Below are 101,893 nucleotides of genomic sequence, written 5' to 3'. Positions count from 1 at the left end.
GCAACAACGCCCGCACCAACAGTACGGCCGCCTTCACGGATTGCGAAACGCAGACCGTCGTCCATCGCGATTGGGTGGATCAGGGTAACAACCATTTTGATGTTGTCGCCCGGCATTACCATCTCTACGCCTTCCGGCAGTTCGATGGTACCAGTCACGTCAGTAGTACGGAAGTAGAACTGCGGACGGTAGCCTTTGAAGAACGGAGTATGACGGCCGCCTTCGTCTTTGGACAGAATGTACACTTCAGATTCGAACTTGGTGTGCGGCTTGATAGAGCCCGGCTTAGCCAGTACCTGACCACGTTCGATTTCTTCACGTTTGATACCACGCAGCAGAACACCAACGTTCTCACCAGCACGGCCTTCGTCCAGCAGTTTGCGGAACATTTCAACGCCAGTACAGGTAGACTTAGCAGTCTCTTTGATACCAACGATTTCAACTTCTTCACCAACTTTGATGATACCGCGTTCTACACGACCGGTAACAACGGTACCACGACCGGAGATGGAGAATACGTCTTCGATAGGCAGCAGGAACGGCTTGTCAATCGCACGCTCTGGTTCTGGGATGTAAGAATCCAGGAAGCCAGCCAGTTCGATGATTTTCGCTTCCCACTCTGCTTCGCCTTCCAGCGCTTTCAGAGCAGAACCACGAACGATCGGAGTGTCGTCGCCCGGGAAATCGTACTGAGACAGAAGTTCACGAACTTCCATTTCTACCAGTTCCAGCAGCTCTTCGTCATCAACCATGTCGCATTTGTTCAGGAACACGATGATGTACGGAACGCCTACCTGACGACCCAGCAGGATGTGCTCACGAGTCTGCGGCATCGGGCCGTCAGTCGCAGCAACAACCAGGATCGCGCCGTCCATCTGCGCAGCACCGGTGATCATGTTTTTAACATAGTCGGCGTGGCCCGGGCAGTCTACGTGTGCGTAGTGGCGAGTCGGGGTGTCATATTCAACGTGAGAAGTGTTGATGGTGATACCACGAGCTTTTTCTTCCGGCGCGTTATCGATCTGGTCGAATGCACGAGCAGCACCGCCGTAGGTTTTAGCCAGTACGGTAGTGATTGCAGCGGTCAGGGTAGTTTTACCGTGGTCAACGTGGCCGATGGTGCCGACGTTAACGTGCGGTTTTGTACGTTCAAATTTTTCTTTAGACACGGCTATATTCCTTACTATAGTGCTCTCCCCTATGGAGAGAGCACGGGACTTAGGTTTTAATCCTGTGGATTATTTACCACGGGCTTCAATAACGGCCTGAGCAACGTTGTTCGGCGCATCGTCGTACTTCAGGAACTCCATGGAGTAAGAAGCACGGCCTTTGGTCAGAGAACGCAGCTGGGTTGCATATCCGAACATTTCAGACAGCGGAACTTCAGCATGGATAACAACGCCAGTGACGTTGGATTCCTGACCACGAAGCATACCACGACGGCGGCTCAAGTCACCGATTACGTCACCGGTGTTCTCTTCCGGAGTCTCTACTTCAACCTTCATGATAGGCTCAAGCAGAACTGGTTTCGCTTTCTTAAAGCCATCTTTGAAGGCGATAGAAGCGGCCAGTTTAAACGCCAGCTCAGAGGAGTCAACGTCATGGTAAGAACCGAAGTGCAGACGCACGCCCAGATCAACAACCGGGTAACCAGCCAGCGGGCCAGATTTCAGCTGTTCCTGGATGCCTTTATCAACGGCCGGGATGTATTCGCCAGGAATTACACCACCTTTGATGTCGTTGATGAACTCGTAGCCTTTCGGGTTTGAACCCGGCTCCAGCGGGTACATGTCGATAACAACATGACCGTACTGACCGCGACCACCAGACTGCTTAGCGTGTTTACCTTCGATATCGGTAACTTTCGCGCGAATCGCTTCGCGGTAAGCAACCTGAGGTTTACCGACGTTCGCTTCAACGTTGAATTCACGCTTCATACGGTCAACGATGATGTCGAGGTGCAGCTCACCCATACCAGCGATAATGGTCTGGTTAGATTCTTCGTCAGTCCATACGCGGAATGACGGGTCTTCTTTAGCCAGACGGCCCAGAGCCAGACCCATTTTTTCCTGGTCAGCTTTGGTTTTCGGTTCTACCGCGATGGAAATTACCGGCTCAGGGAATTCCATACGTTCCAGAATGATCGGGTGATCCGGGTCACACAGAGTGTCACCAGTGGTCACGTCTTTCAGACCGATTGCAGCAGCGATATCGCCCGCGCGAACTTCTTTGATCTCTTCACGTTTGTTAGCGTGCATCTGTACGATACGGCCGAAACGTTCACGTGCAGTTTTCACGGAGTTCAGGATGGTGTCACCGGAGTTAACCACACCAGAGTACACGCGGAAGAAGGTCAGGTTACCCACGAACGGGTCAGTAGCGATTTTGAATGCCAGAGCAGCAAACGGCTCGTCATCGCTAGCATGACGCTCAGCAGGAGTATCTTTACCGTCGTCCAGAATACCGTTGATCGCAGGTACGTCTACTGGGGATGGCAGGTAATCAATTACCGCATCCAGCATCGCCTGAACACCTTTGTTCTTGAACGCAGAACCACAGGTTACCAGGATGATTTCGTTGTTCAGAACACGCTGACGCAGAGCTTTTTTGATCTCTTCTTCAGTCAGTTCTTCACCACCCAGGTATTTCTCCATCAGCTCTTCTGAAGCTTCTGCAGCGGACTCGATCAGGTTCTGGTGCCATTCTTCAGCCAGTTCCTGCATGTCAGCCGGGATATCTTCATAAGTGAAGGTTACGCCTGCATCTTCTTCGTTCCAGTTGATGGCTTTCATTTTCACCAGGTCAACAACACCGGTGAACGCTTCTTCAGCGCCAATTGCCAGCTGCAGCGGAACAGGGTTCGCGCCCAGACGGGTTTTGATCTGACCAACAACTTTCAGGAAGTTCGCACCCATACGGTCCATTTTGTTAACGAACGCAATGCGCGGAACTTTATATTTGTTTGCCTGACGCCATACGGTTTCAGACTGAGGCTGAACACCACCAACTGCGCAGTAAACCATTACTGCACCATCAAGCACACGCATGGAACGTTCTACTTCGATAGTGAAGTCAACGTGCCCCGGGGTGTCGATGATGTTTACGCGATGCGGTTCATACTGCTTAGCCATACCAGACCAGAATGCAGTAGTCGCTGCGGAGGTGATAGTAATACCACGTTCCTGCTCCTGCTCCATCCAGTCCATGGTGGCTGCGCCGTCATGAACTTCACCGATTTTATGGTTTACACCGGTGTAGAACAGAATACGTTCGGTAGTAGTGGTTTTACCGGCGTCGATGTGCGCACTGATACCGATGTTACGGTAGCGCGCGATGGGTGTTGTACGAGCCATTTGATTCCTCGTTTATCTTTTAGGCGTTCAATTTAAGTAGCCCAAAGCGGGCTGCTTACTAGAAGCGCCCGCCTGGTGACTAAAACTCCGAAGGGATTACCAACGGTAGTGTGCGAACGCCTTGTTGGCTTCTGCCATACGGTGAACGTCTTCACGTTTCTTAACTGCAGTACCTTTGTTTTCTGCAGCATCAGAAAGTTCGTTCGCCAGGCGCAGAGCCATGGATTTATCACCGCGTTTACGAGCAGCTTCAACGATCCAACGCATTGCCAGAGCATTACGACGGACCGGACGGACTTCAACTGGTACCTGATAAGTAGAACCACCAACGCGGCGAGACTTAACTTCGACAGTCGGGCGCACGTTTTCGAGAGCTACTTCGAAAGCTTCCAGTTCGTTTTTACCAGAACGCTGAGCCAGGGTCTCCAGCGCGCTGTATACGATAGTTTCGGCAGTAGATTTTTTACCATCTACCATCAGGATATTTACAAATTTAGCCAGCAGTTCTGATCCGAACTTCGGATCCGGCAGAATTTTACGCTGACCAATGACGCGACGACGTGGCATGGAAATACTCCGTTGTTAATTCAGGATTGTCCAAAACTCTAAGAGTTTAGTTTGACATTAATATAAAACGTTTGGCCTTACTTAACGGAGAACCATTAAGCCTTAGGACGTTTCACGCCATACTTGGAGCGTGATTGCTTACGGTCTTTAACGCCGGAGCAGTCAAGCGCACCACGAACGGTGTGGTAACGAACACCCGGGAGGTCTTTTACACGACCGCCACGGATCAGGATCACGGAGTGCTCCTGCAGGTTGTGACCTTCACCACCGATGTAGGAAGTCACTTCAAAACCGTTAGTCAGACGAACACGGCAAACTTTACGCAGTGCGGAGTTCGGTTTTTTAGGAGTGGTAGTATATACACGAGTACATACGCCACGTTTCTGCGGGCATGCTTCCAGCGCAGGCACGTTGCTTTTTGCAACTTTGCGTGCACGTGGTTTGCGTACCAGCTGGTTAACTGTTGCCATTAAATAGCTCCTGGTTTTAGCTTTTGCTTCGTAAACACGTAATAAAACGACCTCATACAATATGAGGACGCAGAATTTTAGGTCGGTGTCGAAAAGGTGTCAAGAAATATACAACGATCCCACAATTACCAGGACATCTGGCTGGGATGCTTCACCGTAAGTCTGACGAAGTCAGTATAGCTAACCCTGACGACACTGTCTGAAATTTGACCACTCAAACCGCGAGCCTTAATGTCTTCTTCCAGTACATAGACCTTAATGGAGGCATTTTGCAGACTTTCAAGGAAACGGCTGCCTTCGATTGCCGCCGTCACACCATCCTGGAGCAATAAAAGCTCATCGTCTTTATCTACCAGGCGAAGAAGAGAGGAGAAATCGGTAAGCCACGCGGAGCGATGTAGTGTGTGCAGCATGAGAGTCTCAAAACCTTAAAATGACGTCAAAGTTGCCTAACTCACGGCGTAAATCTTCCGGTTCAAGCGCTGTCGCATCGACCACAAAATTAACCCCCTGCTGAAGGCCCCGCTCGCGTAATGAAGCGGCGCACAGCCAACATTGATCGATATCGTACAACCCTAACAGCTTGAAGGTTGCGATATAGTCTCGCGCCAGCACGGCATCCGGTTGTTGTCCCTGGAGGATTTGAAAGACTCCATCGCCGATAAAAAACACGCCGAGGTCTTCCGTTAATGCAGATGTCGCCAGCAATGCATCTAACCCTTCACGGCCAGATGCGCTGCCGTGCGGCACGGTAGAAAAAACAAAAGCAACACGTTTCATCAGAACTGCACCACGCGATCGCAGGTCAGGGATGCCTCAGCCAGCGATCCAAGTCCGCTGAGGTTAAAACCTGATTGTAAATTAGCCCCTGCCAGTCCCAGCCGCTTTGCCTCAGTTTCATCAACAATGCCGCGACGCAACGCCGCCGCCACGCAGATATTCAGCGTTACACCATGCTGTTGGTTCAGCTGTTGCCAGGCCCGCACCAGATCATATTCATCACTGGCGGGTGAAGTCAGTAAGTTGGCGTTATATACACCTTCTCGATAGAAAAAGACGCTGCATAACTCATGCCCTTCTTCGAGAAGCGCATGAGCAAATTGCAACGCGCTGCTCGCCTGCTGCGTGCCATAAGCAGGCCCTGTCACCATGATGGCAAAACGCATTACTTGTCTTGCCCCTGGAAATCGCCGCTTTTGAACTGACGAATATAGAGGTAGACCGTATGTTTGGAGATGTTCAGCCGATCGGCGACCTGATTGATGGCATCTTTAATATCGAAGATGCCTTTCTCATATAAATTCAGGACGATCTGGCGGTTCTTCGCGTTGTTGGAAACATTGCGATCGGCATTCACTTCTTCGATCGTGAATTCCAGCGTCTGGGTAACCAGATCTTCCACCGAAGAAGCGAAGTTGACGGCAGAGCCCACTTCCGGGGTTTCCGGTGGGATAAAGGTATTCATTATCTGCGAGAAAGGAACATCAAGGTTCATGTTGATGCACAGCAGACCAATCACGCGATGCTCACGGTTGCGAATGGCAATCGTCACCGACTTCATCAAGACACCGCTTTTCGCACGTGTGAAGTAACACTTCGACACGCTGCTATCCGCACCCGTCATATCATGCAGCATACGCAACGCAAGGTCAGTAATCGGTGAGCCAATTTTACGGCCCGTGTGTTCACCGTTAGCAATGCGGATGGCCGAGCATTTCAAATCCTGCAAAGAGTGCAATACGATTTCACAATGGGAACCAATGAGCATCGCCAACCCGTCCACTACCGCTTCGTAGGATTTGAGGATATCGAAGTCGGTTTGATCGAAAGGACGTTGATCCAGCAAATCTAGCTCACTGGTTTCGTTGGTTAAAAGCGACCTGGACATGAAAAAAAGCACTCCTTTTCAGGAGCCTGTCGTTATGTTGTCAGGGCAGGCTCATCACTATTATAGGGGCATCTAAAGTAATACAGCGCACAAGGCGCTTTCCAGTATTAATTATATCCTGTCGATAATAAAAAACCGCCGCCCTGTGGGCGGCGGTTTCTGTTAGCTTATTTTTTGCTGCTGTCGGCAGCTTTATCTGCCGGTGCAGCATCTGGCTGCGCGTCAGCTTTCGGTGCCGGTTTGATGTCTAACAGTTCAACATCAAAGACCAGCGTAGAGTTGGCTGGAATACCCGGGACGCCCGTTTTGCCGTAAGCCAGATCCGGTGGGATAACCAGCTGGATTTTGCCGCCTTTCTTGATGTTTTTCAGGCCTTCAGTCCAGCCTGGGATGACACCGTCAAGACGGAAAGACAGCGGCTCACCACGGGTGTAGGAGTTATCAAACTCTTTACCATCGATCAGCGTACCTTTGTAGTTGACTACCACGGTATCGCTGTCTTTCGGTGCAGCGCCAGTACCTTCTTTCTCTACTTTGTAGACCAGGCCAGTAGAAGAGGTTTTAACGCCTTTCTCTTTAGCAAATTTCTCGCGGTAAACTTTACCTTTGGCTTCGTTGTCAGCCGCGTCTTTTTCCATTTTCGCCTGAGCGGAGCTCTTCACGCGCGCTTCAAACGCCTGCAGAGTTTGTTCGATTTCCTGGTCAGACAGTTTGCTCTTGTCTGCAAACGCATCCTGAACACCAGCGATCAGCTGATCTTTATCCAGTTTGATGCCCAGTTTTTCCTGCTCTTTCAGAGAGTTTTCCATATAACGACCCAGGGACGCGCCCAGCGCGTAAGCGGCTTTTTGGTCGTCATTCTTGAATGCTGCTTTGCTGTCAGCAGTAGCGGCTGGTTTCGCAGCATCAGCAGCGAAGGTGATCGGGGCATGCAGAGCAACAGCCATTGTGGTCGCCAGCAGCGTTACTTTAAACAGTGATTTCATCCATATCTCCAGGGCCGGGGCATCTCACCCCAGGGTTAGCTAACATAAAAATGTACTATAAAGCGTTGCAGAACAAATCAACATACAGGCACGCCCTATTATCACCACTTTTCAGACTCTTTTTGTTTAAATTAGTTTCGTTACCGAAGATTGAGTGCTGTGCAAACAGGCAAAGTTAAGTAGAATTCGCCGCAGTCCGCGATCTACCGGAGAAAAAAGAAAGAGGTGAATCATGCAGGATACAACAATGGAAACTCGCCTGGCTGAACTGGAAAGTCGCCTGGCATTTCAGGAGATCACCATTGAAGAGCTCAACGTGACGGTGACCGCGCATGAACTGGAAATGGCCAAACTGCGCGACCATCTGCGTCTGCTGACGGAAAAGCTCAAAGCAACGCAGCCGTCCCACATTGCGTCGCAGTCTGAAGAGACCCCGCCGCCACATTATTGAGACGTAAAAAAAGCGGGGATATCCCCGCTTTTTTGTGCCGGATGACGACGTAAACGTCTTATCCGGCCTACGGTAGGCCTGATAAGCGTAGCGCCATCAGGCAATCATACAGATCAGTGGCAACCGCAGCCGCCGCCGTTACCTTTACCGCCACCGCCGCAGCAGCCTTCGCCGCCGTGCTCGTGACCATGGTCGTGACCGTGGCCGTGACCACCGCAGCAACCGTCATGACCGTGGTCATGATCGTGGTCGTGACCGTGCGCACCGTGAACGTGGCCGTGAGCCAGTTCTTCTTCGGTCGCTTCGCGGATAGCAACAACTTCTACGTTGAATTTCAGATTCTGGCCAGCCAGCATGTGGTTACCGTCAACCACAACGTGGTCGTCTTCCACTTCGGTAATTTCTACCGGTACTGGACCCTGGTCAGTTTCAGCCAGGAAACGCATGCCAACCTGCAGTTCGTCAACGCCCATGAAGACGTCTTTAGGAACGCGCTGCACCAGGTTTTCGTCGTACTGACCGTATGCGTCGTTTGCGCCAACAGCAACATCGAATTTGTCGCCAACTTCATGACCGTCCAGCGCTGTTTCCAGGCCAGAAATCAGGGAACCGTGACCATGCAGGTAGTCAAGCGGTGCACTCACCGGAGACTCATCAACCAACACACCGTCTTCTGTACGTACCTGATAGGCCAGGCTGACCACCAGGTCCTTTGCTACTTTCATGATATCTCCTGAGCATGGAAAGAATAGTGGCGCAGATTGTAGCGGAATTCTGCACCCGTGTACCCTCTAGCTTAAAAAAAGCTGCGCCATATCGCTAGTCCGGATGAAAAATCCCGATCACTTGCTCTTCTTTGCGAACGTGCTCGCGCGCCTCTTTATCGGCTTCCCGCATCTGATGACCGCACTTAACACACTCAACAATATCGATATTATTTTCGCGCCACATCGCCAGCGTATCCTGCGACTGGCAGGACGGACATTTTGCACCTGCGATAAAACGTTTACGAATTGCCATGGTTATCCTCTACTCAAATTCATCCCAGCCATCCAGCTGACGTCGCTCTTGCTGCATCTCTCGTTGGAAAATTTCCTCCAGCTCGCGCCGGGCTTCCCTGGCTCGAGAGATTTGTACCGTATCTGTATGCATGGGGATCAGTTCCCGCAGCATGCGCATATCCAGCCGCCGAAAATGCAGCTGAGCGCGCTGAGCCTGGTGCGGATGCATTCCCAGTGTAACCAGCGTTTTACGCCCCAACTCCAGCGCACTGGAGAACGTTTCGCGGGAAAACTGCGTCACACCAGCCTGTAATAACTCATGCGCCTCTACACGTCCGCGCGCTCGCGCAAGAATATGCAAATGCGGAAAATACTGTTGGCACAGTTCCACCAGTTTCATGGTGTCTTCAGGCTCATTACAGGTAATAACAATAGATTGCGCCGCCTCTGCCCCTGCGGAGCGCAACAGTTCCACCTGCGTGGCATCACCGTAATAAACCTTATAGCCATATTTACGCATCAGATTCACCGCGCTGATATCCCGCTCCAAAACGGTAATGCGCATTTTATTGGCCATCAACAGGCGACCAATAACCTGACCAAAACGCCCAAACCCCACCACAATCACCTGCGGTTTATCATCTTCCACCCAGGGTTTTTCATCTTCCTCATCCGTGCCGTTAAACTGGCGGGAGAGCCATTTATCAATCAGCTTCATCACCAGCGGTGTGGTCATCATCGACAGCGTGACGGTCACCAGCAGCAACGCCATTTGGTCGCCCTGAAACAGCCGTTGCGAGGATGCCGTTGAAAACAGCACGAAAGCGAATTCACCACCCTGACTTAAAACCCCGGCAAATTGCATCCGTTCAGAGCTTCTCATGCCGTTAAGACGCGCCAGCACATATAGCACCAGCATTTTTACGACCACCAGCACGATCACGCTCGCTGCCACCCACAGAATATGGGTGTAGAGCACGCCAAGATTGAGCGACATGCCAACGGAGATAAAAAACAGCCCGAGTAACAGGCCTTTAAACGGATCGATTGCCGTTTCCAACTCATGTCGGTATTCGCTTTCCGCCAGCAGCACGCCCGCGATAAACGTTCCCAGCGCCATTGACAGCCCCAGCGCATCCATAAATAAAGCAGAACCCAGCACCAACAGCAGCGTGGCAGCGGTGAACACTTCCCGCACGCCAGAATCCGCAATAAAGCGGAAAACCGGACGCAGCAAATAGCGACCGCCAATCAGCATGCCGGCAAAGGCCAGCACCTTCATCCCCACTTTGATCCAGTCAAAATGTTCGTCAGCAGAACCCGCCAGTAGCGGAACCAGTGCCAGCGCGGGGATCACCGCCAGATCCTGAAACAGCAGTACCGAAAAACCCAGTTGTCCGGATTCACTGCGGTTCATGCCTTTTTCGCGCATTAACTGTAGCGCCATAGCGGTCGATGACATCGCCAGACCAATGCCGCCAACCACTGCCGCCTGCCAGGAGAACGCAGTGAGCATCAATAATCCGGCCAGCACCACCGCGCTCAGCATCACCTGCGCGGCACCGACGCCAAAAATTGAACGCCGCAGTTGCCACAGTTTGGCGGGATTAAGTTCCAGCCCAATGATGAACATAAGAAAGACTACGCCCAGCTCGGAAAAGTGCAGAATTTCATCCACATCGCTGATGAATCCTAATCCCCACGGGCCGATAGCAATACCCGCCAGCAAGTAACCCAGCACCGGACCGATACCCAGCTTTGAGGCCAGGGGAACTGCAGCCACCGCCGCGAAGAGGAACAACACTCCCGCTGTCAATAAATCAGAACCTTCCATCAGCGGCCTCCCACAGGGATCGGATTCGCCAGCCAGTCACCATACGCTTTCGCATGGCTGTCCAGCTCCTGCTTCGTTTGCCGTCTGGCCCAGTAAACGATAATTGGGCTCATCCAGTGCATACGGCACATACCGGCCGTTAGCTCGAAAGGGCGCAGCACATCGCTCATTGGATAACGGTTTAGCGCGTCATAGCGGTAGGCACTTTCCGGTTCTCCGGTAGTGATAACGCTACGCCAGTACTTTCCCGCCAGTTGATTCCCTCCGGGGCCGCTGGCAAATCCGCGGCTCAGTACGCGGTCAAGCCATTCCTTTAACAGCGCCGGACAGCTATAGGTGTAGAGCGGATGCTGAAAAACAATCACATCATGCTCACGCAGTAGCGCCTGCTCATGCGGAATATCGATAAAAAAATCAGGATAGTGTGCGTAAAGGTCGTGCACGGTAACATTGCTAAGCTGCATGGCCGGTTTAAGCAGGACTCGGTTCGCGACCGAGTCCTGAGATTCCGGATGGGCATACAGCAGCAAGACTTTCGCTGGCTGGAACATCATCCCCCTCCCGGTTTTGTCTTTTGTCTATTTTCGACGTTTTGGGCTACCATTGCGCCTCGGTGCGGCAAATGGCCCACACATTACATTATCATAATGATAAATTAACATAGTCTGAACATACGGCGCCTTATGATTGTTTTCTCATCGTTACAAATTCGTCGCGGCGTGCGCGTCTTGCTGGACAATGCCACGGCCACCATTAATCCTGGGCAGAAGGTTGGCCTGGTGGGTAAAAATGGCTGCGGTAAATCTACCCTGCTGGCATTGCTGAAAAATGAACTCAGCGCCGACGCCGGAGGATTTACCTATCCGGGAAACTGGCAGCTTGCGTGGGTGAATCAGGAAACGCCAGCATTGCCGCAGCCCGCGCTGGAGTACGTCATTGACGGCGACCGCGAGTATCGTCAACTGGAAGCGCAGTTGAACGATGCCAACGAACGTAACGATGGACATGCCATTGCCACTGTCCATGGCAAGCTGGATGCCATCGACGCCTGGACCGTGCGCTCACGCGCCGCCAGCCTGCTGCATGGCCTCGGTTTCTCCAACGAGCAGCTTGAACGTCCGGTCAGCGACTTCTCCGGTGGCTGGCGTATGCGTCTCAACCTGGCCCAGGCGCTGATCTGCCGTTCAGACCTGCTGCTGCTCGATGAACCCACCAACCACCTCGATCTCGACGCGGTAATCTGGCTGGAAAGATGGCTGAAAAGCTATCAGGGCACGCTGATCTTGATCTCCCACGACCGCGACTTCCTCGATCCGGTGGTGGATAAAATTATTCATATCGAACAGCAAACCATGTTCGAGTACACCGGCAACTACAGCGCGTTTGAAATCCAGCGTGCAACCCGCCTCGCACAGCAACAGGCAATGTACGAAAGCCAGCAGGAGCGCGTGGCGCATCTGCAAAGCTATATCGATCGTTTCCGCGCTAAAGCAACGAAAGCAAAACAGGCGCAGAGCCGTATCAAAATGCTGGAACGCATGGAGCTGATTGCCCCTGCGCACGTGGACAACCCGTTCCACTTCAGCTTCCGTGAGCCGGAAAGCCTGCCAAACCCGCTGCTGAAGATGGAAAAGGTTAGCGCTGGCTACGGCGATCGCGTCATTCTCGATTCGATCAAACTGAATCTGGTGCCGGGTTCCCGCATCGGCCTGCTCGGTCGCAACGGCGCGGGTAAATCGACACTGATTAAGCTGCTGGCCGGCGAACTGGCCCCAATCAGCGGTGAGATTGGCCTGGCGAAAGGCATCAAACTGGGCTACTTCGCGCAGCACCAGCTGGAGTTTTTACGCGCCGATGAATCACCCATTCAGCATCTGGCACGCATGGCACCGCAGGAACTGGAGCAGAAACTGCGTGACTACCTGGGTGGATTCGGCTTCCAGGGCGATAAAGTCAGCGAAGAGACACGCCGCTTCTCCGGTGGCGAAAAAGCGCGTCTAGTACTGGCGTTGATCGTCTGGCAGCGCCCTAACCTGCTGCTGCTCGATGAACCAACCAACCACCTGGACTTGGATATGCGTCAGGCGCTGACCGAGGCGCTGATCGATTTTGAAGGCGCGCTGGTTGTCGTCTCGCACGACCGTCACCTGATCCGCTCCACCACCGACGACCTCTATCTGGTACACGACAAGAAAGTCGAGCCGTTTGATGGCGATCTGGAGGATTATCAGCAGTGGCTGAGCGATGTCCAGAAACAGGAAAACCAGGGCGACGAACCGGCGAAAGAGAGCGTTAACAGCGCCCAGGCGCGTAAAGACCAGAAGCGCCGCGAAGCGGAACTGCGCTCCCTGACGCAGCCGCTGCGTAAAGAGATTACCCGTCTGGAAAAAGAGATGGAGAAACTGCACGCACAACTGGCGCAGGCGGAAGAAAAACTCGGCGACAGCGAACTGTACGACCAAAGTCGCAAAGCCGAACTTACCGCCTGTTTGCAGCAGCAGGCCAGTGCGAAATCCGGGCTGGAAGAGTGTGAAATGGCCTGGCTGGATGCGCAGGAACAGCTCGAACAGATGCTGGCCGACTAACTTTGGGAAGACGATGATGAATCAGCTGACGACCAACGATATTACCTTCCGCAAGCTGACCATCTTCATGACCTTTATGGAGAAGGGTAACATCGCCCGCACCGCCGAGGCGCTGAACATCAGCGGCGTTAGCGTTCACCGGGCGTTGCACACGCTGGAAGAGAACGTTCGTTGCCCGCTGTTCGTTCACAAAGGACGTAATCTTATCGCCCAACCCGCAGCGTGGACGCTGCTGGAGTACTGCCAGGAAGTCATCCAACTGATGGAGCGCGGGCTGGAAGAGACGCGCAAAACGGCAGGTGTGGGTCAGGGTCGTTTACGCGTTGGCACGCTCTACTCACTGACGCTGGAGACGGTGCCGCACCTGATTATGGGCATGAAGCTGCGCCGCCCGGATCTGGAGCTGGATCTCACCATGGGCTCCAACGAAGCGCTGCTGAAGATGCTGGAAAACGGTACGCTGGACGCGATCCTGATTTCCATTTCAGAAAGCGAAATCGACCGCAACAGCCTCGAAGTGCTGCCCCTGTTCCACGACGATATCTACCTCGCCGCGCCGATGTCCGCTACGCTGGACGCCACCATGAAGGCGGACCTGCGTCACTATCGCAATGAGAAGTTTGTCTCACTGGCGGAAGGCTTCGCCACCTATGCCGGTTTTCAGGAAGCGTTTCATATCGCCGGGTTTGAGCCGGAAATCGTTACCCGCGTAAACGACATCTTCTCGATGCTCAGTCTGGTACAGGCAGGGGTTGGTTTCTGTTTGATGCCGGGGCGAATGAAGAAAATGTATGAGAATACCGTGAAGCTGCAAAAATTGGCTGAGCCCTATCAGATGCAGCAGCTTATCGCGATTGTCTTTGCCCGCAACCGCGAGCGTGACCCAAGCCTGTTGGCGCTGGCCGCCGAAGGGCGGATGTATGCGCGCAGCCTTAAGCCAAACGACTGATTGCCGGATGGCGACGCTTTGCGTCTTATCCGGCCTACGCGTTTCGAGCCGGTTTTGTAGGCCCGATAAGCGCAACGTCATCGGGCAATCACATCACGCACGAAGGTGTTTCGCCAGATGCACAGCAACATCCACGCCGCTGCGCTCCAGAGAAACAGACTCCCCTTCCCACGCCGCCTGACGCGTTAAGCAGGTCAGCACGCCACCGGGCGGCATTTCAATCGCAAGCCGCGCTTCACGTTCGTTAGCGGAGATAACCGCCTCCTGCCAGCGCACGGTACGCGCCATATTCATCGCCAGGTCGTCAGCAATCCGCTCCGGCTGCCACAGTACGCGCCCGGTGCTGCCGCTGAGGTAGGCGTAGCGTGGGCGAGAAAGCGTCACCTTACTGAAAGCCTCAACCAGCTTTTGTGCCGGTTCCGCCAGTAGTTCACAGTGAGAAGGCACGCTCACCGCCAGCCGGTGCGCCTTGCTGGCGCCTTTCTCCAGCGCGCGTTTTGCCACATCGGCCATCGCTTCATCGCTACCCGCAATCACAATCTGCGTTTCGGCATTCAGGTTGGCGATATAGGTTCCGCTGCCTGCCACCAGACTTTCCACCTGACTTAACGTTAGCCCCATAATCGCCGTCAGGCCGTAGCCATGCGGATACGCCTGCTCCATTAAGTCACCGCGCAGCGCCACGAGCCGCAGCGCGTCGGCAAAATCCAGCGCCCCGGCGAGCACCGCTGCCGGGTAAGCGCCGATAGACAAACCGCTGACGATATCCGGCGACACGCCGCGACGCTCCAGCTCATGCGACCACGCAACGCCCGCAATCAACAGTGACAGCTGCACCGCGCGGGTATGCTGTAGCGCCATCGGCGTGTCGAGTGTATCGGCCTCTGCGCCCAGCACCTCCCGTGCCTGCGCCAGCTCTGTTCCCGGCAGGTTTTGCAGCATCCCCGGATGCTGAGTTCCTTGCCCCGGAAAGGTAAACAGAATTTTCATTACTCCTCCCTGCTCCACGGGTCGCTCACCAGACGCGGCCCCTGCGCGGTTTTTAACAGTGCTTTACCGTCGCGCAGCCATTCGTTAAGGGCAAATGCGCCACAGGGCGTCTCAACCTGGGTATCGGCACGGCAAAGCCCTCCCGCCACCTGCTGTTGCCATTTGACCAACAGCTCGCGTGATAACGGCTGAGGCGCGCGGATCAGCAGATCCAGATCGCTTGCCGCGTGGATCACCGGGATCCCGGTAGCCAGCGCATAGCCGGTACTGCCGGTGATGCCCCACGTCCACGGCCACGCCTGCTGCGTCAATAACAACGCCACCTGAAGCGGTGGCTGAGAGATAAAAGGCGAACGCAGCAGCGACAGCGGATCCACCAGCAATTCCGGCGAGCAGACGCGAACGACCGCCTCCGCTTTCACCCAACCGGCGGCGCGCTGGTCGCGCTTCATCCCGCGGACGCCCACGGGAATACGCCCCTGCGCATCAACATCACGCCGTACGACCACCGGCAGGCCGCTATGCCAGACGGTATCCACCCAGGATTCCGTGACATCTTCGAGCGCGTCGCGCGCGTTCAGCCAGATAAGGTCGTGTGGGCGTAATGTTGTGCTCATGATTTAGATTCCTGAAGTCAGCGAGATAAACAGCGGCAGCGACAGGATACACAGTACGGAGCTCAACAGCAGCACGGCTTCTGCATCAGGCGACTGCACGCCAAAGCGGTTACCGAACACCACGCCGAAGAAACCCGCGGACAGCGCAATCATCAGGATAGCGGTAATCGCCACGGAACCATGCAGGCCGAAAATCAGCACGATACCCCAGGCAATAGCCGGTTGAATCAGCAGCTTAGTGATGGTGGAGGTAATCACCACGGTGTTGATCTGCAGTTTACGCGCAGAAAGAATGACGCCGGTCAGGAATAGCGCCGCCGCAGTAGCAGACAGACCCAACGGTTTGATCGCCGCCAGCACCAGCTCCGGCATTTTAATACCAATCGCGGAGAGGATGACCCCCAGCAGCGGGCCCATGACGATCGGTTTTTTGATCGAGCGCCACATCAGCACCGGCAGCATGGAGAGTGTAGAACCGGAGTTTCCACCTTCCGCGCGCGCTTTCTCACGTTCGAGGATCAGCAGGCAGAACGGCGTCATCAATACGGAACCGCAGGCAATGGAAACGGCAACGGACAGCGAGGTGGAAGAGGTTTCACCCAGCACGCTACCCAAAATCGGCAAGCCCAGCGCGGCGTAGTTTGGCAGCGCAACGGTCAGGGTCAGCACGGCGGCGTCCTGTGGAGATTTCTTGAAAACTTTGGTCGCCATAAAGTAGATGGCGGCATAGGTAATCCACATCGCCAGCGTCAGTACCACAATCAGCGGTGACTGCGCGACGATACCCGCCCACGGCGTTTGTACCGTGGCGCTAAACAGCGCTGCGGGTAACGCAAAGTCCATCACGAAGATATTGAGCAGGGAGACATTTTTGTTGTCCACCATTTTGGCCTTCCCGGCCCAGAATCCCAGCAGCATGATGACGAAAATCGGAGCAAGAGCATGAACAATTACGTAAGTCATATTTCACCTGTAATGAAAAAAGTTAGCACTGGCGCGATGATTATTATTTTTTCAGATGCAGTGACCCACGCGGGCGCAGCGTATGCGCCCACGGAGCCGTACATCCGGCAGGTCTCTTTTTTACTTACCAGCTAGCCCGCATACGTTCGCGTACGAGGGCAGAGCTGCGGCGGTTGTCAGCGCCCAGACGGCTTTTCAGCGTCGGGTCCTGACGAGCGTCATTGATGGCCTGTTGCAGCGTGGTTTTCACCAGCGCCAGATCTTGTGCAGATGGGGCATCCGGATTGCTGATATCCAGCAGATTCTCCAGCAGCCCCAGGGTGGCGTAGTTGCTGATGTCATACGCCATTGGCGGAATAGTCGCCGCCAGTTTTTCCAGCGCCTCAACGGTACGCAGGGTGATGCGCGCCGCCGACTCTTTACCCATCGCATGGATCAATACGCCTTTATCGTTGAAGGCTATCAGACGGTTTGCCTGGTAGCCGTGCGCCAGAAACGCGCCGGACATTGCTTTACCAACGATAAGACCAATCACCGGGTGACCCGCCAGACGCGCATTGGCATATGCCGCCGCCGCGCCGGCCAGCGCCTGGTGAATGCCGAAACCTTCTTCACGGCGACCGTAGGCCTGGCTCGGCACGTCAATCACCGCCACAATCGGGCGCTTGACGGCTTTATCGGCATCGGCGGCGATGGTTTCGCTCACCACTTTCGCCAGCGTCCAGCCTTCCAGCAGACCGACTTCGCCTTTGGCTGCGCGTGGATAATGGTTATTGGCATCGGGAACGACCGCGATAAAACGCGCGGTTTCACCGTTCAATTCACCGTCTGCCGCCTGTACGGACGGGCACAGCCCCTCGATACGTTTAGCGTTTGGCACCAGCGTTTCCAGCCATAATTCGCCACGGCTAATTACGTTACTCATCATTTCACCTCCCGGGCGAAGAGCGCTCTAATCTGTTCTGAATCGGCCTGTTTGCGGGTGTCGAAGTTGCTCAGGCGATCGAGATACCAGTCGTAGTTATCGGTGCGATGTTTTGCCGGAACGCCTTTGGCCAGCGCCTCGTTCATGGCGGCTTTCACCGCTTTCACACCGTCGTTGACCAGTGCTTCTACCAGCCCGCTTTGGTAGCGAACTTCCCCCCCTGTCATGCTCCAGATGAACGGACGGTCGCGGGAGTCATACTCTTCAATCCCGGCTTCCTGCTCGATAACCTGCGGGCCGTTGAGGCCGAGGCGCGCTTCACGGGTGACAATCAGATAGCTACACAGCGCCGCCGCAATAGACATCCCACCGAAGCAGCCGACTGTACCGGCCACAATGCCCACCACCGGGGTATAACGACGCAGGTCAACAATCGCCGCATGGATATCGGCAATCGCCGCCAGACCGAGGTTCGCTTCTTGTAAACGCACGCCGCCGGTTTCCAGGCTCAGGACCGCCTGAGTCGGGATGCCGTTGCGGTTATCTTCCGCCGCCAGCTCCAGCGCCGCCGCCATTTTGGCGCCGGACACTTCGCCCATGCTGCCGCCCTGGAACGCGCCTTCAATCGCCACCACCACTGCCGGTTTGCCGTTAATGGTGCCTTTCGCCACCACCATGCCGTCATCAGACTGCGGGACAATGCCCTGTGCGCCGAGCCACGGCGACATCACGCCTTCAAACGGGTCAAGCAGTTCACGGTAGCTGCCTTCGTCCAGCAGCGCATGCGCACGCTGGCGCGCTTTTAATTCGATAAAACTGCGATCATCACGCATAGCTCACCTCTTCAAAAACCTGTTCGATACGGATGCGCGCCACGCCCGGCGTCGCGCCGAAGTCATGGATCGTCAGTTTGCCCGCAGGCAGGCTGCTGACCGTTTGCAGACGGTTGAACAGCGCTTCCCAGCGGCGGGTGCTGTTATCGACAGAAGTGGTGATATCAATGGTTAACGTCTGGCCCTGGTCGGCGGTGAATAACACCTCCATATCCCCAGAGCCCACAACGCCTGCCAGCGCTTTGCCGCTTAAGGTGCGGCTGGCCGGTACGGTTAACGTAATGTGTTCCATAACATCCTCTTAATGCTTTAAATACGGCGATTCGACGTAATTTCGACGCGATCGAGAAACAGCGTGGCGGCGAGCAGGTCAGCGGCACCGCCCGGCGAAGCGTTCAGCGCCAGCATCTGACTATCCAGTTCCGCTAATGCCGCCTGACCTGCTAGATGAGCGCTGCCGCCAGCATTCAGCACGGCTCGCGCGCCGTTCTGCATGGCATCAAGCCCTTCCAGCCCTGCGCGAGACAGCACACAGGTATCGGTCAGTGAGGTCATGATCGCCATCAGCGCATCCAGCCTCGCGTGCGTTTCGCTGCTGCCGCTCAGGCGGCTTAAACGCAGCTGCGGCAGCGCACGTTGCATCACATGCGGAAACGCCTGCTGCGCTTCTTCACGTGCGCCGGGTACGCGGTAACGGTGCGTCGCACGAAGCCCCTTACTGAAGACTTTTGGCGCCGCATCGTCCGGCAGCTTCGCCAGCTCTGCGGCGGTAGCCGCAACCTGTTGGGCGCTACCTCCGCCACCGAGCATCGCCACGGCGCTCACCAGCAGCCCCAGCGCCCAAATCGCGCCGCGGTGGGTATTCACGCCGTGGGTCGCGGCCATCATCTGCTGCTCGCCTTCACGGCCGAGTCGCCCTATGGTTTGTCTGAGCGCAATATCCGCTGGACGCTGCCAGCTTTGCTGCGCCAGCGCCTGAAACGTGGGGGTCAGGCTGTACGCGGAGCGCTCCATTAGCGAAAGCGTAAGATCGTGGTGCGCGCCGTTCCCCCGACTGTCCACCAGACCGGGTTTCGGGCTTAATCGTGCTTCGTCAATCAGACACTGCGTGGCGGTTCGCGCCAGCCATTCGGCACCGCCTTCAACCTGAATCTGGGGCAGAAGTTTCATTACCAGCTCCGGAATTTCGCAGGTGGGTTGTAAAGACCGCCGGACCATTCCACCAGGTCAGCGACACTACCGGCTGCCAGCAGCGAACGGGTGGCATCGGTACGACGAATGCCCATATCTTCCGGATAGACCACCTTGCCGCTCTGACGCAGTTCGGCAACGCGTTTAGCGTCAACGCCCAGACCGATATCGGTGATCCCGGCGACCGCAGCCACCATCGCGCGGCGCTCTTCGAGATCTTTGGCGCGGTAGAGGTAGGCAATACCTTCTTCAGTCAGCACATGAGTCACGTCATCGCCGTAAATCATTACCGGCGCCAGCGGCATGCCGGAGGCTTTCGCCACCTCTACCGCGTCCAGTTTTTCGACGAAGGTTGGCTTCACGCCCGCCTGGAAGGTTTCCACCATCTGCACGACCAGTTTTTTACCGCGCTGCATCGGATCCGGTTCGGTGATCATATTCAGCCAGGCTGGCGTTGCATGACGACGACCGTGCGGGTCATGGCCCATGTTCGGCGCGCCGCCGAAGCCGGAAAGACGGCCGCGGGTTACGGTGGATGAGTTGGCGTAGCCATCAACCTGCAAGGTGGAACCGATAAACATATCCACCGCGTACTGCCCTGCCAACTGGCAGAAGGCGCGGTTAGAACGCATAGAGCCGTCAGAGCCAGTGAAGAAGATGTCCGGACGGGCGCGGATGTACTCTTCCATCCCCAGCTCGCCGCCGAAGCAGTGCACGCTTTCTACCCAGCCGCTTTCAATCGCCGGGATCAGCGTCGGATGCGGGTTCAAAGTCCAGTGTTTACAGATTTTGCCGCGCAGCCCCAGCTGTTCGCCGTAGGTTGGCAGCAGCAGTTCGATAGCGGCAGTGTTGAAGCCGATACCGTGGTTCAGCGACTGCACCTGGTGTTCCGCGTAGATGCCTTTAATCGCCATCATCGCCATCAGGATGTGTTCCTGTTTAATCAGGCGCGGGTCGCGGGTAAACAGCGGTTCAATAAAGAATGGTTTGTCGGCGACAACTACGTAGTCAATCCAGGATCCCGGAATATCCACGCGCGGCAGGTCGCATTCATCATCTACCAGCTCGTTCACCTGCGCGATAACGATACCGTCATGGAAGGCGGCGGCTTCCACCAACGCCGGAGTATCTTCGGTGCTCGGCCCGGTGTAGAGGTTACCTTTACGGTCAGCTTTATAACCGGCAATCAGCGCCACGTTCGGGGCCAGGTCAACATAAAGACGGGAATAGAGTTCGATGTAGGTGTGGATGGCGCCGATTTCCAGTTGGCCATCTTCCAGTAGCTGCGAAATACGCAGGCTCTGGGTACCAGAGAAGGAGAAGTCCAGCTTGCGGGCGATGCCTTTTTCAAAGATATCCAGGTGCTCGCTGCGCCCGACGCTTGGCATAATCATATGCAGGTCGTGGACAATCTGCGGATTGACTTCAGCCAGCATGCGGGACAGGAAATCTGCCTGCTTCTGGTTATTACCTTCTAATACCACGCGGTCACCCGGCGCGATCAGTTTTTCCAGCATCGCGGTCAGGTCTGCGGTCGGCAGCACCTTGCCCTGCACCGGAACGGAAGCCAGGCGGCGCTGTTTTTCCGTACGACGGGTGTTCCAGACTCGTGCTGGCGTTTGCCCAGATAACATTATTAACCTCCTGATTCAGCTAATCATTTTGATTGCTTAACACTGGAAAGAGTGTGCACCCTGGTGAGAAAGTCATCAATTAAGCGTAGGAAAGAATCATTAGCTTGAGAGTAATAATTGAAGTAACCATTTGTGACGATGATCAATTCACGCCGGGAGGGAGGAGGAAGCGGGTAAAGCTACCCGCTTGCGGAAAACTAGCTTTGTGCCGCCAGACGCTGGCGGATATCTTCAAAATGTTCACGGTTAAACAGCTTGCCGTTGAGAAAACGAGTTTTCAGCTCCCCTTCCTGCTCTTGCTCCCAGGTCTGTTCGTCATGCAGACGCAGTTCCCCTTGCTCATCACGTGTGACGCGAAGCAGACCACGGGCTGAACGTTTCAGACCATTATCAGTTTTCGGTTCTTTAAAAATCGTCCGGCCTTTACCGTCGACTTCTCCCCACGTCGCTTTCATCGCAAAACCAAAGGTGTCACGTGTGTTGTATTGATAAGTAAAAGAACCAACGCCAAACACGACGTTTGAACTGGCAAATCCTTTCGCTTCCAGACGACGCAGGATCTCATTCGCTCGCTCAAGGGTGATGGAGTCGCCATAAATCAGTCCGACATGCGGGTCGAGCACCTTGTAACCTTTGGCGTTAATCGTGCCGCCAAAAATCTCCCACAGCACTTCCACGGACCCTTTCTCCTGAGCGGTACGATCGCTGCGGGTATCCTCATCTGCGCCAGTACCACACAGGATCTCCACCGGGTTGCCGCTATCCGGACGGAATACCACCCGACCTTCACGCGCCAGAATGATGCTTTTCAGTTCGCGGGTATATTCCGTCAGCACCTGCCAGTAGTCCCAGGTATCAGAGACTATCGATACAAATCCTTGCGGGTAGAGATCGGCAATCAGGCGGCGGAAGGTTTCAATCTCATGTTCGCGCTCACCCATACACATCACGCTGTGTTCGGTAGCCGGAATGCTGGCGCCGATAAAATAGGGCTCGCCGTCGGTGTAGTAATCGCGGGCGTACAGCAGAGATGGAATACTGTCGGTCCCTTTAAAGCTCAACAAATGCCCACTGCCCGCCTGCATGGTGTCCTGTAATCCGGACATACCGCGAAATGAAAAGTCATGGCACTGGAAGTCAAGGTGCGTCAGGTCGCTACAGGTTTGCTCTGCCCAGCGAGCGCAGATTTTGCGGTAGTGGTGAGCTATCGTGGCATTTGTTGACGCCTTCCACAGCTCCGCCGACAGCACGGTCTCCAGGTAATTCACCAGCCAGAAAAACTCGGGTTGGGTGTTGATGATAGTTAAAACCGGTACCGCCATCGGGACTTTGCTGCCTTCATCCAGCGCCTTGATGTGCAGCGGCAGATAGCCCAACTGATGCAGTGCACGAATATGGTCCACCGCCACCGCATCTTTGCCCAGATAGCTGTCCATGACCTGTTTGTATTCGCTGACCACCTCGTCTTCCGGGCGGGCAAAGAACGCCTCATTAAACAGGTCGACTAAAAACCACTGCATAAAACCCTGCAGGCCGAAGAATACCAGTTTGCCATCCGCCAACGGCGAGGAGAAAAAGCGATCGCTGCGCGGGGTAAAGTTGGAATACACGCGATGGGTACCCTGCGGATACTGTACGCGATGAGAAACTTTGTAGCCGTCGATAGCCAGAATCGGATTCATTTTCATAATCAGTCTCTCCCTCAGGCGCGGTAAATCGCGTCAATATCGATAAGCTCAAGCTGCGGATGTACCAACGCTGGGGCAGCTAAAGAGGTGGTGGTGTAGATAGCGTCAATACCGTTTGCAAACAGGTGATCAACGCCCTTAGAAAAGATACCGTGGGTGACATACAGGCTGACACTGCAGGCGCCAGCATCACGTAACACCTGTGCAGAGCCTATAAACGTACCGCCTGCGTCACACAGATCGTCAACAATCAGCAGATCCCTACCCCTGACGTCTCCGGCCAATAACGCAAATCCCGTCAGGCTGCCGCTTGCCACATCACGTTTTTTACTCAGGATGGCATACTGCTCCACACCGGCTACTCTGGCTACAGCATCAATCTTCTTCAGCGATCCCGCATCGGGAGCAACCAGCATCAGCGCGTTTTGCTGAAACAGCCGCGATAATGACGCGCTTTGCATCAGGCAGACCTCCTGGGGGATCGCCACAAAGTTGTCGATTGCAGCCGCCGCCGCATCGCTGTGCGGGTCGAGCACGTTGACCTTGTCAAATTTCAACGTATTGAGCTGACTGGCGAAGACTTTCAACGCAAAGCTGTCACCCGATACCATATGTCTGTCCTGACGCGCCCACGGCAGCCAGGGGAGGTCGAGATGGCTGACCAGTACATCGGTCTGATGACGTACCGCCTCAACCAGTTGCGCCAGCAGCATAAAATCGTTCATATCACGCATAGCCGTGGCACGGATGCGCATCAGGCGAGCAAAGGTTGGCAACGCATCGGTGACTTTTAACCAGACAGCACCATCAGGAAAAACACCGCTGGCAACGGCATAGGTCTGGTCGTCCAAAGTTAGTGTCAATTTTATGTTCATCGCGCTCACCCCTTAATTGTGTCCCTTCGACACAATTAATAATGTCCCTGTGACACATATTAAGCAAGCATAAAATGAATTATTTTTAAGCCGTGAGCTAATCCACTGATAAGCAATGAGAAAAAACGAACCTTGCCCCCCGGTGTCGGGCTGGTACACTTGTCAGCGTTACAAATCATCGTGAGTACCTTATGACCACCGAAGCCGACTACCTGAATCAGTACGACGCCAGCCGCTTCCCTTCACCTCTGGTGACGGTAGATAGCGTGTTATTTACCCTGCATCAGCAGGCGCTGTGCGTATTACTGGTCGAGCGGGCAAACCAGCCGCAAAAAGGGCGTTGGGGATTACCCGGCGGCTTTATTGATATCGAAAACGATGATTCAACCCGCGCCACCGCGCTGCGCAAACTCACCGAAAAAACAGGCGTTTCGCCTTCGTGGCTGGAACAACTGGATACCTTTTCCGGCCCTGATCGTGACCCGCGCGGCTGGAGCCTGACGGTCACCTGGTTTGCACTAATCGCCTGGGTAGACTGCGCGCCCCATATCGCCAGCGTCAGCAATGCCCGTTGGGTGCCGGTTGATGAACTGAAAAACTATTCACTCGCGTTTGATCACGAGAAAATTATTACCGCGGCGCTACACCGCTTACGGCAAAAAACGATGTACTCGCTCCTGCCCGTATACTGCTTGCCGGAAACATTTACCCATGGGCAACTGCTCGAAGCCACTGAGGTGATCCTCGGCCAGTCGATCCAGCGTAAAAGTCTGATTCGTCGCTTTGAAGCGTCAGGAATGTTTGAAGATACCGGAGAAAGCGTGGCGACAGGGACGCGTAAAGCCCGCCTGTGGCGACGTAAACCCAACGTCGATTTTCATCTTTTCTCGCGTAACCTGCTGACTGACTAGCGACAAAATCACATATTGGCTAACCCGCACGCGCTGTGCGCGGTATAGTTATTCTTTCCGATTATTAATTGCTCCGGTGTTATGGTTGAAATCACGTCCACAGAAATGACCCCACCTACCGACGATTCGCGAGAATTCCGCCCGATGCGCGGTATCAGTAACCGCCATCTGCAGACGATGCTGCCGCGTTTAATTCGCCGCAAGGTGAAGTTCGACGCCCACTGGCAGCGTCTGGAATTGCCTGACGGTGATTTCGTCGATCTGGCGTGGAGCGAAGATCCGCAACAGGCGAAACACAAACCGCGCCTGGTGGTTTTTCACGGTCTGGAAGGCAGTCTGAACAGCCCCTACGCACATGGCCTGATTGAAGCAGCACAAAAGCGCGGCTGGCTGGGTGTGGTAATGCATTTTCGCGGTTGCAGCGGCGAACCCAATCGTCTGAACCGTATTTATCACTCCGGTGAAACAGAAGATGGCACCTGGTTTTTACACTGGCTGGAGCGTGAGTTCGGTCGCGTACCGACCGCGGCGGTAGGTTATTCACTCGGTGGAAACATGCTGGCTTGCCTGCTGGCAAAAGAAGGCAACGATATTCCGATAGATGCGGCGGTTATCGTTTCTGCGCCTTTCGTGCTGGAAGCCTGTAGTTACCATATGGACAAGGGCTTCTCCCGGGTCTACCAGCGCTACCTGCTCAATCTGTTGAAAGCCAATGCCTCACGTAAGCTTGAAGCTTATCCAGGTTCGCTGCCGGTGAGTCTGGCCCAGTTGAAATCTTTGCGCCGCATTCGCGATTTTGACGATCTAATCACCGCCAAAATTCACGGTTTCGCCGATGCTATAGACTATTACCGCCAGTGCAGCGCCATGCCGTTGCTCAATCGGATCGCCAAACCAACGCTGATTATCCATGCGAAAGACGATCCGTTTATGGATCATCATGTGATCCCGAAACCGGAAAATCTGCCCTCACAGGTGGAGTACCAGCTTACTGAACACGGCGGCCACGTCGGATTTATAGGTGGCACGGTGCGCCGTCCTGAGATGTGGCTGGAATCCAGAATCCCGGACTGGCTGACAACGTATCTGGAGACGTCATCATGATTATCCCATGGCAAGATATCTCCCCGGACGCGCTGGAAAATTTGATTGAAAGCTTTGTCTTGCGCGAAGGCACCGATTATGGTGAACATGAACGCTCGCTCGAACAAAAAGTCGCCGACGTCAAACGCCAACTACAATCAGGTGAAGCCGTGCTGGTGTGGTCTGAACTGCATGAAACGGTCAACATTATGCCGAGGAAGCAGATTCACGAGTAATCCGTAGCCGCCGGCCGACTTTACTATAATTACAACCATTTCATGGAGTTGTTATGTCTGCCAAACATCCGGTGATTGCGGTAACAGGATCCAGCGGCGCGGGGACCACCACCACCAGCCTCGCGTTTCGTAAAATTTTCGCGCAGTTAAATCTGCGCGCCGCCGAGGTGGAAGGTGACAGTTTTCATCGCTATACCCGTCCGGAAATGGACATGGCGATTCGCAAAGCGCGCGATGCCGGGCGGCATATCAGCTATTTTGGCCCCGAAGCTAATGACTTCGGCTTGCTGGAACAAACCTTCATCGAATACGGTCAGACGGGCAAAGGCCAGTCGCGAAAATATCTGCACACTTACGATGAGGCCGTACCGTGGAACCAGGTTCCGGGGACATTCACGCCCTGGCAGCCGCTGCCTGAACCGACGGATGTACTGTTCTACGAAGGGCTGCACGGCGGTGTCGTCACCCCACAGCAAAACGTGGCCCGGCATGTCGATCTGCTGGTTGGCGTGGTGCCGATCGTAAACCTGGAATGGATCCAGAAGCTGACCCGCGATACCAGCGAGCGTGGACATTCGCGTGAAGCGGTGATGGACTCGGTGGTACGTTCAATGGACGATTACATCAATTACATCACACCGCAGTTTTCCCGGACGCATATTAACTTCCAGCGCGTACCGACCGTCGATACCTCCAACCCCTTTGCCGCTAAGAGCATTCCATCACTGGATGAAAGCTTTGTCGTGATTCATTTTCGTAACCTGGAAGGGATCGATTATCCCTGGTTACTGGCCATGCTGCAGGGCTCATTCATTTCCCATATCAATACGTTAGTCGTACCTGGCGGCAAGATGGGTCTGGCGATGGAATTGATTATGCTGCCGCTGGTACAGCGACTGATGGAAGGTAAGAAGATCGAGTGATGTAGTCTTTTGCCGGATGGTGGTTGATGCCTTATCCGGCCTACGCGTTTATATCCTGTAGGCCTGATAAGTGTAACGCCATCAGGCATGGCATCACGCAGCAGCAACCACTTCATAGGAATGGGTAATATTCACTGCCTTTTCCAGCATCAACGCCACGGAGCAGTATTTTTCCGCGGAAAGATCGACGGCGCGGGAGACAGACGCATCTTTGAGATCGTTACCCGTTACGATGAAATGCAGGTTGATGTGGGTAAACAGGCGCGGCGCTTCATCACGACGCTCTGAAGTCAGCTTCACTTCGCAGTTGGTCACATCCTGACGCCCCTTTTGCAGGATCGATACCACATCAATTGCGCTACAACCGCCAGCAGCCATTAATACCATTTCCATCGGGCTCGGCGCTTTATCACCGGAGTTACCGTCCATCAAAATTTGGTGGCCAGAGGCGGACTCACCGAGGAAGGTTAACCCCTCAACCCACTTTACACGCGCTTGCATATTTCGTAACTCCAATGTTTCAATTTTCCTGACAGATTACGCGCACATAACAATTCTCGCAACGGAAGGCGACCTGCGTCATGCTGAAGCGAGACACCAGGAGACACACGGCGAAAGCTATGCTAAAACAGACGGGATGCTACAGTAATACATTGACGTACTGCATGTATGCAGAGGACATCACATTACAGGCTGCAGTATATTTTTGACAGCCCCTTTCCCAGGTAGCGGGAAGCATATTTTTGCAAACCCAGAGGCAGCGTCGTTTTCTGGCTCTGGAGACAGCTTATAACAGAGGATAACCGCGCATGGTGCTTGGCAAACCGCAAACAGACCCGACTCTCGAATGGTTCTTGTCTCATTGCCATATTCATAAGTACCCATCGAAGAGCACGCTGATTCACCAGGGTGAAAAAGCGGAAACGTTGTATTACATCGTTAAAGGCTCCGTGGCAGTGCTGATCAAAGATGAAGAAGGGAAAGAAATGATCCTTTCTTATCTGAATCAGGGCGATTTTATTGGTGAATTAGGCCTCTTCGAAGAAGGTCAGGAACGTAGCGCCTGGGTACGTGCCAAAACCGCATGTGAAGTCGCTGAAATTTCCTACAAAAAATTTCGCCAATTAATCCAGGTCAACCCGGATATTCTGATGCGCCTGTCTTCTCAGATGGCTCGTCGTCTGCAGGTCACGTCTGAAAAAGTGGGCAACCTTGCCTTCCTCGACGTAACCGGTCGTATCGCGCAGACTCTGCTGAATCTGGCGAAACAGCCTGATGCGATGACCCACCCGGACGGCATGCAGATTAAAATCACCCGTCAGGAAATCGGCCAGATCGTTGGCTGCTCCCGTGAGACCGTCGGTCGTATTCTGAAGATGCTGGAAGATCAGAACCTGATCTCCGCACACGGTAAGACCATCGTCGTCTACGGCACGCGTTAACCCCATCGAAGTGGCGCGTTACCCAGTAATGCGCCACTTTTGTTTACTCCGATGTGGCGAAGACTGATATACCACCCAGAGATCAACTACGCACTACGACAAACGCTGGTGCTATGTTTACCTGTGGCTGTTGGTCTGATCATCGGTCAGCTTCATTTGGGGCTTCTCTTTTCCCTCGTCCCTGCCTGCTGCAACATTGCCGGTCTTGATACCCCGCACAAGCGCTTTTTCAAACGCTTAGTCATTGGTGCATCGCTGTTTGCCGGGTGCAGCTTGATCATGCAGCTACTGCTTGCGCAAACTATACCGCTACCATTGATCCTCACCGGCCTGACGCTGATTCTTGGCGTAACCGCCGAGCTAAGCCCCTTGCATGCGCGATTACTGCCAGCCTCGCTAATCGCGGCGATTTTCACGCTCAGCCTGGCCGGGAATATGCCCGTCTGGGAGCCGCTGCTGATTTACGCGCTGGGCACGTTATGGTACGGCCTGTTCAACTGGTTCTGGTTCTGGATGTGGCGCGAGCAACCGCTCCGTGAATCGCTCAGCTTGCTGTACCGTGAATTAGCCGATTACTGTGAAGCCAAGTACAGCATGCTGACCCAGCATGCCGACCCAGAAAAAGCGCTGCCTCCCCTGCTGGTTCGCCAACAAAAGGCGGTGGATCTGATTACCCAGTGCTATCAGCAAATGCATATGCTGTCAGCACATCACAACAACGAATACAAACGCCTGCTGCGTGCTTTCCAGGAGGCGCTGGATTTACAGGAGCATATTTCCGTTAGCCTCCACCAGCCAGAAGAAGTGCAAAAACTGGTTGAGCGTAGCCACGCGGAGCAGGTAATTCGCTGGAACGCGCGAACCGTCGCCGAACGCCTTCGGGTACTGGCCGATGATATTTTGTATCACCGCTTGCCGACCCGTTTCTCGATGGAAAAGCAGATTGGCACGCTGGAGAAAATAGCCAGGCAGCATCCGGACAATCCGGTGGGGCAATTTTGCTACTGGCACTTCAGCCGTATTGCCCGCGTGCTACGGACCCAGCGCCCGCTATATGCCCGTGACTTAATGGCTGACAAGCAGCGTCGGTTGCCGCTGATCCCTGCCCTGAAAAACTACCTGTCGTTGAAATCCCCAGCGCTGCGCAATGCCGGACGCATCAGCGTTATGTTGAGTATCGCCAGCCTGATGGGCAGCGCCTTACACCTGCCAAAGCCTTACTGGATTTTGATGACAGTCCTGTTTGTTACGCAAAATGGCTACGGGGCGACCCGGGTGCGCATCTTACACCGTTCCGTAGGTACGCTCGTTGGACTGGTTATTGCCGGCGTCACGTTGCACTTTCATATTCCCGAAGGTTTCACGCTGGCGGCCATGCTGCTGATCACCCTGGTGAGCTATCTGATCATCCGTAAAAACTACGGCTGGGCTACCGTCGGTTTTACGGTAACGGCGGTATACACCCTGCAACTGCTGACGCTGAACGGGGAAGAGTTTATCGTGCCGCGGTTTGTCGATACGGTCATTGGCTGCTTAATCGCCTTTGGCGGCACGCTCTGGCTGTGGCCACAGTGGCAGAGCGGTCTGCTGCGTAAGAACGCCCACGATGCGTTAGAAGCCGACCAGGAGGCAATTCGTCTGATCCTCAGCAACGATCCACAGGCCACGCCGCTGGCGTATCAACGCATGCGCGTCAACCAGACACAAAACACGCTGTTCAACTCGCTGAACCAGGCAATGCAGGAGCCGGGATTTAACTCGCACTACCTTGCAGACATGAAACTGTGGGTCACGCACAGCCAGTTCATCGTTGAACACATCAACGCGATGACCACGCTGGCAAGGGAACATACGATGCTGACGCCGGATTTGGCGCAGCGGTATCTGGAGTCCTGTGAAATTGCACTCCAGCGCTGTCAGCAGCGGCTGGAATATGATGGGCCGGGAAGCTCGGGAGATGTGAATATTCTCGAAGCGCCAGAGATGCTGTCCCATGGTCCGTTAAGCACCCTTGAGCAGCATCTGCAGCGGGTTCTTGGGCATCTGAACACCATGCATACCATTTCGTCGGTAGCATGGCGTCAGCGACCGCACCACGGGATCTGGCTGAGCCGCCGACTACGGGACATGAAGGGTTAAGAGATTTGCCGGATGCGCTACGCTTATCCGGCCAACGAATCACACCTTACCCTGTAAGCCGGATAAGGCGCTCGCGCCGCTATCCGGCAATCAGCCCACCACCTTCGCTACCGCCTGCGCGAAGCGCTGCATCCCTTCATCGATATCCGCCTGCTCTACTACCAGCGACGGCGCGAAACGCATTACGTCCGGCCCGGCGTTCAGCACCATCACCCCTTCGTGCGCGGCGGCATAAAGGAAATCGCGTGCCCGGCCTTTAAACTGCGGCTTCAGCTCGGCGCCAATCAGCAGCCCCATCCCGCGAATATCGCTGAAAATGTCGAACTGTTGATCAATCTTGTGCAAATGCTGGACAAACGCCTGACGCCGGGCCTGAATGCCTCCCAGCACGTCCGGCGTGTTGATGATATCAAACGCTGCCCCCGCTACCGCGCAGGCCAGCGGGTTACCGCCGTAGGTGGAGCCGTGCGAACCCACGTGGAACGCGGAGGCAATCTCCTGAGTGGTCAACACCGCACTTACCGGGAAGCCGCCACCGAGCGCCTTCGCGCTGGTGAGGATATCCGGCGTCACGCCGTAGTGCATATAGGCAAACAAATCGCCGGTACGCCCCATCCCGCTCTGCACTTCATCAAATACCAACAGCGCCTGGTGCTGGTCACAAAGTTCACGCAAACCTTGCAGGAATTCCGGCGTTGCCGCAGTGACGCCGCCCTCTCCCTGAATAGGCTCAACCACCACCGCGCAGGTGTGATCGTCCATCACCGCTTTGACCGCATGCAGATCGTTAAACGGGACATGGATGATATCCGCCGGTTTTGGCCCAAAGCCGTCGGAGTATTTCGGCTGCCCACCAACGGACACGGTAAACAGCGAACGGCCGTGAAACGCATTATGGAAGGCAATGATTTTGGTTTTGAACGGGCTATGACGCACGCAGGCATAGTGGCGCGCCAGCTTAAAGGCGGTTTCGTTGGCTTCAGTACCGGAGTTCATGAACAGCACGCGCTCGGCAAAGGTCGCATCAATGATTTTACGGCCTAAGCGCAACGCCGGTTCGTTGGTAAATACGTTGCTGGTATGCCACAGGGTTTCACCCTGGGTTTTTAACGCCTCAACCAATGCCGGATGGCAATGCCCTAACGCGGTCACTGCAATGCCGCCCGCGAAATCAACATACTCTTTGCCCTGTTGATCCCACACTCGACTCCCTTTTCCTTTTACCGGGATAAACTCAGCCGGTGCATAAATCGGCAAAATCACTTCATCGAATGTCGCGCGCGTAATTGCAGTTTGTTCAGTTGCCATGTCATTACCACCCTGTTAAGCAGAAACGCCAGTGAAATTATAATCACAAAATATGAATAAAAAATCACTGAATAGCAACTACAAATCAGCGATTGAGAAAATTAGCCAGCAGCTGATGCCCCTGTTCGCTGAGAATACTCTCCGGGTGAAACTGTACCCCTTCCATATCCCACTCGCGGTGACGAATGCCCATAATCTCCTGCGTTTCACTCCAGGCCGTCACCTCAAAGCACTCGGGAAGCGTCTCAGGGGCAACCACCAGAGAGTGGTAGCGCGTCACCGTTAATGGGTTAGCGAGTCCCTGAAAAACACCCTGCCCGGTATGGGTAATCGGCGAGGTTTTACCGTGCATCACTTTAGCCGCCCGAACCACGCTCGCGCCAAAGGCCTGCGCCATCGCCTGGTGGCCAAGACAAACACCCAACAAGGGAAGCTTACCGGCGAAATGACGAATAACGTCCAGTGAGATACCGGCGTCATCCGGCGTGCATGGTCCAGGGGAAATCACGATTTTTTGCGGGTTCAGCGCGTCGATTTGCGCCAGCGTCAGCTCGTCGTTGCGCCGGACAAGGACATCAGCGCCCAGTTCGCAGAAGTATTGGTACAGGTTCCAGGTAAAAGAATCATAGTTATCAATAAGCAGGATCATGGCGGCTCCGGTACATAAGAACCGCGCTATTCTACTCAGTTTCCGGGGCTTCGCTTACCACTTTACGAAATATCGCCCGCAGTGCAGACAGGTCACCCATCGCCCCGCTCTGATTAGCCTGATTCCACTCCTCAACCGGAATGCCATCCCAGCTCAGCATATACCCGGCATGAATCGCTAACTGTTCGAAGAAAATACGCTGCGCCAGGCCACTGCCAATGCGAAACGGATGCAGCACATTGATTTCGCAATAATAGTGCGCAAGACGATCGACAAACTTGTCTTCCGGTAATCCCACCAGCCAGGACTCATCTTCCAGGTCCTGCATCAGCGCATTGCCCTCTTTCTCGATATAGGCGAAGTGGCAAAAGCGAGTATCGCCCTGGTAAATATCGACTTCACGCAGGTGTCCCGCCCAGTCAAAAATATCCCGATACAGCTGGCGATGAATGGCGCACAGGTGCGGTAAGCCCCGTTTAAGCGGCCCCAATTCGATAGTCGCCGCACGCAGCGCTGTCAGTTCATAAGCCGCCTGCGCTAAACGCTGCGCCTGATGAATCCCCAGACGGTTACGCATGACATTCAGGCCCGGATATAAATACGGGTCGCGACCATCACCGAATTTATCGCTCATAGTGCCTCCTCAGCTCTTCAAGACGCGCCTGGGCGTCTTCAGCACTCAGAGTAACCCGTGGAATATCTACGCCTTCCAGCCGTCGGCTGGCCTGGAAATTGGCGTTTCGCCGTTGTTCCCACAGCCTGGACTTTTGTTTATCGGTGAGTTTTTTCACGTGACCTCCCTGAATGAGCCGACACTTGCCACAAGTATAAGCAGCAATTTCGGGTTACGCAGAGAGAGGGGTGAACGCGGGCAAGAACTACCCGCGCAAGATACGATTACGGCAGGACTTTAGCAGAAAGGATAACAATCGGTTTTGACGGGACATTCTGGTATGGACCGACATCATGGGTCTGTACCTGAGAGATCTTATCCGCGACATCCATACCTTTCACAACTTTACCGAAAACAGCGTAGCCAAAGTCGCGCTGGCCGTGATCGAGGAAAGCGTTATCTGCAATGTTGATAAAGAACTGGCTGGTCGCGCTGTCTTTATCCGCTGTACGCGCCATAGCAATCGTGCCGCGAGTGTTACGCAGTCCGTTATCGGCTTCATTCTTGATTGGCGGGTTAGGTTTCTTCTGCTGCATCTGCTCGGTAAAACCGCCGCCCTGCACCATGAAGCCTGGGATCACACGGTGGAACGTGGTGTTGTTATAGAAACCACTGTTGACATAATCGACAAAGTTTTGCACTGAAACCGGGGCTTTCTGACTGTTCAGCTCCAGCTCAATGTTACCAGCAGAGGTTGTCAGCAGAACATGTGGATCACCTTTTGCTGCCAGTGCTGCGGGAGAGAGAGCAGAAAGAGCGAGAACAGCTGCAACAGCCGCCAGAGTCGATTTGAGCATGAGAATTCCTTAACAAGAGCAGAAATGAAGCAAGTGAATTGATTCTAAAGAGCCTTCAAGGACAAGGCCATCCCTTTACTTAATTTTACGTACCTGAAACAAATGTAACCTCATGGCTGCAAGTATCAATGTGATCAAGATCACATAGAAAAATGTAACGCACCAAGTTATTACCGATAAATATTTAAATGCGTCACTAAAGCGCCTAAAATCTGCCCGCTCATGGCGCAGTCAATGCGCCTTACACTTCTATACAGGCCAGTCATGACTAACAGCAATCGCATCAAGCTCACATGGATTAGCTTTCTCTCCTACGCCCTGACAGGTGCGTTGGTAATTGTCACCGGGATGGTGATGGGAAACATCGCAGATTACTTCCATTTGCCCGTTTCCAGCATGAGTAACACCTTCACCTTCCTGAATGCCGGCATTCTGATCTCTATCTTTCTGAATGCATGGTTAATGGAAATCGTGCCACTGAAAACCCAGTTGCGCTTCGGCTTTATCCTGATGGTACTGGCCGTTGCCGGACTGATGTTCAGCCATAGCCTGGCCTTGTTCTCCGCCGCCATGTTTGTATTGGGCCTGGTGAGCGGTATTACCATGTCGATCGGTACGTTCCTGGTAACTCAAATGTACGAAGGTCGCCAGCGCGGTTCCCGCCTGCTGTTTACTGACTCCTTCTTCAGCATGGCCGGCATGATTTTCCCGATGGTTGCCGCGTTCCTGTTAGCGCGCAGCATCGAATGGTATTGGGTCTATGCCTGCATCGGCCTCGTATACGTCGCCATTTTCCTGCTGACCTTCGGTTGTGAATTCCCGGCACTGGGTAAACACGCTCAGCAGTCAGACGCGCCGGTAGTAAAAGAAAAATGGGGGATTGGCGTGCTGTTTCTGGCGATCGCTGCACTGTGCTACATCCTCGGTCAGTTGGGTTTTATCTCCTGGGTCCCGGAGTACGCCAAAAGTCTGGGCATGAGCCTGAACGATGCGGGTAAACTGGTCAGCGACTTCTGGATGTCTTACATGGTTGGCATGTGGGCATTTAGCTTTATTCTGCGTTTCTTCGATTTGCAGCGTATCCTGACCGTACTGGCGGGTCTGGCTACCGTCCTGATGTATCTGTTTATCACCGGTACGCCAGAGCATATGCCGTGGTTTATTATGACGCTGGGCTTCTTCTCCAGTGCGATTTATACCACCATCATTACCCTTGGCTCCCAGCAGACGAAGGTCGCCTCACCCAAACTGGTTAACTTCGTTCTGACCTGCGGCACCATCGGCACTATGCTCACTTTCGTCGTCACCGGCCCTATCGTGGCACACAGCGGCCCGCAGGCGGCATTGCAAACAGCTAACGGCTTGTATGCGGTTGTATTCGTGATGTGCTTTATTCTTGGGTTTGTCACGCGCCATCGCCAGCATAACGCCCCAGCAACGCATTAATCTCACTGCCGGATGGTATCCACATCATCCGGCACATTCTCACCCTCCTCTTCTTTCACTGGTCATGTAGGCCAATTCTTACAAAAACCCCTTAATTTGTACGCTATTTATACAAACACGAAAACCCAAATAATTCCGTCACTTATAAAAATGCTGACAAATCAGTTATATACCTCTTAAGGAGTATATAAGGGCGAATTTGATTTGTATCAATAAGCGCGGTTGCTGAATCGTTAAGGTAGGCAGTAATAGAAAAGAAATCGAGGCAAAAATGAGCAAAGTCAGACTCGCTATTATCGGTAATGGTATGGTCGGCCATCGCTTTATTGAGGATCTTCTTGATAAATCCGACGCTGCCAATTTTGATATTACCGTCTTCTGTGAAGAACCCCGCAAAGCGTACGACCGCGTACACCTGTCTTCCTACTTCTCACACCACACCGCCGAAGAGCTTTCTCTGGTGCGTGAAGGATTCTACGAGAAGCACGGTGTTAAGGTGTTAGTGGGCGAGCGCGCAATTACCATTAACCGCCAGGAGAAGGTGATCCACTCCAGCGCAGGTCGTACGGTTTACTACGATAAGCTGATCATGGCGACGGGCTCTTACCCGTGGATCCCACCGATTAAAGGTTCGGAAACCCAGGACTGCTTCGTTTACCGCACCATCGAAGACCTCAACGCGATTGAGTCTTGCGCGCGCCGCAGCAAACGCGGTGCTGTTGTCGGCGGTGGTCTACTGGGCCTGGAAGCCGCCGGTGCGCTGAAAAGCCTCGGCGTTGAAACCCACGTGATTGAATTCGCCCCAATGCTGATGGCTGAACAGCTGGATCATATGGGTGGCGAGCAGTTACGTCGCAAAATTGAAAGCATGGGCGTGCGTGTGCACACCAGCAAAAACACCAAAGAGATCGTTCAGGAAGGCACCGAAGCGCGCAAAACCATGCGTTTTGCCGACGGTAGCGAACTGGAAGTCGATTTCATCGTCTTCTCTACCGGTATTCGTCCACGCGACAAACTGGCCACCCAGTGCGGTCTGGACGTCGCGCCACGCGGCGGGATCGTCATTAACGACACTTGCCAGACATCTGACCCGGACATCTATGCCATCGGCGAATGCGCCAGCTGGAACAACCGCGTGTATGGTCTGGTCGCTCCAGGCTATAAAATGGCGCAGGTTGCCGTTGACCATATTCTCGAAACTGAAAATGCCTTTGAAGGCGCGGACCTGAGCGCCAAGCTGAAGCTGCTCGGCGTTGACGTCGGTGGTATTGGTGATGCGCATGCGCGCACGCCGGGCGCACGTAGCTACGTCTATCTCGACGAAAGCAAAGAAGTCTACAAACGCCTGATCGTTAGCGAAGATAACAAAACCCTGCTCGGCGCGGTTCTGGTGGGCGACACCAGCGATTACGGCAATCTGCTGCAACTGGTGCTGAACGCCATCGAACTGCCGGAAAACCCGGATTCACTGATTCTGCCAGCACACGCAGGCAGCGGTAAGCCGTCTATCGGTGTCGATAAACTGCCGGACAGCGCGCAGATTTGCTCCTGTTTTGACGTCACCAAAGGCATGCTGGTTGCCGCTATCAACAAGGGCTGCCATACCGTTGCGGCGCTGAAAGCGGAAACCAAAGCCGGTACCGGCTGCGGCGGGTGTATCCCGCTGGTAACGCAGGTCCTGAACGCCGAACTGGCGAAACAGGGTATCGAAGTTAACAACAACCTGTGTGAACACTTCCCGTACTCACGTCAGGAACTGTTCCATCTCATCCGCGTAGAAGGCATCAAAACCTTCGAAGAGCTGCTGGCAAAACACGGGAAAGGTTACGGCTGCGAAGTGTGTAAACCTACCGTAGGTTCCCTGCTGGCTTCCTGCTGGAATGAGTACATCCTCAAACCGCAGCACACGCCGTTGCAGGACACCAACGACAACTTCCTGGCGAACATCCAGAAAGACGGTACTTATTCCGTGATCCCGCGCTCTGCGGGTGGCGAAATTACCCCTGAAGGCCTGGTAGCTGTGGGCCGTATCGCGCGTGAATTTAACCTGTACACCAAAATTACCGGTTCTCAGCGTATCGGCCTGTTCGGCGCGCAGAAAGATGACCTGCCGGAAATCTGGCGTCAGCTGATTGAAGCCGGTTTTGAAACCGGTCACGCGTATGCCAAAGCGCTGCGTATGGCAAAAACCTGCGTAGGCAGCACCTGGTGCCGTTACGGCGTCGGCGATAGCGTGGGCTTCGGCGTGGAGTTGGAAAATCGCTACAAAGGCATTCGTACCCCGCACAAAATGAAATTCGGCGTCTCCGGCTGTACCCGTGAATGTGCGGAAGCTCAGGGTAAAGACGTGGGTATCATCGCCACTGAGAAAGGCTGGAACCTGTACGTTTGCGGTAACGGCGGGATGAAACCTCGTCATGCAGACCTGCTGGCAGCGGATATCGATCGCGAAACGCTGCTCAAGTACCTTGACCGTTTCATGATGTTCTACATCCGTACTGCCGACAAACTGACCCGTACCGCACCGTGGTTAGACAATCTGGAAGGCGGTATCGAGTATCTGAAGTCCGTCATCATCGACGACAAGTTGGGCCTGAACCAGCATCTTGAAGAAGAGATGGCCCGTCTGCGTGAAGCTGTGGTGTGTGAGTGGACAGAAACCGTTAACACCCCATCCGCGCAGGTTCGCTTCAAACACTTTATCAACAGCGAAAAACGCGATCCGAATGTCCAGGTTGTGCCTGAACGTGAACAACATCGTCCGGCCACGCCTTATGAGCGTATCCCGGTGACTCTGGTGGAGGAAAACGCATGAGCCAGTGGAAAAACATCTGCAAAATCGATGACATTCTGCCTGCAACAGGCGTCTGCGCCCTGTTAGGTAACGAGCAGGTTGCGATTTTCCGCCCGTATCACAGCGACCAGGTGTTTGCGATCAGCAACATCGACCCGTTCTTTGAGTCCAGCGTGCTTTCTCGTGGGCTGATTGCTGAACATCAGGGCGAATTGTGGGTTGCCAGCCCGCTGAAAAAACAGCGTTTTCGCTTAAGCGACGGTCTGTGCATGGAAGACGAACAGTTCTCCGTGAAACATTACGAAGCGCGAGTGAAAGACGGCACGGTGCAACTGCGCGGTTAATTAATTTTGGGAGGCGCAACGCCTCCCCTTTTTTGACGTATTTGTAGGTCTTTTAATGGTAGGCCTGATAAGCGTAGCGCCATCAGGCAATTGCACAGGCACATTGCCGGATGGCGGCATAAATGCCTTGTCCGGCCTACGGTTACGATTTCTTTTTATTGTTTGTACTTCAAGGATAATCAACACATGTTCACAGACACTATTAATAAGTGTGCGGCTAACGCTGCGCGCATCGCACGCCTGTCGGCTAATAACCCGCTTGGATTCTGGATCAGTTCGGCAATGGCGGGAGCCTATGTGGGTCTCGGCATCATTCTTATTTTCACCCTCGGTAATCTGCTCGACCCGTCCGTTCGTCCGCTGGTGATGGGTGCAACCTTTGGTATCGCCTTAACGCTGGTCATTATTGCCGGTTCGGAACTGTTTACCGGTCACACCATGTTTCTGACGCTCGGCGTCAAAGCGGGCACCATCAGCCACGGTCAGATGTGGGCAATCCTGCCAAAAACATGGCTGGGTAACCTGGTCGGTTCCGTGTTTGTCGCCCTGCTTTACAGCTGGGGTGGCGGTAGCCTGCTGCCGGTCGATACCAGCATCGTCCATTCGGTTGCTCTGGCGAAAACGACCGCGCCTGCAATGGTTTTGTTCTTTAAAGGCGCACTGTGTAACTGGTTGGTTTGTCTGGCAATCTGGATGGCAATCCGTACCGAAGGCGCGGCAAAATTCCTCGCTATCTGGTGGTGTCTGCTGGCGTTTATCGCTTCCGGCTACGAGCACTCCGTTGCCAACATGACGCTGTTTGCCCTCTCCTGGTTCGGCCACCACAGCGAAGCCTATACCCTGTCAGGAATTGGTCATAACCTGCTGTGGGTGACACTCGGTAATACTTTGTCCGGTGTCGTATTCATGGGATTGGGTTATTGGTATGCTACGCCAAAATCGGAGCGTCCGGCTCCGGCAAAAATCAATCAGCCAGAGGCTGCTGCCAATAATTAAGGGGTAATGTCGTGGATCATTTGCCTATATTTTGTCAACTACGTGACCGCGACTGCTTGATCGTCGGCGGTGGTGATGTCGCAGAACGCAAAGCGCGGTTACTGCTGGAAGCGGGCGCCCGTTTAACGGTTAATGCGCTGGCGTTTATTCCGCAGTTCAAAGTATGGGCAGATGAAAACATGCTGACGCTGGTTGAGGGGCCGTTCGATGAGTCCCTGCTCGACACCTGCTGGTTGGCTATTGCCGCCACCGATGACGATGCCGTCAACCAAAGCGTCAGCACCGCCGCAGAATCACGTCGTATCTTCTGCAACGTGGTCGATGCGCCAAAAGCAGCCAGTTTTATCATGCCCTCCATTATCGACCGCTCACCGCTGATGGTGGCGGTCTCCTCCGGCGGGACATCGCCAGTGCTGGCCCGTCTGCTGCGTGAAAGGCTTGAATCCGTACTGCCTCAGCATCTGGGCCAGGTCGCGCAGTATGCCGGCAAGTTGCGTTCCCGAGTGAAGCAACAGTTTGCCAGCATGGGTGAACGTCGCCGCTTCTGGGAAAAATTGTTCGTGAATGACCGCCTGGCGCAGTCGTTGGCGAACAATGACCTGAAAGCCGTCGAGGAAACCACTGAGCAAATGCTCAGCGAACCGCTGGATCACCGTGGTGAAGTGGTGCTGGTTGGCGCCGGTCCTGGCGATGCCGGCCTGCTGACGCTGAAAGGGCTACAGCAGATCCAGCAAGCGGATGTCGTGGTCTATGACCGTCTGGTTTCCGACGATATCATGAACCTTGTACGCCGCGATGCAGACCGAGTGTTCGTCGGTAAACGTGCGGGCTATCACTGCGTACCGCAGGAAGAGATCAACCAGATCCTGCTGCGTGAAGCACAACAGGGCAAGCGCGTGGTACGACTGAAAGGTGGCGACCCGTTCATCTTTGGCCGCGGTGGCGAAGAGCTGGAAACGCTGTGCCATGCCGGTATCCCATTCTCTGTAGTGCCGGGTATTACCGCAGCCTCCGGTTGTTCTGCCTATTCCGGCATTCCACTGACCCATCGTGATTACGCTCAGAGCGTGCGTCTGGTTACCGGACACCTGAAAACCGGCGGTGAGCTGGACTGGGAAAACCTGGCAGCAGAGAAACAAACGCTGGTGTTCTACATGGGGCTGAACCAGGCGGCCACGATTCAGGAAAAATTGATCGAATTTGGCATGCAGCCCGATATGCCCGTCGCCCTGGTAGAAAACGGTACCTCCGTGAAACAGCGTGTCGTCAATGGCGAGCTGACTCAGCTAAGAGAGTTGGCGCAACAGGTTGAAAGCCCAGCGTTAATTATTGTTGGTCGTGTGGTAGGCCTTCGCGATAAGCTGAACTGGTTCTCAAACCATTAATTGAATGCAAATAAATGCCCTGACTCTCAGGGCATTTATTTTCTCGTTTATTATTCATGATTTATTCTCAAACCTGAATTAAGAAAGACTAAACTCATTCACCAACAAAATGAATCTGCGCTCTAATTTATAAAAAACACGTAAAATACCCTATTTATATCCGTACAACCCATAAATCTAATTCACATCCTAAATAATACATGACCATTGAGTAATTTGACGAAGCACGGTCATTCAGTGGCAAAATAATAAATTACCTCGAAATAAATTTATGCCTTCAATGGCATATTTTGTGCGTATTTATTTAAGGATGTCGATTATGCAAAGGAAAAAACTCATTGCTGTGGGTATTGCTCTTGCGTTGCAAACTTACTATCTCCCGGCGATAGCCGCAGATAGTAGCGACGATGACAATGATTGCCCTACTGATATATCCGTATTATCAAAAGCCGAACGTAACAAACTCTCCGCACGCTGCCTGGCAGATTATACAGAACAAAACAATCACTGGGGATGGGTCGCAGGTGGTGTCGCTGCGCTAACAGCTGGTGTAGCGATAGGTATCGATAACAATGGCGGCGGCCATTCCCACCATAATGATACTCCGGCAACCCCATCAGATAATGGCGATGTAACGCCCACACCTCCTGACGACGATAGCGGCGATGTAACACCCACGCCTCCCGATGACGATGGCGGTGATGTAACACCCACGCCGCCCGATGACGATGGCGGCGATGTAACACCCACGCCTCCCGATGACGATGGCGGCGATGTAACGCCCACGCCTCCCGATGACGATGGCGGCGATGTAACACCTACACCACCTGATGATACCTCTGTTATTACCTTCAGTAACGGCGTCACCATCGATAAAGGCCTGAACACACTGACATTTGACGGCATCAAGCTGGATAGCGGCACGGACCTCGGCGGCGCCGTATGGAATTACGTCGAACAGGACGATCGGTGGCAGATCGCGTTACAAGACGGTAAAACGCTGCTGGTTTCCGACTGGAAAGTGACCGACGAGAATGCCGCCGTCATTGAAGGTACGGTGCAAGGAAGTGACCTGTACTGGAAATATGACAGCCAGGGATACCTGATCGTTGCCGATGATCAAACCACCGTTGCAACGGGCGACGACGAGTCACACGTTGCCGATCGCGGGGTTGATACCCGTGGTGAAGGTAAAACCGGCGTCATCATCTCCGGCGATCGGACAAACAACGCGTTAAGCGGTGATTCCTCCGTCAGCGATGGTGCGGTCGGCATCGTCATTACCGGTGACAACACCACCAATACAATTTCAGGACAAAGCACCGTCGACGGCGCAACCGGCGCACTGATTTCAGGTAACGGCACCACCACCCGCATTTCCGGTGGCATTGACGTCACAGGTGGCGGCACCGGCATGGTGATCGATGGCAACGAAACCACAGTGGCGAATACCGGCACCTCTAACATCAGCGGTCAAGGTTCAACCGGCTCCATCGTCAATGGCGACAACTCGCACGTTATCAACGATGGTGAACTCTATGTGGCCGACGGCGCTACCGGGGCAAAGATTACCGGTGATGATGTCCTCATCGACAACAAAGGCGATACCACCGCCAGCGGCGCAGGTTCTACCGGGCTATATATTGACGGCGACAACGCAACCATTAACAGCGAAGGGAAGCAGGATATTTCCGACGGCGCAACGGGCATCCTGATTAACGGCAACAGCGCCACCTTCGATAATATCGGCACCACCGATGTCAGCGGCGCAGACTCTATCGGTATCAGCATCGCCGGCGACAAAACCCGCATTACTAACGATGGTGAGCTAAACGTTACCGACGGCGCGAGCGGAGCCAAAATAACCGGTGACGGTGCGGTGATTGATAACACCGGCGACTCAACGGTCTCCGGCGCGGGGTCAACCGGGCTGTACATCGCGGGAAATAAGGCGCTGGTTATTGGCGAAGGAGATCAAACCATTGCGCAGGGCGCAACGGGTACCGTCATTGCGGGCGATAATTCCCGAATCGCGAATACGGGTGATATCACCGTGGATGGCGCGGGCTCTATCGCTGCAGTCATTGATGGAAATGATAATAGCCTGACTCAGGCAGGTGACATGCTGGTCACCAACGGCGCGACGGGTATCGTCACTGACGGGGCGGGTAACGAAATCAAAAACACCGGCAACGCGACCGTGCGCGATGCAAACTCCGTGGGTTTTGTGATCGATGGTGAAAGAAATGTCTTTCATAATAAAGGGAATATCGACATCAGCCTGAATGGTACTGGCGCAAAAATGAGTGGCGACTCGTCACAGGCAACGCTGGATGGTGATATCAATGTGACCGCTGTCGAGGACAGCAACGGCCTATACCGTGGTGCACAGGGCCTCGATATGGCGGGTGATAACAATACGCTGAATATTACCGGCAACGTCACAATCAGCGGTGACTATGACGCAGATAGCCAGATGGCCAGCAACAGCGATACCCTCCAGGGAATCACCGTCAGCGGCACGAACAATCAGGTGGATCTAACCGGCTCGCTTAACATCAATGTTAGCGATGTGAGCACGGTAAGTGGACAGTGGCTGGATACATACGGCCTCACGGTCAAAGGTGATGGCAATACCGTCAATCTGATGGGCGGTATTGATATCAACTACGCCGAAAATGGCGATGGCGAAGTATCGTCTGTTACAGGCATAAATATAGACGGAGCTAGCAGTGTCACATTAAGCGGTGAGTCCACATTGAATATCACCACCCTCCCCGGCGGGTCAGTGACACTGGCAAATGTACAAAACGGCGGCAGCTTAACGTTAGACCAAAACTCTGTAATTAAAATCACAGAAACAGTTTTGCCCAGTGAGCATTACACCTACAACGCAATACTAACCGCAAAAGGCCAGGGTTCATCGATCGATAATCAGGGAGCCATCGTTGATGACGGCGCTGTCGCCCTATTATTCGCCCGCAGCGGCGCACAGGCAAAAAACAGTGGCGATATTAGCGCCTATGCCACAAGCGGTCATGACAACCGTAATGCAATCACTGCGGCTACCGATCAAGGATCGATAGTTAGCAACGCAGCGGGAGGATCAATCACGCTGGTATCGTCACTAACCCCAGGCAGCGATGGAGGAATAGGAACCTTCCCGCTGATTTGGTACAGCAATACGCTGTACGCCATGCTGGCGGAAAACTACGGCGAAGTGAGCAACGAGGCAGGCGCCACAATAAATCTCCAGAGGGCGGGGGTCTATGGCGTATCCGCCAGTAAAGGGACGGCCCTCAATGCCGGAGATATTTACCTGGACGGCTTCGTCCCGACGCTGAACGACGATAATACCGTCGCCAGCAAAAGCTACTGGTCACCATCACAACTCTATCTGACCAGCTCGGCAATGGTGGCAGGCACCACCGACGGTGGTTATGGCGATGCAACCGCCACCAATACAGGCACCATTACCGTCAATAATGCGGGCTTCGGTATGATGGCACTTAACGGCGGCACAGCCATTAACCAGGGCACTATTAACCTGACCGCCGATGCAGGCGTCACCAAAACCGATGATAACCAACTGGTGGGCATGGCGGCGCTGAATGGTGGCATCGTGATTAACGACACCACAGGGACCATCAATATTGATGCCAATTACGGCAAGCCTTTCCTGACTGACAGCAAAAGTACCGTGGTTAACTACGGTACGGTCTGTTATGACAGCAACTGCCAGGGCAGCGACGACTACAACCCAACCGACAGCAACGTTTCCCTTACTTTTGCTGATGGCGATGTCATTACCGCCGCAGGCGAAACGCTTACCGGCGAAACCATCATTACCAATCCGGTCGCAACGGAAACCGTACACATTAGCAACGCGGGCACCGTCAGCGGCGGCAAGGTCATCGTTAAAAATTACGGCGATTTAACCAATGCCGACACCGGCAGCATCAGCAGCGTCAGTATTGCAACAGGCGGCACCTATACCAACGAAGGTACAACAGCGGCAGTCTCCGTTGACGGCGGTGTCTTCAACAATACAGGCACCGTGACCGGGAAAACCGGCACCACCGTCGCAGGTTCCATTATCAACAACAGCGGGTCCATGAACACGGTTGAGCAATGGTCCAGCACCATGAACAATACCGGCATCGTGACGGACTGGACCGGCGCATCGGGTGGTGCGGTACTGAACAACAACGCTGGCGGCGAAGTCGATAAACTCAAATTTACCGCTGCCGCAACCGTCAATAACGCGGGTGTCATTAATAACGGCACCGTCGATAAAAACGGTACGCTCAATAATCTTGAAGGCGGCGTGATGACGCTGGCAGATAACGCCCTGTGGTCCGGTGCCTTCAATAACTGGGGGACAGTGAACAGCGATGCCGATATCGCCACTGGCGGGAGCGGGCACACGCTGTACAACGGCAGCACTGGCGTCATTAACGGACAGGTCACTACCTCGAAAAATAATGGCGGCAGTAAAGCCATTAACGACGGCACCATCAACATTGATAAAACTAACAATGTGGCGATGTCCGCGCACAGCAGCGCGAAGATGGTCAATAATGGCACTATCAATGTAGGTACAGTAGGCACCACGCAAACCGGCATGGTCGGGATGCAGCTGGAATCAGATGCCAAATCCGATGCGGTGATCGAAAATAACGGCACCATCAATATTTACGCCAGCAACTCCTACGCCTTCAGCCAGTTGGGCAGTAACGGTCATATCGTCAATAACGGCACAGTCTACATTGATGACAACGTGACTGGCTCCGGCTTTATCAAGCAGGATGGTAAAACCATTGAAGGCAGCGGCGAAAACGGTGACGGTACGGAAGTGCATTATGTTGACTTCACGGCCCCCACGGAACCTGCTATTACCGATGGCACGACAACCGTTACCACCAGCGACAGTGCAGATTCAACGGCCACCAACAACCTGTCGGGCTATGTGGTCGGCACCAGCGCTGATGGCAGCGCCGGTAAGTTGATGGTCAGCAATGCCAGCATGAACGGCGTGGAGATTAACACCGGTTTTACCGCAGGTACTGCCGACACCACCGTCAGCTTTGACAACGTGGTCGAGGGCAGCAACCTGTCCGACGCAGGTGCCATTCAGTCCACCTCCGTGGTGTGGAATGCACAGGGCAGCACCGATGCCAGCGGCAACGTTGACGTCACCATGACCAAAAACGCCTATGCCGATGTGGCGACCGATGGTTCCGTCAGTGACGTGGCGCAGGCGCTCGACGCCGGTTACACCAACAACGAGCTGTACACCAGCCTCAACGTTGGCTCCACCGCTGAACTGAACAACGCGCTTAAGCAGGTGAGCGGCAGTCAGGCTATCACCGCGTTCCGTGAAGCCCGCGTGCTAAGCAACCGCTTTACCATGCTGGCCGATGCCGCGCCGCAAATTAAAGATGGCCTGGCGTTCAACGTCGTAGCGAAAGGCGACCCGCGCGCTGAGTTGGGCAACGATACCCAGTACGACATGCTGGCATTACGTCAGTCGTTGGATCTCACCGCCAGCCAGAATCTGACGCTGGAGTACGGTATCGCGCGCCTGGACGGTGACGGTTCGAAGACCGCGGGCGACAACGGCCTGACCGGCGGCTACAGCCAGTTCTTTGGTCTGAAGCACAGCATGGCGTTTAATGAAGGTCTGGCGTGGAAGAACAGCCTGCGTTATGACGTACACAACCTCGACAGCAGCCGTTCTGTCTCTTATGGCGACACCAACAAGGTGGCGGATTCCAACGCACGTCAGCAGTATCTTGAGTTCCGCAGCGAAGGGGCGAAAACCTTCACCATGCTCAACGATACATTGAAAGTCACGCCGTACGCCGGGGTGAAATTCCGTCATACGCTGGAAGGCAGCTATAAAGAGCGTAGTGCGGGTGATTTCAATCTGTCGATGAACGCTGGCAGCGAAACCGCTGTGGATTCCATTGTCGGAATGAAGTTCGACTATACCGGTGAAAATGGCTGGAGCGCCAGCGCCACGCTGGAAGGCGGTCCGAACCTGAGCTACAGCAAAAGCCAGCGTACTGCGTCACTGCAAGGTGCCGCAGGCCAGTCCTTTAGCGTAGACGACGATCAAAAAGGCGGAGGCATCAACGGCCTGGCGACGGTCGGTGTCAAATACAGCGCCAAAGACGCCAGCCTGAATCTGGACGCTTACCAGTGGAAAGAGGACAACATCAACGATAAAGGCTTTATGTTGAATTTCAGAAAAACATTTCGCTAATTAATTAAACCCGCAGCCTGGTGTTATTTATTAATACCAGGCTTTTTTATTTAAATTCAATTCACTAATCGTATGTTTTATATATAAAGCGACATGTCCTTTTCTGGACTACTTAAAGTTTATGTTAGTTGATATCTTATCCGGCGAAAAATGGACTTCATCCATTTATAAATAGATATCTAACAAGGATTTTGACATGTTTAAATTTGCAAAAATCACCTTAGTTGCTGGTGTTCTGGCTACGCTGACCGCGTGCACTGGTCATATCGAAAACACAAAAAATAACTGCAGCTACGATTATTTCCTGCATCCAGCAATTTCGATTTCAAAAATTATTGGTGGCTGTGGCCCGGCTGCGAATCAGTAATAGAAGCGATTGCGCAGATACAAAAAAACCGGGAACTTCCCGGTTTTTTTAACAACACAGAGCGCATTACGGCTTGGCGACAAAACCAATCGCTTCGTAAACGGCTTTCAGCGTAACAGATGCGCGGGCGCTGGCTTTTTCCGCACCTTCTTTCATCACTTTCTGCAGGAAAGCTTCATCGTTACGGAAACGGTGATAACGTTCCTGAAGCTCGGTCAGCATACCGGAAACGGCCTCTGCGACTTCACCTTTCAGATGACCATACATTTTGCCTTCGAAGTGCTGTTCCAGCTCCGGAATGCTCTTACCGGTGACAGCGGAGAGAATATCCAGCAGGTTGGAAACACCCGCTTTGTTCTGCACGTCGTAGCGTACAAGCGGCGGCTCTTCGGAGTCGGTCATCGCTCGTTTGATTTTCTTAACCACAGATTTCGGATCTTCCAGCAGGCCGATCACGTTGTTGCGGTTGTCATCCGACTTGGACATTTTCTTCGTCGGCTCCAGCAGCGACATCACGCGCGCGCCGGATTTAGGAATGAACGGCTCAGGCACTTTGAAGATGTCGCCATACAGAGCGTTAAAGCGTTGGGCGATATCGCGGCTCAGTTCCAGATGCTGTTTCTGATCTTCGCCAACCGGTACCTGGTTGGTCTGATACAGCAGGATGTCTGCCGCCATCAGTACCGGATAATCAAACAGACCGGCGTTGATGTTCTCCGCATAGCGCGCGGATTTATCTTTGAACTGGGTCATACGGCTCAGCTCGCCGAAGTAGGTGTAGCAGTTCAGCGCCCAACCTAACTGTGCATGCTCCGGTACGTGAGACTGCACGAAAATGGTGCTTTTTTCAGGATCGATACCGCATGCCAGATACAGCGCCAGCGTATCGAGCGTTGCTTTACGCAGCTGCTGAGCATCCTGACGAACGGTGATGGCATGTTGGTCAACGATGCAGTAGATGCAATGGTAGTCATCCTGCATGCTCACCCACTGACGCAGCGCACCCATATAGTTGCCAATGGTCAATTCACCTGAGGGCTGTGCGCCACTAAAAACGATGGGCTTAGTCATTTTTTGATTCCTGATTTTCGCTATGCGGAAGCCCGAGAGCGGGCAGTAGTTCATTAATACGGTCGTAAATAACGTCGGGCTGACTCAGCGCGATCGACTCGCCGTAGTTGTAGCCATAGGTCAGGCCAACGGACGGACAGCCAGCAGCTTTTGCCGCCTGAATATCATTGCGTGAATCCCCTACGAAGAGCATTTGCTCAGGCTTGATGCCAAGCTTACTTGCCACCAGCAGCAGCGGATCCGGATGCGGTTTTTTATTCTGCACGTCGTCACCACCGATGACCACGCTAAAGTACTTGGCGATATCTAATGCTTCGAGCAATGGCGCGACAAACGGGGTCGGTTTGTTGGTCACCAGACCCAGCGGCAATCCTTTCGCATGCAGCGCGCCCAGCGTGTCGGCAACATCAGGGAACAGGAATGTCCCCTCTTCTGCGACATCGCCGTAGTATCTGTCGAACAGCTTACGCAAAATACGTACCTGCTCCTCGGCGGGAATATCATCATCAACGGGCGGTTTACCCATCGTTTTACGTAATGTTGCGCGCTCCTGACGGGACCACGCCAGCGCGCGCTCCATCAGCACATCTGCACCGTTACCAATCCAGGTGATAACGCGTTCTTCTCCGGCAACCGGCAGTTCCAGCGCATACAGCGCCATGTCCACCGCTGCGGCTAATCCCGGCGCGCTGTCGACCAGCGTGCCGTCGAGGTCAAATGCAGCGCCCCGAATATCCTGAAACTTATCCATGACTTACCTTCGCCAGTTCATTGCGCATTTCATCAATGACTTTTTTGTAGTCTGGTTGGTCGAAAATGGCGGAGCCTGCGACAAACATATCTGCGCCTGCCGCGGCAATTTCACCAATGTTATTCACTTTGACGCCACCGTCCACTTCGAGGCGGATATCGTAGCCAGATTCATCAATACGACGACGCACTTCGCGCAGCTTATCCAGCGTTTGTGGGATGAAGGACTGTCCGCCAAAGCCTGGGTTAACGGACATCAGCAGGATCACATCGAGCTTATCCATGACGTAGTCCAGATAGCTCAGCGGTGTTGCCGGGTTGAACACCAGGCCCGCTTTACAGCCATGCTCTTTGATCAGCTGTAAAGTGCGATCGACATGTTCGGAGGCTTCCGGATGAAAAGTAATGATGCTGGCGCCAGCGGCGGCGAAGTCCGGGACAATACGATCGACCGGTTTCACCATCAGGTGAACATCAATCGGGGCGGTGATGCCATATTTACGCAGCGATTTCAGTACCATCGGGCCGATGGTCAGGTTCGGTACGTAGTGATTGTCCATGACGTCGAAGTGCACGACATCGGCACCGGCAGTCAGCGCTCTCGCGGTGTCCTCACCCAGGCGGGCAAAATCAGCCGACAGAATTGAGGGGGCGATCAAATACTGTTTCATCCGCTTCTCCTTGAGATTTATTTCTTCGCAGGCGTTACGACTCCTGGTTTATACAGTGCCAGCAGTTCGTTCACCTTTTTACGCGTGCCGCCATTGCTGCTTATGCTGCGCCGCACTTTGACCTGAAAATGTTTCGCCGCTCGGTACCATTCACGGGTATCGGGCGTATCGTGGTTCGAAATTAACACCGGGATCTGCTTACTGACCAGCTTTTCTGCCATCTCGGCCAAATGCGCCTGCTCTTTCGGGCTAAAGCTGTTGGTGTGATACGCAGTGAAATTTGCCGTCGCCGAAAGTGGTGCATAAGGCGGGTCACAATAGACCACAGAGTTGCTATCCGCACGGTTCATGCACTCTTCATAGGAGAGGCAATGGAACTCCGCATTCTGCGCTTTCTCAGCAAAATGGTACAACTCGGCTTCCGGGAAGTAAGGTTTTTTATAACGCCCAAACGGGACGTTAAACTCGCCGCGCAGGTTATAGCGGCACAATCCGTTGTAACCAAAGCGGTTCAGATACAAGAACAGCACTGCTCTGCGGAACGGATCCTCGCTGGCATTAAATTCTTCTCTGAACCGATAGTACACCTCAGCCTGATTGGTTTCAGGCATAAACAGCTCACGCGAAGCCTGCACATACTCATCGGTACGCGTCTTCACGATGTTATAGAGACTGATAAGGTCGCTGTTGATATCGGCAAGAATATAACGAGAAAAGTCGGTGTTGAGAAACACCGACCCGGCACCCACGAAAGGTTCAATCAGGCACTCACCCTGAGGTAAATGCCGTTTGATATCATCAAGCAGGGGGTATTTCCCCCCTGCCCATTTCAAAAAAGCGCGATTTTTTTTCATGCTGACTAACTAATTACACCTTCTCCGGCTGTGGAGAAAGCTCCGACAGCATCCTGCGCTTTAGTCTTTGTCCCGCAATTGGGCGAAACATCAAACCATTGCAGAACATATCCTATCTTACTTCAAATCGGCCTGAACCTGATGCAGCGGTTTTGCCCACGGGTTTTTCGCCTGAATATCAGCGGGTAACGTAGACACTGCACGTTTCGCGTCTTCTTTAGACGCATACACGCCTGTCACCAGAACATACCACGGTTGACCGTTACGCGTCGTCTGGTACACCACGTAGTTCTTCAGGTTTTCTTTCTTCGCCCAACCGTTCAGGTTGTCGTAGTTAGAAGAACTGCTGAGCTGCAGCGTGTAATGGCTGGACGGCGCAGATTTTAACGCTCCAACATTACCTGCACTTTTCGCTCCGCCAGCAACAGGCGTTGTCGTTGTTGCTGTCGCCGTTGGCGCAGGCGTTGCGGTCTGCGTTGGCGTCGCAGTTGCTTTCGGCTCAGCGGTCGCTTTCGGCGTAGCGGTTACCACAGGTGCTTTAGTTGTGGTGGTCGGCGCGGTAGCAGTTACGGTTGGTTTTGCCTGAGCAACAGGTTTCGGCTCTGTCGGCGTCGCTTTCACCGTAGTTTGCGGTTTGCTCTTCGGCTCAATAACGGCCTGTTTACGTTCCTGGCGCGTAGCAGCAGGACGCTCAGTCGTTTCCGTTTTCGCCGTCTGGCGCGCAGCATTACCATTACGCATCGGCGCAACGGTCGCAGGTTCGGTCGGCAACGTAGAGTTAACCGCGGCGTTGTTAACCTGCTCCTGACCCTGCGGTTGTGTCAGAGCATTGTTCAAATCGCCCTGCACTTCAACACGCTGCTGGCCTTCGGTTGCCGCAGGTGCCTGACCTTGAGTCGGGGTAGAGGAAATCGGTGGCAGGGAAACATCTTGCTGGGTATTGCCAGCGGTCTGCTCAGTGCCCGTTGCAGGAGCCGTTGCGCTCGCCTGATCCGTTGCATTGCTGCCAGAAAGATCGATGCTCTTCTCACCAGATGCTGCCTGCTCATTGGAAGAAGATGAGGGGGCTTTCAGCGCAGAACCAATGCCGATAATCAGCAGCAGCAGTACCAGAACACCCACACCCATCATCATATATTGGCGGGAGGCAGGCTTGCTGGCGGCTTTCTTACGCTTGCGCGGACGACGTTCTACACGCTCTTCATCCACGGCATCGTCATCAGATTCATACTCTTCTTCAATGTCCTGCTCTTCTTCACGCTCTTTGCGTGCACGTGCAGGACGGCGATCGTCAGCATCCAGATCAACATCATCAAAATTGATTTGCGGCTCATTATCGCGTTCAGACGATTGACGAGAACGACCAGTACGACGATCGCTGGGATCGGGTTTCAGCTCGTCTTCTGGTTTGAATTCATCCATTTAACACCCCACTCAAAGGTTAATGCTTACGACTTTGCACATAACCTGAAGCTAAAAGACCTACGTTTCGCAACGTAAGCCTGACCTTTCTTGTTGTTACGCCTGCTGGCAATCAGCAATAGCGTTAAGAACCACCTCGTGCGACACTCCGCCGCGCACTTCACTCTTCCCTATCGCTCGCGGAAGCACCAAACGAATCTCTCCCGCTAACACTTTTTTATCTCGCAGCATGTGCGGCAGATAAGCCTCGGTGGACATTTCACGCGGCCCATTCACCGGTAAGCCAGCTCGCTGTAACAGCGTAATGATGCGCTGCGTATCAGCGGAGGTGAACTGACCCAAACGTTCTGACGTACGGGCAGCCATTACCATACCTGCTGCGACTGCTTCACCATGTAACCAATTGCCATAACCCATTTCAGCTTCGATCGCATGGCCAAACGTGTGTCCCAGATTCAGTAAAGCACGTAAGCCCATTTCACGCTCGTCTGCTGCGACAACTTCTGCTTTCAGCTCACAACAACGACGGATACAGTACGCCATTGCCGGACCATCCAGACGCAGTAACGCATCCAGATTGTCTTCCAGCCAGCTGAAAAATTCGCCGTCAAGAATGATGCCGTATTTGATCACTTCCGCCAGCCCCGATGCCAGCTCACGCGCAGGAAGCGTTTTCAGACAATCGAGATCCACCACCACGGAGGCCGGTTGGTAAAACGCGCCAATCATGTTTTTACCGAGGGGATGGTTTACGGCGGTTTTGCCGCCAACGGAGGAGTCGACCTGCGACAACAGAGTTGTCGGGACTTGAATAAAACGAACACCACGTTGATAGCTGGCTGCCGCAAAACCGGTCAGATCGCCAATCACGCCGCCGCCAAGGGCAACTAACGTGGTATCACGACCGTGCGGTTTTTGCAGTAACGCGGTGAAAACCGTATCCAGAACCGTCAGGCTTTTATACTGCTCGCCATCGGGAAGGATAACGCTATCAACGTTAACACCCGCCTGTTCAAGTACGCCGCGAACCTTATCGAGATAAAGGGGAGCCAGGGTTTCGTTGGTCACCAACATAACCTGATCGCCCGATTTCAGCGGTAAGAATGAAGCTGGCTCATTGAACAAACCAGCCGCGATGGTGATAGGGTAACTACGTTCCCCGAGAGTGACTGTGATCCTCTCCATTACGCGACATCCACCTTAGTTACTTGTACCCGCAGACGAGTGTGTATTCAGCCAGAATTAGTTGCTTTCCAACATATGAATAATCTGGTTTGCTACGACTTTTGCGCTCTGATCGTCGGTGCGAATGGTCACGTCAGCAATCTCTTCGTACAGAGGATTGCGTTCGTCAGCCAACGCTTCCAGAACTTCACGAGGCGGTGATTCTACCTGCAGCAGCGGGCGTTTCTTGTCACGTTGAGTACGTGCAAGTTGTTTTTCAATTGTCGTTTCAAGATAGACCACGACGCCACGCGCGGAAAGACGGTTACGTGTTTCACGTGATTTTACAGAGCCACCGCCAGTTGCCAGCACAATACCCTGTTTTTCCGTCAACTCGTTGATGACTTTTTCTTCGCGATCACGGAAGCCGTCTTCACCTTCTACATCGAAGACCCAGCCCACATCAGCTCCGGTTCGTTTCTCAATCTCTTGATCAGAATCGTAAAATTCCATATTGAGTTGTTGAGCTAACTGGCGCCCAATAGTGCTTTTTCCGGCACCCATAGGCCCAACCAGAAAGATATTGCGTTTCTCTGCCATTTTTTCGGTACTACTAAGACTATTCGTTAATGGTAAACCCGCTTCGCAGACACCCAGCGCAGCAGGACATGAACTGAAACCTCATAAGATATTGCGAGAGTCAGACTGAAAATTATCTCAATACTCAAGCGGGTTTGGCAACTGAATAAATCACCAAACCTAACGCATTTCTGGTCGTGGCAGGCATGCTACCCTGCAAACATCAGACCTGGCGACGTATCGCGCAGTCAAATGACACCCAATAAGCCTATGGCACACCACCGGAAAGGCAAAGCGTATTCACTGCCGCATAAGTAAAGAAAAGTACCGACGCTCAAATCGGTACTCCTTGTATGCTAAATACACCCTCACGTCAAATCCCTGAAACGTGTTCAGTGCAAAAACAACGGCTTTTCATGCATAAGTTATTCCGTTGAAACCAGTCTGGGCGTAATAAAGACCACTAATTCGCGCCGTTCGTCTTCTTTACCATCATGGCGAAAAAGAGAGCCAAGCCAGGGAATGTCGCCTAATAGCGGCACGCTGTCGGCTGCGGATTTATTCTTATGTGAAAAAATCCCGCCAAGCGCAATCGTCTCGCCGCTTTTTACCTCGACCTGCGTTTCAATCTCCTGCTTGTCGATAGCCAGCACTTCGCCATCTGCCTGCTGTAGAACCTGTCCGGGAACATTCTGGCTGATATGCAGTTTCAGCCTGATTCTCCCTTTCTGCAACACCGTTGGTGTTACCTCCATCCCCAGTACCGCTTCCTTGAACTCGACGGATGTCGCACCGCTTTCACCGCTGGAGACCTGATAAGGGATCTCACTGCCCTGCTTAATACTGGCAGGTTGCAGGTGAGATGCCAGTAATCGTGGACTGGCGATGATATCCAACTGCTGTTTTTGCTCCAGCGCAGACAACTCCAGTTCCAGTAAACGACCGTTAATACGGCCAATGTTAAATCCCACACGGGATGTGGCGGTGGCTACAGAAAGGTCGCTGGCGAGCGTCGTGACATTCCCAACCGCCCCCGAGTGTTGTGCGTCAGCCAGCGACCACTTCACTCCCAGCTCGCGCAAACTTTTTTCATTAATAGTCACGATATGCGCCGCCAGTTCGACCTGGGCAACCGGCAAATCCATTTCCGATACCCACTTTTCCAGGGTGTTAAGCGCAACGCTATTATCACGCAGCAGTAAGCGGTTGGTCCGTTTATCCACCGTCATGCTTCCCTTGGCACTGAGCAGCTTTTCTCCTGCTTTTGCCAGCTCGGCAGCATCGGCATAGTGCAAAATAATGCTGCGCTGCTCCAGCGGCATACTGGCCTGAATCCGCGCCTGTTCATTGTCCTGGCGGGCCGCATTTTCACTCTGCCATTGAACAGAATGTACATGCAGGATGTTTCCCTCCTGGCGTAATACCAGTCCGGCACTTTTTACCACCGTCTGCAATGCCTGCTTCCAGGGGACATCCGTCAAATGCAGCGACAGCACACCGCTGACATCTGGCGAAACCACCAGGTTTTTCTGTTCCTGTTCAGCCAGCGCCTGCAATACTTGCGTAACCGGCACATCATCGACCACCAGCGTCACGTTTTGCGGTTTCGTCGCCAGTGCGCTCGTTATCCCGACCGCCAGCGCTATTACTATCCACGCTATCCATCGCTTCATTTACCGCTCCTTGTCGTTGCCACTGCCACCGCGGCGGTTCGCAGTTTTTTTCTGTGCCGAGGGTTATGTTCTGGGCCGTTATCTGCGTAATCGTCCAACCGTTTTTCAGGACGTCATTTGGCTTAACCCGCCGCCATTTTTTCTGGCTATCCTGAACGATGCCAATGGGTCGCGTGCCCTGGCTCACCATGCCCTGAAAACGCCATGTCGACAGCTCAGCAATTTGGCAACGGTCCTCCGGCGGCAGGAAGGGATTACGCATACCGGTGAGCATCAGTACGCTTACGCATATCAACAGCCAGCGTTCAACCGTCATTCAGACGCTCCAGCTGTAGCGTTAGCAGCAGCTCCGTGTCTTCTGCGCTAAGCGAAAATCGGCTGACGTTCATCCCCTGATCCGCCAACTGGACAAACGTCTGCGGGATAGCATCCCAGGCCGATATCAGCGCCATCTCTCCGCCTTGCGCAGAGGGTTGCCAGTGGATAAGACGAGTAAGTGAAGTCTGAAACAGTAGTGGAGAGAACAGGGTCAGTTTCTCTTCCGGCTCTGCTGGTGATGCCGCCAGCAGATAGACATCTCGCCATTGCATCTGAATAGCTGCCCGTTGCTGGACCAGCGTCTCGCGTTGCATCGTCCGCTCCCGCGCTACGGGATAAAGACATAACGTCACCAGTATGAGTAGCCCCAACATCCAGCCGCACCAGCAGATGAGTCGAAAGCGCGGCGACTGCGCTAACCAGACATCACAGAGCGTTATCATGCGCACCGCTCCGTGTCAGTCGATAGTGGAATTGCCAGCGTCCCTGCGCATCCTGCTGCGTTTCACCGGAGCTGCTCAACTGAAATAATGGCCGCTGGCGTAATTGCGTTTCCAGAGTCTTCAGCGCGGCAAAGTTCAGCGTGTTTCCCGTCAGTTCCAGCGTGTCCTGTTGCCAGGTCATTTTTGTTAACCACGCCTGCTCAGGCAGTAATTCCGCCAGCTCTTGCAATACCGACTGCCAGCTTCGGGTCTGCTCACGCTGTTTGTTCCGTGCCTGCACCTGTTGCCATCGTTGCTGGCGCTGCTGCATACGCGGCTTTAGCGCCATTAAGGCCTCGACACGCGTCTTTTCGGCATCTGCCAGCAACAATTCAGCCCGATTTTCTACACTCAACACGCTGTAATTGCGCAACAACACGCCAATACTAAGCAGTAGCGAAGCGCTAAATAAGATGCCCCAGAAGCGCAGGCAAGCGTAACGCCGAGTCTGACGCCAGGGCAGAAGATTAATGGTCGCTATCATCGGTACGCGCCTCCCATAGCGAGTCCCAGCGCAATGGCGAAGTGATGACTTTGCGTTGGAATGGGCGGCTGGCGTACAGACACGGCGCTCAAAGGATCGAAGCCGCCAGGGAAGCATTGCGCAATGGCTGTCGTGGGCAGAGATAATGTCGTGGCAAGCTCATCGATACTGCCAATATCGCCCGTTGATTTACGTCCCCATACCGAACGGGTCGCCCATAACCACTGGGCGTCATCACGCCATACCAGACACTGCTGATGTTCTGGCAAGAAGGGAATAAATCGCTGTAACGCGCTGGCATCCGGCGTAATCGCCGTAACCTGCACCTTCAGGGTTTGGATAAGCGTCAGAAGCGCTGAAATCTCTTTGCTTTGCGCAGCAGTGACGTTAAATGCCGGGCTCAACGTGTCTTCGCTATAATCAAAATGCAGCGCATCCGGCGCCATATCGAGTTCACGCGCCATCGAACCGGACAACCATGCGGTTTGCTCTGGCTCGCGTAACGTCATTGTCGGACGAGGAAACTTTTTTTGTAACGTCCTGTTGGCGGGAAAAGAGAGATGAATATGGTGTCGGCGAGGAAGCTCCCGGCTCCACGGCAGCAGCGCGGCGACCAGCTGTTCAGGCTCGCGAATGTGGCCATCGACGATAACCTGAGGCGCCAGCGGTATACGCCACCAGCGTTGCAGATACCAACCTGATGCTTCACGAACGATAGCGACAGCCAGCGCTTCATGTTGCTGAATATGCAGACCAATTTTCCAGATATTGAAAGCCATTGCTGATGATCTCCTTATCACCCGTCGCTTTAACGGGTATATCAATGCGTCTGGCTTGCCTTTATACTACCGCGCGTTTGTTTATAAACTGCCCAAATGCCACTAAATGGGAAATCTCCAGTGAAGTTCGTAAAGTATTTATTAATCCTTGCAGTATGTTGCATCCTGCTGGGAGCAGGCTCGATTTATGGCCTTTATCGCTATATCGAGCCGCAATTACCTGACGTCGCGACGCTCAAAGATGTGCGTTTACAGATCCCGATGCAGGTTTACAGCGCTGACGGCGAGCTAATCGCGCAATATGGCGAGAAACGTCGAATCCCGGTCACGCTGGATCAGATGCCGCCGGTAATGGTTAAAGCCTTTATCGCCACAGAAGACAGCCGCTTTTATGAGCACCATGGGGTAGACCCGGTGGGGATCTTCCGTGCGGCCAGCGTCGCATTGTTCTCTGGTCACGCGTCGCAAGGGGCGAGTACCATTACCCAACAGTTGGCGAGAAACTTCTTCCTGAGCCCGGAACGTACGCTGATGCGTAAGATCAAAGAAGTGTTCTTGGCGATCCGCATTGAACAACTGCTGAGTAAAGATGAGATCCTCGAACTGTATCTGAACAAGATCTATCTGGGGTATCGCGCCTATGGCGTGGGTGCTGCCGCGCAGGTCTATTTCGGTAAGACGGTGGATCAACTCAGCTTAAGTGAAATTGCGGTGATTGCCGGTCTGCCAAAAGCGCCGTCAACCTTCAACCCGCTCTATTCGATGGACCGTGCAACCGCGCGACGTAACGTTGTACTGTCGCGTATGTTGAGCGAAAACTACATCACGCAGGCCCAGTACGATCAGGCGCGCGGCGAGGCCATTGACGCTAACTACCACGCGCCGGAAATCGCTTTCTCTGCACCGTATCTGTCTGAAATGGTGCGCCAGGAGATGTATAACCGTTATGGCGAGAAAGCCTATGAAGACGGGTATCGCATCACCACCACCATTACGCGCAAAGTACAGCAGGCAGCTCAGCAGGCAGTACGTAACAACGTGATGGATTACGACATGCGCCACGGCTACCGCGGCCCGTCGAACGTGCTGTGGAAAGTGGGCGAAAGCAGTTGGGACAGCAAGAAAATTACCGATACGCTGAAAGCGCTGCCGACTTATGGCCCCCTGCTGCCGGCGGTTGTTACCAGCGCCAATCCACAGGAAGCCATTGCCGCGCTGGCGGATGGTACATCAGTGTCATTACGGATGGATGGTATGCGCTGGGCGCGTCCTTACCGTTCGGATACTCAACAAGGCCCAACGCCGCGTAAAGTGACTGACGTAGTACAGACTGGCCAGCAAATCTGGGTACGCCAGGTGGGAGATGCCTGGTGGCTGGCGCAAGTGCCGGACGTCAACTCCGCCCTGGTCTCCATCAATCCGCAAAACGGCGCGGTGCTGGCGCTGGTTGGTGGTTTTGACTTCAACCAGAGCAAGTTTAACCGTGCAACCCAGGCGTTACGCCAGGTGGGCTCCAACATCAAGCCATTCCTGTATACCGCCGCAATGGATAAAGGTCTGACGCTGGCGAGCATGCTCAACGACGTGCCAATCTCCCGCTGGGATGCCGGTGCTGGTTCCGACTGGCAGCCGAAGAACTCCCCGCCGCAGTACGCCGGTCCTATCCGCTTACGTCAGGGGCTGGGTCAGTCGAAAAACGTGGTGATGGTACGCGCCATGCGCGCTATGGGCGTGGATTACGCGGCAGAGTATCTGCAACGTTTCGGTTTCCCGGCACAGAACATTGTGCATACCGAGTCACTGGCGCTGGGTTCGGCTTCGTTCACGCCGTTGCAGGTGGCGCGCGGTTACGCGGTGATGTCTAACGGAGGCTTCCTGGTCGATCCGTATTTCATCAGTAAGATCGAAAGCGATATGGGCGGCGTTATCTTCGAAGCGAAGCCAAAAATTGCCTGCCCGGAATGCGATATTCCGGTGATTTACGGCGATACCCAGAAATCTAACGTGCTGGAAAACAGTAACGTAGAAGATGTCGCCGTCTCGCAGGAACAGCAGAATGCCGCCGTGCCTATGCCGCAGCTTGAGCAGGCGAACCAGGCACTGGTCGCGCAAAGCGGAACACAAGAGTACGCTCCGCACGTGATCAACACGCCGCTGGCCTTCCTGATAAAAAGCGCGCTGAACACCAATATCTTTGGTGAACCAGGCTGGATGGGAACCGGTTGGCGCGCAGGTCGCGATTTACAGCGTCATGATATCGGCGGGAAAACCGGGACTACCAACAGCTCTAAAGATGCGTGGTTCTCCGGTTACGGACCAGGGGTAGTAACGTCGGTATGGATCGGCTTTGATGACCATCGCCGCAACCTTGGTCATACAACGGCTTCCGGCGCGATCAAAGACCAAATCTCCGGCTACGAAGGCGGTGCGAAGAGTGCGCAGCCTGCATGGGATGCTTACATGAAATCCGTGCTGGAAGGTGTGCCTGAACAGCCGCTGACGCCACCGCCGGGTATCGTGACGGTCAATATCGATCGCAGCACAGGACAACTGGCGAGCGGTGGCAATAGCCGCGCAGAGTACTTCATTGAAGGCACTCAGCCGACGCAACAGGCGGTGCATGAGGTGGGGACAACCATTATCGATAATGGTGAGACACACGAACTGTTCTGATCGATTGCCGGATGGCGCTTCGCTTATCCGGCCTACAATTTCGGTACAATTATTTGATCTTCCGGAATTTTGTAGGCTGGATAAGGTATCAGTTGGCAATCGTAATTAAAGCCGTCCCTGCCCTTTCAGCCATTCGCGTACGAGGAACAGCGCACTGACATTACGCGCTTCGTGAAAATCAGGGTCTTCCAGCAGGTCCATCAAATGCGCCAGCGGCCAGCGCACCTGCGGTAATGGCTCAGGTTCATCACCCTCCAGCGATTCAGGATATAAGTCCTCTGCCACCACGATGTTCATCTTGCTGGAGAAATAAGATGGCGCCATGCTGAGTTTCTTTAAAAACGTCAGATCTTTTGCGCCAAACCCCACCTCTTCTTTCAGCTCCCGATTCGCCGCCTCAAACACGCTTTCGCCAGGATCGATTAATCCCTTGGAAAAACCCAGTTCGTAGGACTCGGTCCCGACCGCGTATTCGCGAATAAGGATCAGATGGTCGTCAACAATCGGCACAATCATTACCGCTTCACGCGTGGATGGACGCATACGTTCATAAACGCGGCGTACGCCATTGCTGAACTCAAGGTCCACGCTTTCGACCTTAAACAGCCGGGATTGGGCGATGGTTTCCACTTTCAAAATCGTGGGTTTCTGTAATGATTTGCTCATTGTGAGGATCTTTGCTGTGAAATCTGGGGTTATTGTGCGATATACCGCACGGTTTCGGCAATGTGAATTGCCGTTTATTTACATTTATGTAACGTACTAAAAGTTAATCCCTATTTCAAATTAAAAGTCAATAGGTTGAAATAACTCCAGGAATTTGCTGATATTCCATTTTTGGTGATTTTGCTATGATTCGCATTTACTGGGCTGTACTTAAAGATGCTCAAGTTCGACTCCACACTTGCCGATAGCCAACCACAGAATCACGAATATTGAACAGGGTGCGACTGACCACGCCTGACAGACTAAGTAAGATGGGGAAAGCATGAGCACCATTCTGATTTTTTTAGCTGCTTTGCTGGCCTGCTCATTGCTTGCAGGATGGCTACTCAAATCAAAATCCAGGCAGAAAAATTTACCCTTGAGCAGCGTCTTCTCAGACGCCTCGAAACGTAAACTCACACCTGAAGAACGCAGCGCAGTCGAAAACTATCTCGAAAGCCTTAGTCAAATTCAGCAAGTACCCGGTCCCACAGGAGCCAGTGCTGCACCGGTCTCATTAACGTTGAATGCCCAAAGTAATAGCGTCATCGTGCTTACTCGTTCGATTACACGTTACGGCATTACCACCGACGATCCTAACAAATGGCGCTACTATCTTGATTCCGTTGAGGTACATCTTCCCCCTTTCTGGGAACAATACATCAACGACGAAAACAGCGTTGAGATAATCCACACCAATACGATACCGCTGGTTATCTCGTTGAACGGCCATACGCTGCAGGAATATATGCAGGAAGCGCGAGGTTATGCGTTACAGCACACCGCTTCTACCCAGGCGTCCATTCGTGGTGAAGAAAGTGAGCAGATTGAACTGCTGAATATTCGCCAGGAAACCCATGAAGAATATGCGCTCAGCCGCCCTTCGGGATTGCGCGAGGCGTTACTGATAACCGCCTCATTCCTGCTGTTCTTTTTCTGTTTGGTTATCCCGAATACGTTTGTTCCGTGGGCAGTTGGTGGCGCGGTGTTGCTGTTAGCTGCGGGTCTGTGGGGATTGTTCGCCCCGCCGTCCAAAAGCGCCCTGCGGGAAATTCATTGTCTGCGCGGTACGCCACGTCGCTGGGGGTTATTTGGCGAAAACGACCAGGAACAAATTAATAATATCTCGCTGGGTATTATTGATCTGATCTACCCACCTCACTGGCAACCTTACATCGCCCAAGACCTTGGCCAGCAAACGGATATCGATATTTATCTCGATCGCCACGTTGCCCGCCAGGGGCGTTTTTTATCTCTGCACGATGAAGTGAAAAACTTCCCGTTACAGCACTGGCTGCGCAACGCCGTCATCGCAGGCGGCTCGTTACTGGTACTGCTGATGCTGCTGTTTTGGATCCCGCTGGATATGCCAATAAAGGTCACGCTCTCCTGGATGAAGGGCGCGCAAACTATCGAAGCCACCAGCGTTAAACAGCTCGAAAACGCGGGCGTTCGCGTGGGTGACACGCTGCACCTGAGTGGTACGGGTATGTGTAACATTCATACCCAAGGAAGCTGGAATGCGCAGCCTGCCACGCCGTTTATGCCTTTCGATTGCTCGCAAATTATCTGGAATGACGCGCGCGCATTGCCGCTGCCTGAGTCTGACCTGGTGAATAAGGCTACCGCCCTCACGCAGGCAGTGAGCCGTCAGCTGCATCCCAAACCTGACGATGACTCTCGCGTCAGCGCATCGCTACGCTCAGCAATCCAAAAGTCCGGCATGGTATTACTGGACGATTTTGGTGAGATTGTCCTGAAAACGGCCGATCTGTGTGCAGCCAAAGATGAATGTGTGCGCTTAAAAAATGCACTGGTTAACCTCGGTAACAGTAAAGACTGGGCCGCGCTGGTGAAGCGAGCAAACGCAGGCAAACTGGATGGCGTGAACGTGCTGCTGCGTCCGGTAAGCGCAGAGTCACTGGATAATCTGGTAAATACCTCTACGGCACCGTTTATTTCACGCGAGACTGCGCGAGCAGCCCAGGCGCTGAATAGCCCTGCCCCTGGCGGTTTCCTGATTATCAGTGATGAAGGCAGCGATCTGGTCGATCAGCCGTGGCCGACGACCTCGCTATATGACTATCCTCCCCAGGAACAGTGGAACGCCTTCCAGCGCCTGGCACAGATGCTAATGCAGACGCCGTTTCGCGCGGAGGGGATCGTCACCAATATTTCGACTGACGCCAATGGCACCCAGCACATTGGACTGCACCGTATCCCGGATCGTTCAGGATTATGGCGCTACCTTGGCACGACGCTGCTGATGTTCTCCATGCTCGGATGCGCTATCTACAACAGCATACAGGCATTCAGACGCTACCAGCGTCACCGCACCCGCATCGCGGAAATTCAGAGCTACTACGAAAGTTGTCTGAATCCAACACTGATTGACAACCCGGAAAGCCTGATTCGATAACACGCTCGCGCGACAGGATATGCTACCCTGTCGCGCATCATGTTTTCTTCTGGGGAGTTTCCATGCATATCAATATTGCCTGGCAGGATGTCGACACCGTGTTGTTAGATATGGACGGCACGCTGCTCGACCTGGCATTCGATAACTATTTCTGGCAAAAACTGGTGCCGGAAACCTATGGCGCGAAGCAGGGTATCTCTCCTCAGGAAGCTCAGGACTATATTCGTCAGCAGTATCATGCCGTGCAGCATACGCTAAACTGGTACTGCCTGGACTACTGGAGCGAGTGCCTGGATCTGGATATTTGCGCCATGACCACGGAACAGGGACCGCGCGCCGTTTTGCGCGAAGATACCATACCGTTTCTTGATGCCTTAAAAGCCAGCGGCAAGCGCCGTATTTTGCTCACCAACGCGCATCCGCATAATCTGGCGGTGAAGCTTGAGCATACCGGTCTGGCCTCACACCTTGATTTATTACTTTCCACCCACACATTTGGTTATCCCAAAGAGGATCAGCGGTTATGGCACGCTGTGGCTGAAGAAACGGGAATGAGTGCAGAGAAGACGCTGTTTATTGACGACAGCGAACCCATTCTCGACGCCGCTGCTCTGTACGGTATTCGTTACTGCCTCGGCGTGACCAATCCCGACTCCGGCATCGCCGAAAAACAGTACGCACGCCATCCGTCACTGAATGACTACCGCCGACTGATCCCCTCACTGATGTGAAGGAGACGCCATGAAAGAAAAGCCCTCTGCTGAAGTCAGGCTGGATAAATGGCTGTGGGCTGCACGCTTTTACAAAACGCGTGCGCTAGCCCGCGAAATGGTTGAAGGCGGTAAGGTGCACTACAACGGCCAGCGCAGTAAGCCAAGCAAGATTGTCGAGCTGAACGCCACCCTCACCCTTCGCCAGGGAAATGACGAACGAACAGTCATTATCAAGGCCATTACCGAGCAGCGTCGCCCGGCAACGGAAGCCGTTACGCTGTATGAAGAAACCGCGGAAAGCGTGGAAAAACGCGAAAAAATGGCGCTGGCGCGTAAACTTAACGCGTTAACCATGCCGCACCCGGACAGACGACCGGACAAGAAAGAGCGCCGCGACCTGTTACGATTTAAACACGGCGACAGCGAGTGACTGTCACCTGCAAGAGAGATGATTATGCCGCAACATGACCAATTACATCGTTATCTGTTTGAAAACTTTGCCGTGCGCGGCGAGCTGGTGACCGTATCGGAAACCCTGCAACAGATCCTCGAAAATCATACTTACCCGCAACCGGTCAAAAACGTACTGGCTGAGCTGCTGGTTGCCACCAGCCTGCTCACCGCCACGCTGAAATTTGCCGGTGATATCACTGTGCAGTTGCAGGGTGATGGTCCGCTGAGCCTGGCCGTCATCAACGGCAACAACAATCAGCAGATGCGCGGTGTGGCCCGCATGCAGGGTGATATTCCTGAAGATGCCGATCTGAAAACGCTGGTGGGCAACGGTTACCTGGTGATCACCATTACCCCGGAAGAAGGCGAGCGTTATCAAGGCGTGGTCGGTCTGGAAGGTGACACGCTGGCAGCGTGTCTGGAAGATTACTTCATGCGTTCTGAACAGCTGCCGACACGCCTGTTCATCCGCACTGGCGACGTTGATGGCAAACCCGCTGCTGGCGGAATGCTGCTGCAGGTAATGCCGGCGCAAAACGCGCAGGCAGATGATTTCGATCACCTGACAGCCCTGACCGAAACCATCAAAGCCGAAGAGCTGCTGACGCTGCCGGCCAACGAAGTGCTGTGGCGCCTGTACCACGAAGAAGAGGTTACTCTCTACGATCCGCAGGACGTTGAGTTCAAATGCACCTGTTCACGCGAACGCTGCGCGGGCGCACTGAAAACGTTGCCGGACGAAGAAGTGGATAGCATTCTGGCGGAAGAAGGCGAGATCGATATGCACTGCGATTACTGCGGTAGCCACTATCTGTTTAACGCCATGGATATTGCTGAGATCCGCAGCAATGCCTCCCCTGCCGATCCCCAGGTGCATTAATCACTGTCTTGCCTGATGGCACGGCGCTTATCAGGCCTACGGAAAATCTGTCGTAGGCCTGATAAGACGTTCGCGCTGCCATCCGGCAAAAACGATGTCGGCAACACACTCACTCGGTGTAATAAGTCATCGGCAGTCTTTTGCCATCAATAGTGATATCCCGCCAGATTCTGGGGGCTGAGTCCAGTTGCTGATTCGCCACCGCCTGCAGCAATTTATCCTTATTGAATCCTTCAGGTAGCCTGGCAACAGCTAACAAATCCCATTTGTTTTTTTGCACGCCGAAGACCAGACTCTCCCCATCGCCAAAGGCATATAACACCTGCTCAGGATGACCATCCGCATTGAGGTCCTGACTCACCAGTACGCACGCATTCTGCTCAGCACAAGAGGTGATGCGATACCCCTGTGTTTTGACAAACGCCCAGAACGCATCGTCTGGCTTCTGGCTCCCCGGAGCCATCACAACCTTCGATACTAACTGTGTTGCGGTTAGCTCTTTAACCGGATCCCGGCGCCCTTGCAGCAGAGAAATCAAGTCGCGTCTGCGTTTACTGTCTTGATTAAACGCCACATCTTTTTGTAATGCTTCCAACGCTGCGCGCCCCGGTTTTCCACTGTGATCCAACATATACAGGCTGACTTGATCCGGTTTAATTTTCCCGCTGTGATACAGCCTCATATGGCTGTTAACGCTGATGCGCCAGGCATCAATAACCGGCGATGACAGCAGAACCAACAGCCCCAACGCCAGCAACGAAACGCCAAGAATGACCGGCCCCTGAAGCTCAAGTGGATTGCGCCCGCGGCGCAAAATGCTGGCCAGATAGCCAAACGACCATACCAGCAGTACCACGACCACCAGCACGCCATACAAACGCTCAGGCGTCCAACCGTACTGTTGTATTCGCACCCACAGTGACCAACCGGCAATCAGCATATAGATGGGCGCGACAATCAGAGAGCATTTGATCAGGTAGCGTAACGCGCCAGGATAGGGTAACGCCTCTTTTTGCGGTTCGCGCACAATAGCCATCAACAGCAACAGGAGCAGCGTCAGCGTTGACATCAACCCGGCCGCAGACACGCGTTGCGAAATAGCCTCCAGCCCGGTGAAGGGTAAGGTCAGTATGAACATCAGCGCCAACAGCGCGACCAGAGGTAACAGACCGGTGGCGATAAACGTCAGTAATTTTTGTACCGCCGTGACCAGACGCGACTGTGTTCGGGCCAGTACCACTGCCAGTGCGGTAATCAGACCAAAGGCCACATAGCCAAACCAGTCAGTATCAAAGAAGAGCGTGCTGAAGAAGGGAATACCGACCAGCTTAAACATCTCGCTCCATAGAAGGAGCACCAGCCAGAACAAACCGTTGGCGACAAAGACAATCAGCAACGTCAACGCATTAAGCCACAATTGCCGATAAAAATGCGGGTAACGCGCCTGCTCACGAGAGACATGAAGCGAGTACTGAATCCAGGGCAAAGCAAGCATCGCCATCAGCAGTAATCGCCAACCATAGAACATAAAAACTTCATGTTGCCGCCACTTATCACTGTCCTCGACTTGCCACTTTAGCCAGACACTCATCGCCAGCACGACAACAAAGATCAGCGCCATCCAGTACCACAGCGCGCGTTGTTTGAAAGAAACAACAGTAAGTAAAAGAGCCGAGGTGATCGCAATCGTCGCAGGCATGCCATAAAACAGCCAGCCGTCATTATGGGGCACCAGATATGTCATCAGCAGATAGCATAATGTCCCCTGCAACAGGCCGATGAATATCATGCCCCAACGCGTCGTACGTGAAATTTCAGCACTATCCATGTCAGTATCCAGAATGAAGGGAAAAGCTAATTATCGCATCAACTTCACAATTTTGAGCATTGATAGAGCGATTTCAGACCACGACGACGGGAAGTGAATCGATATTGTTTATGTATAGCCCGCATTCATTTCTTACGTGAATGCGATTACACTCACAAGATTCCCGCCAAAAACACTCTCCATTAACGTTTTAAGAACATTTTCCACAACAAAAAAGGGTTTCCTGCCATAATATCTGCCTCTTTGTGACAGGAGTCGCAGCGCATTCGGTCGCCCGTGATTTTCCCGGATGCGTAAATCTATGAGCCTTGTCGCGGTTAACAATCCCTAAAAAACCTTACTATTCCAGGTAATACATATTGGCTAAGGAGCAGTGAAATGCGTGTGAACAACAGTTTAACCCCGCAAGATCTCAAGGCTTATGGTATCAATGACGTTCAGGATATCGTTTACAATCCAGACTACGACACGCTTTTCCAGGAAGAACTTGATCCAAACCTGGAAGGTTATGAACGTGGCGTGTTAACGAATCTGGGCGCCGTTGCCGTTGATACCGGTATCTTTACCGGACGTTCGCCAAAGGATAAGTACATTGTCCGTGACGACACCACGCGCGACACGCTGTGGTGGTCCGACAAAGGTAAAGGTAAGAACGACAACAAACCGCTCTCCCCGGAAACCTGGCAGCATCTGAAAGGATTAGTCACCCAGCAACTTTCCGGCAAGCGCCTGTTTATCATTGATGCTTTCTGCGGCGCTAACGCCGATACCCGTCTTTCCGTGCGCTTCATTACCGAAGTTGCCTGGCAGGCGCATTTTGTCAAAAACATGTTCATCCGCCCAAGCGACGAAGAGCTGGTTGATTTCAAACCTGATTTCATCGTGATGAACGGCGCTAAATGCACCAACCCGCAGTGGAAAGAGCAGGGTCTGAACTCCGAAAACTTCGTGGCTTTCAACCTGACTGAGCGTATCCAGTTGATTGGTGGTACCTGGTACGGCGGCGAAATGAAGAAAGGTATGTTCTCCGTAATGAACTACCTGCTGCCGCTGAAAGGCATTGCCTCCATGCACTGCTCAGCAAACGTTGGGGAAAAAGGCGATGTGGCAGTCTTCTTTGGCCTGTCCGGCACCGGTAAAACCACGCTGTCCACCGACCCGAAACGTCGCCTGATTGGCGATGACGAACACGGCTGGGATGACGACGGTGTGTTTAACTTCGAAGGCGGTTGCTACGCGAAGACCATCAAACTGTCTAAAGATGCCGAGCCGGAAATCTACAACGCGATCCGTCGTGACGCGCTGCTGGAAAACGTCACCGTGCGCGAAGATGGTTCCATCGATTTCGATGATGGTTCAAAAACTGAGAACACACGCGTTTCCTACCCGATTTATCACATCGATAATATCGTTAAGCCGGTGTCAAAAGCGGGCCATGCTACCAAAGTGATCTTCCTGACCGCCGACGCATTTGGCGTGCTGCCGCCGGTTTCTCGCCTGACCGCAGACCAAACACAGTACCACTTCCTGTCTGGCTTCACCGCCAAACTGGCCGGTACCGAACGCGGCGTCACCGAACCGACCCCAACCTTCTCAGCCTGCTTCGGCGCAGCATTCCTGTCTCTGCACCCAACGCAGTACGCAGAAGTGCTGGTGAAACGTATGCAGGCGGCAGGTGCGCAGGCGTATCTGGTTAACACCGGCTGGAACGGTACCGGCAAGCGTATCTCTATCAAAGATACCCGTGCGATTATCGACGCCATCCTGAACGGTTCGCTGGATGACGCGGAAACGTTCCGTCTGCCAATGTTTGACCTGGCTATCCCGACCGAGCTGCCGGGTGTGGACACTCGCATTCTCGATCCGCGTAATACCTACGCATCTCCGGAGCAGTGGCAGGAAAAAGCCAATGCACTGGCGAAACTGTTTATCGAGAACTTCGAGAAATATACCGACACCCCTGCAGGTGAAGCGCTGGTTAGCGCCGGACCGAAGCTGTAATATTTGATTCGTTATATAGCCCCTTATCCAAGAGGATAAGGGGTTTTTTATTGTGTCTATCTTTTAAAATGTACTCCGTACACCTATAATCTGTACTATCAACCCCATGCGCAGGACGCGCTATGTTCACATTTATTGAGCTACAAGGATTTAGTAAACGCCGTCCGTTACTTTTGCCTGACGATGAGTTTCGCGCCTTTCAAGAGACGCTTATAGAGAACCCTGAGGCTGGAGATACTATCGCTGGTACAGGTGGATTCAGAAAAATTCGCTGGAGCCGCTCTGGTATGGGCAAACGCAGCGGTATTAGGGTTATTTATTACAACGTGACGCGCAAAGGTCGAATCTATCTCGCTTTGCTCTATCCTAAAAATGAACAGGATGATTTAACCGAAGAGCAAAAAAGAGTTTTAATGCACTTATCCAATATGCTGATTTAATCATGGGAATTTTAATCATCAGGACACCGCTATCCGGTGTGGTGAGGCCAAAATGAAAGACGAATTATTTGCCGATTTGCTGGCCAGTGCAGAAGAAATGGTGCGTATAGAGAAAGGTGAAGAAACACCTAAGCCTGAACATGTACATACCTTTAGCGAAATTGATGTTAAAGCCATCCGCGAAGCAACAGGGTTACGCCAACAGGATTTTGCCATCGCCGTTGGCGTGAGTTATGACCTGGTTAAAAGCTGGGAAACGAAACGACGCCAGCCCACAGGAGCACCCAGAAAACTGCTTTTATTAATTCAAAGAAATCCTTTTATAATTAATCAATTAAAAGCAATTTAAGTCCGTTATTTTACGGCCTATCCCGCAAACAAAAAGGGAGGCATTTCGCCTCTCTTTGTTATGCGTCTTTCGTGTTGCCCGGCGCGCGAGTGAAGGGAACCGGAAGCCATGCACGAATCGACAACCCACCGCGTTCACTGGTACCAATCTCCAGCATACCGTTATGGTTATCAATAATACGCTGCACAATCGCCAGACCCAGGCCCGTGCCGCTGGTACTGCGCGCGCTGTCGCCGCGGACAAACGGCTGGAACAGGTGCTTACGCTGCTCCGGCTTGATGCCCGGACCATCATCTTCTACCTGGAACCAGGCGCGATGCTGCTCCATTCCGCTACTGACCTTAATCCAGCCGTTGCCGTAGCGGGCGGCGTTAACCACCATATTGGCAACCGCACGCTTGATCGACAGCGGGTGCATCTTCACCTGAATGCTGCCCGGCAGCAGCGCAGTTTCGATTTCACGTTCGTAGCCGCTTTCTGCCGCCACCACTTCACCCAGCACCGAGTTCAGATCTGCCATCTCCATTGGCATCTCCTGACCGGTACGCAGGTAATCGATGAACTGCTCGATGATGGCGTTACACTCTTCGATGTCCTTATTGATGGACTCCGCAAGATAACCGTCCTCTTCGCCCATCATTTCCGTCGCCAGACGAATACGCGTCAGCGGGGTACGTAAATCGTGGCTCACGCCCGCCATTAACAGCGTACGGTCATCGGCCAGCTGCTTCACGCCCGCGGCCATATGGTTAAAGGCTCGGGTTACGGAGCGCACCTCTGAAGCGCCATACTCACGCAACGGCGGCGGAATGATACCTTTCCCCACCTGCAGCGCCGCATGTTCAAGATCCACCAATGGCCGGTTCTGGATACGGATAAACAGCCACGCCCCACCGATAGCCAGCAGCATAATCGCCAGCGTATAACGGAACAGCGGCGAGAAGTCACCCTGATGAATTTCTGTAAGCGGCACGCGTACCCAGATATTGGGCGACAGCCAGGTTTTCAGCCACACGACCGGCGAGCTTTTGTTTACCTCAACGCGGACTTCCGTTGGGCCACCCAGCTGCTGCGCCATCTGATGGCTTAAGAATTCATAGTGTTGCGCCCAACGCAGTCCGGCCTCTTCAGCAGCCTCGTTGGAATAGAGAGAAATACCCAGCTCACGATAAATTTCCCGGCGGAATGCGGGCGGCACCACCAGTTGCGTACCGTCCTCCAGCTGCAGTTTATCGGTCATCAGCATACGAACTTCGTACGCCAGGACCTTATTAAACTGCTGGAGGCTCGGCAGAATCGCGAAGTTCAGCACTACCAGGTATGTCGTCACCAGGCTGGCAAACAGCAAGGTGACGATGAGCAATAACGTGCGGGCAAACGAACTTCGTGGTGAGAAGCGCATTCGCCTCATGCTTTAGAACCGTCCGGAACAAAGACATAGCCCAGACCCCATACGGTCTGAATGTAGCGTGGATGAGCCGGATCTTCTTCCACCATGCGGCGCAGACGGGAGATCTGGACGTCGATAGAACGTTCCATCGCAGAATATTCACGACCACGGGCGAGGTTCATCAGCTTGTCGCGGGACAGCGGCTCGCGCGGGTGGCTTACCAGCGCTTTCAGAACCGCAAACTCCCCACTGGTGAGCGGCATCGGCTCATCTTCGCGGAACATTTCACGCGTACCAAGGTTCAGCTTGAACTTACCAAAAGCGATAACCGCTTCTTCCTGAGAAGGTGCGCCCGGCAGTTCATTCGCCTGACGACGCAGAACTGCACGAATACGTGCCAGCAGCTCACGCGGGTTAAACGGTTTCGGGATGTAATCGTCGGCGCCGATTTCCAGCCCTACGATACGGTCAACTTCTTCACCCTTCGCTGTGACCATAATGATCGGCATCGGGTTGCTCTGGCTGCGCAGGCGACGGCAAATAGACAGGCCGTCTTCTCCCGGCAGCATTAAATCCAGCACCATCAGGTGAAAGGACTCACGGGTCAGCAGACGATCCATCTGCTCAGCGTTTGCGACGCTTCGAACCTGGAAGCCCTGCTCGGTCAGATAACGCTCCAGAAGCGCACGCAAGCGCATGTCGTCATCGACCACCAGAATCTTATAGTTCTCTTGCATTGTTATTACTCCCAAAGGTTCGCAACAATTAAGTGTATATTCTTAAGAAAGCTAACGTGAGTCACCAGCGAATTCTGGTATGAATTCCAGGCTAAATTGTTACAAAGCATATTAAACAGCAGCTTAAGTATACAATGTTTCTCGCAATACATTATTTATTCTGTTGATATGCTCACGTAATACTAATTGTGCGCATCATCACAGAGTCGAAGGTAAAACAATAAGATGAAAACGCCCCTGATAACCCGTGAAGGGTATGAAAAACTTAAACAAGAGCTGAATTATCTCTGGCGTGAAGAGCGCCCGGAAGTCACCAAAAAAGTTACCTGGGCCGCAAGTCTGGGTGACCGCAGCGAAAATGCCGACTACCAGTATAATAAAAAGCGCCTGCGTGAGATCGACCGCCGCGTCCGTTATTTGACCAAGTGCATGGAGAATCTAAAAATCGTCGATTACTCCCCACAGCAGGAAGGCAAAGTCTTCTTTGGCGCATGGGTTGAGATTGAAAATGACGATGGCGACATCCGCAAATTCCGTATTGTTGGCTACGATGAGATCTTCGGTCGTAAAGATTACATCTCAATCGACTCACCAATGGCGCGGGCGCTATTGAAAAAAGAGGTCGGCGATCTCGCAGTAGTAAACACCCCAGGTGGCGAAGCCAGCTGGTACGTGAATGAGATTGAATACGTGAAGTGAGACCGGAACAATCCGAAGCCCCGGCAGATGGCTGGCATTTTTGCCAGTCAATCCGTATAACTATCCCCTGATTTTTTATCCTATAGACGAAGCTATCCATGATGAATGATTCTTTCTGCCGCATTATCGCAGGTGAAATTCAGGCTCGTGCTGAACAGGTAGAAGCTGCCGTTCGCCTGCTTGACGAAGGGAACACCGTGCCGTTTATCGCACGATATCGTAAGGAAATCACCGGCGGTCTGGACGATACGCAACTGCGTAATCTGGAAACCCGTCTGGGATATCTGCGTGAACTGGAAGACCGCCGTCAGGCAATCCTGAAATCTATCGGCGAGCAAGGCAAACTGACCGACGATCTGGCGAAAGCGATCAACGGCACGTTAAGTAAGACCGAACTCGAAGACCTCTATCTGCCGTACAAACCTAAGCGCCGCACCCGTGGGCAGATCGCCATTGAGGCCGGACTGGAGCCGCTGGCAGACCTGCTGTGGAACGAACCGTCTCACGACCCGGAAACGGAAGCCGCAAAATATCTCAACGCCGAAAACGGCGTGGCGGATACCAAAGCCGCCCTCGACGGCGCGCGCTACATTCTAATGGAGCGCTTCGCTGAAGACGCTGCTCTGCTGGCGAAAGTACGTGATTATTTGTGGAAAAACGCCCACCTGGTCGCCACCGTGGTAAGCGGTAAAGAAGAGGAAGGCGCTAAGTTCCGCGACTACTTTGATCACCACGAACCGATTTCTACCGTGCCATCCCACCGTGCGCTGGCCATGTTCCGTGGCCGTAACGAAGGCGTGTTGCAACTTTCACTGAATGCCGATCCGCAATTCGATGAGCCACCAAAAGAGAGCCATGGCGAGCAGATTATCCGGGATCACCTGGGACTACGCCTGAACAATGCCCCAGCAGACAGCTGGCGTAAAGGCGTGGTTAGCTGGACCTGGCGCATCAAGGTGCTGATGCACCTCGAAACGGAGCTGATGGGTACCGTGCGCGAACGTGCGGAAGATGAAGCTATCAACGTCTTTGCCCGTAACCTGCATGACCTGCTGATGGCCGCTCCGGCCGGGCTGCGCGCCACCATGGGCCTCGATCCAGGTCTGCGTACCGGTGTAAAAGTGGCAGTGGTTGACGGTACCGGCAAGCTGGTCGCGACCGACACCATTTATCCGCATACCGGTCAGGCCGCCAAAGCCGCCGTTGCCGTTGCGGCGCTGTGTGAAAAACACAACGTTGAACTGGTGGCGATTGGTAACGGTACGGCGTCGCGCGAAACCGAGCGTTTCTTCCTCGACGTGCAAAAGCAGTTCCCGCAAGTGACCGCGCAGAAAGTGATCGTCAGTGAAGCCGGCGCGTCGGTTTACTCCGCATCCGAACTGGCGGCGCTGGAGTTCCCGGACCTCGACGTATCTCTGCGTGGCGCGGTGTCTATCGCCCGTCGTCTGCAGGATCCACTGGCTGAGCTGGTGAAAATCGATCCGAAATCTATCGGCGTGGGCCAGTATCAGCACGACGTAAGCCAGACTCAGTTGGCGCGTAAGCTGGATGCGGTGGTGGAAGACTGCGTGAACGCCGTCGGCGTCGATCTGAATACCGCCTCCGTACCGCTGCTGACCCGTGTTGCTGGTCTGACGCGCATGATGGCGCAGAATATCGTTGCCTGGCGCGATGAGAACGGTCAATTCCAGAACCGTCAGCAACTGTTAAAAGTCAGCCGTCTTGGGCCTAAAGCCTTTGAACAGTGCGCGGGCTTCCTGCGTATCAACCACGGCGATAACCCGCTGGATGCCTCAACCGTTCACCCGGAAGCTTATCCGGTTGTGGAACGCATTCTGGCCGCCACCGAGCAATCGTTGCGTGACCTGATGGGTAACAGCAGCGAACTGCGTAATCTGAAAGCCGCTGATTTTACCGACGAACGCTTCGGGGTGCCGACCGTCACCGACATCATCAAAGAGCTGGAAAAGCCGGGCCGCGATCCGCGTCCTGAATTTAAAACCGCGCAGTTTGCCGATGGTGTAGAAACCATGAACGATCTGCTGCCGGGAATGATTCTGGAAGGGGCAGTCACCAACGTCACCAACTTCGGCGCGTTTGTTGATATCGGCGTTCATCAGGATGGTCTGGTGCATATCTCTTCGCTGTCGAATAAGTTCGTCGAAGATCCGCACACCGTGGTGAAAGCAGGCGACATTGTGAAGGTGAAAGTGCTGGAAGTGGACCTGCAACGTAAGCGTATCGCGCTGACCATGCGTCTGGACGAGCAGCCGGGTGAAACTAATGCGCGTCGCGGCGGCGGGAATAACGATCGCGCTCAGGGTAATCGCCCGACGCCAAAAGCCGCGAAACCGCGTGGCCGTGACGCACAGCCTGCGGGCAACAGCGCGATGATGGATGCGCTGGCTGCGGCAATGGGTAAAAAACGCTAAGTTTAAACCCTGTGCCGGATGGTGGTGTAAACGCCCTGTCCGGCCAGGTTATCGCAATTAATTTGCAGGCCGGATAAGACGCATGAGCGTCGTCATCCGGCATATTTAATCTATGCCCCGCGTTGCACCACAATATATTTATCACTTCATTAACAGATGAAACCTTAATTAAACATTAAGATCCCCAATAATTACTTCCGCGAATCACTCGTTTCCAACCAGAATAAATATTGAGGAATATCAAAATTGGCTCAAATTATTATCCAATTGTACATTCCGTCACATTTATTCTATTGATGATAGAAACCATTCTCATTATCATTGATTTGTTGATTATTTACTCTTTCCTTACGTTGGCTAATCATCTGGTCTCATGCCGCCCTGTCGCCCCATGAGGTAATCATCCAGTTAGCGAGATATAAGTAGGTCCCTATGCAATTCACTCCTGACAGTGCGTGGAAAATTACCGGTTTTGCCCGTGAAATCAGCCCGGCTTATCGTCAGAAACTGTTGTCACTTGGCATGCTACCCGGCTCATCCTTCAACGTGGTACGCGTCGCCCCGCTCGGCGATCCTATCCATATCGAAACGCGTCGCGTAAGTCTGGTATTGCGTAAGAAGGATCTGGCGTTATTAGAAGTGGAAGCGGTTTCCTGTTAATACAGTGAGTCTATAAAAATGAAAAAACTAACCATTGGTTTAATTGGTAATCCTAATTCCGGCAAGACAACCTTATTCAACTAGCTCACCGGCGCGCGCCAGCGTGTAGGCAACTGGGCTGGCGTTACCGTTGAACGTAAAGAAGGCCATTTCGCCACGACGGACCACCAGGTCACGCTGGTCGATTTACCCGGCACCTATTCTCTGACGACAATCTCATCCCAAACCTCTCTCGATGAGCAGATTGCCTGCCACTATATTTTAAGCGGCGACGCGGATCTCTTGATCAACGTGGTTGATGCTTCAAACCTTGAGCGCAACCTCTACCTGACGTTGCAACTGCTTGAGCTGGGCATCCCCTGCATCGTCGCGCTGAACATGCTGGATATTGCTGAAAAGCAGCAAATCCGTATCGATATCGACGCCCTCTCCGCTCGTCTTGGCTGCCCGGTGGTTCCGCTGGTTTCCACCCGCGCTCGCGGCATTGAAGCGCTGAAGCTGGCGATCGATCGCTACAAAGAGAACGACACCGTCGAGCTGGTCCATTATGCCCAGCCGCTGCTGCAAGAAGCTGATTCCCTCGCCGACGCAATGGCCAAAGATATGCCGCTTAAACAGCGCCGCTGGCTAGGCCTGCAGATGCTCGAAGGCGATATCTACAGCCGTGCTTACGCCGGTGATGCTGCACAAAACCTTGATGCCGCTGTTGCTCGCCTGAGTGAGACAATGGACGACCCGGCGCTACATATTGCCGATGCACGTTACCAGTGCATTGCCGCTATCTGCGATACCGTCAGTAATACCCTGACGGCAGAGCCGAGCCGTTTCACCACCGCGGTAGATAAAATTATCCTCAACCGCTTCCTCGGTCTGCCGATTTTCCTGTTCGTGATGTACCTGATGTTCCTGCTTGCCATCAACATTGGCGGCGCGCTGCAGCCGTTGTTTGATGTTGGCTCCGTGGCACTCTTTATCCATGGTATTCAGTGGATTGGCTATACGCTGCATTTCCCGGACTGGCTGACCATCTTCCTGGCCCAGGGCCTTGGCGGCGGGATTAACACCGTGCTGCCGCTGGTACCGCAAATCGGCATGATGTACCTGTTCCTCTCCTTCCTTGAAGACTCCGGCTACATGGCGCGCGCCGCGTTTGTGATGGACCGTTTGATGCAGGCGCTGGGACTGCCGGGCAAATCGTTTGTCCCGCTGATCGTCGGCTTTGGCTGTAACGTACCGTCTGTAATGGGCGCACGTACGCTGGATGCCCCGCGTGAGCGTTTGATGACCATCATGATGGCGCCGTTTATGTCCTGTGGCGCACGTCTGGCGATTTTCGCCGTCTTTGCCGCCGCGTTCTTTGGTCAGAACGGCGCGCTGGCGGTCTTCTCGCTGTACGTACTGGGTATCGTCATGGCGGTGTTGACCGGCCTGATGCTCAAACACACCATCATGCGTGGCGAAGCAACGCCGTTCGTGATGGAGCTGCCGGTATATCACGTGCCGCACATTAAGAGTCTGATCATTCAAACCTGGCAACGTCTGAAAGGCTTCGTTCTGCGTGCAGGTAAAGTCATCATCATCGTCAGCATTTTCCTCAGTGCGTTTAACAGCTTCTCACTGAGCGGGAAAATCGTCGACAACATCAACGACTCTGCTCTGGCCTCCGTGAGCCGCGTCATTACCCCAGTCTTCAAACCGATTGGTGTTCACGAAGATAATTGGCAGGCAACCGTAGGTCTGTTCACCGGCGCGATGGCGAAAGAAGTGGTTGTCGGTACGCTGAACACGCTCTATACCGCAGAAAACATTCAGGAAGAAGAGTTCAACCCGGCAGATTTCCACCTCGGTGATGAGCTGCTCAGCGCGGTAGATGAAACCTGGCAAAGCCTGAAAGACACTTTCAGCCTGAGCGTGCTGGCTAACCCTATCGAAGCCAGCAAGGGCGACGGTGAAATGGCTACCGGTGCAATGGGCGTGATGGGCGAGAAATTTGGCAGCGCCGCCGCCGCGTACAGCTACCTGATCTTTGTTCTGCTGTATGTACCGTGCATTTCAGTGATGGGCGCTATCGCACGTGAATCCAGCCGTGGCTGGATGAGCTTCTCGATTCTGTGGGGCCTGAATATCGCCTACTCTCTGTCGACGCTGTTTTATCAGACGGTCAGCTACAAAGAGCACCCGACCTACAGCCTGGTGTGCATTTTAGCGGTCATCCTGTTTAACATCGTGCTGCTGGGCCTGCTGCGTCGAGCTCGCAGCCGCGTGGACCTCGCACTGCTGGCAACCAACAGGACGGCGAGTTCCTGCTGTTCCAGCACGACTGGCGATTGCCACTAAGGTTATCGACAATGGCATCGCTTATTCAGGTTCGTGATTTACTGGCTTTGCGGGGGCGCATGGAGGCGACACAAATTAGCCACACGCTGCATACCCCGCAGCCCATGATTGACGCCATGCTGAATCAGTTAGAAAAGATGGGCAAAGCGGTGCGGATTCAGGAAGATGCCGACGGGTGTCTTTCCGGAAGCTGCAAAAGTTGCCCGGAAGGTAAAGCCTGCCTGCGCGAGTGGTGGGCTTTACGCTAATCAGATGCTCTTTGCCGGATGGCGCTACGCTTATCCGGCTTTTTTGCGTAATGGATTCCACACAGATTTCATTATTTCAGCAAAAAAGATCTATCCTCCAGCCAGCCACGCATCGTTATTAATTCGTGGATGATTACTGGTAACCTGGGAAGTAGAGTCTCGTCATCTTTTTTCTCAGGTATAGCACCGCGTTTCCACTGATCGATATCACCGTTGTGCCCGATGACGAGATTATGCAGCATCGCCGGATGGCGCTGTTGGAGCTCATCCAAAAGCATATTCGTAAACGCGATTTGATGGGGCTGGTAGAAAAACTGGCCATCCTGCTTGTTAAAGGACACGCTAATGACAACCAGTTGAAAGCCTTGTTTAATTATTTAATGCAGGCCGGTAACACCACACATTTTGGCGAGTTTCTTCATGAAGTCGCCGAACGTTTACCCCAACATAAGGACAAGTTGATGACTATCGCCGAAAGATTACGACAGGAAGGGCACCTAAATGGTCTTCAGGAAGGCCATAGGAAAGGGTTGCAAGAAGGGTTACAAACGGGTCTGCAACAAGGCAAACGAGAGGAAGCATTACGTATTGCATCAACTATGCAGGCTGATGGTATAGACCCACTAACCATCTTCAGAATTACTGGCCTGACCGCTGAGGATCTGGCTACGCGCAGCCATTAATCTCAGGCCCGGCGAGCATGGCACCACCGGGCAACACATCAAATTTATAGTTTCTGTTTTAACGCCACAAGCGCTGCACAGAATTCAGCGGGATGCGAGATAAACGGCGCATGCGCCGCTTTGGCAAACACCAAAGACTCGCTCTGCGGCCACAGGGCATCCAGCATCGGGACGACTTTGCGCGGCACCAGCCCGTCAAGATAGCCGTACAACCGCAGGAAAGGCATTTCCACCGCGCACAGCGGTTCTCGCAGATCGACCGTTTTCAGGATCTCCAGCCCACCATTGAGCACCTCGACGTCCGGCATGGGTAAAGCCAGTACCGTTTTCTTCAGCGCTCGCGCATCCTGACGCGCAGTTTCTGTGCCCATCGTTTGCAATGCCAGAAAACGCTCCACCGTACGCTGGAAATCTTCGCTCAGCTGCTGCTGGAAGCCTGCCAGCACCTCTGGCTTGATTCCCGGCCACTCATCCCGCGCGCTAAAGCAAGGAGAAGACGCGACGGTCACCAGCGCCTGAACACGCTCAGGATGCGTTAACGCCACCTGACTCGCGACCAGCCCGCCCAGACTCCAGCCGAGCCAGATAGCTTTCTCCGGTGCCTGTTTCAATACCCGCTCAGCCATCTCTTCCAGTGACATTGCACCGAAACCCTGGCTACGACCAAATCCCGGTAAGTCGACAAGATGCAGCGTAAAATGCGAACTCAGTTCCTCGCTTATGCAATGCCACACTTGCGCATTCAGTCCCCATCCGTGCAGCAGCACAAGATGGTAATTTCCCGAACCCTGGGTCTGCCACCAGATGTCATTCATCAGTTATTGTTCTCTTTTAGCCTGAAAGGATGCATCTATGCTAACAGTACCGGGATTGTGCTGGCTATGCCGAATGCCCCTGACGTTAGGGCATTGGGGGATCTGCTCAGTCTGTACGCGGGCAACGCGTCAACACGCCAGCCTGTGCCCTCAATGTGGACTCCCTGCCGCTCATACCGTCATTCCCTGTGGGCGCTGCCTGCAAAAACCGCCGCCGTGGCAGAGACTGGTTACCGTCAGCGACTATGTTCCGCCGTTGAGCGGGCTTATCCACCAGCTCAAGTTTTCACGACGCAGCGAAACAGCCTCCGCTCTTTCACGTTTGTTGTTGCTGGAGGTACTACAGGCCCGGCGCACCAGCGGCCTTCCTCTACCGGACAGGCTGGTCAGCGTCCCGCTCTGGCAACGTCGACACTGGCGCAGAGGGTTTAATCAGAGCGATTTACTGTGCCGTCCGCTGGCACGCTGGCTGGGTTGCGACTGGGACAGCCGGACCATCTCGCGGGTTCGGGCAACCGCCACACAGCACCATCTCAGCGCCCGATTACGTAAACGTAATCTGAAAAATGCCTTTCGCCTTGAATTGCCGGTGCAGGGACTCCATATGGTTATTGTGGATGATGTCGTCACTACCGGAAGTACCGTCGCGGAAATCGCGCAGCTGCTTTTACGCAACGGCGCGGCGACTGTCCAGGTATGGTGCCTGTGTCGAACCTTGTAGAGCCTCGATGATGGGCGTATTATAACCAAGTAAAATAGTCAACTATTAGGCCATTACTATGATCCATATTTCCGATGCTGCACAAGCGCACTTTGCCAAACTGCTGGCAAATCAGGAAGAAGGGACACAAATCCGCGTATTTGTGATTAATCCCGGCACGCCTAACGCTGAATGCGGCGTTTCTTATTGTCCGCCGGACGCCGTGGAAGCAACCGACACCGCCATTAAATTTGACCTGCTGACCGCATATGTTGATGAACTGAGCGCACCGTATCTGGAAGATGCAGAAATCGATTTCGTTACCGACCAGTTAGGCTCCCAGCTGACCCTGAAAGCACCAAACGCCAAAATGCGTAAAGTTGCCGATGATGCGCCGCTGATGGAACGCGTGGAGTACATGCTGCAATCGCAGATCAACCCACAGCTGGCTGGCCACGGTGGTCGTGTCTCTCTGATGGAAATCACCGATGAAGGCTACGCCATTCTGCAGTTTGGCGGCGGCTGTAACGGCTGTTCAATGGTAGATGTAACGCTGAAAGAAGGTATCGAGAAGCAGCTGCTGGCTGAATTCCCTGAACTGAAAGGCGTTCGCGATTTAACCGAACACCAGCGCGGCGAGCACTCTTACTACTAACGCCCGAACCTGTAGAGTATCCGTAGGCCCGATAAGACGCACCCGCGTCGCTATCGGGCATTGCTGCCGAATGGCAGCGTAACGGCCTACAACACTGCATTTCTCTGCCTGTGCCCTGCAACAATCCCCCGCATAATTTGACCAGCCTCTCATATTTTAAATTTTGCCTGTCCAGGTGATTTTCAAGCGTAGCATGTTACCCGTATCATTCGTATCAGCACCTAATACACACATAATAGCCAGTTAAACTGATTAGTTTTGAAGGCAACCAGCATTGGTGCTGAGAATACTCTGTTCCCGGTCGGGACAATCGGAATTTGTCATCTAAACACTGACGTTACCCATAACAAAGTAAAGGCCAGGTAAATCATGCCATTAGTCATCGTTGCTATCGGTGTAATCTTGTTACTCCTCCTGATGATCCGTTTCAAAATGAACGGCTTCATCGCTCTCGTCCTGGTGGCGCTTGCTGTCGGATTGATGCAAGGGATGCCACTGGATAAAGTCATCGGTTCGATTAAAGCCGGCGTCGGCGGAACCCTTGGCAGCCTCGCCCTGATTATGGGTTTTGGCGCCATGCTGGGCAAAATGCTGGCGGACTGCGGCGGCGCACAGCGCATCGCAACCACGCTGATTGCTAAATTCGGCAAAAAACACATTCAGTGGGCAGTGGTATTAACCGGATTCACCGTCGGTTTTGCTCTGTTCTACGAAGTCGGCTTCGTGCTGATGCTGCCGCTGGTATTCACCATTGCTGCCGCTGCTAACATCCCGCTGCTGTACGTTGGTGTGCCGATGGCGGCTGCGCTGTCCGTTACTCACGGCTTCCTGCCGCCGCACCCGGGTCCAACCGCTATTGCCACCATTTTCCACGCAGACATGGGTAAAACTCTGCTGTTTGGTACGATTCTGGCAATCCCGACCGTTATTCTCGCCGGTCCGGTATACGCGCGTTTCCTGAAAGGCATCGATAAGCCAATCCCGGAAGGTCTGTACAGCGCAAAAACCTTCACTGAAGAAGAGATGCCAGGCTTTGGCGTCAGCGTCTGGACCTCTCTGGTCCCGGTTATCCTGATGGCAATGCGCGCCGTGGCGGAGATGATTCTGCCGAAAGGTCATGCTTTCCTGACGGTTGCAGAATTCCTCGGTGACCCGGTCATGGCAACGCTGATTGCAGTGCTGATTGCGATGTTCACTTTTGGTCTGAACCGCGGACGTTCGATGGATCAGATTAACGACACGCTGGTGTCCTCAATCAAAATCATCGCGATGATGCTGTTGATCATCGGTGGTGGCGGTGCCTTCAAACAGGTTCTGGTTGATAGCGGGGTGGACAAATACATCGCTTCAATGATGCACGGCTCTAACGTTTCTCCGCTGCTGATGGCATGGTCTATCGCTGCAGTACTGCGTATCGCACTGGGTTCCGCAACCGTTGCAGCGATTACTGCAGGTGGGATTGTGGCACCGCTGATTGCAACGACCGGCGTAAGCCCTGAGCTGATGGTTATTGCGGTTGGTTCCGGTTCCGTCATCTTCTCCCACGTGAACGATCCTGGGTTCTGGCTGTTCAAGGAGTACTTCAACCTGACCATCGGTGAAACCATCAAGTCATGGTCAATGTTGGAAACCATTATCTCCGTCTGCGGTCTGGTAGGGTGTCTGCTGCTGGGTATGGTGGTCTGATAAAACTGAGCCTGATGGCGCTACGCTTTTCAGGCCTACGTGCTACGAGCCATCACCATAAAAAAGCCGGGGAAATCCCCGGCTTTTTTACTTCTTCTTCGCGGCCGCTTTTCGCCGCTTATCCAAATCCTTAATCAGCTTATTCACGCCTTCATCGGCGAACATCTGTTCCAGCGTGGCGGTGAGCTTACGCCGCCAGTTTTTGTACTGGTCGCTGGTCCCCGGAATGTTGACCGGCTCAGCCATATCCAGCCAGTCTTCCGGTTGCAGGCCCAGCAGCGCACTGTTGCTGTCAGCGATGTAGCGTTGCATGCCGCGATTCAGAATCGGCGTCATCGACATCAGGGACGCCTTGTGACCGGCACGTTTTGGCAGGCAGCCGTATTTGTGCAGCGCGTCCAGCAGCCCTTGTTTCGCCAGTTCCCGGTCCTGATACAACCCGCGCAGCACGACTTCATCCGGATACAGGCCCAGTGCTTTACCTAGCGTCAGATCGCCGCTATCCCAATAACCTTTAAGCGTAGGAAGGTCATGCGTCGCCGCGACTGCCATTGATTGTTCCGGGTACGCTTTCGGCGCACGGAAGTTTTTCTCATGGTCATTCTCAAAATAAAGCACTTTGTAGGAGTAGACGCCGCTGTCACGCAGCTTGCTGACGATCTCCACCGGCACGGTACCCAGATCTTCACCAATCACCATGCAGTGGTGACGTTTACTCTCCAGCGCCAGAATTGACAGCAGATCATCGACCGGATAATGCACGTAGGCACCGTGATCGGCTGTTTCACCGTAAGGGATCCACCACAGACGCAGCATCGACATAACATGGTCGATACGCAACGCGCCGCAGTTCTGCATATTGGCGCGCAGCAGTTCGATAAACGGCTCGTAAGCGCGTGCCGTGATGATGTGCGGATCCATCGGCGGCAGTCCCCAGTTTTGCCCAAGCGGACCGAGAATATCCGGCGGTGCGCCAACTGAAGCTTTCAGGCAATACAACTCGCGGTCGCACCAGGTTTCCGCCCCGCCTTCGGCCACGCCAACGGCCAGGTCGCGATACAGCCCTATTGGCATTGCAAAGCCCTGGCTGATTTTCCAGCAGTCAGCAAACTGGGTATACGCCAGCCACTGCAACCACAGGTAGAAATCTACGTCATCACGATGTTCTTCGCAGAAGCGTTTTACCTCTGGCGAGTCCACTGACTGGAAAACTTCTGGCCACACCGGCCAGCCCCAGCGCAATGCGTCCTCTTTCACCTGATGCGCATGCAGCGCATCAAAGGCCGCCTGCCAGTAGAGGCTATCCCCTTCCTGAGCCACAAACTGGCGAAATACCGCCATCTGCTCATCATCACGCGCAGAGAAGCTTTTCCACGCCATACGTAGTGCCGTCATCTTCAGTGCGGTAACAGCAGAATAATCAACCCACTCGGCATCGCGGGCGCGTTGCAGAGCTTGCTGAGTCGCGGGTTTCTTCCACCACGCCTGCGCCTCTTTACTCAGACGGAAATCATCTACGGCGTTTACATCAATATAAATAACGTTCAACCAGCGACGTGACGACGGGCTGTACGGGCTGGCACTCTCCGGATTCGCCGGATACAGCGCGTGAATCGGGTTAAGCCCGATAAACGCGCCGCCGCGTTGCGCCACATCCACCAGCATGGTGCGGAGATCGCCGAAATCGCCAACCCCCCAGTTCTTTTCCGATCGCAGGGTGTAGAGCTGAACACATGCGCCCCACAGCTTCTGCCCGGCTAACAACGCCTGCGGTTCATAGCAGCGCTTTGGTGCCACGATGATACGACAATGGGAACGCAGCTCGCCCTGGGTCAGGGTCAACGTGTGATACCCCTCCGGCAGCTTCGCCGGAAGGTTAAAAGATTTACCACCGACGGCATGCCCTTTGTGCTGCACGCCCTCTTCGGTGGTCAGCAGCCAGTTAAACTCTCCATTTCCCTCAACCGCCAGCGGCATTTTCTTGCCAGCGGTATAGACCATGACATTCGGCACCGGGGTTACCGCCACCTGAGTGGCAGCGGTGGTGCGATGCATGGCGTCAAGCAAACGCCGTTTGGTTTCGGCGCCAATAGACTGCGGTTTACCGTGGGCATTAATGTAATTGGGGCTGATCCCCGCCGCCAGCGCGGCATTATCCAGACGTTTGCTTTCCATCGCGATTCCTTAACGTTTCGCCTGCCAGATACGAGCCTGATAATCGCGGATGGAGCGATCCGAGCTGAACATGCCGCAACGCGCGGTATTCAGAATCGCCGCCCGGGTCCAGGCGTCCTGGTCACGATACAACACGTCAACCTGCTTCTGAGCTTCAACGTAGGCCGCGAAGTCCGCCATCACCAGATACGGATCGCCGCCCTGCTTGCCGATACTGTGCAGCATCTGGTCAAAGGCATGCTTGTCGCCATCGCTGTATTTCCCGCTTTCCAGCTCTTTCAGGACAGCATCCAGCACTTTGTCTTTTTTACGCCATTTCACCGGGTCGTAGCCTTTGGCTTTGAGCGCCTTCACCTCTTCCACGGTATGACCAAAGATAAAGATATTCTCGTCACCCACCTTCTCGGCGATTTCGACGTTTGCGCCATCCAGCGTACCTACGGTTAACGCACCGTTCAGCGCCAGCTTCATGTTACCGGTGCCGGAAGCCTCTTTCCCTGCGGTTGAAATCTGCTCAGAGATATCCGCCGCCGGGATCAGCATTTCCGCCGCCGAGACACAATAATCCGGCAGGAATACGACCTTCAGCTTGTCGCCGACTGTCGGGTCGTTATTGATGGTTTGTGCAACCTGGTTGATGGCGAAGATGATATTTTTCGCCAGGTAGTAACCCGGAGCAGCTTTTGCGCCAAACAGGAATACGCGCGGCACGCGATCTGCCTGCGGGTTCTCACGGATTTCTTTGTACAACGCCAGAATATGCAGCAGATTCAGGTGCTGGCGTTTGTACTCATGAAGACGTTTAATCTGAATATCAAAGATAGCGTTAGTCGTTATTTCAATACCGGTACGCGCTTTAATAAACTTCACCAGACGCTCTTTGTTCGCCAGCTTGATGTCACGATACTGCTGACGGAACTTCGCATCGTCCGCGTATTTTTCCAGGTTAATCAGCTGGTCGAGGTCGTTAGTCCACTCTTTTTTCAGCGATTTATCCAGCAGTGCGGCAAGCGCCGGGTTGCATTGCTTAATCCAGCGACGCGGAGTAATCCCGTTAGTGACGTTATGGAATTTGTTCGGCCAGAGCTGGTGATATTCCGGGAACAGATCTTTCACCACCAGATCGGAGTGCAGTGCCGCCACACCGTTGACCGCAAAACCGCTGACCACGCACATGTTGGCCATACGCACCTGTTTATTGTGCACCACTGCCAGCTTCGCCCAGACTTCAGCATCACCCGGCCAGGTTTTATCAACCAACGTCTTAAAGCGGTCGTTAATCTCTTTGATGATTTGCATGTGGCGCGGCAGGAGTGCTTTCACCAGTTTCTCATCCCAGCACTCTAACGCTTCCGGCATCAGGGTGTGGTTGGTGTAAGCGAAGGTCTTGCTGGTAATCGCCCACGCATCGTCCCAGCTCATCTGGTGCTCATCAATCAGCACGCGTAGCAGTTCAGGGATCGCGATAGTCGGGTGAGTATCGTTAAGTTGAATGACTTCGTAATCAGCCAGTTCGTGCAGCTTACGCCCTGCCAGATGATGGCGGCGCAGAATGTCGGCTACGGAGCAGGCGCACTGGAAGTACTGCTGCATCAGGCGCAGCTTTTTACCCGCGGTGTGGTTATCGTTCGGGTACAGCACTTTCGTCAGTTTTTCAGCGTCGATGCCCTGCTGCTCTGCGCGCAGGAAATCGCCGTCATTAAATTTGGTCAGGTTAAACGGGTGCGCATGGCTGGCCTGCCACAGACGCAGCGGTTGCGCTACGCCGTTACGGTAACCGAGAACCGGCAGATCCCAGGCCTGGCCGGTGATAGTAAACCCTGGCTCCCAGTGCCCTTCTTTGGTGACCTTGCCGCCAATCCCAACCTGCACATCCAGCGCCTCGTTGTGACGGAACCACGGGTAGCTGCCACGATGCCAGTCATCCGGGGCTTCCATCTGTTGGCCATCGGCAAACGACTGACGGAACAGGCCGTACTGGTAGTTGAGGCCATAGCCCGTCGCCGACTGGCCGACTGTCGCCATCGAATCAAGGAAGCAGGCCGCCAGGCGTCCCAATCCACCGTTACCCAACGCCGGATCGATCTCTTCTTCCAGCAGATCAGTCAGGTTGACGTCATGCGCTTTCAGCTCATCGCTCACCGCCTGATACCAGCCGAGGTTGAGTAAATTGTTGCCGGTCAGGCGACCAATCAAAAACTCCATTGAGATGTAGTTAACGTGACGCTGATTTTTTGCCGGTTTTGCCGCAGGCTGGGCGCTGAGTAACTCAGCCAACGCCCCACTCACTGCCTGCCACCACTGGCGCGACGTCATTTCTTGAGCCGACAGTAAACCGAAGCGCTGCCACTGACGCGTCAGGGCAGCCTGAAATTGATCTTTGTTGAAAGTAGGCTGTGACATAGGGGTTCCAGATCCTTAGGTAATAAAACAACGTTATCGCTAGTTTGCCTGGCTCGTTGTTGACATTCCTCATCCTGGCACGGATTAGGGAGGGAGGAGGAGCGGGGATGAGCATAAAAGTGTGATCGCTGCCACTTAAAGGTAGCGTAATCGCCCGTAAATTCGCGTAATCCCGCATAACGCCCAACGGACGACGCATTAATAGCAAGGGATAAATCGACAATATCAAATAGTGGGGTGACGGTGGGGAAACAATGTGTAAACAGAGAAATAGTTTCTAACCTGAAATACCTGGGCCAGATAAGATAATTCACATGAAACTTTTAAGTCGGCCACAAAATTCGGTGATATTCATTAGCTATTTGAGTAACCATATAAAAAGAGAGGGATTTTTCGACACAGTCAAAATTACAACGGATCCAGTCGCCACGCCTGTTGCGACTCTTTAAAGCATTTATTGCAATAGATGTATAGATTTGTGACATAGTGCAAAATCAGACACACAAAAAGTCCGCTTAGCTTGCATAAAACACCAATCTGGCCGACCTTATATCTATTAATTACGAAGCGCAAAAAAAATCATTCTTCCCTATTTTCACACAGTGAAGTGGCTAACTTATGTTGATTCCGTCTAAATTAAGTCGTCCGGTTCGACTCGACCATACGGTGGTTCGTGAGCGCCTGTTGGCTAAACTTTCCGGCGCGAACAATTTCAGGCTTGCCCTGATAACAAGTCCTGCTGGCTATGGAAAAACGACGCTGGTTTCACAATGGGCGGCAGGGAAAAATGATTTAGGCTGGTATTCTCTGGATGAGGGCGATAATCAGCAAGAGCGCTTTGCCAGTTATCTGATCGCCGCTATCCAACAGGCAACCGGTGGACACTGCACCACCAGCGAAGCGATGGTGCAAAAACGTCAGTACGCCAGCCTGACGTCACTGTTTGCCCAGCTATTTATCGAACTGGCCGAGTGGCACCGCCCGCTCTACCTGGTAGTAGATGATTATCATCTGATCTCTAATCCGGCCATTCACGAAGCGATGCGTTTCTTCCTGCGTCATCAGCCTGAGAACCTCACGCTGGTCGTGCTGTCACGTAACCTGCCGCAATTGGGCATTGCTAACCTGCGGGTACGCGACCAGCTGCTGGAGATAGGCAGCCAACAGTTAGCCTTTAACCATCAGGAAGCCAAACAATTTTTCGACCGACGTTTGTCCTCCCCCATCGAAGCAGCTGAAAGCAGCCGGATGTGCGATGACGTTGCTGGCTGGGCCACGGCATTACAACTGATCGCCCTTTCCGCCCGCCAGAACAATAACTCCGCTCACCAGTCGGCACGTCGCCTCGCCGGGATCAACGCCAGCCATCTGTCCGATTATCTGGTTGATGAAGTGCTGGACAGCGTTGACCTCGGCACCCGTCACTTCCTGCTAAAAAGCGCCATTCTGCGTTCCATGAACGATGCGCTAATCGTCCGCGTTACCGGGGAAGAAAACGGCCAGATGCGGCTGGAAGAAATTGAGCGCCAGGGGTTATTCCTACAGCGAATGGATGACGTTGGCGAGTGGTTCAGCTATCACCCGCTGTTTGGCAGCTTTTTACGCCAGCGCTGCCAATGGGAGCTGGCGAACGAACTGCCCGAAATACACCGCGCCGCAGCTGAAAGCTGGATGGCGCAAGGCTTCCCCAGCGAAGCTATCCACCACGCGCTGGCGGCCGGCGACGCCCATATGCTGCGCGATATCCTGCTTAATCATGCGTGGGGACTGTTTAACCATAGCGAGCTGACGTTACTGGAAGAGTCGCTGAAAGCCCTGCCGTGGGAAAGCCTGCTGGAAAATCCGCGTCTGGTTCTGCTCCAGGCCTGGCTGATGCAAAGCCAGCACCGCTACGGAGAGGTTAACACTCTGCTGGCGCGTGCTGAGCAGGAAATAAAAGGCGACATGGAGCCGACACTGCACGCCGAATTCAACGCCCTGCGGGCGCAGGTAGCGATTAACGACGGAAACCCTGACGAAGCCGAGCGTCTGGCGAAACTGGCGCTGGATGAGTTACCCATCGCCTGGTTCTATAGCCGTATCGTCGCCACCTCGGTGCACGGCGAAGTCCTGCACTGTAAGGGCGATCTCACGCGCTCTCTGGCGTTGATGCAGCAAACCGAGCAAATGGCCCGCCATCATGACGTCTGGCATTACGCACTGTGGAGTCTTATCCAGCAAAGCGAAATTTTGTTTGCCCAGGGCTTTTTACAGGCCGCCTGGGAAACTCAGGAAAAAGCGTTCCAGCTGATCAAAGAACAGCACCTGGAACAGCTGCCGATGCACGAATTCCTGGTACGTATTCGCGCGCAGCTACTGTGGGCATGGGCGCGTCTGGACGAATCAGAAGCCTCTGCCCGTAGCGGTATTGAACTGCTTTCCACCTTCCAGCCGCAGCAACAGCTACAGTGTCTGGCGCTGCTGGTTCAGTGTTCACTGGCACGGGGCGATCTCGATAACGCTCGCAGCCTGCTCAACCGTCTGGAAAACCTGTTGGGCAACGGTCACTATCACAGCGACTGGATCTCCAACGCCGATAAGGTGCGGGTGATTTACTGGCAAATGGTGGGCGACAAAAACTCGGCCGCCAACTGGCTGCGCCACACGCCGAAACCAGAATTCGCCAATAACCACTTCCTGCAAAGCCAGTGGCGCAACATCGCTCGTGCACAAATCCTGCTCGGAGAGTTTGAACCGGCTGAGATTGTGCTGGAAGAGTTGAATGAAAATGCGCGCAACCTGCGCCTGATGAGCGATCTGAACCGCAACCTGTTGCTGCTTAATCAGCTCTACTGGCAGGCAGGGCGCAAAAATGACGCCCAGCGTGTGTTACTCGACGCCCTACAGCTGGCGAACCGTACCGGGTTTATCAGCCACTTTGTTATCGAAGGCGAGGCCATGGCGCAACAACTGCGTCAGCTGATTCAGCTCAATACCTTACCGGAACTCGATCAGCACCGCGCCCAGCGCATTTTGCGTGAGATTAACCAGCATCACCGCCATAAATTTGCCCACTTCGATGAAGGGTTCGTTGAGCGTCTGCTTACTCACCCGGAAGTGCCGGAACTTATCCGCACCAGCCCGCTGACCCAGCGCGAATGGCAGGTTCTGGGACTGATTTATTCAGGCTACAGCAACGAGCAGATCGCCGGTGAGCTGGCCGTCGCGGCAACGACCATCAAGACGCACATCCGCAATTTGTACCAAAAGCTCGGCGTCGCACATCGCCAGGATGCGGTGCAACATGCGCAGAAGCTGCTGAAGATGATGGGGTACGGCGTTTAGTTAATGCCTGATACGCAACGCTTATCAGGCCTGGAATTACCTTAGCACAGCTCTAACTGGATATGATGGTCAGCAATCACCTGCATCACACCAGCAGGCGGCAGCGTATCGGTATACACCGCATCCACCATGCTGATACTGCCCATATTCACCATCGCGTTACGCCCAAACTTCGAGTGGTCCACCACCAGCATCACATGCCGTGAATTCTCAATGATCGCGCGTTTGGTACGAACTTCGTGATAATCAAACTCCAGCAGAGAACCATCGCTGTCGATGCCGCTGATCCCTAAGATGCCGAAGTCCAGACGGAACTGGGAAATAAAGTCGAGGGTCGCTTCGCCCATAATACCGCCATCGCGGCTACGCAGTTCACCACCGGCGAGGATTATGCGGAAATCCTCTTTCGCCATCAGCGTGTTCGCCACATTGAGGTTGTTGGTCACAATGCGTAAATTGCTGTGATTAAGCAGCGCGTGAGCCACCGCTTCCGGCGTGGTTCCGATATCAATAAACAGCGTAGAGCCGTTCGGGATCTGCGTGGCAACTTTGCGGGCAATGCGCTCTTTTTCCGCCGTCTGCGTCGCTTTACGGTCATGCCACGGGGTGTTGACCGAGCTGGATGGCAGCGCCGCGCCGCCGTGATGGCGCAAAATCATGTTCTGATCGGCCAGATCGTTAAGATCGCGGCGAATCGTCTGCGGGCTGACGGAGAAATGCTCCACCAGCTCTTCAGTACTGACGTATCCCTGTTTTTTTACCAGCTCGATGATCGCGTCATGTCGTTGTGTTTGCTTCATTAGTGTTCCCTGAAATTTTGCCGGATGCGCTAACGCTTATCCGGCCTACAAAGTTCGTTTCCGCACATTCATCGTATCGGCAAACGCCATTGCCAGACCCACGGCCAACCCGGCGATATGAGCGCCATTCGCCATCGACATGCCGAATAGATCAAACCAGCCGGCAACAATCCAGATCAAAGCAAAGATAATCAAACCACGCTGCAGGAAAATACCGCTTTGCGGATCGCGCTCGCCGCGCAACCACACGTAGCCCATCAGCGCATATACCACGCCAGACAGTCCACCAAACCACGGGCCGCTAAATTTCTGCTGAACATAGCCGCTCAACAGGGCGCTGATCACGGTAATTACAATCAGTTTTCCACTGCCCAGACGCTTTTCAACCGCACCGCCGAGATACCACCACCACAACAGGTTGAACAGAATATGCATCAGCGAGAAGTGCATAAAAGCGTGGGTGAAATAACGCCAGAATTCAAATTTCAGCGAAGGGTCAAACGGCCATGCCAGCCAGAGCATCACCGCCTGGTCGCCCAGCACGTTCATCGCGATAAACACCAGCACACACGCGGCCATCACCAACCAGGTTACCGGGCCTGCGCGTTCGCGCAATGTGGCCAGGAACGGATAACGCTGGTAGTGCAGACCGCTGTCGGTCTGACCCGACTGCCAGCTTGCCGCGAGGTAGCGCGGATCGCCCGGATTCTCCAGAAATCGCGCCAGTTCAGCATGCACGCGCTCGGCTTGGGACTCATCCGCCAGCCAGACATCCGTTTGCTGATGTTGTTGAATCGTCAGGATAACGCCCTGTGTCGCCATATAATCAACAAATGCCTGCGCCACGCGGGGGTTAGCAAAAGAGGTAATCATCAACATGGTTGCTGTCGCTTATTCCACACAAAAGAGGACAGTATATATATCCTGCCCGTTTCAGGCTGCATCTTTGTTAGCTTACGAACCGTATGCCACTTCTGCCGGAAAATGTCGATGCCAGGCGTCGAAGCCGCCATCAACGCTGTAAACCGCGTCATAGCCCTGCTGAAGAAGATATTGCGCCGCGCCTTTACTGCTGTTGCCGTGATAACACATCACCAACACAGCGGTGTCGAAATCATGCTCGCGCATAAATGACCCCAGCGTGTCGTTCGTCAGATGAAACGCCTGCGGGGCATGACCCATGGCATAGCTTTGCGGATCACGGATATCCACCAACACCGCGCTCCCCTGATGCAGCTTCTGATGCGCTTCTTCGACATTAATACATTCAAACTGATCCATTGCTCTCTCTTCTTTATATGGCAGGTGATGCTTTTCGGACATGTTACTGCTTAGTGTACGTCCCGACGGCAGTTAAACGCCATAATGTTATATGTATCACTGTAAATTGTTTATCCGATGTTACCAATGGCGCGATTCTTTGCTATTATGCTCGATAACGAACATTAATGAGCTATAACGAAAGTGCGAGAGGCCAGCATGGAAACCAAAGATCTGATTGTGATAGGTGGAGGCATCAACGGTGCCGGTATCGCGGCAGATGCCGCTGGACGCGGTTTATCCGTGCTGATGCTGGAAGCGCAGGATTTAGCCTGCGCCACCTCTTCCGCTAGCTCCAAACTCATCCACGGTGGCCTGCGCTACCTGGAACACTACGAATTTCGTCTGGTAAGCGAAGCGCTGGCCGAACGTGAAGTGCTGTTGAAAATGGCACCGCATATCGCCTTCCCGATGCGTTTTCGTCTGCCCCACCGCCCGCATCTGCGTCCGGCGTGGATGATCCGCATTGGTTTGTTTATGTACGATCATCTGGGCAAACGCACCAGTTTGCCAAGTTCTACCGGTTTGCGTTTTGGCGCAGATTCCGTAATGAAACCTGAGATTGTGCGCGGTTTCGAATATTCCGACTGCTGGGTAGACGATGCGCGACTGGTTTTGGCAAACGCCCAAATGGTCGTACGCAAAGGCGGAGAAGTATTAACCCGCACTCGCGCCACTTCTGCTCGCCGTGAAAACGGTTTGTGGATTGTTGAAGCTGAAGATATCGATACCGGCAAAAAATACACCTGGCAGGCGCGTGGCCTGGTCAACGCCACCGGTCCGTGGGTGAAAGAGTTCTTCGACGACGGTATGCACCTGCCATCACCGTACGGCATTCGCCTGATTAAAGGCAGCCACATCGTAGTGCCGCGCGTACATACCCAGAAGCAAGCTTATATTCTGCAAAACGAAGATAAGCGTATTGTGTTTGTTATCCCATGGATGGACGAATTCTCGATCATCGGTACGACAGACGTTGAATACAAAGGCGATCCGAAAGCAGTGAAAATTGATGAAAGCGAAATCAATTACCTGCTGAAGGTCTACAACGCGCACTTTAAGAAGCAACTGGGCCGTGATGATATCGTCTGGACTTACTCAGGCGTGCGTCCGCTGTGCGATGACGAGTCTGACTCACCGCAGGCGATCACCCGTGATTACACGCTGGATATCCACGACGAAAACGGCAAAGCGCCGTTGCTGTCGGTCTTTGGCGGTAAGCTGACCACCTATCGTAAGCTTGCTGAGCACGCGATGGAAAAACTGGCATCGTACTATCAGGGAATTGGTCCGGCATGGACGAAAGAGTGCATTCTGCCTGGCGGTGACATTGGCGGCGATCGCGAAGATTACGCGGCCAAACTGCGCCGCCGCTACCCGTTCCTGACCGAGTCGCTGGCACGCCATTATTCTCGCACCTACGGCAGCAACACCGAATGGGTTATCGGCGAAGCCACCTCGCTTGCCGAGTTAGGTGAAGACTTTGGCCATGAGTTTTATGAGGCCGAACTGAAATATCTGGTCGATCATGAATGGGTTCGTCGTGCGGAAGATGCGTTGTGGCGTCGCACGAAAGAAGGTATGTGGCTGAACGCTGAGCAGCAGTCGCGTATGACCCAGTGGCTGGCGGAGTACATTGAAAAACACCAGCTGTCGCTGGCGTCCTGATAAAAATGCCGGATGCGGCTAGCGCCTTATCCGGCCTACAAGAGTGCATAAACGTAGGCCGGGCAAGCGAAGCGCCCCCGGCATCGTGTGTTACAACCGCACCGAATCAATATGCCAGATGTTTTCGGCGTACTCTTTGATCGTCCTGTCCGACGAGAAGTACCCCATGTTGGCAATATTAATCATCGACTTGGTGGTCCACTCTTCCGGGTGACGATACAGTTCATCAACCTTATCCTGGCAATCCACGTAGCTGCGATAATCCGCCAGAACCTGATAGTGGTCGCCAAAGTTAATCAGCGAATCCACCAGGTCGCGATAGCGTCCCGGCTCCTCAGGGCTGAATACGCCGCTGCCGATCTGCGTCAGCACCTGGTGCAGCTCTTCGTCTTTCTCGTAATACTCACGCGGCTTGTAGCCCTGGCTGCGTAAAGCCTCGACTTCTTCCGCCGTATTACCAAAGATAAAGATATTTTCTGCGCCCACATGCTCCAGCATCTCAACGTTGGCACCGTCCAGCGTCCCGATGGTCAGCGCACCGTTAAGAGCAAATTTCATATTACTGGTACCGGAGGCTTCGGTCCCGGCCAGAGAAATCTGCTCAGAAAGGTCGGCGGCAGGAATAATCACCTGCGCCAGGCTGACGCTGTAGTTGGGGATAAACACCACTTTCAGCTTGTCGCCAATTTGCGGATCGTTGTTGATCACTTTGGCGACGTCGTTGATCAGGTGAATGATGTGTTTCGCCATGTAATAAGCCGAAGCCGCTTTACCGGCGAAGATATTCACACGTGGTACCCACTCAGCATCAGGATCGGCCTTAATGCGATTGTAGCGGGTGATCACATGCAGCACGTTCATCAACTGGCGTTTGTATTCGTGAATACGCTTGATCTGCACATCAAACAGCGATTTCGGGTTCACCACCACGTTAAGCTGCTGGGCAATGAGCGTGGCCAGTCGCTTTTTGTTCTCGAGCTTCGCACGACGCACCGCCTGATTTACCAGCGGGTAATCGCAATGCTGCTCAAGCTCGCTGAGCTGGCTGAGATCGGTTCGCCAGGTGCGGCCAATGTTCTCATCCAGCACTTCAGAGAGCGACGGGTTAGCCAGCGCCAGCCAGCGGCGCGGCGTCACGCCGTTGGTAACGTTGCAAAAGCGAGTCGGGAAAATCTTCGCAAAATCAGCAAACAGCGACTGCACCATCAGGTTGGAGTGCAGCTCGGAAACGCCGTTAACCTTGTGGCTCACCACCACCGCCAGCCATGCCATACGTACGCGGCGGCCATTAGATTCATCGATAATCGACGTCCTACCCAGCAGGCTGGTATCGTTCGGGTACTGTTCCTGCAACGTCTTCAGGAAGTAGTCATTGATTTCGAAGATGATTTGCAGATGACGCGGCAGAATTTTGCCCAGCATATCGACGGGCCATGTCTCCAGCGCTTCGCTCATCAGGGTGTGGTTGGTATACGAGAAGACCTGGCAGCAGACCTCAAACGCATCGTCCCAACTGAACTTGTGTTCATCGATCAGCAGGCGCATCAGCTCAGGAATCGACAGCACCGGATGGGTGTCGTTGAGGTGAATGGCGATTTTATCCGCCAGATTGTCGTAGGTTTTGTGCAGTTGGTAATGACGGCTCAGGATGTCCTGCACCGTGGAAGAGACGAGGAAATACTCCTGGCGCAAACGTAGTTCGCGTCCCGAATAGGTGGAGTCATCTGGGTAAAGTACGCGGGAAACGTTCTCGGAGTGGTTTTTATCTTCCACCGCCGCAAAGTAGTCGCCCTGGTTAAATTTACCGAGATTAATCTCGCTACTGGCCTGGGCATTCCACAGGCGCAGCGTGTTGGTGGCGTCGGTGTCGTAGCCGGGGATAATCTGGTCGTAGGCGACCGCGAGGATCTCTTCGGTTTCTATCCAGCGCGTTTTCTTGCCTTCCTGCTGAATGCGACCGCCAAAACGCACTTTGTAGCGCGTGTTGTGGCGTTTGAATTCCCACGGGTTACCGTATTCCAGCCAGTAGTCAGGCGACTCTTTCTGGCGGCCATCAACAATGTTCTGCTTGAACATGCCGTAGTCATAACGAATACCGTAACCGCGTCCCGGCAATCCCAGCGTTGCCAGAGAGTCCAGGAAGCAGGCCGCCAGGCGCCCGAGACCGCCATTGCCAAGACCTGGGTCGTTTTCTTCGTCGATCAGATCTTCAAGATCCAACCCCATACCTTCCAGCGCATTTTTGACATCGTCATAAATGCCCAGCGATAACAGTGCATTGGAAAGCGTGCGGCCAATCAGAAACTCCATAGACAAGTAATAGACCTGACGAGTTTCCTGAGATAATTGCGCACGGTTAGAACGCAGCCAGCGCTCCACGAGACGGTCGCGCACCGCGAACAACGTGGCGTTCAGCCACTCATGTTTATTGGCAATGACCGGGTCCTTACCAATCGTGAACATCAGCTTATAGGCAATAGAATGCTTAAGTGCCTCTACGCTGAGTGTGGGCGATGCATAAGTAAATGGAGCATTCATATAGGTGATTCCTGGATATCTATTTCAAGCGATAGTAAAGCTCACGGTATGACTTCGCCGCGACTTGCCAGCTAAAATCCATGGTCATGGCCTGACGTTGTACAAACCGCCAAAGCGAAGGCCGGGACCACAATACGAAAGCACGCCGGATCGCGCGTAACAGCGACCAGGCATTACTATCTTCAAATACAAACCCACTGGCGATACCGTCCGCCAGGTTTTCCAGCGAACTGTCAGAGACTGTATCAGCCAGCCCACCGGTGCGCCGCACCAGCGGCAGCGTGCCGTACTTCAGTCCATACAACTGCGTTAAGCCACACGGCTCAAAACGGCTGGGAACCAATATCACATCGGCCCCACCCATGATGCGGTGCGAGAAGGCTTCGTGATAGCCGATCTGCACACCCACCTGTCCTGGATGTTCCGCCGCTGCGGCGAGGAATCCTTCCTGTAATACCGGATCACCCGCGCCTAACAATGCCAGCTGTCCACCCTGCTCTAACAACCCCGGCAGCGCTTCCAGCACCAGATCCAGCCCTTTTTGACTGGTCAGACGGCTCACCACGGCAAACAGCGGTACTTTATCGTTGACCTTAAGTCCCATCGCTATCTGAAGCTGACGTTTGTTTTCTGCCTTCTCCTCCAGCGTGTCGCGCGTATATCGCGATGCCAGCAGGAGATCGGTTTCCGGGCTCCAGATTTTTTCATCAACGCCGTTCAGCACGCCGGAAAGACGGCCTTCACGATGACGCTGCTGCAACAGACCTTCCATCCCGTAGGCAAACTGCGGCTCGGTAATTTCCCGCGCGTAGGTCGGACTGACCGCCGTAATGTGGTCGGCGTAGTACAACCCTGCCTTCAGAAACGAAATCTGCCCGTTAAACTCCAGTCCGTGCACATTAAAGAACGACCATGGCAATTGGATGTCATCCATATGCTTTGCATAAAACATGCCTTGATACGCCAGGTTGTGGACGGTGAATACCGATTTCGCCGGATGGCCGCGCGCCGCCAGATACGCCGGAGCCAGACCCGCATGCCAGTCGTGCGCATGCACCACATCCGGGCGCCAGAATGGGTCAAGGCCACAGGCCATTTCACAGCCAACCCAGCCCAGCAATGCAAAACGCTGCACGTTATCGGTATACGCAAACAGGTTAGTGTCGTGATACGGGCTACCGGGGCGGTCATAGAGATGCGGCGCGTCAATCAGGTAAATACCCACGCCGTTGAAATGCCCGAACAGCAGCGTGATACGTCCGGCGAAGGTATCCCGACGCGTTACAACCTGCGCATCGGGAATGCCGCGACGAATATCAGGAAACGCCGGGAGCAGCACGCGGGCATCCACGCCGTCCGCTATTTGCGCTGCGGGTAACGCCCCAATAACATCCGCCAGTCCCCCGGTTTTTAATAGGGGGAACATCTCTGAACAAACGTGTAAAACCTGCATTATCGCTCCTGTTTGATCTGCAGTTTGCGTAGCATTTCACGCGTGACCAGCACAATACCTTCCTCTGAACGGTAGAAACGACGCGCATCTTCTTCCGCGTTTTCACCAATCACCATGCCTTCGGGAATAATGCAGGCGCGGTCGATAATGCAACGACGTAAGCGGCACGAACGTCCCACCCACACTTCAGGTAACAACACTGCCGAATCAATGTTACAGAATGAATTCACCCGCACTCGCGGGAACAGAACGGACTGCACCACCACCGAACCTGAAATTATGCATCCGCCAGAAACCAGCGAGTTCAGCGTCATTCCGTGGCTGCCGGAACGGTCCTGAACAAATTTCGCCGGTGGCAGCGATTCCATGTGCGTACGGATTGGCCAATCCTGGTCGTACATGTCCAGTTCAGGCGTCACCGAAGCCAGATCGAGGTTCGCCTTCCAGTAGGCTTCCAGCGTACCCACGTCACGCCAGTACGGCTCGGATTCCGGGTCAGACTGCACGCAGGACAACGGGAATGGGTGTGCATACGCCATGCCAGCTTCGGTGATTTTCGGGATAATGTCTTTACCGAAATCGTGACTGGAGTTTTCATCGAGGTCATCTTCCGCCAGCAATTCATACAGGTAATCGGCGTTGAAAACGTAGATCCCCATACTGGCAAGAGATTTGGTCGGGTCACCTGGCATGGCTGGCGGGTTGGCGGGTTTTTCAACGAACTCGATAATTTTATCGGTGTCGTCCACGTCCATTACGCCAAACGCGCTGGCCTCTTCAATAGGCACTGGCATACAGGCCACGGTGCAACGCGCGCCTTTCTCGACGTGGTCGATCAGCATGCGTGAGTAGTCCTGCTTGTAGATATGATCGCCCGCGAGGATCACCACATATTCCGCTTTATAGCGTCGAATGATGTCCAGGTTTTGGGTCACCGCATCCGCCGTACCGCGATACCAGTTTTCACCCTGCATTCTCTGCTGGGCAGGCAGCAGATCGACAAACTCGTTCATCTCTTCGCTAAAGAACGACCAGCCGCGCTGAATATGCTGCACCAGCGTGTGGGACTGGTACTGGGTGATCACGCCAATACGGCGGATCCCGGAGTTAATACAGTTGGATAAGGCAAAATCGATAATGCGGAACTTACCGCCAAAGTGCACAGCAGGTTTGGCACGTTTGTTGGTTAAATCTTTTAAGCGGGTACCGCGGCCACCGGCCAGGATCAGGGCAACAGATTTTAATGGCAGCTGGCGCGCCAACATTACACGATCGTTCTTCTCTAAACTCACCATGACTAACTCCTTTTTTATCTTCTCTGGAACACACACAGTCCGTGCGCAGGTCCCTGCCAGACAGCCGTAAGCACCGGATTATCCTCTCCGGCAAATGGGGGAACGGCGCACCATTCCCCTTCAGGTAAAACGATATCTGTCACCTCAAGCGTGGCATTTATTGCAATCAGAAAACGGTCTGAAAGCAGGATTTGCATCTGCCTCGGGCCGTTTTGCCACTCATCCGCACTTAAGGGTTGTGCGTACTTATTCAGCCAACGAACATTGCCATCGCCCTCTTCCCACCAGCGATCACCCGTTAGTGCAGGAATTTGCTGGCGAAGATGGATCAGGGCAGCGGTAAATGTGGTTAGTCCGCTGTTTGCCTGCTGCCAGTCCAGCCAGGTCAGGGCGTTATCCTGGCAGTAAGCGTTATTGTTGCCGTGCTGGCTATGACCATGCTCATCGCCCGCCAGCAACATCGGCGTCCCCTGGGAGAGCAACAGCGTGGATAACAGCGCATGAATGCTGTCGCGCCGCCGCTCAATCAGGTCCAGCGTGCCGCCTAATCCTTCTTTACCATGATTGTCGCTGTAGTTATTGCTAGTGCCGTCGCGATTTTCCTCACCATTCGCTTCATTGTGCTTATTTGTGAAGCACACACAGTCGCGTAGCGTAAAACCGTCGTGCGCAGTCACCAGATTGACCGTCGCGCTGGGCTTGCGACCATCGCGTTTAAACACGTCGCTTGATGCGGCAAAACGCCCGGCAAACTCACCCAACGAGAGATTACACTGGAGCCAGAAGCGTCGGGTCGCATCGCGGAAATGGTCATTCCACTCGGCAAACGGCGGGGGGAAATTCCCCACCTGATACCCGCCTTCACCAATATCCCACGGTTCCGCAATCAGCTTAACGCGTGAGAGCAGCGGACAGTTTTGGATCGCGGTAAACAGTGGCGCATCCTGACGAAACGCAGGTGTACGCCCCATGACGGAAGCCAAATCAAAACGAAAACCATCCACATGGCAGGTTTCAACCCAGTAGCGCAGGCATTCACATGCGTATTCCACAACACCCGGATGGCTCAGATTGAGGGTGTTCCCACAACCGGTCCAGTTGTAGTAATCACCATCGTCCCTGATCCAATAATAGCTACGGTTATCAATTCCGCGCAGCGAGAAGACGGGGCCTTCGAGATCCAGCTCGGCGCTGTGGTTCAAAACGATATCGAGAATGACCTCAATCCCCGCTTTGTGCAGCGCTTTTACCGCGTCGCGAAACTCATCAAGCGCACTCTCCGGCGAACAGGCATAGGCCGGATGCAGCGCGAACATCGCTACCGGGTTGTAGCCCCAATAGTTCGACAGCCCCAGCCGCTGAAGCCGTGGTTCGCTGGCAAAATGCGCCACCGGCAGCAGCTCCAGCGCGGTAATGCCGAGGCGCTTGAAGTAATCGATCATCACTGGATGGCCCAGCGCTTTGTAGGTTCCGCGAATCTCTTCCGGCAGCTCAGGATGCAAATACGTCAACCCTTTGACATGCGCTTCGTAAATCACGGTATTGCCCCACGGCGTGCGCGGCGGGGTATCATCCTCCCAGTCATAATGATCGGACACCACCACGC

General features: G+C 53.8%; 87 protein-coding genes and 3 pseudogenes (1 of these 90 only partly in view). 35 read left to right on the top strand and 55 right to left on the bottom strand.

What is annotated here, in order from left to right; all coding sequences use genetic code 11:
• From tuf to fkpA, 9 genes are all read right to left on the bottom strand, one after another.
• The coding region (gene tuf, locus OGY68_RS04965; protein ID WP_049014834.1) for an elongation factor Tu at positions 1-1,169 on the bottom strand (1,169 nt) is incomplete at its 3' end.
• A gap of 69 nt (positions 1,170-1,238) precedes the next feature.
• Complete coding sequence (fusA, locus tag OGY68_RS04960; protein ID WP_003023659.1) at positions 1,239-3,353, bottom strand: elongation factor G; 2,115 nt, start codon at positions 3,351-3,353, stop codon at positions 1,239-1,241.
• Positions 3,354-3,449: 96 nt separating this feature from the next.
• Positions 3,450-3,920 carry a 30S ribosomal protein S7 gene (gene rpsG, locus OGY68_RS04955; protein ID WP_003023657.1) on the bottom strand — a complete coding sequence of 157 codons (471 nt, stop codon included), beginning with the start codon at positions 3,918-3,920 and terminating at the stop codon, positions 3,450-3,452.
• A gap of 95 nt (positions 3,921-4,015) precedes the next feature.
• Complete coding sequence (gene rpsL, locus OGY68_RS04950; protein WP_003023654.1) at positions 4,016-4,390, bottom strand: 30S ribosomal protein S12; 375 nt, start codon at positions 4,388-4,390, stop codon at positions 4,016-4,018.
• A gap of 125 nt (positions 4,391-4,515) precedes the next feature.
• On the bottom strand, positions 4,516-4,803 hold the full coding sequence (gene tusB / locus OGY68_RS04945) for a sulfurtransferase complex subunit TusB (protein ID WP_008786292.1): 288 nt from the start codon (positions 4,801-4,803) through the stop codon (positions 4,516-4,518).
• 7 nt (positions 4,804-4,810) lie between these two features.
• The gene (gene tusC, locus OGY68_RS04940) at positions 4,811-5,170 is read right to left on the bottom strand and encodes a sulfurtransferase complex subunit TusC (protein ID WP_003827771.1); all 360 of its coding nucleotides are present in this window, start codon (positions 5,168-5,170) and stop codon (positions 4,811-4,813) included.
• Entirely contained in the window at positions 5,170-5,556 is a 387-nt protein-coding gene (gene tusD, locus OGY68_RS04935) for a sulfurtransferase complex subunit TusD (RefSeq protein WP_057067137.1), read from the bottom strand. The genes tusC and tusD overlap by 1 nt, the downstream gene beginning before the upstream one ends.
• Positions 5,556-6,278, bottom strand: coding sequence for a helix-turn-helix transcriptional regulator (locus OGY68_RS04930; protein WP_003023643.1), 723 nt, complete (start codon positions 6,276-6,278; stop codon positions 5,556-5,558). The genes tusD and OGY68_RS04930 overlap by 1 nt, the downstream gene beginning before the upstream one ends.
• Before the next feature lie 167 nt (positions 6,279-6,445).
• On the bottom strand, positions 6,446-7,264 hold the full coding sequence (gene fkpA / locus OGY68_RS04925; RefSeq protein WP_003827768.1) for an FKBP-type peptidyl-prolyl cis-trans isomerase: 819 nt from the start codon (positions 7,262-7,264) through the stop codon (positions 6,446-6,448).
• A 232-nt stretch (positions 7,265-7,496) separates the two neighbouring features.
• Between fkpA and OGY68_RS04920 the strand changes: the two genes are divergently transcribed.
• Complete coding sequence (locus tag OGY68_RS04920) at positions 7,497-7,715, top strand: protein SlyX (protein ID WP_003023639.1); 219 nt, start codon at positions 7,497-7,499, stop codon at positions 7,713-7,715.
• Positions 7,716-7,828: 113 nt separating this feature from the next.
• Here OGY68_RS04920 and slyD read toward each other — a convergent pair whose 3' ends face one another.
• From slyD to kefG, 4 genes are all read right to left on the bottom strand, one after another.
• Entirely contained in the window at positions 7,829-8,440 is a 612-nt protein-coding gene (slyD, locus tag OGY68_RS04915; RefSeq protein WP_008786294.1) for a peptidylprolyl isomerase, read from the bottom strand.
• Between the two features lie 94 nt (positions 8,441-8,534).
• Complete coding sequence (locus OGY68_RS04910; RefSeq protein ID WP_003023632.1) at positions 8,535-8,735, bottom strand: YheV family putative zinc ribbon protein; 201 nt, start codon at positions 8,733-8,735, stop codon at positions 8,535-8,537.
• Between the two features lie 9 nt (positions 8,736-8,744).
• Positions 8,745-10,550: a glutathione-regulated potassium-efflux system protein KefB gene (gene kefB, locus OGY68_RS04905; protein ID WP_003827759.1), complete on the bottom strand. Its 1,806-nt coding sequence runs from the start codon at positions 10,548-10,550 to the stop codon at positions 8,745-8,747.
• A complete protein-coding gene (gene kefG, locus OGY68_RS04900) occupies positions 10,550-11,101 on the bottom strand; it encodes a glutathione-regulated potassium-efflux system ancillary protein KefG (protein WP_003023629.1) in 552 nt (183 codons plus the stop codon). The genes kefB and kefG overlap by 1 nt, the downstream gene beginning before the upstream one ends.
• A gap of 132 nt (positions 11,102-11,233) precedes the next feature.
• On the opposite strand from kefG, the gene OGY68_RS04895 reads away from it, so the two are divergent.
• Positions 11,234-13,135, top strand: coding sequence for an ABC transporter ATP-binding protein (locus tag OGY68_RS04895; protein ID WP_057067138.1), 1,902 nt, complete (start codon positions 11,234-11,236; stop codon positions 13,133-13,135).
• A gap of 16 nt (positions 13,136-13,151) precedes the next feature.
• A complete protein-coding gene (locus OGY68_RS04890; RefSeq protein WP_057067186.1) occupies positions 13,152-14,084 on the top strand; it encodes a LysR family transcriptional regulator in 933 nt (310 codons plus the stop codon).
• A gap of 93 nt (positions 14,085-14,177) precedes the next feature.
• On the opposite strand, the gene mdcH is transcribed toward OGY68_RS04890, so the two are convergent.
• The 10 genes from mdcH to prs form a co-directional block, all read right to left on the bottom strand.
• Complete coding sequence (gene mdcH / locus OGY68_RS04885) at positions 14,178-15,074, bottom strand: malonate decarboxylase subunit epsilon (protein ID WP_057067139.1); 897 nt, start codon at positions 15,072-15,074, stop codon at positions 14,178-14,180.
• Positions 15,074-15,691, bottom strand: a complete 618-nt coding sequence (locus OGY68_RS04880; RefSeq protein ID WP_032945182.1) for a malonate decarboxylase holo-ACP synthase — start codon at positions 15,689-15,691, stop codon at positions 15,074-15,076. The genes mdcH and OGY68_RS04880 overlap by 1 nt, the downstream gene beginning before the upstream one ends.
• Positions 15,692-15,694: 3 nt before the next feature.
• Entirely contained in the window at positions 15,695-16,654 is a 960-nt protein-coding gene (locus OGY68_RS04875; RefSeq protein ID WP_032945183.1) for an AEC family transporter, read from the bottom strand.
• 124 nt (positions 16,655-16,778) lie between these two features.
• A complete protein-coding gene (gene mdcE / locus OGY68_RS04870; RefSeq protein ID WP_032945185.1) occupies positions 16,779-17,579 on the bottom strand; it encodes a biotin-independent malonate decarboxylase subunit gamma in 801 nt (266 codons plus the stop codon).
• Positions 17,579-18,412 (bottom strand): biotin-independent malonate decarboxylase subunit beta, encoded by an 834-nt coding sequence (locus OGY68_RS04865; protein ID WP_032945186.1) that lies wholly within the window; start codon positions 18,410-18,412, stop codon positions 17,579-17,581. Before OGY68_RS04865 ends, mdcE begins: the two co-directional genes overlap by 1 nt.
• On the bottom strand, positions 18,405-18,704 hold the full coding sequence (gene mdcC / locus OGY68_RS04860; RefSeq protein WP_032945188.1) for a malonate decarboxylase acyl carrier protein: 300 nt from the start codon (positions 18,702-18,704) through the stop codon (positions 18,405-18,407). Before mdcC ends, OGY68_RS04865 begins: the two co-directional genes overlap by 8 nt.
• Positions 18,705-18,721: 17 nt before the next feature.
• A complete protein-coding gene (locus OGY68_RS04855; protein WP_057067140.1) occupies positions 18,722-19,582 on the bottom strand; it encodes a triphosphoribosyl-dephospho-CoA synthase in 861 nt (286 codons plus the stop codon).
• Positions 19,582-21,237 (bottom strand): malonate decarboxylase subunit alpha, encoded by a 1,656-nt coding sequence (mdcA, locus tag OGY68_RS04850; protein ID WP_057067141.1) that lies wholly within the window; start codon positions 21,235-21,237, stop codon positions 19,582-19,584. Before mdcA ends, OGY68_RS04855 begins: the two co-directional genes overlap by 1 nt.
• Positions 21,238-21,434: 197 nt before the next feature.
• Positions 21,435-22,925, bottom strand: coding sequence for a nicotinate phosphoribosyltransferase (locus tag OGY68_RS04845; protein ID WP_057067142.1), 1,491 nt, complete (start codon positions 22,923-22,925; stop codon positions 21,435-21,437).
• A 14-nt stretch (positions 22,926-22,939) separates the two neighbouring features.
• Positions 22,940-23,800, bottom strand: coding sequence for a ribose-phosphate diphosphokinase (gene prs, locus OGY68_RS04840; RefSeq protein ID WP_057067143.1), 861 nt, complete (start codon positions 23,798-23,800; stop codon positions 22,940-22,942).
• A gap of 191 nt (positions 23,801-23,991) precedes the next feature.
• Here prs and OGY68_RS04835 point away from each other — a divergent pair, with 191 nt between their 5' ends.
• The 4 genes and pseudogenes from OGY68_RS04835 (at position 23,992) to OGY68_RS04820 (ending at position 26,953) form a co-directional block, all read left to right on the top strand.
• Complete coding sequence (locus tag OGY68_RS04835) at positions 23,992-24,711, top strand: NUDIX domain-containing protein (RefSeq protein WP_008786298.1); 720 nt, start codon at positions 23,992-23,994, stop codon at positions 24,709-24,711.
• Between the two features lie 35 nt (positions 24,712-24,746).
• Positions 24,747-25,815, top strand: a pseudogene (locus tag OGY68_RS04830) (hydrolase).
• The gene (locus OGY68_RS04825) at positions 25,812-26,030 is read left to right on the top strand and encodes a YheU family protein (RefSeq protein ID WP_057067145.1); all 219 of its coding nucleotides are present in this window, start codon (positions 25,812-25,814) and stop codon (positions 26,028-26,030) included. Before OGY68_RS04830 ends, OGY68_RS04825 begins: the two are co-directional and overlap by 4 nt.
• A 53-nt stretch (positions 26,031-26,083) precedes the next feature.
• Positions 26,084-26,953 carry a phosphoribulokinase gene (locus OGY68_RS04820; protein WP_008786301.1) on the top strand — a complete coding sequence of 290 codons (870 nt, stop codon included), beginning with the start codon at positions 26,084-26,086 and terminating at the stop codon, positions 26,951-26,953.
• Positions 26,954-27,046: 93 nt separating this feature from the next.
• Here the strand turns inward: OGY68_RS04820 and OGY68_RS04815 are convergent, their stop codons facing one another.
• On the bottom strand, positions 27,047-27,454 hold the full coding sequence (locus OGY68_RS04815; protein ID WP_003827750.1) for an OsmC family protein: 408 nt from the start codon (positions 27,452-27,454) through the stop codon (positions 27,047-27,049).
• A 308-nt stretch (positions 27,455-27,762) separates the two neighbouring features.
• On the opposite strand from OGY68_RS04815, the gene crp reads away from it, so the two are divergent.
• Both crp and OGY68_RS04805 read left to right on the top strand, forming a co-directional pair.
• A complete protein-coding gene (gene crp, locus OGY68_RS04810) occupies positions 27,763-28,395 on the top strand; it encodes a cAMP-activated global transcriptional regulator CRP (RefSeq protein ID WP_000242758.1) in 633 nt (210 codons plus the stop codon).
• Between the two features lie 51 nt (positions 28,396-28,446).
• On the top strand, positions 28,447-30,534 hold the full coding sequence (locus tag OGY68_RS04805) for a YccS/YhfK family putative transporter (RefSeq protein WP_008786302.1): 2,088 nt from the start codon (positions 28,447-28,449) through the stop codon (positions 30,532-30,534).
• A 90-nt stretch (positions 30,535-30,624) separates the two neighbouring features.
• Here the strand turns inward: OGY68_RS04805 and argD are convergent, their stop codons facing one another.
• From argD to ppiA, 5 genes are all read right to left on the bottom strand, one after another.
• Positions 30,625-31,842, bottom strand: a complete 1,218-nt coding sequence (gene argD, locus OGY68_RS04800; protein WP_008786303.1) for a bifunctional acetylornithine/succinyldiaminopimelate transaminase — start codon at positions 31,840-31,842, stop codon at positions 30,625-30,627.
• A gap of 85 nt (positions 31,843-31,927) precedes the next feature.
• The gene (pabA, locus tag OGY68_RS04795; RefSeq protein WP_048236932.1) at positions 31,928-32,491 is read right to left on the bottom strand and encodes an aminodeoxychorismate synthase component 2; all 564 of its coding nucleotides are present in this window, start codon (positions 32,489-32,491) and stop codon (positions 31,928-31,930) included.
• Between the two features lie 31 nt (positions 32,492-32,522).
• A complete protein-coding gene (locus OGY68_RS04790) occupies positions 32,523-33,125 on the bottom strand; it encodes a putative adenosine monophosphate-protein transferase Fic (RefSeq protein ID WP_005121664.1) in 603 nt (200 codons plus the stop codon).
• Complete coding sequence (ficA, locus tag OGY68_RS04785; protein ID WP_065772013.1) at positions 33,115-33,282, bottom strand: FicA/YhfG family antitoxin; 168 nt, start codon at positions 33,280-33,282, stop codon at positions 33,115-33,117. Before ficA ends, OGY68_RS04790 begins: the two co-directional genes overlap by 11 nt.
• Before the next feature lie 106 nt (positions 33,283-33,388).
• Positions 33,389-33,961 (bottom strand): peptidylprolyl isomerase A, encoded by a 573-nt coding sequence (ppiA, locus tag OGY68_RS04780; protein WP_003023595.1) that lies wholly within the window; start codon positions 33,959-33,961, stop codon positions 33,389-33,391.
• Positions 33,962-34,225: 264 nt separating this feature from the next.
• Between ppiA and tsgA the strand changes: the two genes are divergently transcribed.
• The 7 genes from tsgA to OGY68_RS04745 all read left to right on the top strand — a co-directional run bounded on the left by tsgA (position 34,226) and on the right by OGY68_RS04745 (position 47,561).
• On the top strand, positions 34,226-35,407 hold the full coding sequence (tsgA, locus tag OGY68_RS04775) for an MFS transporter TsgA (protein WP_032945197.1): 1,182 nt from the start codon (positions 34,226-34,228) through the stop codon (positions 35,405-35,407).
• 271 nt (positions 35,408-35,678) lie between these two features.
• Positions 35,679-38,222: an NADPH-nitrite reductase large subunit gene (gene nirB / locus OGY68_RS04770; RefSeq protein ID WP_008786307.1), complete on the top strand. Its 2,544-nt coding sequence runs from the start codon at positions 35,679-35,681 to the stop codon at positions 38,220-38,222.
• The gene (gene nirD / locus OGY68_RS04765) at positions 38,219-38,545 is read left to right on the top strand and encodes a nitrite reductase small subunit NirD (protein ID WP_003023590.1); all 327 of its coding nucleotides are present in this window, start codon (positions 38,219-38,221) and stop codon (positions 38,543-38,545) included. Before nirB ends, nirD begins: the two co-directional genes overlap by 4 nt.
• A gap of 186 nt (positions 38,546-38,731) precedes the next feature.
• Positions 38,732-39,541 carry a nitrite transporter NirC gene (nirC, locus tag OGY68_RS04760; RefSeq protein WP_008786308.1) on the top strand — a complete coding sequence of 270 codons (810 nt, stop codon included), beginning with the start codon at positions 38,732-38,734 and terminating at the stop codon, positions 39,539-39,541.
• A gap of 11 nt (positions 39,542-39,552) precedes the next feature.
• The gene (gene cysG / locus OGY68_RS04755; RefSeq protein WP_057067147.1) at positions 39,553-40,926 is read left to right on the top strand and encodes a siroheme synthase CysG; all 1,374 of its coding nucleotides are present in this window, start codon (positions 39,553-39,555) and stop codon (positions 40,924-40,926) included.
• 319 nt (positions 40,927-41,245) lie between these two features.
• Positions 41,246-47,194 (top strand): pectate lyase-fold domain-containing protein, encoded by a 5,949-nt coding sequence (locus tag OGY68_RS04750; RefSeq protein WP_286616861.1) that lies wholly within the window; start codon positions 41,246-41,248, stop codon positions 47,192-47,194.
• A 196-nt stretch (positions 47,195-47,390) separates the two neighbouring features.
• Entirely contained in the window at positions 47,391-47,561 is a 171-nt protein-coding gene (locus tag OGY68_RS04745) for a YhfL family protein (protein ID WP_008786311.1), read from the top strand.
• A 66-nt stretch (positions 47,562-47,627) separates the two neighbouring features.
• Here the strand turns inward: OGY68_RS04745 and trpS are convergent, their stop codons facing one another.
• The 12 genes from trpS to OGY68_RS04685 form a co-directional block, all read right to left on the bottom strand.
• Positions 47,628-48,632 carry a tryptophan--tRNA ligase gene (trpS, locus tag OGY68_RS04740; protein WP_057067149.1) on the bottom strand — a complete coding sequence of 335 codons (1,005 nt, stop codon included), beginning with the start codon at positions 48,630-48,632 and terminating at the stop codon, positions 47,628-47,630.
• Positions 48,625-49,383: a phosphoglycolate phosphatase gene (gene gph / locus OGY68_RS04735; RefSeq protein WP_003837920.1), complete on the bottom strand. Its 759-nt coding sequence runs from the start codon at positions 49,381-49,383 to the stop codon at positions 48,625-48,627. The genes trpS and gph overlap by 8 nt, the downstream gene beginning before the upstream one ends.
• The gene (gene rpe / locus OGY68_RS04730) at positions 49,376-50,053 is read right to left on the bottom strand and encodes a ribulose-phosphate 3-epimerase (RefSeq protein ID WP_003023561.1); all 678 of its coding nucleotides are present in this window, start codon (positions 50,051-50,053) and stop codon (positions 49,376-49,378) included. The genes gph and rpe overlap by 8 nt, the downstream gene beginning before the upstream one ends.
• Positions 50,054-50,070: 17 nt before the next feature.
• Complete coding sequence (dam, locus tag OGY68_RS04725; RefSeq protein WP_003827684.1) at positions 50,071-50,907, bottom strand: adenine-specific DNA-methyltransferase; 837 nt, start codon at positions 50,905-50,907, stop codon at positions 50,071-50,073.
• Between the two features lie 117 nt (positions 50,908-51,024).
• A complete protein-coding gene (damX, locus tag OGY68_RS04720) occupies positions 51,025-52,329 on the bottom strand; it encodes a cell division protein DamX (protein ID WP_057067150.1) in 1,305 nt (434 codons plus the stop codon).
• Positions 52,330-52,425: 96 nt separating this feature from the next.
• Complete coding sequence (aroB, locus tag OGY68_RS04715) at positions 52,426-53,514, bottom strand: 3-dehydroquinate synthase (RefSeq protein ID WP_003827681.1); 1,089 nt, start codon at positions 53,512-53,514, stop codon at positions 52,426-52,428.
• A 57-nt stretch (positions 53,515-53,571) separates the two neighbouring features.
• Entirely contained in the window at positions 53,572-54,093 is a 522-nt protein-coding gene (gene aroK, locus OGY68_RS04710) for a shikimate kinase AroK (RefSeq protein ID WP_003023552.1), read from the bottom strand.
• Between the two features lie 404 nt (positions 54,094-54,497).
• Positions 54,498-55,745 carry a DNA uptake porin HofQ gene (hofQ, locus tag OGY68_RS04705; RefSeq protein ID WP_149607332.1) on the bottom strand — a complete coding sequence of 416 codons (1,248 nt, stop codon included), beginning with the start codon at positions 55,743-55,745 and terminating at the stop codon, positions 54,498-54,500.
• Complete coding sequence (locus tag OGY68_RS04700) at positions 55,648-56,061, bottom strand: HofP DNA utilization family protein (protein ID WP_057067153.1); 414 nt, start codon at positions 56,059-56,061, stop codon at positions 55,648-55,650. The genes hofQ and OGY68_RS04700 overlap by 98 nt, the downstream gene beginning before the upstream one ends.
• Positions 56,051-56,506 (bottom strand): HofO family protein, encoded by a 456-nt coding sequence (locus OGY68_RS04695; protein ID WP_032945211.1) that lies wholly within the window; start codon positions 56,504-56,506, stop codon positions 56,051-56,053. The genes OGY68_RS04700 and OGY68_RS04695 overlap by 11 nt, the downstream gene beginning before the upstream one ends.
• A complete protein-coding gene (locus OGY68_RS04690; protein ID WP_048236940.1) occupies positions 56,490-57,029 on the bottom strand; it encodes a PilN domain-containing protein in 540 nt (179 codons plus the stop codon). The genes OGY68_RS04695 and OGY68_RS04690 overlap by 17 nt, the downstream gene beginning before the upstream one ends.
• On the bottom strand, positions 57,026-57,808 hold the full coding sequence (locus OGY68_RS04685; protein ID WP_057067154.1) for a type IV pilus biogenesis protein PilM: 783 nt from the start codon (positions 57,806-57,808) through the stop codon (positions 57,026-57,028). The genes OGY68_RS04690 and OGY68_RS04685 overlap by 4 nt, the downstream gene beginning before the upstream one ends.
• A gap of 120 nt (positions 57,809-57,928) precedes the next feature.
• On the opposite strand from OGY68_RS04685, the gene mrcA reads away from it, so the two are divergent.
• On the top strand, positions 57,929-60,481 hold the full coding sequence (gene mrcA / locus OGY68_RS04680) for a peptidoglycan glycosyltransferase/peptidoglycan DD-transpeptidase MrcA (RefSeq protein ID WP_003827669.1): 2,553 nt from the start codon (positions 57,929-57,931) through the stop codon (positions 60,479-60,481).
• A 105-nt stretch (positions 60,482-60,586) separates the two neighbouring features.
• On the opposite strand, the gene nudE is transcribed toward mrcA, so the two are convergent.
• Positions 60,587-61,147 carry an ADP compounds hydrolase NudE gene (gene nudE / locus OGY68_RS04675; protein ID WP_048236942.1) on the bottom strand — a complete coding sequence of 187 codons (561 nt, stop codon included), beginning with the start codon at positions 61,145-61,147 and terminating at the stop codon, positions 60,587-60,589.
• 322 nt (positions 61,148-61,469) lie between these two features.
• Between nudE and igaA the strand changes: the two genes are divergently transcribed.
• From igaA to hslO, 4 genes are all read left to right on the top strand, one after another.
• Positions 61,470-63,605 (top strand): intracellular growth attenuator protein IgaA, encoded by a 2,136-nt coding sequence (gene igaA / locus OGY68_RS04670; RefSeq protein ID WP_032945218.1) that lies wholly within the window; start codon positions 61,470-61,472, stop codon positions 63,603-63,605.
• A gap of 62 nt (positions 63,606-63,667) precedes the next feature.
• Complete coding sequence (yrfG, locus tag OGY68_RS04665; RefSeq protein WP_057067155.1) at positions 63,668-64,336, top strand: GMP/IMP nucleotidase; 669 nt, start codon at positions 63,668-63,670, stop codon at positions 64,334-64,336.
• Positions 64,337-64,346: 10 nt separating this feature from the next.
• On the top strand, positions 64,347-64,748 hold the full coding sequence (gene hslR / locus OGY68_RS04660) for a ribosome-associated heat shock protein Hsp15 (protein ID WP_003837900.1): 402 nt from the start codon (positions 64,347-64,349) through the stop codon (positions 64,746-64,748).
• Positions 64,749-64,772: 24 nt separating this feature from the next.
• Positions 64,773-65,651 (top strand): Hsp33 family molecular chaperone HslO, encoded by an 879-nt coding sequence (gene hslO / locus OGY68_RS04655; RefSeq protein WP_003023531.1) that lies wholly within the window; start codon positions 64,773-64,775, stop codon positions 65,649-65,651.
• Positions 65,652-65,760: 109 nt separating this feature from the next.
• On the opposite strand, the gene OGY68_RS04650 is transcribed toward hslO, so the two are convergent.
• The gene (locus tag OGY68_RS04650; RefSeq protein WP_286616859.1) at positions 65,761-67,479 is read right to left on the bottom strand and encodes a DUF4153 domain-containing protein; all 1,719 of its coding nucleotides are present in this window, start codon (positions 67,477-67,479) and stop codon (positions 65,761-65,763) included.
• A 378-nt stretch (positions 67,480-67,857) separates the two neighbouring features.
• Between OGY68_RS04650 and pckA the strand changes: the two genes are divergently transcribed.
• The 3 genes from pckA to nadS all read left to right on the top strand — a co-directional run bounded on the left by pckA (position 67,858) and on the right by nadS (position 70,269).
• Positions 67,858-69,480 carry a phosphoenolpyruvate carboxykinase (ATP) gene (pckA, locus tag OGY68_RS04645; RefSeq protein WP_003023529.1) on the top strand — a complete coding sequence of 541 codons (1,623 nt, stop codon included), beginning with the start codon at positions 67,858-67,860 and terminating at the stop codon, positions 69,478-69,480.
• A gap of 122 nt (positions 69,481-69,602) precedes the next feature.
• Entirely contained in the window at positions 69,603-69,920 is a 318-nt protein-coding gene (locus OGY68_RS04640) for a type II toxin-antitoxin system RelE/ParE family toxin (protein WP_047408175.1), read from the top strand.
• A 52-nt stretch (positions 69,921-69,972) separates the two neighbouring features.
• Complete coding sequence (gene nadS / locus OGY68_RS04635) at positions 69,973-70,269, top strand: NadS family protein (RefSeq protein ID WP_048236945.1); 297 nt, start codon at positions 69,973-69,975, stop codon at positions 70,267-70,269.
• Between the two features lie 58 nt (positions 70,270-70,327).
• Here nadS and envZ read toward each other — a convergent pair whose 3' ends face one another.
• Both envZ and ompR read right to left on the bottom strand, forming a co-directional pair.
• Complete coding sequence (gene envZ / locus OGY68_RS04630) at positions 70,328-71,680, bottom strand: two-component system sensor histidine kinase EnvZ (RefSeq protein ID WP_003827658.1); 1,353 nt, start codon at positions 71,678-71,680, stop codon at positions 70,328-70,330.
• Positions 71,677-72,396 carry an osmolarity response regulator transcription factor OmpR gene (ompR, locus tag OGY68_RS04625; RefSeq protein WP_001157751.1) on the bottom strand — a complete coding sequence of 240 codons (720 nt, stop codon included), beginning with the start codon at positions 72,394-72,396 and terminating at the stop codon, positions 71,677-71,679. Before ompR ends, envZ begins: the two co-directional genes overlap by 4 nt.
• 225 nt (positions 72,397-72,621) lie before the next feature.
• On the opposite strand from ompR, the gene greB reads away from it, so the two are divergent.
• The 6 genes and pseudogenes from greB to OGY68_RS04595 form a co-directional block, all read left to right on the top strand.
• On the top strand, positions 72,622-73,095 hold the full coding sequence (greB, locus tag OGY68_RS04620) for a transcription elongation factor GreB (protein ID WP_003023524.1): 474 nt from the start codon (positions 72,622-72,624) through the stop codon (positions 73,093-73,095).
• A 98-nt stretch (positions 73,096-73,193) separates the two neighbouring features.
• Positions 73,194-75,527 (top strand): Tex family protein, encoded by a 2,334-nt coding sequence (locus tag OGY68_RS04615; protein WP_057067157.1) that lies wholly within the window; start codon positions 73,194-73,196, stop codon positions 75,525-75,527.
• A gap of 432 nt (positions 75,528-75,959) precedes the next feature.
• On the top strand, positions 75,960-76,187 hold the full coding sequence (gene feoA / locus OGY68_RS04610) for a ferrous iron transporter A (RefSeq protein WP_003023519.1): 228 nt from the start codon (positions 75,960-75,962) through the stop codon (positions 76,185-76,187).
• An 18-nt stretch (positions 76,188-76,205) separates the two neighbouring features.
• A pseudogene (feoB, locus tag OGY68_RS04605) lies at positions 76,206-78,524 on the top strand (Fe(2+) transporter permease subunit FeoB).
• Positions 78,525-78,535: 11 nt separating this feature from the next.
• Complete coding sequence (gene feoC / locus OGY68_RS04600; protein ID WP_003023516.1) at positions 78,536-78,772, top strand: [Fe-S]-dependent transcriptional repressor FeoC; 237 nt, start codon at positions 78,536-78,538, stop codon at positions 78,770-78,772.
• Positions 78,773-78,951: 179 nt separating this feature from the next.
• Positions 78,952-79,455 (top strand): annotated as a pseudogene (locus tag OGY68_RS04595) (Rpn family recombination-promoting nuclease/putative transposase); the annotation flags it as partial.
• 44 nt (positions 79,456-79,499) lie between these two features.
• Here the strand turns inward: OGY68_RS04595 and bioH are convergent.
• Positions 79,500-80,270 (bottom strand): pimeloyl-ACP methyl ester esterase BioH, encoded by a 771-nt coding sequence (gene bioH, locus OGY68_RS04590; RefSeq protein ID WP_057067158.1) that lies wholly within the window; start codon positions 80,268-80,270, stop codon positions 79,500-79,502.
• Between the two features lie 37 nt (positions 80,271-80,307).
• Here bioH and gntX point away from each other — a divergent pair, with 37 nt between their 5' ends.
• The 3 genes from gntX (at position 80,308) to gntT (ending at position 83,311) form a co-directional block, all read left to right on the top strand.
• Entirely contained in the window at positions 80,308-80,991 is a 684-nt protein-coding gene (gene gntX / locus OGY68_RS04585) for a DNA utilization protein GntX (protein WP_008786337.1), read from the top strand.
• Between the two features lie 58 nt (positions 80,992-81,049).
• A complete protein-coding gene (gene nfuA / locus OGY68_RS04580; RefSeq protein ID WP_003023509.1) occupies positions 81,050-81,625 on the top strand; it encodes a Fe-S biogenesis protein NfuA in 576 nt (191 codons plus the stop codon).
• A 369-nt stretch (positions 81,626-81,994) separates the two neighbouring features.
• A complete protein-coding gene (gene gntT / locus OGY68_RS04575) occupies positions 81,995-83,311 on the top strand; it encodes a gluconate transporter (RefSeq protein ID WP_003023507.1) in 1,317 nt (438 codons plus the stop codon).
• A gap of 87 nt (positions 83,312-83,398) precedes the next feature.
• Here the strand turns inward: gntT and malQ are convergent, their stop codons facing one another.
• Together malQ and malP are read right to left on the bottom strand one after the other, a co-directional pair.
• Entirely contained in the window at positions 83,399-85,486 is a 2,088-nt protein-coding gene (malQ, locus tag OGY68_RS04570) for a 4-alpha-glucanotransferase (RefSeq protein ID WP_057067159.1), read from the bottom strand.
• A 9-nt stretch (positions 85,487-85,495) separates the two neighbouring features.
• Positions 85,496-87,889 carry a maltodextrin phosphorylase gene (gene malP / locus OGY68_RS04565; RefSeq protein WP_057067160.1) on the bottom strand — a complete coding sequence of 798 codons (2,394 nt, stop codon included), beginning with the start codon at positions 87,887-87,889 and terminating at the stop codon, positions 85,496-85,498.
• A gap of 618 nt (positions 87,890-88,507) precedes the next feature.
• Between malP and malT the strand changes: the two genes are divergently transcribed.
• On the top strand, positions 88,508-91,213 hold the full coding sequence (malT, locus tag OGY68_RS04560) for an HTH-type transcriptional regulator MalT (RefSeq protein WP_008786340.1): 2,706 nt from the start codon (positions 88,508-88,510) through the stop codon (positions 91,211-91,213).
• Positions 91,214-91,254: 41 nt separating this feature from the next.
• Here the strand turns inward: malT and OGY68_RS04555 are convergent, their stop codons facing one another.
• The 3 genes from OGY68_RS04555 to glpE form a co-directional block, all read right to left on the bottom strand.
• Positions 91,255-92,013, bottom strand: coding sequence for a DeoR/GlpR family transcriptional regulator (locus OGY68_RS04555; RefSeq protein ID WP_003023499.1), 759 nt, complete (start codon positions 92,011-92,013; stop codon positions 91,255-91,257).
• Positions 92,014-92,058: 45 nt separating this feature from the next.
• Entirely contained in the window at positions 92,059-92,892 is an 834-nt protein-coding gene (glpG, locus tag OGY68_RS04550; protein WP_032945236.1) for a rhomboid family intramembrane serine protease GlpG, read from the bottom strand.
• A gap of 75 nt (positions 92,893-92,967) precedes the next feature.
• Positions 92,968-93,294, bottom strand: coding sequence for a thiosulfate sulfurtransferase GlpE (gene glpE, locus OGY68_RS04545; protein WP_003827629.1), 327 nt, complete (start codon positions 93,292-93,294; stop codon positions 92,968-92,970).
• Between the two features lie 198 nt (positions 93,295-93,492).
• On the opposite strand from glpE, the gene glpD reads away from it, so the two are divergent.
• A complete protein-coding gene (glpD, locus tag OGY68_RS04540; protein ID WP_008786343.1) occupies positions 93,493-95,001 on the top strand; it encodes a glycerol-3-phosphate dehydrogenase in 1,509 nt (502 codons plus the stop codon).
• 90 nt (positions 95,002-95,091) lie between these two features.
• Here the strand turns inward: glpD and glgP are convergent, their stop codons facing one another.
• The 4 genes in view from glgP to glgX are tightly spaced (at most 19 nt apart) and all read right to left on the bottom strand, a layout consistent with a single transcriptional unit that may run on beyond the window.
• A complete protein-coding gene (glgP, locus tag OGY68_RS04535; protein ID WP_043018590.1) occupies positions 95,092-97,539 on the bottom strand; it encodes a glycogen phosphorylase in 2,448 nt (815 codons plus the stop codon).
• 19 nt (positions 97,540-97,558) lie between these two features.
• On the bottom strand, positions 97,559-98,992 hold the full coding sequence (gene glgA / locus OGY68_RS04530; protein WP_003827622.1) for a glycogen synthase GlgA: 1,434 nt from the start codon (positions 98,990-98,992) through the stop codon (positions 97,559-97,561).
• Positions 98,992-100,287: a glucose-1-phosphate adenylyltransferase gene (gene glgC / locus OGY68_RS04525; protein WP_057067161.1), complete on the bottom strand. Its 1,296-nt coding sequence runs from the start codon at positions 100,285-100,287 to the stop codon at positions 98,992-98,994. The genes glgA and glgC overlap by 1 nt, the downstream gene beginning before the upstream one ends.
• Positions 100,288-100,301: 14 nt before the next feature.
• Positions 100,302-101,893: the 3' portion of a glycogen debranching protein GlgX gene (gene glgX, locus OGY68_RS04520; RefSeq protein WP_286580175.1), read on the bottom strand. 385 nt of this gene lie beyond the right edge of the window; the window shows 1,592 of its 1,977 coding nt (coding positions 386-1,977); its start codon lies off the right edge, out of view — the gene reads right to left on this strand; it ends in the stop codon at positions 100,302-100,304.

Source organism: Citrobacter sp. Cpo065 (assembly GCF_030332805.1).
In the GTDB taxonomy this organism is placed as follows: domain Bacteria; phylum Pseudomonadota; class Gammaproteobacteria; order Enterobacterales; family Enterobacteriaceae; genus Citrobacter; species Citrobacter portucalensis.
This window is presented reverse-complemented; position numbering and strand designations above follow the sequence as displayed.

Coding starts and splice junctions, on each gene's coding strand:
- nfuA (WP_003023509.1), top strand. CDS start 81,050: ATGATCCATATTTCCGATGCTGCACAAGCGCACTTTGCCAAACTGCTG.
- damX (WP_057067150.1), bottom strand. CDS start 52,329: ATGGATGAATTCAAACCAGAAGACGAGCTGAAACCCGATCCCAGCGAT.
- pckA (WP_003023529.1), top strand. CDS start 67,858: ATGCGTGTGAACAACAGTTTAACCCCGCAAGATCTCAAGGCTTATGGT.
- OGY68_RS04815 (WP_003827750.1), bottom strand. CDS start 27,454: ATGCAAGCGCGTGTAAAGTGGGTTGAGGGGTTAACCTTCCTCGGTGAG.
- igaA (WP_032945218.1), top strand. CDS start 61,470: ATGAGCACCATTCTGATTTTTTTAGCTGCTTTGCTGGCCTGCTCATTG.
- OGY68_RS04695 (WP_032945211.1), bottom strand. CDS start 56,506: ATGATAACGCTCTGTGATGTCTGGTTAGCGCAGTCGCCGCGCTTTCGA.
- rpsG (WP_003023657.1), bottom strand. CDS start 3,920: ATGCCACGTCGTCGCGTCATTGGTCAGCGTAAAATTCTGCCGGATCCG.
- OGY68_RS04615 (WP_057067157.1), top strand. CDS start 73,194: ATGATGAATGATTCTTTCTGCCGCATTATCGCAGGTGAAATTCAGGCT.
- OGY68_RS04555 (WP_003023499.1), bottom strand. CDS start 92,013: ATGAAGCAAACACAACGACATGACGCGATCATCGAGCTGGTAAAAAAA.
- glgP (WP_043018590.1), bottom strand. CDS start 97,539: ATGAATGCTCCATTTACTTATGCATCGCCCACACTCAGCGTAGAGGCA.
- hslO (WP_003023531.1), top strand. CDS start 64,773: ATGCCGCAACATGACCAATTACATCGTTATCTGTTTGAAAACTTTGCC.
- envZ (WP_003827658.1), bottom strand. CDS start 71,680: ATGAGGCGAATGCGCTTCTCACCACGAAGTTCGTTTGCCCGCACGTTA.
- nirC (WP_008786308.1), top strand. CDS start 38,732: ATGTTCACAGACACTATTAATAAGTGTGCGGCTAACGCTGCGCGCATC.
- fusA (WP_003023659.1), bottom strand. CDS start 3,353: ATGGCTCGTACAACACCCATCGCGCGCTACCGTAACATCGGTATCAGT.
- feoC (WP_003023516.1), top strand. CDS start 78,536: ATGGCATCGCTTATTCAGGTTCGTGATTTACTGGCTTTGCGGGGGCGC.
- nirD (WP_003023590.1), top strand. CDS start 38,219: ATGAGCCAGTGGAAAAACATCTGCAAAATCGATGACATTCTGCCTGCA.
- OGY68_RS04640 (WP_047408175.1), top strand. CDS start 69,603: ATGTTCACATTTATTGAGCTACAAGGATTTAGTAAACGCCGTCCGTTA.
- crp (WP_000242758.1), top strand. CDS start 27,763: ATGGTGCTTGGCAAACCGCAAACAGACCCGACTCTCGAATGGTTCTTG.
- mdcH (WP_057067139.1), bottom strand. CDS start 15,074: ATGAAAATTCTGTTTACCTTTCCGGGGCAAGGAACTCAGCATCCGGGG.
- OGY68_RS04820 (WP_008786301.1), top strand. CDS start 26,084: ATGTCTGCCAAACATCCGGTGATTGCGGTAACAGGATCCAGCGGCGCG.
- OGY68_RS04685 (WP_057067154.1), bottom strand. CDS start 57,808: ATGGCTTTCAATATCTGGAAAATTGGTCTGCATATTCAGCAACATGAA.
- OGY68_RS04690 (WP_048236940.1), bottom strand. CDS start 57,029: ATGATAGCGACCATTAATCTTCTGCCCTGGCGTCAGACTCGGCGTTAC.
- glgC (WP_057067161.1), bottom strand. CDS start 100,287: ATGGTGAGTTTAGAGAAGAACGATCGTGTAATGTTGGCGCGCCAGCTG.
- greB (WP_003023524.1), top strand. CDS start 72,622: ATGAAAACGCCCCTGATAACCCGTGAAGGGTATGAAAAACTTAAACAA.
- aroK (WP_003023552.1), bottom strand. CDS start 54,093: ATGGCAGAGAAACGCAATATCTTTCTGGTTGGGCCTATGGGTGCCGGA.
- glpG (WP_032945236.1), bottom strand. CDS start 92,892: ATGTTGATGATTACCTCTTTTGCTAACCCCCGCGTGGCGCAGGCATTT.
- feoA (WP_003023519.1), top strand. CDS start 75,960: ATGCAATTCACTCCTGACAGTGCGTGGAAAATTACCGGTTTTGCCCGT.
- OGY68_RS04855 (WP_057067140.1), bottom strand. CDS start 19,582: ATGAAACTTCTGCCCCAGATTCAGGTTGAAGGCGGTGCCGAATGGCTG.
- OGY68_RS04650 (WP_286616859.1), bottom strand. CDS start 67,479: ATGGATAGTGCTGAAATTTCACGTACGACGCGTTGGGGCATGATATTC.
- nudE (WP_048236942.1), bottom strand. CDS start 61,147: ATGAGCAAATCATTACAGAAACCCACGATTTTGAAAGTGGAAACCATC.
- OGY68_RS04865 (WP_032945186.1), bottom strand. CDS start 18,412: ATGCGTGATGATCGCAGTTTTATCGAATTAAAAGCGCGCCAGCGTGCG.
- yrfG (WP_057067155.1), top strand. CDS start 63,668: ATGCATATCAATATTGCCTGGCAGGATGTCGACACCGTGTTGTTAGAT.
- tusD (WP_057067137.1), bottom strand. CDS start 5,556: ATGCGTTTTGCCATCATGGTGACAGGGCCTGCTTATGGCACGCAGCAG.
- glpD (WP_008786343.1), top strand. CDS start 93,493: ATGGAAACCAAAGATCTGATTGTGATAGGTGGAGGCATCAACGGTGCC.
- dam (WP_003827684.1), bottom strand. CDS start 50,907: ATGAAAAAAAATCGCGCTTTTTTGAAATGGGCAGGGGGGAAATACCCC.
- kefG (WP_003023629.1), bottom strand. CDS start 11,101: ATGTTCCAGCCAGCGAAAGTCTTGCTGCTGTATGCCCATCCGGAATCT.
- argD (WP_008786303.1), bottom strand. CDS start 31,842: ATGGCAACTGAACAAACTGCAATTACGCGCGCGACATTCGATGAAGTG.
- glpE (WP_003827629.1), bottom strand. CDS start 93,294: ATGGATCAGTTTGAATGTATTAATGTCGAAGAAGCGCATCAGAAGCTG.
- rpsL (WP_003023654.1), bottom strand. CDS start 4,390: ATGGCAACAGTTAACCAGCTGGTACGCAAACCACGTGCACGCAAAGTT.
- OGY68_RS04790 (WP_005121664.1), bottom strand. CDS start 33,125: ATGAGCGATAAATTCGGTGATGGTCGCGACCCGTATTTATATCCGGGC.
- OGY68_RS04930 (WP_003023643.1), bottom strand. CDS start 6,278: ATGTCCAGGTCGCTTTTAACCAACGAAACCAGTGAGCTAGATTTGCTG.
- nirB (WP_008786307.1), top strand. CDS start 35,679: ATGAGCAAAGTCAGACTCGCTATTATCGGTAATGGTATGGTCGGCCAT.
- aroB (WP_003827681.1), bottom strand. CDS start 53,514: ATGGAGAGGATCACAGTCACTCTCGGGGAACGTAGTTACCCTATCACC.
- OGY68_RS04805 (WP_008786302.1), top strand. CDS start 28,447: ATGTGGCGAAGACTGATATACCACCCAGAGATCAACTACGCACTACGA.
- OGY68_RS04875 (WP_032945183.1), bottom strand. CDS start 16,654: ATGACTTACGTAATTGTTCATGCTCTTGCTCCGATTTTCGTCATCATG.
- tusC (WP_003827771.1), bottom strand. CDS start 5,170: ATGAAACGTGTTGCTTTTGTTTTTTCTACCGTGCCGCACGGCAGCGCA.
- OGY68_RS04750 (WP_286616861.1), top strand. CDS start 41,246: ATGCAAAGGAAAAAACTCATTGCTGTGGGTATTGCTCTTGCGTTGCAA.
- malT (WP_008786340.1), top strand. CDS start 88,508: ATGTTGATTCCGTCTAAATTAAGTCGTCCGGTTCGACTCGACCATACG.
- mdcA (WP_057067141.1), bottom strand. CDS start 21,237: ATGTTATCTGGGCAAACGCCAGCACGAGTCTGGAACACCCGTCGTACG.
- kefB (WP_003827759.1), bottom strand. CDS start 10,550: ATGGAAGGTTCTGATTTATTGACAGCGGGAGTGTTGTTCCTCTTCGCG.
- OGY68_RS04745 (WP_008786311.1), top strand. CDS start 47,391: ATGTTTAAATTTGCAAAAATCACCTTAGTTGCTGGTGTTCTGGCTACG.
- gntX (WP_008786337.1), top strand. CDS start 80,308: ATGCTAACAGTACCGGGATTGTGCTGGCTATGCCGAATGCCCCTGACG.
- malQ (WP_057067159.1), bottom strand. CDS start 85,486: ATGGAAAGCAAACGTCTGGATAATGCCGCGCTGGCGGCGGGGATCAGC.
- ppiA (WP_003023595.1), bottom strand. CDS start 33,961: ATGCTCAAATCGACTCTGGCGGCTGTTGCAGCTGTTCTCGCTCTTTCT.
- OGY68_RS04845 (WP_057067142.1), bottom strand. CDS start 22,925: ATGAAAATGAATCCGATTCTGGCTATCGACGGCTACAAAGTTTCTCAT.
- glgA (WP_003827622.1), bottom strand. CDS start 98,992: ATGCAGGTTTTACACGTTTGTTCAGAGATGTTCCCCCTATTAAAAACC.
- fkpA (WP_003827768.1), bottom strand. CDS start 7,264: ATGAAATCACTGTTTAAAGTAACGCTGCTGGCGACCACAATGGCTGTT.
- mdcE (WP_032945185.1), bottom strand. CDS start 17,579: ATGAGTAACGTAATTAGCCGTGGCGAATTATGGCTGGAAACGCTGGTG.
- ompR (WP_001157751.1), bottom strand. CDS start 72,396: ATGCAAGAGAACTATAAGATTCTGGTGGTCGATGACGACATGCGCTTG.
- hofQ (WP_149607332.1), bottom strand. CDS start 55,745: ATGAAGCGATGGATAGCGTGGATAGTAATAGCGCTGGCGGTCGGGATA.
- pabA (WP_048236932.1), bottom strand. CDS start 32,491: ATGATCCTGCTTATTGATAACTATGATTCTTTTACCTGGAACCTGTAC.
- prs (WP_057067143.1), bottom strand. CDS start 23,800: ATGAACATAAAATTGACACTAACTTTGGACGACCAGACCTATGCCGTT.
- OGY68_RS04825 (WP_057067145.1), top strand. CDS start 25,812: ATGATTATCCCATGGCAAGATATCTCCCCGGACGCGCTGGAAAATTTG.
- gph (WP_003837920.1), bottom strand. CDS start 49,383: ATGGATAAGTTTCAGGATATTCGGGGCGCTGCATTTGACCTCGACGGC.
- tusB (WP_008786292.1), bottom strand. CDS start 4,803: ATGCTGCACACACTACATCGCTCCGCGTGGCTTACCGATTTCTCCTCT.
- OGY68_RS04890 (WP_057067186.1), top strand. CDS start 13,152: ATGAATCAGCTGACGACCAACGATATTACCTTCCGCAAGCTGACCATC.
- bioH (WP_057067158.1), bottom strand. CDS start 80,270: ATGAATGACATCTGGTGGCAGACCCAGGGTTCGGGAAATTACCATCTT.
- OGY68_RS04895 (WP_057067138.1), top strand. CDS start 11,234: ATGATTGTTTTCTCATCGTTACAAATTCGTCGCGGCGTGCGCGTCTTG.
- gntT (WP_003023507.1), top strand. CDS start 81,995: ATGCCATTAGTCATCGTTGCTATCGGTGTAATCTTGTTACTCCTCCTG.
- hslR (WP_003837900.1), top strand. CDS start 64,347: ATGAAAGAAAAGCCCTCTGCTGAAGTCAGGCTGGATAAATGGCTGTGG.
- OGY68_RS04910 (WP_003023632.1), bottom strand. CDS start 8,735: ATGGCAATTCGTAAACGTTTTATCGCAGGTGCAAAATGTCCGTCCTGC.
- OGY68_RS04835 (WP_008786298.1), top strand. CDS start 23,992: ATGACCACCGAAGCCGACTACCTGAATCAGTACGACGCCAGCCGCTTC.
- OGY68_RS04920 (WP_003023639.1), top strand. CDS start 7,497: ATGCAGGATACAACAATGGAAACTCGCCTGGCTGAACTGGAAAGTCGC.
- nadS (WP_048236945.1), top strand. CDS start 69,973: ATGAAAGACGAATTATTTGCCGATTTGCTGGCCAGTGCAGAAGAAATG.
- tsgA (WP_032945197.1), top strand. CDS start 34,226: ATGACTAACAGCAATCGCATCAAGCTCACATGGATTAGCTTTCTCTCC.
- rpe (WP_003023561.1), bottom strand. CDS start 50,053: ATGAAACAGTATTTGATCGCCCCCTCAATTCTGTCGGCTGATTTTGCC.
- malP (WP_057067160.1), bottom strand. CDS start 87,889: ATGTCACAGCCTACTTTCAACAAAGATCAATTTCAGGCTGCCCTGACG.
- slyD (WP_008786294.1), bottom strand. CDS start 8,440: ATGAAAGTAGCAAAGGACCTGGTGGTCAGCCTGGCCTATCAGGTACGT.
- OGY68_RS04880 (WP_032945182.1), bottom strand. CDS start 15,691: ATGAGCACAACATTACGCCCACACGACCTTATCTGGCTGAACGCGCGC.
- mdcC (WP_032945188.1), bottom strand. CDS start 18,704: ATGGAACACATTACGTTAACCGTACCGGCCAGCCGCACCTTAAGCGGC.
- OGY68_RS04700 (WP_057067153.1), bottom strand. CDS start 56,061: ATGACGGTTGAACGCTGGCTGTTGATATGCGTAAGCGTACTGATGCTC.
- trpS (WP_057067149.1), bottom strand. CDS start 48,632: ATGACTAAGCCCATCGTTTTTAGTGGCGCACAGCCCTCAGGTGAATTG.